Source organism: Massilia sp. TWR1-2-2 (genome assembly GCF_049897565.1).
GTDB lineage: Bacteria > Pseudomonadota > Gammaproteobacteria > Burkholderiales > Burkholderiaceae_D > JAFCUW01.
In genome coordinates, this window is the sequence record NZ_JAFCWM010000014.1 from 1 (window position 1) to 115343 (window position 115343).

Here is a 115343-nt window from a genome sequence, read left to right on the forward strand (position 1 = left end):
CGTCGGCAACGGCAATTTGCGACAGCGTGAAAACGCCGTCGGATGATCGGAATGGCGGGCGTCGTGGAGAAATTCTGTCGAGCATAGTCGGGCGGCGAAGTCTTGAAACAAGGTGGTCACCCGAGTTCGACAGTTAAACGCGTAAGTTATTGATTAATATAGGGGCGCTGTTAAAAAATGCCACTACAAGAGGGTCAATTGCGTATCGATGGTCGGTTTTTTGATCGTGAGCGCGGCGAGGATGCTGGTCTGTTCCTTGTGAATTGTTGAGATCCCTGTGACCGATTCTGTCCCGTTTAGCGTGACCCGGTGGTGTTGAATGCGGCGCAGTTTTTCCAGGGCTCGCTCGGGCGAAAGCGCGGTGTCGCTGGCGTGCAAACGGGTGCGCATGACGCGATACAGAATCAACGCCATAAAACAAATCGCCGCGTGTGCGCGAATGCGTTCAGGCAGTCGGTGATAGATCGGGCCGATCTCGATTTCGGATTTGAGGACGCGAAAACCGCGTTCGATATCGGCTAATGATTTATACCGTTTAACGACGTCGGCAGGCGCTAGGTCGGCGGTGTTCGTGACCAGCAGCAGTTTGCCGTCCATCAGGCGCGCGTGCGTCAGCGCGCGCTCGTCGATCGAGTAAGTGAACAACTCGCTTTTGAGATCGACCCGGACTATTCGCGCCAAGTGCGCCTCACACACTTCGTGATAGAAACGGGCGCGTGCTCCGCCATCGGAGAGCTTGCGTCCGCGCTTGCGCGCCCCGCCTTCCTGGCCGTCGAGTTTGCCCGCCCATTGTGCCGCCTTTTGCTCCAGCTCCCCGATGATGAGGTCGCGCTTGGCGCCGGCCGCCAGCGCCACTTGCGGATCGTGAGCGATGACGAGGCGCAGCTTGTCCCATTGCGCCTCGCCCAACACCTCCTCCTTGGAGTCGACGCAAGTGGCGTCGTGGAACGGTGTCAGGATATCGACGAAGTCGTTGTAGCGCCGGCCAGGGACCGCAAGAATGAATTCGAGTTTTCCGCTGCCCGGCAGGGTGATGGCCTGCAGATCGGCCAGGTTGTCGGTCGAAAGCAGGCCGCGGTCGGCGACGGCGATGACGCGCTTTACGGGAAAGCGCTGCACGATCTTTTCAATGATGGGCTTGATGGTCGTCACCTCGGCGGTGTTGCCGTCAAATACCTCGTGATAGAGCGGCAAACCATCCGCCGTTTGCACCACGCCGAGCATGACCTGGCGGGCAATCAGGCCCTCCTTCGACATGCCGAATTTACGGACATCGTCGTCTTGCTGCGACAGACCGTCGGCGCGGATTGTCGTCATGTCGTAGAACACGACTGCAAGATCCTGATCGACCATGGGACGCAGCAATCCGGCGAGCATCTGGTCGACTTCGTCCTGATGCTCGACCATGGCGTCCATCGCGCGCAGCAGTTGGTGATGCTCAATTTTCTCGGCCATGATTCCCGGGAGGGTGACCGTTTCGACTCAGCGCAAGACGCCCAGTTTCGAGTCGGGATCGCACAACCGGTTAAGCACCATCACGCGGATCAGCGCCTCGATATCGATCGTGTGCCGGGTTCGTCGAAACACCTGGCGCAGGCGATCGAAACCGAGCGAATTCCACAACTGGGTCAGGGCCCAAACATCGCCGTAGTCACGCGCCGATTCGAACGTCATCGAAGGTACGGGCGCCGCCGCCGGTGTCGTTTTCCCCGTCACGCGCAGCAGGCCCGCGATGACCGATTCGAGCTCAGTATTGAGCTGGTCGAGCCGTCCCAAGGTGGCGACGGTGCGTTGTTTGGGGCGGCCATTGTCGTCGCGATACGCTTCAACCAACTGAACGTAGCGGCGTGGTCCGGAGGTGGTTACTTTGATGAACATGCCGTTACTCTAAATTCACGTCATTAGAATGTCAATAACTAACTAAATTTAAGAAACGTGCCATTACAAGAATTTTGCGAAATACGAGGAAATTTGCTCCTAAGTTCTTGATTCATATGGAGTGCACTGAAGGAAATGGGCAGAAATCCGGTCCAAACTGTCGAACTCGGGTGGTCAGAACGGACATGGCGAGCAGTAGAATCAAAAATTCACACTGCAGGCCGCGCTTCTAAATTGATGTTAAGTGTTTTTGTGTCTACGTTGAAAATAAACCATCTAACTGCACATTAAATGCTAACTTGGGTGGATTGGGGCAGAGCCGGCCGCCAGCGAGGCGCTGGCAGCGAGAAAGCTCTTGCGTAGGAAACCGCGGCGGTTTTCGTCGAGCTGCCCGCGGTGGACCTCATCGATCAGTTCCGGCTGCAGGAAATTTTCGGGGGCGCGCAGTATGCGGCCGTATTTTCGAATCAAATTTGCCATCTGACGACGTCTCACTCTTCCAGAAATGTTAGGACAAATTACTACGTGAGCATATGACTACGCATGCATATTACGCGCGGACACTATCCTTGGCCGCCTCGCATTATTCTTCCCTGACGACGAAACCTTCGACCGGCGCCTGCGTCAGGCGCCCGGTCTGCTGGATAACCTTGTCGACCATTTGGCCGCACACGACGCGGCACAGCTGGATCGCATTCTGGTCTTCGATGCGGTAATAGACCTGGGCACCCTCTTTGCGGCGTTGCAGTATCTTGGCCTGATACAGCATGTTCAACAGGCGCGACACATTAGCCTGGTTGGCCCCGATCTCCTTAACGATCGATCCGACCGGCTGCTCGCCTTCGCCGATAGCGGCATCGATCTTGCGGTCAGAATTCGCCCGCAGCGCCGCGCTCGAGCATCTTGAGCAGCGTGCCGCGCACACGCAGGACCGCATCGCTCACCGGGCGCGGCATCGGGCGTCCCAACTTGATCAGCATGTCCATGTTCATCGTGTAGATCCACAGTCCGTCGACTTGCTCGACGACGGTGATACGGCACGGCAGGAACGCCGCCATCGGAGGACTGAAGTCGACCATCAGGCGCGCCGTGGCCGGATCGCAATACGAATACACCTTCAGAAAGCGCTCCTTCTTTCCGGAACGGGCCGCCAATTCGTTAGAAACAAACAGTTCGCCCACCGGGCGCACGTTGTCCTCGACTGCCACGCCCGCAAACGCCTCTTCGATTTCGGCGACGGTCACGCCAGCCCTCACCTTGCGCGACCATGACGCCGCTGCCGAGACGTCGCCGCCCGAATCGACCCAGCGCGACAGCATCCGGTTCGCTTCCGCACCGGCGCCGGACTGAGTATTGGCGACGACCCGGTAGGTACTGCATCCGGACAGGCCGAGCATCAGGAGAACTGTCAAACAAGGGACAGGAAGAAGATAACAGCGCATGAATTTATCGCGGAACGGAAATGGTCGGCTAAGGAGTGAGTGGCCCGCCGAGAATAGCCGAGTTCGGTTATCGGTGCAATCTAACGCTTGCCGCCAACTCGACGATCCGACGGCCTTGACGTTCATTCCATCAATCTTTAGAATGATAGAATGAGAGAATGAGAGAATTTAAGAATCACCTGTACGAACAAGTCGCTCGGATCGGCAAGGCATTGTCGAGCCCGAAACGTCTGGAGCTGATCGAGTTGCTTTGCCAAGGCGAAAAGGCCGTCGAGACGCTGGCCGCCGACGCCGAGATCAGCGTCAAGCTGACCAGCGCCCACCTGAAGGAGTTACGGCAAGCGCGCTTGGTCGATTGCCGCAAGGACGGCAAATACGTCGTCTACCGGTTGGCCGATACCAGCGTCGCCGATCTGTGGGTGACGCTTCGCACCGAATCGGAAAAGAGACTGGTCGAACTCCAGCTCGCACTGGCGTCGATCGTCGACCATCCCAGCGACCTCGACGGTCTCGATCGCCTCACCATCTTGAAGCGCGCTGCGGCGGGCGAGCTTAGGGTGCTGGACGTGCGCCCAGCAGAGGAATTCGCCAGCGGCCATTTGCCACACGCCTTTTCGCTTCCGCTGGCCGAACTGAAGAAACGACTGGCGGAACTGCCAATCGACCTGCCCGTGGTGGCGTACTGCAGGGGACCGTTTTGCCTTATGGCAAAGGACGCCGTCGCCCTGATGCGCAAGAAGGGGTATCACGCGGTGCACCTGACCGATGGCGTCGCCGAATGGCGCGCCCACGGGCTGCCGGTGGAAACTTAACTGCGACGAGGAGAAAGACATGTGTTTCAAACAACGACCTGCTAAAGATGCCACCCTGTCCTATTTCTTCGGCTGCGCCGGCCACGGCAAGGGCATTGCGGTTGATGTCGCGAGCGGCGACGAAGACTGGTTCATCGCCGAGGCGCACAGCGCCGGCGTCGTCATCACCCATGTGATCGACACGCACGTGCATGCAGACCATTATTCCGGCGGGCTCGCGCTCGCCCGGGCAGTCGGGGCGGCCTACTGCTTGCACGAAAGCGATCTGGCGCGTACGTCGTTTGAGTTCATGCCATTGACCAACGGCCAGCGCATCGAGGCCGGCAACGTCGTGGTCGACGTGCTGCACACGCCAGGTCACACGGTTGACAGCATTTGCCTGCTGGTACGGGACCTGCGGCGTTGCGACCAGCCGTGGTTCGTCCTCACCGGGGACACCTTGTTTTTGGGCGCTGTCGGTCGCCCTGACTTGGCGGGCCGCGAGATTGAAATGGGCGGTCAGCTATACGACAGCCTTCAGCAGAAGCTGTTGACCCTCCCAGCGGAACTCGAGATCTATCCCGGTCACCAGGCCGGAAGCGCCTGCGGCGCGGGCCTGTCGGGCAAGCCGTCATCGACCATCGGCTTCGAGCGACGCCTTAGTCCGATGCTGTCGATGCCACGCGATGAATTTTTCTCGGCCGTGATTGCCGACCTTCCGCCGCAGCCGCTGGAAATGGCGCGCATCTTCGAGGCCAACCTCCAGGGCCGTTCCGAGCAAACGGCGCGCGCGTGATGGCCACCGCCATGAAATATGGGATCCGCGCCAATTGGCGGCAAATCCTCCAGCAATTGCTGCAGGTGCTGTTCGTCGGCATGGCACTCGGAATGATGCGCACCGTGGTGCCGGCGCTTGCCGAAAGCGAGTTCGGAGTCCCGCGCGACTCGTTCATGCTGCTGGTCGCCTTCGTGGTAGCTTTCGGTTTGGTCAAGGGCACGATGAACTTCGTCGCTGGCCGTCTCGCAGAGCGGATTGGCCGCAGGCCAGTGTTGTTGATCGGCTGGTTGACGGCGCTGCCCATTCCCTTGCTGATCTACTTCGCTCCCGCCTGGAGCTGGATCGTCGCCGCCACCGTCTTGCTTGGTGTGAACCAGGGTCTGACCTGGTCGATGACCCAGACAGCAAAACTTGACCTCACGCGCGCCGACCAACGCGGCGTTGTGATCGGTCTGAACGAATTCGCCGGCTATGTGGGCGTCGCCTCTGCGGGAGTAGCCACCGGATACGCCGCATCAGTGCTGGGGCCGCGCGCGGGCTTGCTGTGGTTCGGCGCCGCAGTCATCGGGCTGGCAACCCTGCTCGCCCTGATGGCGGTAGTGGAAACCTTGCCGTGGGCGCATGCCGAACTGAAGCGCCACGCCGCCGGCGCAGCCGGCGCGCTACGACCGCGCTATCCACACGGCGTCAGCACGCATCCAACGACGCGGGAGATATTTGCGCTGATGAGTTGGCGCGACCGCCGCATGGCCGCGCTATGCCAGGCAGGCCTGGTGGAAAAATTTGTCGATGCGCTGGTCTGGGTTTTCTGGCCGGTTTACTTGCACCGGCAGGGTGTCAGTCTGCCGGGCATCGGTTGGATCGTCGGCGTTTACGGCTTCACTTGGGGCGGTGCCCAATTGTTCGCCGGACGCTTCTCAGACAAGATCGGCCGCCATCGCCTGAATGTCGGCGGGATGTGGCTTTGCGGCATCGGCGTCGCCTTGCTCCCGCTTGGCACAGGCTCGGCTTGGTGGAGCATGTCGGCGGCAATAGCGGGACTCGGCATGGCGCTGCTCTATCCGAACCTAAGCGCGGCCATCGCCGACATTTCCCACCCGAACTGGCGAGCGTCGGCAATCGGCATTTATCGGTTTTGGCGCGACCTCGGATACGCAGTCGGCGCGCTAGGTTTGGGCGCCGCCGCCGCGCTCGGGGGGCGCATCGAAAACGCGTTCTGGTTTGTCGCCATCGCCATGGGATTATCGGGACTGGTCCTCTATTATTGGGGCGAGGAGACGCATCCGTTCCTGAATCCAGCCGCGTGAGACGTAAGATTTCTACCTTAGTCGGGCCAATAGGCATATGAACAAAGGCATCCACTATGCCATTCGGGCTGCCGCAGCTTTCGTCCCCGTTCTCCAACGTTGACCGCTATTCGGCCTTCGCTTGACGTGGCAGGCAGCGTCGAATCGGGCGAAATACATTTCGACGCCTGTTCGCGGCACAAACAAAGCGGCCGGATCCAGGCAGCTTGGGCGTGCAAGCATGGCACCTATAATCGGTGACGCAGGTTCAAAATAGCCGGGAAAGACAAGATTGATCGCCTCGCCCCAACTCGGCCCACCTGCGTCGCGTAGTGCTGCGACCATCGCGCTGATCGCGTCGGTTTGGTCTGGGCAGCCTTAGCGAACGTAGCGCCGGCAAACGAGGTTAAGGCATCGAACGGTCTCACCATCGTAACTGCGAAAGCGCCAGAGACTGGTAGACGTACATCAATGGCGTCCTGTCGTGCTCACAGACGCAGACGAGGATTCTGATCCTACCAATTGATGGCGCAAGCTGCGGGCGCCAAGTTTCGCGTAGTCAGCGATCAGCGCTAAATCGATCCACGCACTTATGAACACCGGGCTCGCAGGTCGTGGCCGAACAAGCCATTCCGTCAGGGTTGAATTCGGCGGAACCGACATCCAATCGCTTTCTGCTATTTCATGCGCCGGGCTAGATCCTCTACCCGCAAATGTGTGTATCTCTTCAGCATTTGCAACGTCTTGTGCCCAGTTATCGATGCGACCTCCATCGGGTTGAATCCTCGCTCAAACAGCCTGGAGGTAGCCTCATGACGCAAATCATGAAAATGAAAATCGTCTAACCCGGCCTTATCGCACACTCGTCGCCATAGGCCCTTTACGCTGTCTATGGCGGTCCAGGCCCAGAAAACGCGATCTGACTCGGTGTTACGTGGCATGCCTGAAAGAATTTCGATTGCAGCTGATGAAAGCGGAACTTGTCTTGTATCACCATTCTTTGTGTAACTGAGGCTCGCTACCCCTTTTTCAAGATTGATATTTTCCCAGGTCAGCGAAAGGATTTCACCCAACCGCATTGCCGTTTCCAAGGCAACTAGAATGAGGGGCTTCAACGCTGTTGATTTGCTGGCGCCCGCCGCACGCAGCAACCTGGTTTCCTCGTCGCCGACGAGCCGCCTATTCCTGCCGTTTGGCAACTTCGGCTTCTTGACCAGCCCAACCGGGTTGCTTAAATTTTCCATTCCCCATTCCTTCCTCGCAATGTTAAACAGATTTGAAATCAAATTTAGGTCATGGACCACGGTCTGAGCGCCGACAGTCTTAAGACGCAGATCGCGGTAGCTCGCGACGTCGCTGCTCCGCAACGAGGACAACGAGCGCAACGCCAAAGGATGAGAGAGGATGATTTTGATACGGCTGTTCTCCTGCGCCGCACTTTTTTTCTGAACAGTAATTTCACGACCGTAGCGCTCGAGCGCCTCTCGGAGCGTCGTCCGCTCGGATTCCGCGCTGTTGATAAAAATTCCACGCGCCATCGCGGACTCGACCGTCGCCGCCCACGCTTCGGCCTCCCCTTTCGAGTTGAACGTTTTTACCTGTGCCGGGAAGCCCTTGCGGGCAATGCGCGCTTGCCACTGCAGTTCACCACGTTTGCGAAAAGACGCCATCGCCATCCTCAATTGTCTGATGTGTTGAAAAACCAGTTTGGACATATTTTGGACAAAAATACGATTCCTTCTCCAATTAAGCGAGGGAAAGTCGTATAAGTTATTGATTTGTTTGGCCTGCCCAACAGGAATCGAACCTTTATCTGGGGTAAACGTAGTCTCAAGCGACGTGTGAGTGAGTGAAACACATCAACGCCTAGTACGGATCGAGATCCTTAAATATGCACCCAGTGCATATTCACCCTTCGAGCACGTCGCCCTAGCTAGCTGCTAAGGCAAGGTGAGGAAGGGCAGACGGTCCCAGCAACTATTCGAATAATTAGACGTACGGATATTGTCATTAAACGATTAGCCATACACTAGACGCTTTTGCGCTTGGCGCCGTGCACGGAACAGACGGCAAACTTTCACTAATCGTCTCCCAAGGTCCTAGGGAAGAAATTCTCTGCGACGCTGTCGCTAGAACGGCTCACAGCCAATCACGGCCGTTGAATACCTAGTTTGTATCCTGCGGCGCTGCCACAGAATTTCAATCGCAGCGGCAGTCGGTCGGATTGAAAACCGTTAGTTCCGTCCCTCAATCCAGCACGCTGAAATCAGCTTCAACTACCAACCGTTTGAATACTCCTCCGAGGTCCGAATCCTTTCCGACCAGATGACGGGCGATTTCGAAAAAATCAGCGTACGGTTCAACTTTCCAGCTTGCTGTCAACATTCCGTCGTCGAAGTCGGCCAATCCGGCCTCCTGAAGACTTTGAAAGTTGCCCCTTCGTTCATGCTCAGGAATAGCCTTCAAGAGATTCTCAAATTCTTGGGGGGATAACTGAAAATATCCTTGCTTGAATTCGCCTCTGTCCAACAAGACATACAAGCAAGAGCGCGCTTGATGCGACAGATTTGAAAGCTTTGAGTAGAGCTCGTCGACCTTTTTGAAAATTCGAATGGCATCACCGGAGGCCATGTCATAATTAAGGTGATCAAGCAATTTTCTGGCTGTTAAAGCTGGCATGTTAGCCACAGGCTGAACTCTAAAAATACTTTCAGGACCTGCAAAGAGCGCAAACAAGGGTCTCATCTCATCCGTCAAAAGCTTAGCAAGAGCCGCCTTTTTTTCCAGAGATAGCTTTTCGATCTTCGCTAGAAGATCATCGATATCCCAAATGTCAGTCTGAGGGTCAAAAACTAATCGCACAGGCAAAAACTTCGTGGAGTAGTTTTTCTTTTCCGTTAAAAGAAGCATCACGAGCCTGGAGTATTTGGCACCAAGCCCCTTCTCCTCAAACTTTTTCAGCGAAGACTTAATTTTTCCAGAACCATTTTCCGCCGTCACCTGGAAACAGAGTTTAGCAAGCGAATCACCCAAGTCGATTGCGGCATGATTCTCAGTAATATCGTTGAGGTTTATCAGACTATAATCAAACGCAATATTCAAAAAATCCCGGAAAAAAGACTCGGCCGCCTTATTAAGGTCATATTGTCCGCGTTTACTCTTCGATTTGAAGATATAGCGGAGAACACTCAGGTTCATTAGAATTGATTCGAATTCTGCGGTAGAGGCTACTGGCACTTCTAAACTCCTCCAAAAAGATTTTTCATATTTCCAAAATACATCGCAACGAAGAACATTAAGTTATGCCAGAATTTTTGTCGATGCGCGCGCTGCCCCACTAATTCGCGTAATTGGTCCGCAATCGTTTGGCCTCTCATGCGAAGTGGTAGACGAGATAAATTCGTGTACGATCCTTTCCAATGAAGCGACGAACTCACTCTCGGTAGAAATAAAACCCACGGGTAACGTTACAGGATAGATGCCTGGGAGGGACAAATGGTAGACCACGACAGCAAGCTCAGATTTCAAGGTTAATATTTCAACATTTCCACCCAAAAAACCTTCGACCAAACCATGGGCATCGTCCACGTACGGATCGAGCTCTAGCTTCCACTGCCTGGCTGATCTGTTATCATCTTTATTTGATACCGGAAGATACAGCGTCGGGGAGTAAAGCTTCTTGGCGTTGGTGCTAGCTTTTTTGAGAAAATCGCTAATCGACACTGGCAGACGACTACTCTTCGACCAGTAAGGATCGCTCGGCGCCACCCAAACAAAAGGCTCATGCCCCACGTCCGCCCTACTTTCTATCCTGGACTTTAGGAAAGGTGCAAGGTGCCGTTGAATCATAGCCCAGTTAGCGGACGCATATATCGGACCGACAAATGATGCTCGCTTATTCTGGTCGTTCCTCTCCAAAGTGGTCAAATCAGCTAAGAATTGCAAGTTCAGAGAACTGGTCTTCGAATCAAAAAGCTTGATTGTTTCTGAATCACCTAACTCAAGCATGGCTTTTGCGATTTCCATGAAGTTGTTTGGCCTTGAGAGGCGGTCGAGCTCTACGGCTATGCGCTCTTGAACGTAATCAGAGCTCTTGAGCACCGCAAAATCATCGCGCTCGACGCTCCTGCCGCCTTCATCCATCGCAAACTTTACGCCTAGGCGAAGTGGAACCTGCCTTATCTTGTTGACGGAATTTACAGTGTAAATACTTGGCACATCCTTTTCTTCCTGTTCAAGCGACTTCGAAAGCAGTCCCTTATTCAGTATTTCTTGAAATTGTCTCTGAAAGTTCTTCTCCACAAGCGCCTCGCTTTGCGACGCATTATTGTCGTTTACTAAGACCGGAATCCCGTTTCGCCACTTATCGGCCGAGATATCTTTCCCGAGACAAGTGAACGTTGCCAAATCAAAAGTCAAGCATGTTCCGCTATCACGGAGCTGAGATAACCTAGGAACTTCACCTATATCCAAAAAATAGGCCGCAGCTTTATCTGTGAGCACCAGACGGCCCTCCGGCGACAATGTCAAATCACCGCGATCAACCAAATCATCAATTGCCTCTTCCGTTTCATTACGGCTAAAACCAAAAAACATGGAAATTTGGGATTTGGTCATGGGGGATAGATGAACCAACCGTAAAACATACTCCCTTACAAAGGGAAAACCCTTTTGCGTAATGTAGGTAAAATTTATATTAAACCGCTGCGCGGGCAACAAAAAATCGACTTCATGATAAATGATTGTATTTTCCAAGTTGTTCACCTTAACGCGTTTTCTGAGCGGTGACGAATCTGTACCCTGCAGCTTCGCCCATATCATTCATATAGGAAACAACGTGGCCAAGGGGCTTGTCTTTATTGTGATTGATCCACATATCAGAATTCCCGATGATTAGTAACCTGTCCATTGCTCGGGACATAGCAACGTTGATTCGATTTGGTGTACGAAGAAAGCCGGGATTTTTAGTTTTATCCGACCGAGTAAGACTGACGATGATGATCCTGTTTTCCTTGCCTTGGTAGCTATCAACAGTATCGATTTTCACTAGGTCCTTAAAACCGTCACTCCATATTTCTTGGTTAAATTTCTGCCGAATCAATTTCTTTTGCTCCGCGTACATACAAATGACACCGATAACGGCCTCGGCCTGATCTTTTAACTCCGACAGATCCAATAAAAATTGACCAGATATTGAAATCTCTTTCAGAAGCTCGATAACCTTTTCGGCCTCCGATCGATTGTAGATGCTGACCCCTCGATCGCTCTGATGATTTGCGCGCTCGCCTAAAGTCCTAGTATCCAACCATGTCACAGGTGACCGAAGAACGTCAGGCGCGTTCCGGTAGATCTCAGGAATAACGCGAGGACCGTTGTCCAGTTTACCCTTATAGAACGTGAAAGAAACAAGGTTACCAATCGGCGGAGCCATTCGGTATTGCGTTAGCAAGGCAGCGCTGGTTTGGCTGCCGTATTCCGAGTTGAACGCTCGGGCGAAATCACTTCTTAAAACTACGTCGAGTTCTGTATGCTTATCGTTAATCCCGAGTCGCCGAGCGAGCGCCGACTTGTGGGCGTCAGAATATAGTGGGGGCAACTGCAAATGGTCCCCCACCAGAAGAATCCGTTTCGCGGACTGCATCGCGATAGCCAGTTCACTGGAAATAGAGCGTGCCGCTTCGTCGATAATCACGAAATCATAGATATTATTGTGAATCCCTATGTGGCCTTGTCCGATGCCCACGCAGGTACCCGTGACCAACTGCCGTGAGCGGGCGTAGAATTCATCGCAATTTACCCTCTCGGCGGAAAGGGCGTTCTGCATGTCCCTGCATATCTTTGCAAGCGCTCTAACCCGTCTTGCCTCGTTGGGTTTGACACCATATTGCGCGCAAAATTTTGTCAGTAAAATTGATTTTGCATCCGAAATTCTACAGTCTCGCTCCAGCGTGATTTCGTAGTCATCAATGAGTTTTGATCGAATTGTGGCGTCCAACTCTATCGCCATGGCCTTTAAAAATTTTAAGTCCTCTTTATCCTCGAGATTCTCAAAACTTACCAGCAACGACTCCAGATGATCGATCTGCTTGAAGAGCTTGAGCTCGGCGTCAACCATTTTCGAAATAAATTCCGGCTCAAGTCCAACCGTTTCCGCCAAAGCAGCGACGCGAAAGCGGTACTCTGCGTTAAATAATTCGCGTTTCTCTGTAGTTATTGAATGTGAATAAACGTCTTTGAGTCCATTTGAGACCGCTCCTTCGCGGTTACTAAAACGAACCACCTCTAATGGCGTGCCCAATCGACTGCAATGTTTTCTAATTCGCTCTGCAGCAGTGTTAACTGCCTCGTGCGATTGACTGACTAACAGAATCCTTCTCACGTCGAGCTTTTCGACTAGGAAGTGAACGAATGCAGCAATAAATTCCGTCTTTCCGGTACCAGGTGGCCCTTGTAACAGAGATAGCGGGCCGAAATTCACCAGCTTGCGAAAGGCTTCCCGTTGCTGTTCATTGAGACTGATCTTGTTACCATGCTGATCCTCTCTGTCATATCTAGCAAAGTCCTCGTCGCTGACCTGGATGCCATACTCATTTGCGGAAACTTCACAGGACGGGTCAAAAAGCTCTACCAGCTCTGGAATTACTCCTTCCATATCCAACAATCTTTCAAGAGCTGCTTTACGTTTCCTATACGACGCTCGATCCCTCTTTGTTCGGAAAAAGACGGTGTCGCCATCCTTCAGACTGTACGAGGCCGCGCGAATTTTAGTTAGTCTCACTTCATTGAGCGCGGATTTTTTAAGGGAGATTTCGCCGATATTCTTCTCGGTTCCATCGGCGTCAATTAGGATCGCCTCCACCTCGTCCAAACTGGTAAAAGCCCCGAGGGGATCATTATCAGCCTCATAGTTTAATATGAGCTCAGAGTCTGTATCGACAGAAGCGATAGCAGCACCGTTAAGTTCGATGTGTGGACTAGATTCGATTTCCGTGTTGAGAATCGCGCGCCAGAGGGACTGCGTCGAAATTTCCAACGCGGGTCCCTCATCCCCATCAATTCTTAAATTCTCCGCCTTAGCAAACACCTCCGTAAGTTGCTGTCCAATCTCGATTCCTTCAACTTCGCTCGGTACTTCCCGAAGCGTGGATAATGCACGGTCGAACGATTCGTCGTGTCGAAGTAGTTCGGATAAGGCGGCAAGCTGAGACGGACGACCTGGTTTGATACGGATAGCCGTACTGATTTCAAATTGACTTTCCTGCTCGTCGCGGAAATGGACGCCCGCTCGAGGGCGAGGTGGACGGGCGCCCACGAAACAGGACTGATCTCGACTATAGTAGGCTGTGAGCGCCCCCCCCACGCCGGAAAACGTCACCATCAGGTCATCTGAACCCTTCTTTGACTTCTCAATCTTAACAAATACCCGGCCGTTGTCGGGCAAAATGATGAGTTGCTCGTCTAAATTGTGAAGTGCAATTTCAACGAACTGCTGTTGGGGCGTAGCCGCGAAAACCAGGGCTTTCTTGAATCGGCCTAGATCTCGAAACCCGAATTCGACATCATCCAGCTCGGTTCTGATTGCAGCTGAAATACTTGGATAGGCCTCTGAGTCATTGCCCCATTCAATGCCCAATAGCTCGGACGACATCTTTAATACGGCGTATATATCACGCTGAAAGGACGACGATCCATCGATGTTTTCTGGGCTGTACGCGTGATTTTTGGCTTCAGATGAATTATGCAAAAAATCAGGTATATCAATTAGGAACACGTTCTTGCCGGACTTCCCAATCATGACATTTTCAGGGTGAAGGTCGCCATGTGAAACCTCAAGACCATGCAAATGCTCAACAGCTGCAGAAAATTTCCCGATCACCTCCATTTTTTCCGCGCAGGTAAGTGATGTTTCTGCCCACGTCAACCCATCCACGATGTCCGAAACTAAATAGATGCTGCCCGATTTTGCTGCAAGTCCGTAATCGATAATGGTTGGTATGTAGATAGGTTTTACCGCAGCCAATTTGTCGAGCTGTTTTAAAAAAGCCAAAACACGAAAATTGGTCACCGAGTCATTTGATTCCCCGCCGACATTTAACCAAGCTTTAACCATTCGCCCACTGGAAACATACACCTCTTTGTCCGTCGTCTCGATCAGAAAATCCTCGTCCTCCCGGAATTGACGAGAATGATTTATCGCATGGCGATAAACGTCGAGATCACTATTTTCAAATGTGGGGATTGACTCTGCTCGCGGTTCGGTAGCCTTCAACGCATCAAAAAAAACAGACGCATTCTTGAACTTGGTCGTAACTGCCTCTAACATCACTGTTGCGTACCACTCATTGCTTGAAAGGATTTCGTCTTGAACACTTGCCAAACTCTTTGGAGACATTCGCTTGTTCGAGAGCAGATGCCAGCACACAATCCCAAGCGCGTGCACATCTTGCTCATAGGGAGACAGCGGCGCACTGCCCAGCATTTCCCGTACTTCCACCGCTCCCACGGACAGAGAGTCCCTGTAATCGCCAACTGTGCCAATCGGTTGATGATAAGCTGAAATAAAATTGGATAACGCGATCTGCTTTGACGGGGAAATCCAGAGACAGTGATCTGCAATGTCACGGTGCGCAATCTTAATGTCGTGCAAATCGCCAAATTTTGCAAGAAGTAGCTTTACGAGATTGAGTTTATCGGTGTCGCTTAACGACGGCCCATATTTTCCAATGAATTCGTTAAATCGTACGTGGCCCGGCGGTAGCTCATAGACTTCGGAATACTGGGATGTGACCTCATCCTTTTCAAAGCTCGTTAACGATCGAAGACAGTGGTTGTACAGATCTCGGTTTTGGTGGTTCACATACTGCAGAATCTCTCGCTCCCTCGATACGATCTCCGCTCTCCCGCTTGGTGTAAAAGCCTTGTTACCTACTACGTTCTTGAAGTTCCATACACGCAAAAGAGCAGTTGCGCCCTTTGAAATTTCCGAATCGGCCAAATATTCCTTGTAAACAAACTTTGGATGCTCGAAAATTTCTTCGACGGCCGTATAACCGCCTATTTTTAGCGCTCTTGGCGCGGTATTTCCTTGCAAGAATAATTCGTCGAACACGTGAAAATCACGATTTAATACTTGTGAATCAGGATGGGGACGAAAAAATTCATTAAATGTATTTTTGTCTGCGAACTTTAGAAAATCGCTCAATGAAACAGTGTGCTGCAGCTCAGCATCAGGCAGTTTACTAAAGTCGGCGTTACCAGTCATCACGACAAAAAAATACACTCGAGGCGTAAAATTCTTATTGGTGAACTTGGAAGTGAGTTTCTTTAATTTATTCTCCAGAAGAAACTTTTTGTTCCTGGTGACGGTAACAGGAGACCGCCCCATATTCTTGTCACCTTTATACCAAGTATCTCCGTTCGCTGAGACGGGCTGATGATTCCAATCCTTTAATTCAACAATAATGACATTACAGTGGGTAACGATAACGAGGTCAAACTCCCCTTCCTTGCCTTTGGAGTCAACGAACCTAAATCCTGCATACCCCTTCCATGGAAACATTGCGCTTCGAGCAACGGTGCTTTTCAGCTGGTCACGAAGCGATGCGCCTTTGGTTGAGATCTTTGCATCGGTTCGGCCTTCTGTAAAACTCGACTTCATCGTATTTATCGCAGCAACTTCTTGTTCTTGCAGACCGCCATCCCACATTTCAATGTCCAAGATATTTCCTATCCAAGTTTCATGTATTTCTGGTGATGTCGTCTAGATCGCTCTGCCAGCAGCGATCAAGGACACCTAGCTCTTGAAATCCTATCGACCAGTCAAACTCCTCCACGGTGGCCACAGCCGTCATTCCAGCAAGCAGTAACTTAAATCGCGGGACCGTTAAAGTGATTATCGATTAACAGAAATAGACTAACATGAACGCGACTATTGGTGGCAAGTTCCAGTGCGGCGCCTGTATGAAAGCTGGAAGATCGGGAAGTGGACGGAGGGAGCCCGTAAGTTGCGCTCATCGGCAGGGCCGATACACGTCACGAGGACAGCGCAGGCTGTTCCCAAGGCGAGAACACAGTGGCGATAGCGCTGCACGGTCTGGACCGATACCAGCCAAGATGGAACCCGATAGCTGCCCTCTTCAACTCAGGACGATCGCCCATCGAATTGAGAAGCAACTTCGCCAGCCCACATTTGCCGCAAATACACCCGTTGAGATGCAGTGGCCGGCGCGCCCCGCAGTAAATACTTAGAAGGTCAGCACCAGCCGGTGTCGACAAGGTCAAGTCGCTGATGGGTGCCTGGCGTCAATCAGCGACCGAACGGTCGAGGCAACTTCTGGCAGCCCAAGCATATCTAGCGCCTTCTCTAACGGCGTAACTGGTCCATCGGGCAATGTCCATTGGATGAAGTGATGATGAACTGATCGCCAAGGTGGCAAACAATCGGGGAGACTTCGCCACGGTGCTTCATTCCGCATAACGAATAGGACGGCAAACAGCACATCGTAGGTATCGTGTACTTTCGGCCGAGTCGTCTTGCGCGCGCTGTCGAGAAGATAGCGAACTTACTCAAAGTCAGAGCGCGGCACATCAGTTTGAAAACTAATACGCGTCATTATGGCCTTTTTAACCAGAGGTACGATAGTATACCGACACCAATCATGTTTTGCAGAAAGTTCAGATGGCTATTTCTAGAGAATCGTTTTTTGAAAAAATCGATAGCCTAATCCGCAGTGAAGGGTTCGCGTTCCTTTGTATCGGACAAGACGTAAATGCCCCCCCTTATGCATACACGGTAGGCCTCACAGAAACCTACGCGTGCCCTGAACTCTTGATTTTCGGAGTGGGGCAGGACACGGCACATGCAGTCTTCCATACGGTATTTGACAAGATCAAGGCAGGCGCTCGATTTTCAGACGGCGATGTGCTTCTTGAAGTCCTCACTGTACCTTGTTCAATTAAAGCAGTTTCCGCCGAGTCAGCGCTGCCATTTGCTCTGAACGTCACGAGTCGCTACGAAGACACAGAACAAATTCCCACCTTTCAGCAAATCGTCTATCCGGACAGGGCCGGTGTCCTTCCTTGGGAGCCCGGATATGACAAAGGTCTCAAGCGAATTCAGACTGAGCTATGGACTGCGCTCATCCACTGAAATTGTTAGAACGCCCGCTGTTTGCAACCTCGCGCTCAGCCCAACATCCACTGAGATTCCACTGCTTCGTGTTCAGCCGGCTACCGCCGAAGGACCTCACGTAATGCGAATTCGAAGCCAAACCTTTTCAGGCAGAACCAGTAAATGCCCATTGCAAGCCCGTCACTGCTGAAGAGCCCGCAGCATTCAAGTGCAGTGAAAATATCTTGGCCATTCTTGCGTGGACGTGGAGAGACTGTCGCTGCAGACGATGCCATGCGAACAAGTAGATGAACGACACCATTTTCGCCGGCATGCATCTCAATCGATTCCTCAGAATGGCGGCGATGGCCGGTATCGAGAGTGCCATCCGGATTCATATAGATCGAGGCGACGATCTCAACGCCCGAGACGGGAACGGCCTCACACCCTTGATGCTCTCAGCGGCACGGAATAGGTTTGCGGTCTGCAAACTCTTGGTTGAAGCAGGTGCCGACAAGAGTCTCCGTTCCCCATCAGGGACGACAGCGCATGAGATCGCAATCGAGGCAGGCGCGCACGAGGCAGCCGAATTTTTAGAGCCTGTTATTTCCACGGCTGATGTAGCGGCTCCCCCGGTCCCGCCCGTCGCCGAGCTGCCAAGCGCGCCGCTTGTGCTTCTGGACGATTTGCCCAACGTGCAATCGCGAGTTTCCATTGGCGTGACCGCTACAACAGAGAGCGGTCCGGCTGACGACCAGACCAATTTGGTGATTGGCGGATCGGGGCACATCACCGATTTCGATCTCATGGGATGGGAACCAGAAGAAGATGGTCCTCCACCCGACGCGGACCCGTCGGTAGAACTGGCTGCGTCGGCGATGCATACGGCCATATCTGGGCACGAGCCGATCGATTCATCCGAAGACTGGGATGAAGTAGACGTCTATCTCCCGGAAAGATCGATGCCATTGGCACGCAAGGACGATGCGGAATCCAGGGAACGCCTGCGCCTCCTCCTGCTTAGAGCCATTCGCGAAGGCAGCGTGCCGAGCATGCACATAGAAGCACTGTCGTTAAACGACGATCGGTCAGCAAATCCCGAGGCTGAGGCTGTTCTGAACATGGTTGTAAACGACTTGGGTGCCGAGGTCGATGAGCGATTCGAATACGTTAGCGTTGATGAGAACTTTGAAGTCTTTATCAAACCCGAGGAAACGCAGGATGAAGAGGAGATTCTTGCCGGTGCAATAGCCTTGGTCGACAACCTCACGGCGCGCCAAACCGATCCTCTACGCATATATCAAAAGGAATTTCAGCGGGTGAAGCTCATTTCCGCTGACGACGAGGTTTCACTTGCCAAGTCCATGGAACACGCGCTGGATCTGGCCCTCGACGCCTTGGCTGGGTGGCCACGTGGCGTTGAACTCACGCTGGCCGCTGGGCACTTGGTCAAAGCAGGCCGCAAACCTTTGACTTGGCTGTCGCGTGGACCTGGAGGAAATCAAACTGACCTTGTTAGCGAAGTCGACGGCGACATAGCGAACATTGAAGCGCCGGAAAATGAGCCAGACGACGAGATCGAACTGAGTGATGAGTCCGAACTGGATTCCGGCACCGCCCCTCCTGACATTATCAATGGGTTCGCCGAACAGATAAACCGACTTGAGTTTCTTTTAACCGGTACATCGCAACCGGGGCCCGATTGGCTCGAAGTCCGAGAGATGTTGACGCTACTGCAGTTGAATATCCGCTTCCTTTCACATCTGGCGGACGTGACGCACGATGATCACTCCGAACAGGCCGAACAATACGCGGCCGCGATAAGGACGTTCCGGGGTGCACGCGAACGAATGGCCAACGCTAACCTGAAACTGGTTTTTCACCTTGCAAAAAAATACCTGTACAGTGGCGAACCGTTGGACGACTTGGCACAGGAAGGAAATATAGGATTGTTGAAGGCCGTAGAGCGGTTCGATTGGCGGCGCGGCTTCAAATTTTCTACATATGCGACTTGGTGGATTCGTCAGCAAATTGGACGTCACGTTGCGGACAAAGGCAGGACGATCCGCGTTCCAGTTCACGTTCATGAGAAAGTTCAGCGCCTGTACCGCGAAACACGGGCTTTTGAGTCAGAGAATGGGCGCCTCCCCGCACTTGATGAAATCGCGGCGCGACTGCAGATGTCTCCTCGTAGTGTGGAGGCACTTCAACGGATCGGGCCTGAACCGGATTGCATTGACGACCTCCTCATCGACGATGTAATCGCCGTCGAGGCCCGCTCTGCTTTCATTTCGCCCGACCCTTCCAAGATCGCGTATCAATCAGAGCTGGGCACAACGATTGACAAGGTGCTCGCCACGCTCACGCCGAGGGAGCAACAAATTATCAGGATGCGTTTCGGTGTGGGCATCAGCGACTCGTTCACCCTGGACGAGATCGGAATACGATATGAGGTCACAAGGGAACGCATTCGTCAAATCGAGGCCAAGGCGATTCGAAAACTAAAGCACCCTAGTCGAGCCGATGCCTTGTCTTACGTTGCGTACGGCTGGCCGTTTCACGACGAGCGTGAGGTGGAGGAATGCAATCCGGAGCCAGACAGCTGCGATCAATCATCGACGAGCATCCCGTCAGAAACGATTTCGACCGAATCCATTGTCGCGCCTGTCTATCGTGCCTCTCGCGCAAAGACACCAAGCATCGACAGATTGCTGGGGCAGGCCTCGAATTTGGGGATACCTTTCGCGGACGAGCGTAATGAAAATGACGGAAAACTATGGATCAATTTTACTGAGGTGCCAAACATTAATCATCGCAAATTTATGCGAAAGCTTCTAGCCCTGGGCTTTGAATTCCAAGCTGGGAAAGGCTATTGGAGATGAAGTCAAAAACACGCAGCGCCCCCCCGCGCGCCATGGCTATGCTCGAGGCCCTGCGCGGCCTGGGCTACTCGACTGCGGCGGCCTTGGCCGATATTGTTGACAACAGCATTTCTGCTGGCGCCAAGGAAGTGCGTATCGATTTCAATTGGGCCGGCCCCAGTAGCCGAATAACCATTCTTGATGATGGTCGCGGAATGGACGATCCCGAACTCGAAAGCGCCATGCGCCTGGGCGACAAGAATCCTTTGGATGCCCGGACGGTTGATGACCTTGGACGATTCGGTATGGGCTTGAAGACTGCTTCGTTCTCGCAATGTCGGAGATTGACGGTTGCCTCAGTCAAAGACGGAGCCACGAGCTGCCTTAGATGGGATTTGGACGAGCTTGCAGCAAATCCTGACGGCGGATGGCTGTTATTCGAAGGGCCGGCGCAAGGATCAATGCCGTTCATAAATGGCTTGCAAGAGGCGAGGCACGGCACACTGGTCTTGTGGGAAGCAATGGACCGTATAGTCACATCGGGCTACACATCAAACAACTTCCACGACCTAATCGACAATGTCGAGTCTCATTTGGCGATGGTTTTCCACCGACTCATACAAGGACCGCGCGCCAAACTGAAACTGCTGTTGAACGGCCGCCTAGTGGCACCATGGGATCCGTTCATGTCCGGTCACCCTGCCAAACCATGGACATCTCCGACCACCAAACACTCAACCCCATCCGGAACAGTCTCTGTACAGTGCCACGTATTGCCACACCGCGACAAGCTGACCATTACGGAGTTCGAATCAAATGCCGGACCGGCCGGCTGGACCGCACAGCAAGGTTTTTACGTCTACAGGAACGAGCGACTTCTCGTCGCAGGCGGATGGCTCGGACTTGGCAATTCCCGTGCATGGAACAGAGAAGAGGCCCACAGACTAGCCCGAATACGCCTGGACATTCCTAACACGGCAGATGCCGACTGGAAGATCGATGTTCGCAAATCCACGGCCCGCCCACCTGTATCGCTCAGACCTTGGCTAACTCTGCTGGCCGAGAACACCCGCGAGCGTGCGCGCCGCGTTTTCGCCTATCGAGGAACCCCGACTCCGATTTCAGGAAACATCCCTATTGATCAGGCCTGGCGCGTCGAGCGCATAAAGGCAGGTATCCGTTATCGGATCGAAGAAAGCCACCCTTCAGTCGCTGCAGTTTTGGAAAGCGCCGGCACGCTGGCGCCATTAATCAAATCCATGCTTCGAGTGATCGAGGAGACAGTCCCCGTGCAACGCATTTGGTTAGACACGGCCGAGAACAAGGAAACACCGAGAACAGGGTTCGAGGGTGAGCCCAATGCAGCGGTAATCGAAGTCGCACTCGTACTTTTTGATGACCTTGTCGGACGCAAGGGGTTGAGCGTCGAAGATGCCCGTAAATCGTTGTCCCGTACAGAACCATTTCAAAAATATCCTGCGCTCATCGCAGAACTAGGGAGTAAGAAATGACTGCAGGAGAAGAAGCAGCAGCGCAGGCGCAGTTACTGGACGATGTCATTGCCACCGCACAGCGGCTGGTGAAAGCTGAAAAAGATTCGTCGAAGATCACACCTCTGTACATCGCCGAAAAAGTGAAGTTGGCTACAGCGATGTTCGCGAGCGATCCACCAGTCCTTCTGAACGAGGCTAAAGCCGTGACCATACTGATCCAGCGATTCAGCCACAGGATGGGCAAGGCCACCACACTCGTCGATAACGCCGGGCACTTCGACTGGCTCACTGCCGTCCGCAAGAAGGATTGGCAATATTGGCGCCGCTATCGCGACTACCAGGAATCCAAACTGTCGGACGTGGTCGTCGACGGACTCGACGAAGCAACCGACGATATTCTTGGACTCCTCGAGGACCCGCTCCGAACGGACTCCTGGGATCGACGCGGACTCGTCGTGGGGCATGTCCAATCTGGCAAAACCAGCAACTACACTGGGTTGATCAATAAGGCAGCCGATGCCGGCTACAAGATCATCATTGTGCTGGCGGGGATGCACAACAATCTGCGATCACAGACTCAGATTCGTCTTGAGGAAGGCTTTCTCGGATATGAGACGACGGCGGACCGCGATGCGGGCCTGCCCATCGGCGTAGCCGCGTTTGGTGAAGACCTGAAAACAAACTCAGCGACGACTAGGGCGGAAAACGGCGATTTCAGCAAAGCCATCGCCAAGCATTTTCACGGAATTTCGCCAGAAGAGCGGCCTTGGCTCTTCGTAGTCAAGAAGCAAAAGACCGTTCTGACTGAGCTTCTTAAATGGATCCAGACTCGCGTGGCGGATACTCCAAGCTCGATGGCGGACTGGAAATTAGTGACAAAGCTGCCGCTCTTAATGATCGACGACGAAGCCGATAATGCATCAGTGGATACGGGCGAACAAGAATTCAACGACGATGGAACGCCCGACGAGGAGCATCAGCCAAAAGCCATCAATGGTCTCATACGGCAATTGCTTCATTCGTTCACTCGGAAGGCGTATGTGGGATACACAGCCACTCCCTTCGCCAATATCTACATCCACCACAAGGGCGCCACTGCAAAGGAAGGTCCGGACCTTTTCCCGAAGGCTTTCATTATCAACTTGGCCGCTCCGTCAAACTATGTTGGCCCCGCCCGCATGTTTGGGAAATTGACGAAGGATGGTCGCGTTGGAGCTCTTCCGCTTTCGCGTACCATTTCTGACCATTACGATCGTGATTCAAAATCGGGATGGATGCCTCCCAATCACAAGAAGACTCACGTCCCGGTCCACAACGGTCAAGAAACGATACCACCGTCGCTCCGCAGCGCCATCTACGCTTTCGTGCTTGTCTGTGCGGTAAGGGAATTGCGTGGCCAAGGGACCGAGCATAGCTCCATGTTGATTCATGTGACTCGATATGTTTGGGTCCAGGATCATGTGTGCGAACAAGTTGAGGAAACAGTACGTCGTATGCGCCAGAAGATCACGCGTGGAAGCGATGCTGATGAGTTGCTCATGGAGATGCGCAGCCTCTGGGAAGATGACTTCATTCCTACACACGACATAGTCTCAGAACTGTCGCCACAAGTTGAGCGCCCGCCAGCCCTGCCCTCCTGGGAGGACGTATTGGTGAAACTACCGGATGTCCTAGGTGACATCGCGGTCCGCTCCGTCAACGGAATGGCCAAGGATGCTCTGGACTACGCCACACCAGGCGCAGCCCTCAAGGTCATAGCAGTCGGTGGTGATAAGCTCGCACGGGGTCTGACACTTGAAGGCCTCTGCGTGAGCTACTTCGTACGTTCAACGAAGATGTACGACACGCTGATGCAAATGGGCCGTTGGTTCGGCTACCGACCTGGTTATCTGGATCTCTGCCGCCTTTACACTTCGCCGGATTTGGTGAAGTGGTTCGGCCATATTGCCGACGCGTCCGAAGAGCTCCGCGAAGAATTCGACTTCATGGCGAAGGCGAAACTCACGCCGGAGCAATACGGTCTCAAGGTAATGTCTCACGAGATCCTGACGGTCACTTCGCCCTTGAAGATGCGCAATGCTCAGACGCTATCCCTGACGTACAGCGGTACCCGTCCTCAGACCATTCTCTTTCATAGGGACGCGAAGGTCCAAGAGACAAATCTCGCTGCAACCGACTCGCTAATTGCAGGCCTTGGCGCAGATTTCATTTCCGGTCCCAGGTACGAGCGTGATGGCGAAGCGGACTCTTGGCAAGGCGCCCGACTTTGGAAAGATGTGGACGCTTCGCATGTCCTCGGGTTCCTGGGCACCTATGCAACCCATCCGAACGCCACTAGTGCCAAGGCAGGCGTAATTGTCGACTTTATTACCAAGATGCTCGACATTGGGAAATTAGAGCAATGGAGTGTCGCACTCCTCACTGGCGGTGAAGGTGTTGGCGAACCACATACCTTCCCAGGCGACTTTGAGGTCAGCTCCTTTCAAACGCGCAAGACTGAAGATTTTGATCCACCGGGAATCAAGGACCCGGCCATGTTTGCCATTGGCGTACTCACCGACCCAAAGGATGAAGGCATCGACCTCGACGATGATTCTTGGCGCAATGCCCTCGCCCGCACCCGCGCCGCCTGGAAGCCAGAACCTGCGCGGGGCCGTGATAAGTTACCATCCAGTCCCAGCGGGAAAGGTATTCGCGAGGCAAGAGACAGCCTAGGGGGTGAGGTCGATCGCGGACTATTGCTGCTCTACTCCCTTGCGCCGTACTACAAGGGGGAAGAAAAGCTGCCTGAAAACCTCATCGTACCAGGCTGGGACAAACCCATCATGGCCTTCGCCATCGCATTCCCAGCGAGCGAAAACGGAATTCGCGTGGAGTACGAAGTGAATCTTCTCTATTGGATGCAGGAATATGGCCCGACCGAGTAACGAATTTCTCATGGCATGGTCGTCGCTCACAGGCGCCGATATCGAACCTGGTTGGCAAGCCATTTCCCTAACTTCGTCTGGGCCGCTTCAGGTACGGGCGGGACGCCGATCGCCCGACAACAGTGAGGCGGTCCTGGTGGGCTTCCCAACGTTGCGGCTTGCAGCGGCGGACAAACTCCCTGAAGGACAAGGTTTCGCAGTTGAGCGGGCCGATCCTGAAGGCAGCGGCAGACTTTGGCTTGCCTTGACCCGAAAGGCAGCCGGCAGCACCGAGCTTTTCGCTGCCATGGCTTGCGACGTGATCGGGGCTCTTGATGACGCTGTGGCGTCTAGCGCGGACGAGCCCAAGCTCTTGCGGGTCTTAATCGGACGCGTGGGCGCTTGGCAGGAATTCATGCGGAAGGGTACGCAAACTCTTAGTCCCGAAGCCGAGATAGGCCTGATTGGCGAACTCACGCTACTCCGTTCCATCATCGATGCAGGCGTACCATCAGCCTTGGCCTTGGAATCATGGGTCGGCCCGCTTGATGGGATACAGGATTTCGAAATTGGAACCGGCGCACTGGAAGTCAAGACCACGCTGTCCGCTGTGGGATTTCCGGCCAAGATCGGTTCTCTGGATCAACTCGACGATTCGGTGCGCCAACCATTATTTGTGGCCGGTGCGAGACTAAAGCAAATCAATAGCGGACAAAATTTGCCAGAGTTTGTGGAAACAATGCGGATGTTAATTGAAGGCGATGCGGAATCCGAACGACTCTTGTCAGAGCGACTTCTGGCAGCAGGCTACATCGATGCCCACGAAGACAATTACCCGCGAAGATTCGAGCATCTGGCCCTTCGCGTAATCGAAGTAGCAGACGACTTTCCCCGCCTTACGTTGGGCAATGTCCCGTTGGGCATAGTTAGGACTGCCTATGAAATCGATCTCGACAAGACAACCGGCGAAGATGTCGGAACCGAAGGCGCGTTAAGAAAACTAGGAGCAATTTGAGTATGAACTTAACTGAATTTCTGACCGAAACTCAGGCAACCGTCCGCTCGCAGATGCGAGAAGGCGCGCTGTACGAGGAGTTGGTGTTCGCCGGCATCGTAATGGAGCACATGTCGGAAATCGGCATGACATTCGAACCTGTAGAGTGCCACTTCGAGGGCAAGGTAGGCAATGCCAATCTGAGATTGAGCGGATACGCAGTTTCGGAGGACAACGACCAGCTCGATTTGTTCGTGAGCCTTTATTCCAACGTCGACACGCTCACTCCAATCCCGGACTCCGAAACGAAAATTGCGGTCGAGCAGTGCCTACGTTTTCTTACGCTTTGCGCTGAAGGCAAGATGGCATCCAAGCTCGACCCGTCGAGCGATGTGCGATCATTGGCTGAAACTATGCACGGCATTTATAACGACTTGGAGCAGATTCGCGTCTACGTGATCACTGATAAGATCGCAAAATCCAAGAGCTTTAAGACGCGAGATATTGGCGGGAAGGCGGTGCGCCTTGAAGTCATGGACATCGAACGCCTTCATCGACATTGGTCCGAAGGGATACCACGAGACGAGCTCGTGGTGGATTTTAACGAAGTCTCAGGATTGCCCTTGCCGTGCGTATTCGTACCTGGTCAAAACGATGACTATGATTATGCGCTCACCGCCATTCCGGGCGAAGCCTTGAGGCTGCTCTACGAAAAATTCGGCGCACGACTTCTGGAGGCCAACGTACGTTCCTTCCTGAGTGTCAAGGGCAAAGGAGTCAACGCAGGCATCCAGACCACGCTGCGCTCCGCCCCAGAACGATTCATGGCGTACAACAACGGCATTGTGATCGTCGCCGACGAAATGCGCCTTGGAAAATCCGGCGATGGCTCGGCAGGTATTGCATGGCTTAAAGGCCTGCAAATCGTTAACGGAGGCCAAACGACGGCCTCACTCTACTTTACCAAGAAGAAGTATCCTGATACCGATCTGAGCCATGTGCGGGTACCCGCCAAAATCATCGTGATGAAGACCCAGGACTCGACAAAGGAAGAGGCTCTCGTATCTGATATTTCGCGGTTTGCAAACAGTCAGAATGCAGTCAAGCAATCGGACCTCTCAGCTAACAAGCCGTTCCACGTCGAGATCGAAAAACTTTCCCGTTCAGTCTACTGCCCCGATGGTGTGGGTCAATGGTTCTACGAACGCGCGTCTGGTAGCTATAATACGCTTCTGACCCGTGAAGGCACCACGCCGGCCAAGCTAAAGGCCCTGAAAGATGCAATCCCTTCTTCCCGCCGACTAACGAAAACCGACTTGGCGAAATATATAACCGCTTGGGATTGCAAACCAGACGTTGTCAGCCTGGGGTCACAAAAAAACTTCGATCGTTTTATGGCCTCACTCAGTCCGTCTGAAGGACAGGAGGCGCCCTTGCCCAACGTCGCGGATTTCAAGTCCATGATTGCCAAAGCCAAGATTTACAGAGACTCTCAAAAGCTGATTCGTCCGATGTTTCAAGCGTTCCAGGCCAACGTCACAGCCTACACCGTATCGCTCCTATCGGAAAAGCTCGGAAGCCGCATCGATCTTGAACGCATCTGGACCAAGCAGGCAATTTCGTCCGAACTGATCGCACAAATCGCGGTATGGGCCAAGGAAATCAACGATGTTTTACACTCCACGGCCGGTGGCCGCATGGTGTCTGAATGGGCCAAACGACCAGAGTGCAAAGAAGCCGTCATGGGCGCAAGCTACTCCGTCCCGGCATCGAATATTCCCGAAGTCAGAGTCAAATAGGCTCACCCCCATGACCGACTTTAACGCTGGTGCTTTGAATCGTGGCTGACATTGTAGCGCCGTCAGTCCGGAGTCGAATGATGTCCGGCATCAAGGGCAAGAATTCCAAGCCCGAGATGCTGGTCAGGAAGTTGCTTTTCGCCGCTGGTTTCCGATTCAGGCTGCATCGACGCGAGTTGCCAGGCACACCAGATATTGTCCTACCAGGCCGAAAGATCGCGATATTTGTACATGGATGCTTCTGGCACGCGCATGCCGGCTGCAAGTATGCCAAGCTTCCGGCAACCCGCCCCGATTTCTGGGCCACGAAGCTCAACGCGAACGTCGACCGAGATAGGCAGGCAATAGAGAAACTGACTGCTATGGGGTGGCGGGTTCTTTGCGTGTGGGAGTGCTCCACCCGAAATTCTGCGTCAGCGTCATCGTTGACAAACGACCTGAAAGAATGGATCAATGGCACGGGGCAGTACGCAGAGATTTGCGGACCATTGAGCTAGCCATTCTTCTTGCTCAGCCAACGGGCACATGGGTTGCACTCGGAGATTAAAGAAGGGACGTCAGCCGGTCAAGTCTGAAGAGGACACTAGGTGGGTGAGCTCAAGTGCGCCCGAAAGTTCGTTCCTGTTTTCCAAGGAATGCGGACAAGGTGTCGTTTTTCTGTATTAGTTTCTGCGGGATTTGAAATTCCTCGAATTGATCTGCGGGTCCAATAATGTATTTGGGTCTTGCTAGTGTTTTGATCCAAAGACCCATCGTTTTCGGGTCTGCCAGGGGCGAATTGTCGATCAACACAAAAGCGATTACGCCGCCTACCATCATGCGGTAAATGTTCCGCCCAAACTTGCGATCCGGCCGTGGGGTCCTGTACGCAAAGACTTCGGTATCACCAGCGGATAACAGAGGGCGAACAAGCAATGCGTCGAGAAACCGTGGTACCGGCGCTTGACAGAACAAGAAGTCCTGAATCGGGGCCAAAAAAGGACCCAGCTCGATCCTTCCAAGTTCCTTTCTGGTAATCGCATATTTGTACAAAATAGCTGCGAAAAATTTCAGGAGAGATTCGGAATCCGTTCCGGTTAGCTCATAACTCCCGAAACTCTTGTTGGCAGCTTGCGACCTCAAGTTCTGAAATGCTTTCAGGGCGGTTTCCTCATATCTTCCAAGCTGGCCATCGTGATTCGCGCACAAAATGTCCGCGTCCCACACTCCCGACTGGCTCGGTGAATACTTGGCATCGGAATTTGTCACCGCATGGTTTTTTCCGACCTGGACTTCCGTGCACATCGATCTAGGTATAAGGTGGGCCTTGATCGTCTTGTCGCCACATACTCGGCAGTTCATGTTAGTCCTTTAGCAATTGACTGAAAGTGATTGTGTCGCGGGAACCGCAGCTACTTCGACGGCCCCGTGTCGGAATAAGGCTTGCAGGAACGAGCTGACATGAAAGTCGGAGGCCCGGCCGGTCGCGGGCCAAGGAAGAGAATCAGCTGACAGTTGATGTTAGGTCAAGCCTTAGCTCGTACACATCAGGCTTGGGCTTCGCTCAGGCGAGTACAGTTGCCTATCACCGTCTCGGGGATGAATCCCGTCCCTGGGGAAGTTACCGCGACGTGGCGTAGACTCCCTGTGCTTGAGTCGTTCGCTTTTGCCACACTGACTCTGCCGGGTGGCACTCGGGGAGACGCCAAGAATTTATAGATAAGCTTCGCGATTTTCCGAGCCAACAGGGGAGGAACTGCATTTCCAATCTGTCCATACTGCTCGGTTCTATTGCCCTCGAAAAAATAGTTATCCGGGAATGTTTGCAAACGTGCGGCCTCTCTCACGGTAAGACTGCGGCACTGAACTGGATCATAGTGGATGTAGTAGTGCCCATCCTTCTTGATGTGTGCCACAACCGTTGATGAGGGCAAGTTTCCGATTTGGACTCTGAATCGGTCTGCGAAAGGAATGCTCTCTTCGTCAACATTCAGATGGTCTGGCATCAGCTTTGGGGGGAAATCATACAGCGAGGGCGCATACCCTTTTTCTTGCGCGAAGCACGCTGCAAAAAGGTAGCGATGCAAGTCTGAACGCATGTGACTACGCGTTTCATGTTGTAGTACGCCGCCCAATCGACCATCCAAGTACCAAGACCGAAGCTCTTTAGGCATATCAGCACTCGGCGTAACGATGGCGGGTATGAAAGTCCCTCCTGAAGACACCACTCTGGCGGCTTGCTCGGCCGATTCAGTCATCAGCTCCTCGATGCGTTCGCGTAGAGGAAGCCGCCATAAGTTCAGACTCAATGGAGCTTTCTTCATGACCCCAAGCCATGATTTATGTGAATCAGGCTCTTTCGACAATCGGCTCCGCAGTGGCGGCAGTCCGGACAGAGCTGTCTGCACTCCAACCTTGGAAGCAATCTTTCTCAATAAGAAGCGAAGCGGCTTCTGCGCGAGTGCGGGCGTAGCCGCAGCCACGTCGGACCTTATGCCAAACAGGATTACGCGATGCCGACTTTGCGGGATCCCGTAGTCATCCGCTTCGATGACATAGTCGGTAGGTTTCAGCTCATCACCGCCGACGACCAAGGATCGAATTTCGTACTTGAGGCCCTCTTTGGGCGCAGATAAATCCGCTAGAATGCGCTCAAAAATCTTGGAGCCACCGTGCTTGGAACTGAGCATGCCCTTGACGTTCTCCATCACGAAGACCGATGGTTCGAACTCCTGAATGATCCGCAAATATTCAGTGTAGAGAAAATGCCTCTTGTCGCTCTCGAAAGCTTCAGGATCTATGCCGCGAAGACGCGAACGGCCGGCGGTCGAATAGGCTTGGCAGGGTGGCCCTCCAATCAAAACCCAATTTTTGTTTGTACCGATGCCCTCTCGAATCCACGCATCGATTGTTTCATGCGGCGTGGCGCCAAGTTCCGCACATCTTGCCTCGTGCGCTGCTTCCTCTGCCGCGTCCTTAATTTCCGGAAGTTTCAAGAACTCTTCACGGCTGATTGTGCCGCGTACGTACTCGTAATAGCTAGCCGGCGCACTGCCCTTTGGGAATTTCCGGAACAACGCTCGAAGCATTAAGGTACGGTGCGCAACAGGATCTTTTTCGATGGATACTTTGACCCCAAATCGAGGGAACCCCTTCTCGTCAACTATGGAGGAAAAACCTTCACAAAGCCCGCCGGGGCCAGCGAACAGATCAATTACAGGAATCTTGCTAGGTTGTTCCATCAATTCTTTTCTTAAGTTTATTCGTCTAAGGATCGTTCAACTCGATGCTAGACGCCGGATGCAGTCTTTTGCCATTCCAATACTAAATCATCGCCAAACCTATCATTTTAGCTCAAGTTCCGGTAGTGAGGCTAGTAGTGTCCATGGCTGTTCACACTGGTAAAAACCACCGAAAAATTCGCCGCTGCCAAGCTAAGCTCGCGACACGTCAGGCGCGTTTGTTCCGTGGGACTGTAGCGCCTACGGGAAGCCAACCTCTTTAGGGATGAGTTGCGCCGAATCGCAGACGAAAACACGAAATGCACAAAGTAGCCGCTCCCTCGACGGGGACGGGCCAACACCGCCGCTGAAAGTTCCCTTTCCACCATCTTGACTGGTGAGTGAATCCAATCCGAGCTGTTTCCGTGGGTACGTTCGACATTTTTCGTTCTTCATCGACCGCCAGCGCAACTTGATACTTAGCGAAAATCTGGATTCTCGTTTCATCATCGAGCATGCCAACGTACGGCATGGATTGGCGTAAGCGATTTGGCTCATCACCGCCGCCCGTCATCATCTGGACGATGCAGTCGTCGCTAGCGTGCATTATCAGACCCCACCACTCCTCGTAGGCGAGCCCCCAAGCGCCCTGTGCCCTCCAGCGTTCCAGATTCGACAGGCTATGCGCACCGATGGTCGTTAAATCAGCCACGTTCAGCGTCTCTTGTGAGAGGTGAAGCTTCAGCTCATCGAGCAAGTGATGGGAATTTTTCATCTCGGCGTCTTCTATTCGTCCTGCAAGTATGCGTCATTTTTCGCCTCGGCGAAATTCGTGGCCGGTCGCTCTGGAGGAGCGCTGGGGTTGCGGGGAGCGATTTGCCCTTTGGGCCAAATCGTCGGCCATTCCGTCAGCGCAGCGCAAAAGCACCGCGCTGACGTGCCGATTGCCTCCCCTCTAATCAACCGGGATACTTGCCCAGATGGCCTTCAGGACGAGACGCAAAGGACAGTGATGAGCTACATCAGAATTAAACACATGTACGAGTCTTACACGGCGCTGGCTGGTTTTCTGGGTCAGAGATGCAATCTGCACGATTTCGTCAAGGGGAATCTAGGAAAAAAATTTAATTGAAAAAAGGGTCCGTCTCAACCCGAATATTTCTGTCGGCCTGAATTTCGGCGTCCACGGCCTATAAAAAATCGGTAATCGCCACACTCGCAATTCAGGAAATGGCGCAGTCAAGCCAGCCTTCAGCAAGAGAGCTGTGTATCCGAGAGGCTCCCCTTCCTAGCGTTCCAAAACATTTCGTCCTTGAATACCCTAGATAAAGCTTACGGTCATGCGCTTAGCGTGCTACGATTTTGTAATTTCACACTAAAGGAACACTGATGAGCACGGAAACGATTACGTCCCTGAAGAATAAACTTATTCAACTGGAAAATGACTACAAGGCTGAGCGCAGTAACTTGGAAAAAAAGATAGCCGAGGCACAAAAAACGCACCAGGTCGAGGCAATTGCGAAAATTAAATCCTTGATGGAGGAACACGGACTGACGCCGGAAAGCCTGCAATTTTCTAAAAGGCAGAACAAGTCCAAGTCCGGTAAAGGTGTGCCACCGAAATATAGAGGACCTGAAGGACAGACATGGACGGGCCGTGGTCGCCAGCCAAAATGGATCGGCGACGACCGAGCTAAATACGCGATTAAATAGAGCGGTCACGTAGCGATCGGGGGCAAACGGGAGTTGGTCAGATTCGAGCTTGATGGCAGTTATGGAGAAAATAGATGGCGTATCGCGAAATCGAAGACATCAAACGTATCAGACAACTTTATAAAATATTAGAGAAATCGATCCGCAAGTCCGCTCTGAAAGGCTCGCATCGCAGGATAGGCTTCCCAGGCGGTCATGAAGAACGGGACGTCTTTTTTCTTGAAGACAATGGCAGCGACTCGCTATGGTACGCGAGCTGGTATCTCCCAGACCAAGATAAGCAAGTAACGCTGCTCGGTCATGGACAAATGGGCTCGAACGATTGGCTTCCGATAGATGTCCAGTTTAATTTGCCGCTTGAAAGTTTCCACCGTCGAATGGGCGCGGCATTTTTAGAGGATGCGGTTACCGGGGAAGAGTATTTAGCGCACAGAGGGATCGTAACGCTGCGGCAGCGAGTGCCGAAGGACAAGGTACTCGAAGCGATGGCGGGGGATGTTGTTGAGGCAGAGACATCCAAGCGGAGCGATGAGTTTTTGCTAGTCGCACTACTCGAGTCAGATACTCTAATCGAGGATCTCGGCAATTTTTCGCGAAGGCTCAGGAACACCATTCGGAACATGGATCATGCCGTCGAGGACACCAATCCACTTGGTGACGTGGGCGCAGACGAGAGCAATTCGAAGGTCTTGAAAGGAAGCACGGCGAATGCTCCGCCTCCAGACACATTGCAGGCCTACTTCATGGAGTTCAGTGGGAGCCGACGCTCGTTCACACCCAAGAAGACGTTTCCTGTTTCTTACCACGGCAAAGTAGTTCATGCACTGCACGAAGAAATGAGTAAGCGTGGAACAACGTTGAAATCGCGCGCGATTGACTTGGTCGCGGACCTTCAGAATGAAGCAATTCTTTTCGAAATCAAAACGAAAGCCGACACACAGAACGTGTACTGTGCAATCGGTCAGTTGACTGTGCATCAACCAGCCGTGGCAAGATTTCTCAAGAAGTCAGTGCGTAAAATATTAGTGGTCCCCGAGTTCCCGATGGCGTTACTCAAAAAAAGCGTTGAAGAGGATTTGAACATTACTATCATCACGTACACTCTCTCTTCGCGTAAAAAGGTGAAGTTTACTGGTCTGGAGGACTTGTAACACCCGATGCATGGCCTTACATAGATTTTGTGTGGTCGCCCTTTGCTGCGGTTCGGCACCTTGTCAGAGCAAGCGCATAGGCTGGCACAAACGGCTCTCCTCCTTCATGAGGATTACGATATCTGCGAATCGAGCGTTTGGACGCGCAACCACTGATGTACAGTTCCATGGACACACCGATGAAATTAGAAGAACTGTGCAGCAAGATCCGTAGGGTGCCCTGTCTCAGTTCTGGGATGCTTTCAAGGTAGAGGGCCAGTTGTAGAGGAACATCGATTTCCCGATAGCCTCCAGAGCTGTCGATTCGCTGTTAGCGCGATGCGCATGCCGGCGAGCTGTGACCCCGCCGGCAACGCGCTTAATGCGCGAGTATTCTGATTGAAAGTCGCAAGGCGGGAGGCAACCCCTCGCAAGTGCCCCACGCCTCAGTTGGGCAATTTGGGGTTTTTAGTCATCTTGGGGAAGTGCCCTGCGTACATAGAGGATAGAATTGTGGCCGCATCCGCATACACGCCAATGGTTGCAAAGCGACTCTGGTCCTCGGTAGCTTCCCTAGAGTACCCACTCGTATCACGGCGGCTGTATTCTCCACCATTGAAATATTGCCCGTGTTCGCAAGCATTACCGTGGCAGCTACGCGCAGATCCGAAATTGTGTCTTGCCAGTTTTCGACGTCCGATAGCCCCGCGTCCCGTGCTTGAGCTAGCAACGGTGTTGCCTTTCCCAATCCATCACCACGAATAGAATGAGCTCAGCAAGTTGCCGTTCTACCGCGCCAAACTGTTCACGCAGATTTCGACGCCCTGCACTCTTCCAAATATTTCATCGTCAACGCGCCCATCAATTAGTGAAGCGTATCCTTGAGCGCTTGTGCAACGCGGGTATCGTTGGCACGATGACAGAGCTGTCTAATGATCTCATCCTGCGTGGCCGAACTTCTAATAGCGTGTTCAAGCTGCGCATCGTTGTTTTTTACGCAATCGTTGCAAAAAAATTGTCGACAAAACAATTTTGTATGTACATAATTGGATTTTTGCACTCCCCGAGTCGTTCGTATTAGTCGCCCGTCCCTCAGCCAGTTTTCCCATAAATCATAAAATATCGGGCAAATCATGCGCACTATCTGGACAGCATTCCTCCTACTATACGTTTCCTGCCTAACTGCGTGCGCGAATCTAAATACCGTGCATCGACGACTTGATCTCGGAGACGATTCAGCCAAAGCCGTCGCAATCGATGGGTATCAGCTTCCTATTTTTTCGCTGCTCGCCACGGGTACTGCGGATGGAAAACTGGTCGACCAGTACGGAAAGCAGACTGTTTTTGTAGTGTGTCCAAATCCCCCTGTTGAGGCGATCGCGGCAGGGAACCTATCTGCGGCAATAACAAATGCCTTTAATGGAGCCACCTCCACTGGTGCTGTTACAGCACCCGGAATGACCAACAATACACAAGCCGCTGTGGTAAGTGCAATGGCGGCGGCCTCGATCGGCCTAAGGACCAATTCGACAACGCTTCTTTCCTATAACGCAACAGCAAACTGCCTGGCTTACATGGGCGGAGCGACCCAAGACAGAAAGTTTATGGAGCTAGCACGGCGGAATCAAGACATAACGCTCGCTATCTTGGCCATCGAGCAGCTAACAGGGGTTGCCAGGCCGGACAAGCGTCGCTTAAATGTTGGAGGAGGTGCAGGCAGCGGCTCCGTGGACACGCAATCCCTGCAGACAGCTATCGAAAACGCGAGGAAAGATCAAAATACGGCGCGCACCACATTGGCAACAAAAGACGATGAGGTCGGACAGGCGCAAAAAGTGTTTCAGAGAAGGTTGTAGAATAAGGCCCGCCGGGACGCTGCAGCTATTCACGATGCAAACTTACACCTCAGCCGACATCACAGGAAATTAGTGACGCAGATGCGGCGCTCATTAGTGCCACTAAGGACGTAGAAAGCGCGCGCAACGTCGTTGCAATGAAACAAATCGCGCAACATTCAGCAAGGCTTGATTTGGATCGCGCATCGGACTCAGTGACTAACGCCCAAACTGCACTTAACTTGGCAGAGAGCAATGTTCGTGCGCGAGCTTCGGGAAACAGCGCGGTGAGCGACGGTGCCGGTCCGCGTAGCTCAGCGACCGGAAAGGTCGCTAAAGCCGTCGTAGACATCGTCAAAATTACCGCCGAATCAATCAACAGTGGGGAAGGATGCGCAAGTATTTTCGATGACTTCGTAAGTTCGGCGTCGGCGGCGAGCGATAAATATGTAAAAGAACCGGGTCTATCGCTTATCAAATCATGCATCACCGCGAAACAGGTGGAGACTGGCAAAGCCCAGCCCTCTTAAGCTTACCCGCCGAAGTTCAACAAACACTCAATTTGAATTGATCGAGGCGTCGATGGCGCCCTATTAGTTCTGATCGGTGGGGAGCCGCTTCGCGCTATGAACGATTCGGCTCCCCTTCAGGAGACCTCAGGTCTCCCCTTCAGCAGGCCTCAGGGATTACCGTTAGAAAGCGGCAACAGTTAATTCGAAGTTAGTAGGACGGTTTGACAGCAATGACGCCGATTCAGCTCCCTTTGGGCTTTGGCAAATCGATGAGTCCACAGGGGACTTGCAATTCTGCATTGACGGCATTGTAGGGGGGCGGGGAATAACTGTGCCTTTGTTAGGGCTCCGTAATCGAAGAGCTACTTGGAGAATGAAATATCATCGGAATGCGATATTGAGATATCTGTACTTGATTTTGTGCCATTTACCCCATTCGTAACAGCCATACGAAACATGCATTGAAGGAGTTAATTGTGGACACCCAAATAGAGGCCTATGCACTAGCTTGGAATAACCAGTTTGGTTGCCAAGTTCGAATTAAGCAGAAAGGAAAAGACGATTGGATTCTGATTAAGACATCCTCGACGGAGCTTTGCGCACTCGCGGCTATACTTCGCGAGGATCCGGTGTTTTGGTCGAATGGTTGGATACACACTGGTGCAGAGCCTACCGGCGATTAATGGCTGTAGTCTAACCCTGTCGCGCTCGTGATCCGCGTTGAGCTTCGTGACCGTCATACGGAGACCTGAGTCGCTTACGACTGCTGGCCTAGCGATTCCTAATGAGGCTTATTGAATGTACCCAATCGAAGCGTAAGTAGGCAGAATAGAAGTGTCAAATATCCAAACGACAAACTGGGCTCCAGAGGCGCACTGCCATCCTCGCGTCCAACGGCCGCTCCGACTGCACTCGGATTCGCGTTTGAACTGCCCCTTCTTTCCGGCTAAATTATAAATTCGAATTTTCATTCCTGTGAAATCTTCTGCCGGAAATTCCTCGAAAATTGTAGCATAATACCAACGAACGTTATTTTTACCCTAGCCGAAAAAAACAATATATAGTTCAGCTCGGTGGTTTAGATAAAAATTTGACTCTCCGGTATCGGAAAGCTTACTCGAGTAACATTGGTTGCCGACTGCCAATTCGACCAGTGAGTTGTGAATCTTCATCGTATAGGAGTTTCGCCGCCGGAATTAACGACCAGGGCAGCTGCGGCCTCGCAACCATGCGGTGATTGCCGCTACGAGTTATGTTAGGGAAATTGACCGGTGTGGAATGCGTTCGCGGGTCTACGCGATATCGTGGTCTGTAATGGGGAGGGAGCATGCTTGAGGCCAGTCGTCGTGTACATTTTACTCGGCTTCTTATCGCCATATTATTATTCACCATAACTGTTCGCGCGCAAGCTCTACCGCCGCAGCAGCCGTGTCATGTTTTTTTTACTAATGACTCGTATTTTCTTACTTCAGAAGCGACCACAGTTCTAAATGATCTTTTGCAGGATTTTCGTAAAGCTCGGAAGGGCGTTATATCAATTGTCGGATACGCAGATAGAACGGGATCCGCAAGTTATAATTTAAAGTTGTCAAAAAATAGAGCTCGAACCGTGGGCAAATTTTTTAGAAATTCGCTTGGGTTACAGTATCATAAATTTGAAATATCTTGGAAAGGGGAAAGTAGTCTGCCGTACCCCACTGAGGACGGAGTGCCGGAGCCTTACAATCGGTGCGTAAATGTGGCGTTAAATTCAACTTAAGGAGCTGAATAAAATGGCTATTACTGAAGTAGACGTCTTGAAGGACTATGGACTCACCCTGGATCATTTCTATAGTATTGTTAAGAAAGGAATGGGTGAACTTGGCGCAAATTCATATTTGCAAATTCAAGCCACAGCGGTCCCTTTTGATATTAACAACGAATATCCGTACTATTCGTTCGGCAACATTGGGCAGTACGGAGACATGACAATTGCCCCGGTGCCGGTTTCAAATTTGCTTCTAACAAATCCGCTTGCGCTACTATCTGTCGAATATTATGCATTTATATCAGAATTATTGGCTTTGATCGAGGTAAAAGAGCTCGATCCGGCAACGTTGGCATTGATAGACAAGTATGTTACCGCAAACAATAATCTTCAAAGTCACGTTAACATTTTGCGACAAAGGCTTTTTCTGAATTGGAAGATCTATGCTGATTCGACGATGACGCCGCGTGGCGATTTAGTCTCGTTACAGCATTGGCTCGATGGGCAGCCTGATAGCACTGAGATATATCAGTCAGAACGAGACATGCACCGGAATCAAGCACTCATTGAGGGGCTCCGCATTCGTAAATATGCCGACCCTTCGCATCAACAGGTCGTAGACGCTTTTGCAAAGTTTTCTAGTCCAGCGTCGCGCACTAGATATCCGCGTTATGAGGACCGCTTATACGCCGAGGAACAAGCGAAATTTAATCCGGTTTATTTCGCTCGGCTTGCGGACAATGACTCGGCTGCTTTTGCAAACCGTCAAATTACGCGAGTTTTGCCTACCATCGACACAATTTCTACTAAGGACATCGGCGGATTCACTGATACCGTCGCGAGACTCAGTCAAGCGAACTCATCCATTACAACGGATTGGAACGTATCGGGCAGCGGGGGATGGGGACCAGTTTCGTTTAGTGCTAATGCTTCCAGTCACGAAGCGATTCAGGACGACTTCAAGCACACACAGTCCATCACCGTCGGTGCGAAGTCTCTTCAGGCGCTTCAGCTGGACATGTCTGCTTGGTTTGTGCCTGGTCTTTTTAATCATCCACTTCTAGCGCCAAACCGACGGGTTTTTGAGCGGTTCCTTGGGGAGAAGGGTACGCTCCGTTTTTTGCCCTCGCATATCATTGTGGCACGCGGATTTCGGCTCGAATTTCATTCTTTGCAGGATTGGAAGCACGATTACAAATCAGATTTTTCGGCGGGCGGCTCAGCATCGGCGAAACTTTTCGGAATTGGTTGGGGCGGCGGCGGCAGCTACAGCAAGAGCGTGCATACGCAAACGGTTGAACAGCGGGGGCACGATTTGGTGCTTTCTGATGGGGAAAATATCCGGTTAATCGGATACAACGTCGTTGAGAATACAGGCTTTCTCGATGGCGTGGAGCTGCTGACACTTCCCGCTGTAATGGCGGCGTTTAGCGCAAGCAAACCGTAACTATTCAAACGACGATCGAGCCGAGGCGAGTCTCACACGAGACTTGCCATTCTGTTTATAAGACACGTGATCCCCCGACCATTGTCTCGCGCGTGCAGGGTGTCTCACGCTCAAAACCCTGATGCAAGGGCACGTGTTTGTTGGACGGTTGGATGCGAACTGGCTCACCGCCCCGTCTATATGTTGGACGCGAGAGACATGTCAGTGGCAAAAGTGTGACCGTTGCCGGGGGGACCAACCCGATGGGTCGAATGAGCCAAAAACTAGTAGTCATTCACCGATCGCTAGGACTCGTCTAAAAACTAGTAGTGATTCGCCGATTTACTGACGCCAGCAGGTAAACCTAGTAGTGATTCGCCGATTTAGTGACGCCAGCGGGCAAAAAATAGTAGTGATCCGCCGATCTCCTGAGCCTGAGGGACGAATTAGTAGTTATTCGCCAGGTTATTTACCTTATCGAATTAGCACTGTTCCTCATCCCTCAAGCCAACTGATAGCGAAGAAATATATACCTTGCCGCTATAACGGGACTGCATTGTTGGCGCTGGCACGAAATGGACGTTCTTGTAAGTGTTGACCTTGTCCACCGCCGTTTTCATGTTGTCGTAGATGCCCCCGCGTGGCACACCGCCCAGCGCAGCGAACGAACGGGTGTGGGCGTCGAACAGCATCTCGTAACCTTGGCTGGGATAGGCAACCAACCAGAAGGCGCCGCTGGCGCACAGGCTTCAGGTGCGATACCTGCATGCGTCGGTAGATGCCACCCACGACCAGTCTTTCTCGCTCCAGTCGAACTGAAAGACCTCGCCAATGCTCGAAACTGAGCGGGACGAAGGCACGTGGGGCATTGCCTTCCCGGCCGCGCCATTCGCGGGTGAAATCAGTGACGCGGCTATAGCTGCCAGCGTAGCCGTCGGCCTTGATCTGCTCAAACAGCGCTTTGGATGTACGGCGGTTCTGCTTGATGCGTGAGCATCGGTCTTGAGGGCCTGTTCCAGTGTGGCGTGGAAGGGCATCAGTTGGTTGGGCATGCTGCCGCGCACGTAACGAGGCGGCGCAACCAGATCGGTTTCCGGCTTCCGCAGCCATTTGGCAGCGTATTGCGGGACAAGCCCGGTGCGCTTTGAGATTTCGTGCAGCGACAGCTTGTCGCGCAGGTGCATCCGTCGTACTTTGCCTAACATTTCCATGGTGATCACCTATTAATTTTCCCGCCAATGATTAGGCAGGAGTAGTAGAACACCTGGGTCAGTTTTCGGTCGGCACGAGGCCTATAGGTGAGTCAATTTTCGGTCGGCGCCAGCACACGGCGTTCTAATATAATACCGCCCTTACTGGCACCGCTGGATGCCCATAGGGCACCGATTCCTCGTTGGTTCGAATGTCGCCCAGATGTTCCTGAAGCAGCATGTCCAAGCCGACCATACGCGTGTCGGCGCGAGGAAGGCTCTCGACAGCACTTCGAGCTGCAACTGGATCACCGATGAGAATGACTTGTTGCTGCGCTCGTGTCATGGCCGTGTAGATCAGCGTCCTGTCCAGCATCTTGCTGCCGGTCAGCACAACAATCAGCCGTGGCCACTGCGAACCCTGTGCTTTGTGCACAGTGATGGCGTTGCCCAGCTCTAAATCATCGAGCATGGACTCAAGGATGGGGCGGTGCTCACCATCGTCCCACAGCACCCAGCCGATGGCGTGGCCAATCTCTACCCCATCGGCATTGGTCAGCCGCCGTGGTGCATCTTCAATCTCGATCAAGCGCCCCAAGGAGCCATTTTGCAAACCCCATTCCCAAAGATTTCTGGTGCAAAGTATTTTATCGCCGAGATAAAACCCAGTGCCAGCCATTAACTGAAACTCTTCGGAATATACTAGGAGAGGCCGAGCGGCGCGTGTAAATTTGCTTTGGACCAACGCGTTGATTGCCTCGGTTCCGTCCAAACTACTCCGCCGAGGCGACAGAATCTGCGTGTTTTCCATATCGGCAGCAAAAAGTTTGACGACCACTTCGGCGATGGCCTTCGGTCTGCAAGTTATGAAGGATATGGGCGAATGGCGGTTGTCGCTGAACGCCGGCCAGACGCCTCCTCGCACCGCCTGAGCCGCCAGCGCAATCGCGCTGCCGTATCGTTTTACAACTTTGAGCTCTACCTTAGGGATTTGTGGAATTCTGGCCATGGCGTGCAACACGAGACCTGGCCCAACTGGCATGAGCTGTGCTGTATCGCCAGCTAGCACAATTCTTACGTGATCCGGAAGCATCTCGCAAAGCCGGTTCATCGTGATGATATCGACCATCGACGCTTCATCGACGACGATTACACAGCGGCCGGCCAGTTCCCCCTCCTTGACCGCTTTGAGAAAGCTCGCAATGGTCGACGCAGGGCGTCCAGTGGCCTCAAGCATTCGCTTTGCAGCGCGGCCAGCAAGTGCCATCTGGAAGATCTGAGTCCGCGTCTCATCGAACACCCTGTACAACGCCTTGAGCACAGTCGTCTTTCCCACGCCAGCGCCGCCAATGATCAGTGATACAGCGTTGGCTGCAGCCACATGGACTGCCAGCCGCTGCTCATCGTTCAGCGTTATTCGCTCATTCAATTCATAGTCAGCCAAGATACTGTCAATATGAGCGGGATGCAGACAGGTGAACTTGTTGGGATCGGATAGCCGCGATTTCAGGGCACGGGCGACCGATGTCTCCATCACCCAGGCGCCAATCGGATGGAAACTTCCATCCTTTCCGACTACGAAGCTGCCATTCGAGAGTCCACTCTCGAGTGCATCGCGTGCTAGGTAATCGCAAGGACGGCCTAAAAGACGCCCTAGGCGTAAAACGATGTGAAATCTATGGGCTCGTGTATGCCCATCCCCCAAAACGCGGTACAGGGCCTCCTCGATCGCTCCTTGAAGCCGCCGGGGATCATCGTCCGCGACCTTGAAATGGCCGCGTGCAAGCGCATCCACCTGCTTCCAGGTCGCGGCGAAGGAGAGGAGCCGATAGGGATCTTCCGTAAGCTTTGATTGCGCGTCCGCCCCAAAGTAGGCAATGAGCTTGCGCCCGACTCGCACGTCGATCTCGCTGTTCTGTAGCCACTGAAGCGTTTGTGTTTTGCCTTGGAGCGACCACGCGTTAACGATTTGCTTGGCGCCGTCCACCGTTAAGACCTTACTGAGGGGACCGATCTCGCCGTTGTCAAGAAGTCGGTATAGGTCTTCACCGAAAGTGGCCCAAAGCTTCCTAGCCTTGACCATTCCGATACCTTGAAAATCCCCGCATTCGGCCATGAAGGTCACAACGTGTTCGCCCGACAGCCTCGCGAGCGAAATCTGGGTCGCATTTAACTGCCGTTCGTGAATGCGGTAACCGTTCACCGAACGTTCAAAAATCTCTTCCTCGCCGCTCACCCGCCACCACTGCCCCGTTTGAACCTGGCAATCGCCAAGCTGCCAACCTGTCGCCTTGATCACGAAATAACTTTTCGCATCAACGACGTCGCCGATTTCACTAATCTCAATGCCTGTGAAGATGCACCCACCGAGACCGTTCGGATTCTGGCTTCGGACAGACTGGACTCGAACTAAGATGGAAGGAATCATCGAGGAAGCCGTCCGGTTTCAGCAAGGACTTCTCGGAGCACCGCGAAGCGCTCTAATTCTCGCTTGAGTTGGCCGTTCTCCGCCTTAAGGCTTGCATTCTCCTGCTCGAGGCGGCGAAGACGTTCAACTTCAAAAGCGCGACCTGCGGCACCGACCTCGCGCATCACGGGCGTGGCACCTTCGGCAACAGCCATCTCACTGTCCGCGATAGCGGGCAATATGCCGACCTCCCGAAGGAGGGTCTCCTTCGCCGAAAGGGCCGCCTTGACACGTGGATTCTGATTTAGTGCACTGATGGCAAAACCGCATTGCGCAGCGATCTCTTTTCGCGACAGGCTTCCTCGTGTCACCAACTGCTTGAAATCTTCGTCGGAGCGGCTGGCCAGCCAAGCCGTAAAGATGCGAAAATTTTGTTCAGCTAGTTGCTGTCCATTTGCCATTTGCTTAATTCCATTTTTCTGTGCTCAAGCCCAGTGGCTAGCATCTCGAACGCCACGGTGCGCTTGCGTAAAAACCCCAAAATCTATGTGCCACCTCTCGTTTTTCGCCACTTGAGGAACGGCGCCACGAGCCATGGCTCTACTATTAAATTGTTCACTCGCTTCGACGAATCGACAATGCTTCCACCGGAATCGACAGCGACATAATCACCGAGCGCCTCCATCACTTTCTCAAGGGATTGGCACGTCTGTATGAAGTCATGTTCGAACGGGCGCATTGCCTCATGCGACAAAGCGACAGCGTTTGCCCCCAGCGCGCCAGAGGATCCCAGCTCGGTTAACCTAGCCTTTAAACGAGTATTCTCCTGCTTCAAATTCGAATTCTCGATCTGCAATTGTCGAGTTTCGACTGGATTGCCGATCTTGCTCGACCTCGGAGCTTCGCCCTTCGCACCAGTCTTGAGCTCAAGATCATACGAGTGCTGCAACAGTACCCTGTAACGCGGGTTACGAAGCAGTGTCGTCGAGACGAGCGTCGTTCCCTCTATCTCAGAGATACGCTGAGCCAAGAATCTGGCTAAATAGGTCACATGGTCAAACCGCAAATTGCTGTTCTTAAGCACTAGCAAGGAATCGCCTATTAACCGACACCGATGCGCTTGGTTCGCTTCCTGATGAGGACCAAAAGTGTTCGCTGGCTTCTTGGGCCTACTCATGTGCAATTCTTAACACATTGCGGCGAGGGACCGTTAGAAGGTGGGTCTCCGACGACAGGATCGAAACAACATCCTCGGTACTCAATTTACGAGATGCGACCAGACTGCGAATGACTCCCATACATTCAGCCGCCGGGTCTGATGGCACATCCAAGCTCAACACTTCATCAAGTGATGTGGATGCTTTGGACAGGATTCGACGCCTCAGAGCATCGAATTTTAGTGAGATGAGAGGACTTTGAAAACCGGGGTACGAATTTGATTCCAACAGGCGTGATAATAGATAATGCGGCTCCGCGCCGTCCAGTTCAACACGTTCAAAATGCTGAAGTAGTATTTCCGGTTTCTCGACAACCCAACGACGGGTATCATGCCCGCCGGCTATTCGCTGGCGTGCCTGTTCCAGAACTTCTTCACATAGCTCCCAGCCCGCTATCTCCTCAGCAAGACGACATCGTTCACCTTCCAACACGTCCAATGCATCGGCCGATAAAGAACCATTTCTCTCCCCTGCCTCCATGCGCCTGTCGAGTGCTACAAGATTCTCGACAGCACATTTCTTCTGGGCGCAAATTGCAGGCAAGTGATCAATGGATCGTACAGCGTATGGACAAATAGAACAACGTCTGAACCCCTTCAACTGCTTTATTAATTCGGGAGGGCAGTTATTGGAGTAAGGGCAAATCTCCGTAGTATTAAACGCAGCCTGTCCGATACCACGCTCGGTCAAGTAGTCGATCCCACTCTCACCGTCAGAATCGACCAAGCTGATGCACCCGTAGCGTGCGATCGTTTCTTGCACATTTCGGCGCATGCTTTTGGCTAGGTTTGAATTCACTGCATCGGCCTTAATATTCATACTCGAGACTCCTGCCGTACCGCTCACGTCAACTTCGAACTCGCCACGCAAAGCGCGACGACGCAAATCCAGACCCTGATACAGAGCTTGGTCAGCGGTTTCCTCAGCGTCCACATGGACATAATAATGAACAACACGCTCAGTCTGACCGGTAATTTTTGAACCAATCATGTCGGCCGGCAAATAATGGATGAGGTCGCTTACGACGCCAACTCGTGCACTGTGCGGAGTTATTTCAGAAACGATCTTTAACGGGATCAATGGCTCAGTAGAAGTAGCATAGGTATCAAATTTCCACTGCGGGCTAATGTCATAAAAATCGACCCCGGCTGGGCGTAATTTAATCAACACGGGCATTTTCTCAGTCGCGGGATCCAAAACGCTCAGAAGAAAGCCTTGAAAGCCCGTCAACAACTTTGTCCAAGTAGCAGAATAGGCAGAGTCTGGGTGTGGCAACCCTGAATTGGTGGATGCGAATAATGGAAGAAATTTCGGATATGACGTGTCCTTATTGTCATTATAAAACTGTTTCTCCGAAAACTTCGGCTCATTGATCATCTTGCGCCAAGCCAGTTGATCGCTGAGGACAGAAATAACTTCTGGGTTGACACGGGGGCGCCACGGCTTCTTCATCTTTTTATCAGTGTTCACAAATAATTCCGGGAACACATCATCCGTCACAAAACGATCGAATTTTTCCGCGTCCAACCACTGAATGTGATTGTGTCGAATGCCGGAGTATAGCGCGACGATAATCTGGTTAACCGTGTGCGGATGAGGAATCAACAAATATCGACCATCAATATGTCGCTTCCAGTCAAAACGCAAGACCGCCGGAATGTACTCAAGAGCAATAAATTTGCCATTAATAGATGCCAATGGCAGACCAGCGATATCCTGATTTTCGGAACAGTCTATGACGGAATCCCCCTTGAAGGAATGTCGGAATTTCTGTATCCGCTCAATGGAAACGTGCCCATCAACGATGCCTTTCGTGACCGAATCAATGTAATTCTTCACCGCGTGTGCATACGCAATGAAAATTCCAAGATGTCGTCGCTTTACAGGAATTTTGCTTGTCCTGCTTAAAGAAGTTGAAGCAGGAAAATCATCCGAACTTAACGGCTGTGCAAATTTTGTACAATTTTCCAGTTTGCGCGCATTTTTCTCGATATACGCAAAGAAAAGCTCTAATTGCTTCAAGAGGCCATAAAACGAATTACCCTCCCATTCTGCATGAATTGAGCGAGCATTCATATAATCCATGAACGTTCGTGGGAGAGCACCGGACTCAATTAGACGTGAAACGAAAACGGTCCCCACAAGCAGATCAGGGCTGACAGGAAACTGGAGCCGTGTGGACGGATTTTCCTTAAACCAGGCAACTACATACACGTACAAATATAGATTGAAATGTCCGAACACGGCCTCCATGGTCTTGTAGTTTTCGCGCTTCACATTTTTCATGTAAATTCGCTGCAAATCCAACCATTTTTCTAGACTGATGGATAAATGGTTCGGCTCGCTCAAGGAGCAAATGTATTGCCTCAATTTCTCCGTATTGCACGAGGCTGCCGGAGAGTTCAGAAGTTGATTGAACGCTTCCTCGCTCGTAAGCTTCGCACCAATACGATTCCCATCCACCAAAATATCCAAATGAATACTAAGCACCCCAACTGAATTCTTCTCGAAAACCTGTTGCGCACGGTGAGCATCGAGAAGTTCATCCCATGCCCCTGGCACTCCGAATCCTTTTGGTACCCGGTCGCGAAACTTCCTTCCAACAACTTCAGCAAACTCCTTAAAGACAGATACATTAGAAATTGCGCCACGGCTCTCGTCTTGCGCCTTGAAAACTTCAAACAGGTCGGAATAGTTAGCTTCTTCTGGCTTATTCCAACCAGTAGCAAGCAGCACCTTCCTTCCATAAGTCAGAAACCATTCTGCTCGTTTTGCATTTCTCAATGCAGAAAATTCCTGACTCTGGGAGTTTGATCGAATTGTTTCGACACTACAGACAAACGATAACAATTCTGAATGTTCACAAACCGCGTTTCCAGCGATACCCGACTCCAGCGATGTTCGCGATGTTGGCCACCTAAAAGTCGATGGCAAAGTTATAGCACCTTCAGTGTGAAGCGAGACCAAAAACAGCCCAATTCCGCGCTTTACCCTCTGAGCATAGGTCTTTGTGTACCCAAACCACTCAGAACCTGACGCAGGAAAGAACCTCCTGAACATATCCGGCGGGATTGTATCGTCATGTTGAGAACAAGCAAAAGCATTTTCGAGGTATGCGTGATCAAAAACCGCTTTCTCGACAAGCAGGTTTAGCTCAACAAATTTACAAAATGCAAAACCAAAATGCGTTTTTGACGTGACTAGCATTAAATCCAGCCCATCCATATCGTAACTTCGCAAAAGCGTACGGGAAGCATGCAATAATGCCCTCCTCACTTGCTTTCGGAGGTTGTCACCACTAGCATTAACCAATAAGCTTGTTGTCGTGTTCAGCATCGGACGCCATCAAAGTATCTTTTAACGATTCGAGCTTACGTATCTCAGCGTCAATAGCTGCGATCTTCAGTTCGATCTGTTTCACATTGTGCAATCCATTATACTTGACAGTATTTGCAAATAGCAAGTTGAAACTCAAAAGATCGGAATCGCGCACGGCATACTTCTTGGTTGCCTTAATATCGTCGTGGCCCAGCATGAATTGAACCGTCGTCAAAGGAACGCCAAATGTTCCGTCCGCCATAGGGCAATAATTCATAACATAAGTTGCAAAAGCATGCCTGAATGAATGGGGGCCAGTTATAAATTCAGATAGGCCTATTTTGGCTCGCGCCCGCTTAAAAACCTGTTCGCGTGTCTTCGATCCTGTTGTAAAGTACGGGGCGCCCTTCGTCTTCCCTTTTAAAATCTGGAACACAAAATCGTGGCGATCGTGTGGAATATACTCATTCCTGTGATATTCCTCCAGATAGTCAAAGAAACGAGAAATAAAGGGCTCGATTAGGAATGTAGTCTCCGTCGCTCGCCCCTTCCATGATAACTTTTCCCGCTCTGCCAAAGAAAGGCTCAAATAGCTCGGGTGATTTGGCCGTTTGGACGGATCGATCAATTTGACGGTGCGTTTTTCAAAATCCAAGTCCTCCCAGAGAATTTGCAACGCTTCACTGGATCGACAGCCGCACGCAGCCTCCAGCGAGTAAACTGACTTATCTCGGGCTGAGTACAGAGCACCACAAAATTCATCGAAAGAATCGTGGGGAAAAATATTTCGCCTGTCGAAATCGTATTTATCCACCGTCAAGAACAGTGGCTGGTCGATAGAAACGGGGCCGCCTGCCACAACACCAGCAATCACCGACGATTTCAAGATGGCGGAACGCTGATATGAGCCGATTGCAACATGTCGACCGAAATCGGTAAGGAGTGGCAAGGGATCCGCCACGCCCTCATTAAACCCAAGACTAGCAAGTGCCACCGAATCCTTCCGCCATTTCTCTGAAAGTTTTAAAAAGCGACTCAAGGCTGCATACTTCGTGTCTGCAGTACCATGCAGAACACGTGGCGAGGGCAATGAAGAATCAACATCACGCGCCAATTCGTGCCCCGAATCTGCTCCCATCACTAGATATTCTCGCCAGGAATCGATGACATCCATTAGGTCACCTCTCGACAATACGGCACTCTTCCCCGCCTGTGCGAAACAATGACACCCCTCGAAGTAATAGTCGTAGAAGTCTGCGAGCGAAGAACAATAACTCTTCCGAGTGTTCGGCTTTTCGCGCAACAAGGAATCAGCGAAAACCGTAAACGCCCGCATCGGGCGACCGTCAGGGCCAATCAGCTCGAAAGTTCGCTTGCCATGCTTAGTCAAACTGATCAGCGAAACATGTCTCCTAGCAACGTTTTGGCGACGTTTTTTCTTGATGTCCAATATGCACCTGCTAATTCAATGCCGAACTGCGGCCTTACGCCATTTGGCAATTGGAGGAAAGGAAAGAAATGCAAGACGTCGACGATAGGCAAAAACGCCGTAAGTCATTGATTTTAAAGGATGTTCGTGAGTGTGCCCGGAGGGAATCGAACCCCCGACCCACAGCTTAGAAGGCTGTTGCTCTATCCGACTGAGCTACGGGCACATGTATAAACTATAACCTAGAACATGCATCTAGGCAAACCCCAAATAAGAACCTGTGACCCTCAGCTTAGAAGGCTGATGCTCTATCCAACTGAGCTATGGGCAGTATGTGAAGCGGTGCACCGCAGAAATGGTACACGCAATAGAAAACGGGCCATCACCAAAGTGACAGCCCGCCTCGTAAAACTTGGTCGGAGTACAAGGATTCGAACCTTGGACCCCCTGGTCCCAAACCAGGTGCGCTACCGGGCTGCGCCACACTCCGAAGACGACATAATACCGCGTCGCGCCCTTCCCGTCAATGTGGCGCGGCCTTTTTGCTTAGGCCGGCACAACCTTGTCGGCGATGCGGCGGGCCATGCTTTCGGCCATCTGCGCGTTCTTCGCTTCGACCATCACGCGGATCAGCGGCTCGGTGCCCGACGCCCGGATCAGCACCCGGCCGGCGTCGCCCAGCTCGCGCTCGACCGCATCCTTCTCGGCCACCATCGCGGCGTTCTTGGTCCAGTCGAAACCGGGCGCCACTTTCAGGTTGATCAGCGTTTGCGGATACAAGGTCAGCTCGCCGCAGCACTCGGCCAGCGACTTGCCGCCGCGCTTCAGCGCGGACAGCACTTGCAGCGCGGACACGATGCCGTCGCCGGTGGTGTGCTTGTCGAGCGCGAGCAGGTGGCCGGACCCTTCGCCGCCGAACAGCCAGCCCTTTTCCTGCATCACTTCGAGTACGTAGCGGTCGCCGACCTTGGCGCGGGCGAAGCCGATGCCGAGTTCCTTGAACGCCACTTCGAGCGCCATGTTGGTCATCAACGTGCCGACCGCGCCAGCCACCGGGCCGGTCGCCATGCGGTCGCGCACCATCACGTACAGCAACTCGTCGCCGTTGTAGAGGCGGCCAGTCGAGTCGCACATGATCAGGCGGTCGGCGTCGCCGTCGAGGGCGATGCCGAGGTCGGCCTTGTGCTCGACCACTGCGGCCGACAGCGCCTGCGGTGCGGTCGCGCCAAAGCCGGCGTTGATGTTGTAGCCGTCCGGCGTGGCGCCGATCGAGATGACTTCCGCGCCCAGCTCGTGAAACACGGGCGGCGCGATGTGGTAGGCGGCGCCGTGCGCGCAGTCGACGACGATCTTCAGGCCTTTGAGGTCGAGCTCGTTAGGGAAGCTGCTCTTGCAGAACTCGATGTAGCGGCCCTGGGCGTCGAACAGGCGCTTGGCGCGACCCAGCTTTTGCGGCTCGACGCATTCCATCGGCTGGTCGATGGCCGCTTCGATCTCGTGCTCTACAGCATCGGGCAGCTTGGTGCCATGCTCGGAGAAGAACTTGATGCCGTTGTCCTGGTACGGGTTATGCGACGCCGAAATGACGACGCCGGCCGACAGGCGCAGCGCGCGCGTCAGGTAGGCAATCGCCGGAGTCGGCATGGGGCCGGCGAGCATGACGTCGACGCCGGCGGCAGCGAAACCGGCTTCCAGCGCCGCTTCGAGCATGTAGCCGGATATGCGTGTGTCCTTGCCGATCAGCACGGTCGGGCGGCCGCTCGATCCAGTCGACTTCGCCAGCACCTTGCCGGCTGCGTAGCCGAGGCGCATCACGAAGTCAGGGGTGATCGGCGTTACGCCAACCAGGCCACGAATTCCGTCGGTACCAAAATATTTGCGTCCCATTTTTCTTCTCTTTATGTAAATTTAACCAATGCTGGCTGCATGCCAGATCTTCAGCGCGTCAACCGTCTCTGCAACATCATGCACCCGTACAATTTTAGCGCCATGCGCGACAGCCGCCAACGCGCCTGCCAGGCTGCCGGCCAGCCGCTGTCCCACCGGCCTGCCGGTGACCGCACCGATCATCGACTTGCGCGACAAGCCGGCCAGCACCGGCAAGCCGAGTTCCTGTTCGATCCGGCCGGTCGCCCGCAGCAACGCGAAGTTGTGCTCGACCGTCTTGCCGAAGCCGAACCCGGGGTCGACGCAGATACGCTTGCGGTCGATGCCGGCGGCGACCAGGGCGCTGGCGCGCTCGGCCAGGAAGGCGATGACGTCGGCCACCACGTCGCCGTAGTCGGGATTCTGTTGCATGGTAGCAGGCGTGCTCTGCATATGCATTACGCACAGTCCGCAATCGCTGTCGGCCACCGCGGCAATCGCCCCGGGGGCGCGAAAGGCGTTGATGTCGTTGATCATGTCGGCGCCGGCGATGATTGCCTCGCGCATCACTTGCGGCTTGTAGGTATCGACCGACAGCGCCTTGCCGAGCCCGCGCAGCGCATACAGCGCCGGCATCACGCGCCGCATTTCTTCGTCGAGCGGCACTGCGGGCGAACCGGGACGGCTCGATTCGCCGCCGACGTCGATCAGGTCGGCGCCGTCGGCGGCCATCTCTTCGGCGCGCGAAATGGCGAATTCGAGCGACTGGAAGCGGCCGCCGTCAGAAAACGAGTCGGGGGTAACGTTCAGGATGCCCATCACCAGCGGCGTGGCGCCGAGCGCGAAGCCGTAGCGGCCGCATTGGAGGAAGTGTCGCATCAGTGACTGCAAGTAATTCGGGAACGAAAAAAAGGCATCCTGCGGGATGCCTTTTCCAGGGTCGTGCGAACGATCAAGCCGGCGCCGTCGCGTTCGGCGAGATACCGTCCGAATCGCCCTTGTCGCCCGTAGGCGGCGTGCGCTTCGGGTTGCCCGAGGCCGGATTGCGCGGCTCGTGGCCAGCCATGATGTCGTTGATCTGCTCGGCATCGATGGTTTCCCAGTCGAGCAGCGCACGGGTCATCGCTTCGACCTTGTCGCGGTTTTCTTCCAGCAGGCGCCGCGACAGCGCGTACTGCGTGTCGAGAATGCTGCGGATCTCGGCGTCGACCTTTTGCTGAGTCGCCTCGGAAATGGTCTTGGTGGCGCCGCCGAAGAAGCCTTCGTTTTCGCTGTCCTCGTAGACCATCACGCCCATGCTGTCGGACATGCCGAAACGGGTCACCATGGCGCGGGCCAGCTTGGTGGCGCGCGAGAAGTCGTTCGATGCACCCGTCGACATCTGGCCGACGAAGATCTCCTCGGCGATACGGCCGCCGAACAGGATCGAGATTTCTTCCAGCATCTTGTCCTTGTAGCCCGACAGCGCGTCGTGCTCAGGCAGCTGCCACGTCAGGCCGAGCGCAAAGCCGCGCGGCATGATGGTGACCTTGTGGACCGGATCGGCCTTCGGCAACAGCTTGGCGATGACGGCGTGGCCGGACTCGTGGTAGGCCGTGTTGCGGCGCTCTTCCTCGCGCATGACCATCGACTTGCGCTCCGGACCCATGTAGATTTTGTCCTTGGCGTCTTCAAAGTCGATCATCTCGACCAGGCGCTTGCTGCGGCGGGCGGCAAACAGGGCCGCTTCGTTGACCAGGTTGGCCAGATCGGCGCCAGAAAAACCGGGCGTGCCGCGGGCCAGGATGTCGGCCTTGACGTCGGTGCCGATTGGCACTTTGCGCATGTGCACGTTGAGGATCTGCTCGCGACCGCGGATGTCCGGCAGGCCAACCATCACCTGGCGGTCGAAACGGCCCGGACGCAGCAGCGCCTTGTCGAGCACGTCGGCGCGGTTGGTGGCGGCGACGACGATGACGCCGGAGCTCGCTTCGAAACCGTCCATCTCGACCAGCAGCTGGTTCAGCGTCTGTTCGCGCTCGTCGTTACCGCCGCCCATGCCGGCGCCACGGTGGCGGCCGACCGCGTCGATCTCGTCGATGAAGATGATGCAAGGCGAATGCTTCTTGGCGTTCTCGAACATGTCGCGCACGCGGGAGGCGCCGACGCCGACGAACATCTCGACGAAGTCGGAACCGGAGATCGAGAAGAACGGCACTTTCGCTTCGCCGGCAATGGCGCGCGCCAGCAGCGTCTTGCCGGTGCCCGGAGGGCCGACCATCAGCACGCCGCGCGGAATGCGTCCGCCCAGCTTCTGGAACTTGGTTGGGTCTTTCAGGAAGTCGACGATTTCGTTGACTTCTTCTTTCGCTTCATCGCAACCGGCGACGTCGGCGAAGGTGACGGTATTGTTGGTCTCGTCCATCATGCGCGCCTTCGACTTGCCGAAGGAGAACGCGCCGCCCTTGCCGCCGCCTTGCATCTGGCGCATGAAGAACACCCACACGCCGATCAGCAGCAGCATCGGGAACCAGGAAATGAACACTTGCTGCAGGAACGATGCTTCTTCAGGAGGCTTGATGTCGAAGCGCACGCCGTTCTCACGCAGGTCGCCAACCAGGCCGCGGTCGAGCATGCTGGCGGTGGCGCGCACCTTGGTGTCGTCGGTACGCGTGGCGGTGATGTTGGCGCCTTCGATCACCACTTCCTTGATGCGATTGCCCTTGACGTCATCGAGCAGCTCGGAATAAGCAATGGTCTTGCTGCCGCCCGCGGCGCTGTGGTTGTCGAACTGCTTGAACAGCATGAACAACAGCAGTGCGACGACCACCCAGATGGCGGATTTGGAAAACATATTATTCACGAAAACTCCTTCGATGCTGGCGCATCTTATGCCGAATTTAGAACGCCGATTTTACTCGCAATAAGCAGCCCATGCCACGCACGAGCTGTCCGTTGCCCAAAAAACCACTGAAAATCCTGCTTTGGATTGGCGCAAAGGCCACCAATCCAGGACGACGATGGTCCCGTACCCGGCTGATGTGCGGCTTGATCGGTCAAATATCAAGGGTGGATTCGTCGTCCTCGGCGTGAATTTTCGCACCTGGATTCTTCAAACCACGGCCAAGCAGGAAAATTTCGGACGATTTGTCCCGGCTCGCCTTCGGTTTGACCTGTTTGACGGTCTTGAATTCGGCCCGGAATTTCTCGACGACCTGGCTGAAACCCATATCCTTGAAGCACTTGACCAACAATGCGCCACTTGGTTTCATGTGAAGTTGAGAAAACTCAATTGCCAAATCGATAAGATGCTCCATGCGGGCGGCGTCGGCGGTCGGAATGCCCGACAGGTTCGGCGCCATGTCAGACAGCACCAGGTCGGCCTTTCGACCGGCCAGGATCGCATGAAGTTCGCGCAGCGGGCGCGCATCGCGGAAGTCGCCCAGGATGAACTGGACGTCGGCGACCGGCTCCATCGGCAGCATGTCGAGGCCGATGATGGTGCCGCTGATGCCGCCGCCCTCCTGCCCCGACAGCTTCTTGCGCGCGTACTGGCTCCAGCTGCCCGGCGTACTGCCGAGGTCGACAATCACCTGCCCAGCCTTGATCAGCTTTTCGCTTTCGTCGATCTCCTTGAGTTTGTAGGCGGCGCGTGCACGGTAACCCTCTTTCTGCGCCAATTTGACGTAGGGGTCGTTGATGTGGTCGTGCAACCAGTTTTTGTTTAATTTGTTCTTTGCCATTCGCGTAGAATACTGCTTTTAAAGGATTAATTAGAATATTATGCAAAAACTTACACCCGTCGAGCGCAGCGCACTGCGCGCTGAAGCCCACGGCCTCAAGCCTGTCGTCATTATCGGCGAAGCGGGCCTGACGCCCTCGGTGATGAAGGAAATCGCGGCCAGCCTCGACTCCCATGGCCTGATCAAGGTGCGCGTCGCCGGCGACGACCGCGACGCCCGCGTCGCCATGTACGAAGGCATCTGCGAAGAACTCAAAGCCCATCCGGTGCAGCACATCGGCAAGCTGCTGGTCATTTACCGCCCGAAAGTCGAAGTGGTCAAGGAACGCAGCAGCAAGTCCGGCAAGGGCATGCGCGAAGTGACCATCGTCAAGGCAAGCGCCAGCGGCACCAAGCGCCCGAGCGTCACCAAGGTCATGATCAAGGGTAATGAGCGCGTCACCGAAGGCGGCACCATCAAGCGCGCCAAGCCGCGTCAGACGAGCCCGAAAAAAGGCGCGCTGGGCAAGTAATCTGCTACCTGTAAAACCGTCGCGTCCGGGGTCTGACCCAGTGGGGTCAGACCCCGGTTTTGCCGTCAGTTAGCGCATCTTTGCAAGCAGCACACCTGCCAGCACACTCTCCACCAGGTACACCAGCTGCGACGCGCCGTGCACGATGCCGAAGGTGCGACCTTCCGGCGTCCCCTTCAGCCCCGCCGCGCCGGCTGCCTCCTTCAGGTTCGCCATCGCCGGCTGCAGCCCGACATAAATCACTATCGCACACAACAACATCGCCACGATCAGCACGTACAGGGTACGCTTGCGCTCCTTCTCCATCGGCGAGAACATCACCAGCAAGCGCAGCACCAAGGCGCAGCCGATGCACAGCCATGCTTCGGTGCGCAGCAGGTAGCCGACGATGGTCCCGGCCAGCACGTTGTCGTGCAAGGTCAAAAACAAGGTCGGCGCCACCACGTAGCCGATCGTCCACAGGCTGCCGGCCCACAGGGCGGCAACCAGCAGGCGCGCGCGCGCGGCGACCATCAGATGTATTTGACTTCGAGGATTTCGTATTCGCGCGGGCCGGACGGCGCCTGCACTTCGACGACGTCGCCGGCGTATTTGCCGATCAGGGCGCGGGCGATCGGCGAGGTCACCGACACCTTGCTCAGTTTGAGGTCGGCTTCATCGAGGCCGACGATCTGGTAGGTCACCTTCTGGCCATTCTCAAGGTCTTCCAGGTCGACCGTCGCGGCGAACACCACGCGCCCTTCGGCGTCGAGCGTGGTCGGGTCGATCACCTGGGCGGCGCCCAGCTTGCCTTCGAGTTCGGCGATGCGTCCCTCGACGAACGCCTGGCGCTCCTTGGCGGCGTCGTACTCGGCGTTCTCGGACAGGTCGCCATGCGAGCGCGCCTCGGAAATCGCGTCGATGACGATGCGGCGTTCCTTGGTTTTCAGCTGGTGCAGCTCGTCCTTGAGGAGCTCTGCGCCGTATTTGGTCAGTGGAACCGATGAGTTCATATTTTCCTGCTTCTGTTCTGTGTTGATTGGTCGTACCAAAAGTGAAAACCACAGAGGCACGCGGCGTAAACCGCGCAAACTCTGTGGTCAAGAGGTACTGCGTGCCGCTTAGTTTAAGGTTTTATGCAGCCCTTGTAAATCATACACGCGCAACTCGTCGATATGGTGCATGCCTTCGACCGCCGCCTCGGCGCCCGCGATGGTCGTGTAAGTGACCACGCGCGAGTGCAATGCCGACGTGCGGATCGCGCGCGAGTCGACGATGGCGCTGCGCTTTTCCTCGACCGTGTTGACTACCAGCGCAATCTCGTGGTTCTTGATCATGTCGACCACGTGGGGCCGGCCTTCGAGCACCTTGTTGACTGCCTGGACCGGGATGCCGGCCGCGGCGATCACCGCTGCCGTGCCCTTGGTCGCCACCAGCGAGAAGCCCAGCGCCACCAGGTCGCGCGCCACGGCTACGGTGCGCGGCTTGTCGGACGCCTTCACCGACAGGAACACCTTGCCCGACTCGGGCAGCTTGATGCCGGCGCCGAGCTGCGACTTGACGAACGCTTCGCCGAACGTCATGCCAACGCCCATCACTTCGCCGGTCGACTTCATTTCCGGTCCGAGGATGGTGTCGACACCCGGGAATTTCACGAACGGGAACACCGCTTCCTTGACGCTGAAGAACGGCGGGATCACTTCCTTCGTGATGCCCTGCTGCGCGAGGGTCTGGCCGACCATGCAGCGCGCGGCGATTTTTGCCAGCTGCAGCCCGGTCGCCTTCGACACGAACGGCACCGTGCGCGACGCGCGCGGGTTCACTTCGAGCACATACACGGTGTCGCGCATTTCGCCGTCGCGTTCCTGCTTCTGAATCGCGAACTGCACGTTCATCAGGCCGACCACGTTCAGGCCCTTGGCCATCAACGACGTCTGGCGCTTGAGTTCATCGATGGTGTCTTGCGACAGCGAATACGGCGGCAGCGAGCAGGCCGAGTCGCCCGAGTGCACGCCGGCCTGCTCGATGTGCTCCATCACGCCGCCGATGAAGGTGGTCTCGCCGTCGGAGATGCAGTCGACGTCGCACTCGATGGCGTCGTTGAGGAAGCGGTCCAGCAGCACCGGCGAATCGTGCGATACCTTCACCGCTTCGCGCATGTAGCGCTCGAGGTCACGCTGGTCGTGGACGATTTCCATCGCCCGGCCGCCCAGCACGTACGACGGACGCACCACCAGCGGGTAGCCGATTTCCTTCGCCAGGCGCAATGCGTCTTCCTCGGTGCGCGCGGTGCGGTTCGGCGGCTGGCGCAGGCCAAGCTTGTGCAGCAGCTGCTGGAAGCGCTCGCGGTCTTCGGCCGCGTCGATCATGTCGGGCGAGGTGCCGATGATCGGCACGCCGTTTGCCTCCAGCGCCAGTGCGAGCTTCAAAGGCGTCTGACCGCCGTACTGCACGATCACGCCGACCGGCTTTTCGATGGCGACGATTTCGAGCACGTCTTCCAAAGTCAGCGACTCGAAATACAAACGGTCGGAGGTATCGTAGTCGGTCGACACGGTCTCCGGATTACAGTTGACCATGATGGTCTCGTAGCCGTCTTCGCGCATGGCCAGCGCCGCGTGCACGCAGCAGTAGTCGAATTCGATGCCCTGGCCGATGCGGTTCGGACCACCGCCGAGCACCATGATCTTCTTCTTGTCGGTCGGATTGCTCTCGCACTCCTCGTCGTAGGTCGAGTACATGTAGGCGGTGTCGGTCGAAAACTCGGCCGCGCAGGTGTCGACGCGCTTGTAGACCGGGCGGATGCCCATCGCGTGACGGCGCTCGCGCACGGCGGTGTCGGTCACGTGCAGCAGGAACGCCAGACGGCGGTCGGAGAAACCCTTCTGTTTCAACTTGTACAGCAGCGGTTTGTCGAGCGCATCCAACGATTGATTATCGAGCCACAGTTCGATGTCGACGATCTCCTTGATCTGCACCAGGAACCATGGATCGATGTGGGTCAGCTGGTGCACTTCTTCCAGCGTGAAGCCCTGGGCAAAGGCGTCGCCAACGTACCAGATGCGGTCCGGGCCAGGTTCGCCGAGTTCTTCTTCGATTTTTTCGCGGTCGCGCGTTTTTTCGTTGAGGCCATCGACGCCCACTTCCAGGCCGCGCAGCGCCTTCTGGAACGACTCCTGGAACGTGCGGCCGATCGCCATCACCTCGCCCACCGATTTCATCTGGGTGGTCAGGTGCTGGTCGGCAGTGGGGAATTTTTCGAACGTGAAGCGCGGGATCTTGACGACGACGTAGTCGATCGACGGCTCGAACGACGCCGGCGTGGCGCCGCCGGTGATCTCGTTGCGCAACTCGTCGAGCGTGTAGCCGACGGCCAGTTTGGCAGCGATCTTCGCGATCGGGAAGCCGGTCGCTTTCGACGCCAGCGCGGACGAACGCGACACGCGCGGATTCATCTCGATGACGATCATGCGGCCGTCGTCGGGGTTGATCGCGAACTGCACGTTCGAGCCGCCGGTGTCGACGCCGATCTCGCGCAGCACCGCGATCGAGGCGTTGCGCATGATCTGGTATTCCTTGTCCGTCAGGGTCTGCGCCGGCGCCACGGTGATCGAGTCGCCGGTGTGCACGCCCATCGGGTCGAGGTTTTCGATCGAGCAGATGATGATGCAGTTGTCGGCGCTGTCGCGCACCACTTCCATCTCATACTCTTTCCAGCCGATCAGCGACTCTTCGATCAGCAGTTCGGTCGTCGGCGACGCCTCCAGCCCGCGCTTGCAGATGGTCTCGAATTCTTCTTCGTTGTAGGCGATGCCGCCGCCAGTGCCGCCCATCGTGAACGACGGCCGGATGATGGTCGGGAAACCCATCTCGCGCTGCACCACCCACGATTCTTCCATGTTGTGGGCGACGCCGGAACGGGCGGAACCGAGGCCGATCCTGGTCATGGCGGCCTTGAACTTGGAGCGATCCTCGGCCTTGTCGATCGCTTCCGGCGAAGCGCCGATCAGTTCGACGTTGTACTTGGCCAGCACGCCGTTGTTGTGCAGGTCGAGCGCGCAATTGAGCGCGGTCTGGCCGCCCATCGTCGGCAGGATCGCGTCCGGGCGCTCCTTGGCGATGATGCGCTCGACGACCTTCCACGTGATCGGCTCGATGTAGGTCACGTCGGCCGTCTCCGGGTCCGTCATGATGGTGGCCGGGTTGCTGTTGACGAGGATGACCTTGTAGCCCTCCTCGCGCAGCGCCTTGCACGCCTGGGCGCCGGAATAATCGAATTCCACCGCCTGGCCGATGATGATCGGGCCGGCGCCGATGATCAGGATGCTTTTGATATCACTACGTTTTGGCATTTAATTCTTCTCCGCGGCTTGCATCAGGTTGATGAAGCGGTCAAACAGGTAAGCGACGTCGGTCGGCCCGGGCGATGCTTCAGGGTGGCCCTGGAAGCAGAATGCCGGTTTGTCGGTGCGGGCAAAGCCTTGCAGCGAGCCGTCGAACAACGAAACGTGGGTCACGCGGCAGTTCTCCGGCAGTGTCGCCGCATCGACGGCGAAACCGTGGTTCTGCGAGGTGATCATCACCTTCTTCGAATCGAGGTCCTGCACCGGATGGTTGGCGCCGTGGTGGCCGAACTTCATCTTCAATGTCTTCGCGCCGGAGGCCAGCGCCATGATCTGGTGGCCGAGGCAGATGCCGAACGTCGGGATGCCGCGCTCGATCAGCTCTTTGGTTGCCGCGATGGCGTAGTCGCACGGCTCAGGGTCGCCCGGGCCGTTGGCCAGGAAGATGCCGTCGGGATTGAGCGCCAGCGCATCGGCGGCGCTGGCCTGGGCCGGCAGCACCGTGATCTTGCAGCCGCGCTCGGCGAGCATGCGCAGGATGTTGCGCTTGACGCCATAGTCAAACGCGACTACGTGGAATTTCGGCTCGCGCTGCACGCCGTAGCCCTGCCCGAGCGCCCATTCTGATTCGGTCCACTCGTACGCAGTCTTGGTGGACACGACTTTCGCCAGGTCCATGCCGGCAAGGCCGGGGAACGAGCGCGCCAGTTCCAGCGCCTGGGCGCTGGACGGCTCGGCGCCGAGGTTGCCGGTCAGGATGGCGCCGCTCTGGGCGCCCTTCTCGCGCAAAAGGCGCGTCAGCTTGCGGGTGTCGATGCCGGAAATGGCGACGATGTTCTCCGCCTTCAGGTAGTCCGCCAGCGACTGGGTCGAACGGAAATTCGACGCCATCAGCGGCAAGTCACGGATGATCAGGCCGGCTGCATGGATTTTCGACGCTTCGACGTCTTCGGCGTTGATGCCGTAGTTGCCGACGTGCGGGTACGTCAAGGTGACGATCTGACGCGCGTAACTTGGGTCGGTGAGGATTTCCTGATAGCCGGTCATGGCAGTGTTGAACACGACCTCGCCGGTGGCATGACCGGCAGCGCCGATCGAAATACCTTTAAAGATCGTTCCGTCGGCTAGTGCCAGGATGGCTGGAACGGAAGGGCCAGAAAAAAATGGCGGCAAGGGTAACTCCTGATAAAGTTACCGTAGCTGCGCCACGTCAGACCGACGACCATCGATACCGCGCCTGTTTGCGCGGGAATGGAGGTCAAGTGAATGATGGGATGGTGGGTAGTCGCTACGGTATGTGTGGGAATGGCTAAACCTCCAAATTATAGCGCAACACGGCCCTTTCGGCAATGCGTGGCCGACATATTGCGCCGTCCTCTGCGGTTCTACTGGACACGCGCGGCGCGCTTCTTTACATTGTCTGCGACCGCAGCACGGACTCAGACAACAGGAAACATCAATGGCAACATTTGGCAGAGACACCCCGATGGAACGGCCCAATCCGGGCGGACGGGCGGCAGTATTCGTGCCGAGCCTGGAAGTCGAAGAAGCAGTCGCCGCGGCGCTCAACAACGGATCCGGCATGGTCGGCTTCGGCAATGCCGACGGCACCGTCACCCTCTACTTCGAAAACAACCGCTTCCGCGACGGCGGCCTGTTCAAGTGGGAAAGCAAGGCGTTCAAGGCGTACGGGCGGATGGTCGAGCGCATGCCGACGGTCAACAAGCTGGTGTGCGATGCGGCCAACCTGATCCAGATTGGGTTCATCCAGGGGCAAGACATCCTGGTGCGCGATATGGAGCAGCTCGCTGCCTGGCTGCAGCGCAGCGACGCGGCCGCTTCGATGCCGGAGTCGGCCGAGATTCGCGTCTAGAAGCAAACGTGGCTTTTAGCCAATAGCTTCAAGACCGTCGCCCCCCGCGCAGGCGGGGGTCCATGCTGAGCGAACTCAAGCGGTCAGCGCCGCAATCCCCGCCCTGGCGATCTGCGCATCTTCCGCCGACTTCACGCCGGAAACACCGACCGCGCCCACCACCTGGCCGTCATACACGATCGGCACGCCGCCTTCGAGCATGCCGTCGATGAATGGCGCCGACAGGAACGACACGCGCCCGCCATTGATCATGTCTTCGTAGATCTTCGACTCGCGCCGGCCCAGCGCGGCGGTGTTGGCCTTGGCCGGCGCGATGTGCGACGACACCGGCGCGGCGCCATCTAGGCGCTGCAGCCACAGCAGGTGGCCGCCGTCGTCGACGATGGCAATCACCACCGCCCAGTTATTGGCCAGCGCTTCCGCTTCGGCGGCGGCGGCAATTTTCTTTACGTCTTGTAGCGTCAGGAATGGTTTCGTTTGCATCATGATCTCCTCGTTGTGTTGGTTCGTTATGGTTGCTGCCTGGCCTTGAGCTTGGCCTTAATCTGCGCCATGACGGCGGCGGCGGCTTGTTCGCCGGCCAGGATCGCCAGGTTGCGTGAATTGAAGTCGCCGCCGCCCATGGTGCCCAGGCGCGGCGACACGACGATGTCGGCGTCTTTCAGTTCGTAGTGATTCAAGCGCTGGCCCATGATGCTGAAGGTCTGCATCAGCACTTCTAGCGAGCTGAGCGTCGCCTGCGCATCGGTCTGCGTCGAAATGTTCACCGCGATAATAAAGTCGGCGCCCATCTCGCGCGCGAAGCGCACCGGCACCGGCGCGACCAGGCCGCCATCGACGTACGAGCGGCTGCCGATCTTTACTGGCTGAAATACGCTCGGCACAGCCGAGGACGCGCGCACGGCCTGTCCGGTGTTGCCGCGCTGAAACAGGATCGGTTGACCGCTGTTGAGGTCGGTAGCAACGGCGCCGAACGGAATCTTCAGCTTTTCCATCGGCACGTTATGAACTGCCTTGTTGACGTAGTTCTGCAGCGCGTCACCCTTCAGTACGCCGGACACCTTGCCAAACAGCGGCAGTGCCCAGTCCGAGATTGACGCCTCGTCCATGTCGATCGCAACTTTCTGCAAGGCGAAACCGTTGTTGCCGGCGGCGTACAGCGCGCCGACGACACTGCCGGCGCTGGTGCCGACGATCACGTCCGGAAAGATGCCTTGCGCCTCGAGCGCCTTGATGACGCCGATGTGGGCAAAGCCGCGCGCCGCGCCGCCGCCGAGCGCCAGGCCAATGCGTACCTTGCGCGGCGGCGCCACGACGACGGGGGCAGTTACGACGGGCTCGGCCGGGATGATCGGGGCGCTGCCGCGGCAGCCTGCCAGCATCAAAGCGCCGAGCGCGATCAGGGTCAGACGTTTGGAATGCATATGTCCATTGCGTGAAACAGTAAGGCAGAGATTGTAACGTGTTCGGCCAAAGTTGACGCCAGCATCGAGCGCTGCCCGCCGCACCGTCATTGACGACAACAATCACACCGGGGTCAGTGCCGACAATCGGACACAGGCTCAGCGATTGCTATCTTTAAGCACGAGTCCGTGTCCGAATGTCGGCACTGACCCCGCACTGACCGACCCCGCACTGACCGTTCGCACAATGCGATTTCGAAAAACGACCAGCATTTATGTCGCGCCTGACCTCGCCCTGCGGAAAGATCTCCCTGCTTGCAGATCTTGAATTCGCTCTCTGCTTTGGAGCGCTCGGAATTGCGTCCTTCGTGGTGGCGTTACAGAACAGTACCGACTATGGAGGCCTGTTTGTCTTGCTCGGGGCCTTTGTGTTTTTGTTTGCCCTTATCCCGACGGTCAACAGCGTAACGTTGACGGTACAAAAGAAGTTCCGGCCTTGACGTTATCGTACTGAAGACGTGAGCGTAGCGGCAGGCGTTGTAGCCTTCGGGAACGTCACGATGAAGTTGCTGCCCTTGCCTGCTTCGGACTTGATCGTCAACGTGGCGTGGTGGCGCAGCAGCACGTGCTTGACGATCGCCAGGCCCAGCCCGGTGCCCTGGGTCTCGCGCGAGCGGCTCTTGTCGACGCGGTAGAAGCGCTCGGTCAGGCGCGCGATGTGGCGCTGGTCGATGCCGATGCCGGTGTCGCTGACAATGAACTGCGGCCCCTCCGCCCCGTTCGTCCAGCTCAGCGTCACCTTGCCGCCAGGTGACGTGTAGCGCACCGCGTTCGACGCCAGGTTGGCAAACGCGCTGCGCAATTCCTCGGCGCTGCCTTCGATGTCGGGGCCGTCCACGCTGGCGCTGACCTCGTGCTGGCCGCCCGACAAGGCGCGCGCTTCCTGCAGCACGTCTTCCACCAGCGGCGCAATCGCCACCGTCTCCGCGCGCATCGGATAATCGACGGACTCCAGCCGCGACAACGTCAGCATGTCCTCGATCAGCCGCTGCATGCGGTGCCCCTGCTCGGTCATCAACTTCAGATGCGCGGCGCGGCTGGCGGGATCGAGGTCGGGCGTGCTGGAGGCGATCTCGAGGAAGCCGACGATCACCGTCAGCGGCGTGCGCAGCTCGTGCGAGGCGTTGGCGATGAAGTCGCGCCGCATCTCCTCGATGCGCGCGCTCTCGGTGGCGTCGTGCGTCACCAGGATCTGGCGGCGGTTCTCGAACGGGATGATCTGGCAGATCAGCTTGCGGTCGCGCAGGCTCAAGGTCAGCGGCTGCTCGTAGCGGCCAAGGATGATGTAGTCGATGAAGTCGGGGTGGCGCACCAGGTTGGTCACGCGCATGCCGCGGTCGCGCTCGAGCGTCAGGCCCAGGTGGCGCTCGGCCGCCGGGTTGCACCACTCGAGAAACAGCACGTCGTCCATGATGGCAACGCCGTCCGGCAGCAAATGCATCGCCTGGCGAAAGCGCGCCAGCCATTCGGACAGTTCCTTCTGGCTGCGCTCGTCGTCGCGGCGCAGCCGGTACAGCCGCGCGAACACGTCGGTCCAGGCGCCCCAGCCGTCGGGCAACTTGGCGCTCTCGGAATCGTCGAGCCAGGCGCCGAGCTGGCTGAGGTAAGACAGTTGCAGGAATATTTGGCCAAGCACCAGCAGCAGCGCGACCACGAGGCCGGCGATCGGGCCGGCAATCCACCAGCACACGCCGGCGATGACGAACATGAAGGCCAGGCGCAACAGCGCCGGGATCCAGAACAGCGTTTTGGGATTCATCGGAAGAAGTTTCTGGTTCTATTTATCCGACAGCATATACCCAACACTGCGTACCGTCTTGATCAGCGACTCGGCCTCCTTCAGCGCCTTGCGCAGGCGCAGCACGTGAACGTCGACGGTGCGCTCCTCGATGACGGCGGCGTTGCCCCACACCTTGTCGAGCAGCTGGCTGCGCGAGAACACGCGGCCCGGATGCGCTATCAGGAATTTGAGCAGCTTGAATTCGGCATGGCCGATGTCGATGCGAACATCACTGACCGCGACGCTGTTGCTGACCGGATCGAGCGTCACGGGCCCGACCGTCAGCGACGCTTCGGCCAGTTCGGGCGCGTTGCGGCGCAACAGCGCCTTGGCGCGCGCCAGCAGTTCGCGCGGCGAAAACGGCTTGGTGACGTAATCGTCGGCGCCGTTGTTCAGGCCGGCGAGCTTGTCTTCTTCCATGCTCTTGGCAGTCAGCATGATGACCGGAATGGCCTGGAAATTGCGGTCGGCGCGGATGCGCGCCAGCAGGCGCAGGCCGGTCTGGTCGGGCAGCATCCAGTCGAGCAGGATCAGCTGCGGCGCGCGCGCCACCATGAACTCCCACGCTTCGGCGCAGTTTTGCACCGAGCTCACTTGCCAGGGCGCTTCACGCAGCGAAAATTTGACCAACTCGACAATTGCAGGCTCATCCTCGACGATCAGGACACTGATTTTTTCGATTGCCATGCCGGCCCTGTTATTCGTCGCCCGGAGTGGAAACCACCGCCGGCTTGGTGTGGCGGATGTCTTTGCCCTCGACGACGTAGATGACGTACTCGGCGATGTTCTTCGCATGGTCGCCGATGCGCTCGATGGCTTTTGCCACCCACAAGGTGTCCAGCGCCGACGAAATCGTGCGCGGATCTTCCATCATGAAGGTGATCAGGTTGCGCATGATCGAGCGGAACTCGTGGTCGATGACGACGTCGTGGGCAATCAGCGCGAGCGCCTGCTTGCCGTCGAGGCGGGCAAACGAATCGAGCGCGTCGTGCAGCATGTCCGACGTTTCCGAGGCGATCGTGCGCACCATCTCGAAGTGGTTGACGCCGACCACGCCGCGGCTGTGCAGGTTCTTCGACATGCGCGCGATTTTCGCCGCTTCATCGCCGATGCGCTCGAGGTCGGTGATGACCTTGATGGTGGCCATCACGGTGCGCAGGTCGTTGGCGGTCGGCTGGCGCCGCACGATCAAGTGGCTGCAGGCATCGTCGAGCGACACTTCGAGCTGGTTGACGGCGTCGTCGCCGGCAATGACGCGGTCGGCGTGTTCGATGTCGCCGATCCGAAAGCAGGTCATCGCGTCGGTAAACTGGGTCTCCACGATGCCGCCCATCAGCAATACCTTGGAGCGGATCGCCTCAAGTTCGTTGTCGTACTGCTTCGATGAATGTTCGCCTATCATTGCTGCTCTCCGCTTTTTGTATTTTGGACCATCGCCTGGATCAGCCGAAACGGCCGGTAATATAGTCCTGCGTCTCTTTGCGCCCCGGGTTCATGAAGATCTGGTCGGTCTCGCCAAATTCAACCAGTTCCCCCAGGTACATGTACGCAGTGTAATCCGAGCAGCGCGCCGCCTGTTGCATGTTGTGGGTGACGATGGTGATCGTGTAGTCCTGCTTGAGCTCGCTGATCAGCTCTTCGACCTTGGCCGTCGAGATCGGATCGAGCGCCGACGTTGGCTCATCGAGCAGCAGCACGTCCGGCTTGACCGCGACGCCGCGGGCGATGCACAGGCGCTGCTGCTGGCCGCCCGACAACGACAGCCCGCTCTTGCCGAGGATGTCCTTGACCTCGCCCCACAGCGCCGCCTTCTTCAGCGCCCACTCGACGCGCTCGTCCATCTCGCCTTTCGACATGTTCTCGTACAGGCGCACGCCGAAGGCGATGTTGTCGTAGATCGACATCGGAAATGGCGTCGGCTTCTGGAACACCATGCCGACCTTGGCGCGCAACATGTTGACGTCCTGGTTCGGGTCGAGGATGTTGTGACCGCGGTACATGATCGAGCCTTCGGCGCGCTGGCCCGGATACAGGTCGTACATCCGGTTGAGCGTGCGCAGCAAGGTCGACTTGCCGCAACCGGACGGCCCGATGAAGGCGGTGACCTTCTTCTCGTGGATGTCGAGGTTCACGTTGGTCAGGCTCTGGGTTTTTCCGTAGAAAAAATTAAGGCCGGAGATTTCAATCGTCTTGGCCGGTTGGCTCACGGTCGGGATCGGGGTTGGCATGGGCAAAGTCATTAAAGTTGCTTTCGGCTTAATTCGGGGTTTTCTGGCTGAACACGGTGCGCGACAGTATATTGAGCAGCAGCACGCTGAAGGTGACGAGCAATGCGCCGCCCCAGGCCAGGTCGCGCCAGTTGTCGTACGGGCTCATGGCGAACTGGTAGATCACCACCGGCAGGTTGGCCAGCGGCGCGTTCATGTCGGCGCTGAAGAACTGGTTGTTGAGCGCGGTAAACAGCAGCGGCGCCGTTTCGCCGGCGATGCGCGCCAGCGCCAGCAGCACACCGGTGACGACGCCGGCCTTGACCGCGCGCAGGCGCACCATGGTCGCTACTTTCCAGCGCGGCGCGCCGAGCGCGAACGCCGCTTCCAGCAGGCTGTTGGGCACTAGGCGCAGCATGTTGTCGGTGGTGCGCACCACCACCGGAATGGCGATCAGCGCCAGCGCGATGCTGCCGGCGTAACCGGAGAAGTGCTTGACGTTGGCCACATACAGCGCGTAGACGAACAGGCCGATGACGATCGACGGCGCCGACAGCATGATGTCGGTGACGAAGCGGGTGACCTGGGCGAATTTGTTCTGCTCGCCGTATTCGGCCAGGTAGACGCCGGCCAGGATGCCGATCGGCGTGCTGACCGCGGTCGACAGGCCGACCATCATCAGGCTGCCGACGATGGCGTTGCGCAAGCCGCCGCCATCGCTGCCGGGCGCCGGCGTGTCGCTGGTAAACATCATCAGCGACAGGCCGCCGAAGCCCTTGACCAGCAAGGTCGACAGGATCCATGCGAGGAAGGCGAGGCCGACCGACATGGCCAGCACCGACATGATGATGCCGATGCGGTGCTGGCGCAGGCGGCGGATGTAGACAGGATTGCGCGGGCTGGCTGCACTCATTTCACGCCCTCCTTGCGGGACATTCCGGCAAGCATCAGCTTGGCGGCGGACAGTACGATAAAGGTGATGGCGAACAGGATCAGCGCCAGCGCGAACAGGGACGACACGTGCAGCACCGATTCGGCCTCGGCAAATTCGTTGGCCAGGGTCGACGAGATGGAGTTACCGGCGGCGAACATCGACCACGACAGCTTGTTGGCGTTGCCGATGACGAAGGTAACGGCCATCGTCTCGCCGAGCGCGCGGCCGAGGCCGAGCATGACGCCGCCGACGACGCCGGTCTTGGTGTACGGCAGCACGATCTTGCGCACCACTTCCCACTTGGTGCAGCCGAGGCCGTAAGCGGACTCCTTCAGCACCGCCGGCACGATCTCGAACACGTCGCGCATCACCGAGGCGATGAACGGGATGATCATCACCGCCAGGATCAGGCCGGCGGTGAGGATGCCGATGCCCATCATCGGGCCGGAGAACAGCGGGCCGATGATCGGCAGCGGGCCGAGGGTGGACTTGAGCAGCGGCTGGACGTGGTCGGCGAAGATCGGCGCGAACACGAACAGGCCCCACATGCCGTAGATGATCGACGGCACGCCGGCCAGCAGCTCGACCGCGGTGCCCATCGGGCGGCGCAGCCAGACCGGGCAGATTTCAGTGAGGAACAAGGCGATGCCGAAGCTGACCGGAAAGGCCACCAGCAGCGCAATGAACGACGTCGCCAGGGTGCCGGTGATGGCGATCAGCGCGCCATACTTGTCGTTGACCGGATCCCATTCGACGGTGGTGATGAAGGCCGGGCCGAACTCGGCAAACGCCGGCGCGGCGCCGTAGATCAGCGAGATGATGATACCGACCAGCACCAGCAGCACCGATGCCGCGAACGCCATCGTCACCTTGTGGAAGATGAAGTCCTGGATGCGCTGCATGCGCATGGTCGACAACATCGCGGTATGGCGCTGGGCTACTTCTTCCGGCGCCATCACGTCGGCCATCGCCGCTGGTGGGTTTGCACTCATGGGCAACTTCTTCTTTATAGAATGTGAAACTGGGCTTACCAGATCGCCTTGCCGGCGGCATCCTTCAGATTGGCTTTCCACGCGTCCTGCACCTGCTTGGTGACGACGTCGGGCATCGGCACGTAGTCGAGTTCAGCAGCGGCAGCGTCGCCGTTCTTGTAGGCCCAGTCGAAGAACTTGAGCACTTCCTTGCCCTTGACGCCGTCGGCCTGGGTCTTGTGCATCAGGATGTACGACGCGCCCGTGATCGGCCAGGCAGCCTTGCCGGACATGTCGGTCAGAACCACGCCGAAGCCCGGGGTCTTGGTCCACTCGGCGTTGGCGGCGGCGGCCTTGAAGTTCTCGTCGTCCGGCTGCAGGAACACGCCGTCCTTGTTTTTCAGCTGGGTGTGCGACATCTTGTTGCGCTTGGCGAAAGCCCACTCGACGTAGCCGATGCCGCCCTTGATGCGCTGCACGTTGGCGGCGACCCCTTCGTTGCCCTTGCCGCCCACGCCCACCAGCCACTTGACGGCGCTGCCGGCGCCGATCTTGGCCTTGAAGTCAGGGCTGGTCTTGGACAGGTAGTCGGTGAACAGGAACGAGGTGCCGGAGCCGTCGGCCCGGTGCACCACGGTGATTTCGTCGGCCGGCAGCGGCACGCCAGGGTTCAATGCGGCGATCACCGGATCGTTCCACTTGGTGATCTTGCCGAGGTAGATGTCGCCGATAACCGGGCCGGTGAGCTTCATCTGGCCTGGCGTCACGCCCGGCAGGTTCACCACCAGCACCACGCCACCCATGACGGCGGGGAACTGCACCAGGCCTTCGGCGGCCAGCTCTTCCGCCTTGAGCGGCATGTCGGAGGCGCCGAAGTCGACCGTCTTGGCCTTGATCTGCTTGATGCCGGCGCCGGAGCCGACCGACTGGTAGTTCAGGCCGTTGCCTGTGCTCTTCTTGTACATCTCCGCCCATTTGGCGTAGATCGGGTAGGGAAAGGTCGCGCCGGCACCGGTCATGTCGGCTGCGAAGGTCGCGCTGGAGGTCAGGATTGCGGAAGTGCCGATGATCATCGAGGCGAGCAGCAGTTTGATGCGCATATCAAATCCTTTAAGAGGGTGGCGGTGATTGCTGCGCAGTCTAGCCGGGAATTGTGACATGTTTATGACACGGGCCGGTGGCGTGAAATATTTCGGATTTCTGCTCCGTGATACTCTGGCGTAACCGGTTTTAATGGCGCACGATTGCGCTGCCCGGTCATGCCGCTGTCACAATTCCTTATTACGATAAAGTAACTGTAATAATCGAGATCTTCCTAGCCAAGATGACAACAAAAAACGCGCTGCACGCAGAATCGCCGAAAGCCGCCGTGTTCCTGGACCGCGAGATGTCGCAGCTGCAGTTTAACCGCCGTGTGCTGGCGCAGGCGGAGGACAAGCGCTTGCCGCTGCTCGAGCGGTTGCGTTATCTATGCATCGTCAGCAACAATCTCGACGAGTTCTTCGAAGTGCGCGTGGCCAGCCTGCTGGCGCAAGGCGCGCTGCACGACGATCCGGCGCTCGACGCCACGCTGGGGCGCATCAGCCGCGAGTGCCACGCGCTCGTCAAGCAACAGTACGACATCCTCAACACCGAAGTGCTGCCGCAGCTGCGCGCCAAGGGCGTGCACCTGGTGCGCCACACCGACCGCAACGAAGCGCAGCGCGCGTGGGTCAAGCAATATTTCGAGCAGCAAGTGCGCCCGCTGCTGACGCCGATCGGGCTCGACCCGGCCCATCCGTTTCCGCAGGTGGTCAACAAGAGCCTCAATTTCATCGTCTCGCTGTCGGGCAAGGACGCGTTCGGCCGCGGTACTGCGATCGCCATCGTCAAGGCGCCGCGCGTGCTGCCGCGCGTGATCCGCCTGCCCGACCACCTGGCCAAAGGCGGCGGCGCTGCATTCTGCCTGCTGTCGTCGGTGATCCATTCGCACATCGAGGACATGTTTACCGGGCGCGACGTCATCGCCTATTCGCAGTTCCGCGTCACCCGCGACAGCGACCTGTGGGTCGACGAGGACGAAGTGAAGAACCTGCGCCAGGCGCTCAAGGGCGAGTTGCAGGGCCGCCAGTTCGGCACCTCGGTGCGGCTGGAAGTGGCGAAGAACTGCCCGCCCGAGCTGTCGGACTTTTTGCTGGCCCAGTTCTGCCTCGACCCGAGCCGGCTGTACGCGGTCGACGGCCCGGTCAACCTGGTGCGCCTCGCCGAGCTAATCGACGAAGTGCGCCAGCCCGGCCTGCGCTTCGAGCCGTTCATTGCCGGCATGCCTGCCAAGACCGCCAACCTCAGCATTTTCGATCAGATCCGCAAGCACGACATCTTGCTGCACCACCCTTTCCAGTCGTTCCAGACGGTGATCGACTTCATCTGCGTGGCCGCCAGCGACCCGCACGTGGTGGCCATCAAGCAAACGATCTACCGCACCGGCATGAATTCGGAGCTGATGGAAGCGCTGATGGCGGCGGCGCGCTCGGGCAAGGAAGTGACCGTCATCGTAGAACTGATGGCGCGCTTCGACGAGGAGGCCAACATCAACTGGGCCGACAAGCTCGAGCAGGCCGGCGCCCAGGTCGTGTACGGCGTGGTCGGCCTGAAGACGCACGCCAAGGCGGCGCTGGTGATCCGGCGCGAACCGGACGGCCTGCAGTACTACGCCCACCTCGGCACCGGCAACTATCACCTGACCACGACGCGGCTGTACACCGACTTCGGCCTCTTGACGGCCAACCCGGCGATGGGCGAGGATGTCAACGAGGTCTTCATCCACCTGACCAGCCTGACCAAGCCGCACAAGCTGAACCACCTGTGGCTGGCGCCGTTCGCGCTGCAGGCCGAAATCATCAAGGCGATCCGCAACGAGGCGCGGCTGGCCAAGTCCGGGCGGCCGGGGCGCATCATCGTCAAGATCAACGCGCTGGTGGACGAATCGGTGATCCGCGCGCTGTATGCGGCCTCGGCCGACGGCGTCAAGATCGACCTGATCGTGCGCGGCGCGTGCATCCTGCGCCCCGGCGTGCCGGGGCTGTCGGAGAATATCAAGGTGCGCTCGGTGATCGGGCGTTTTCTCGAGCACAGCCGCATTTATTATTTCCGCAACGACCTGGCGCACGACGTGTACCTGGCCAGCGCCGACTGGATGACGCGCAACCTCTTCCGCCGGGTCGAGGTAGCGTTCCCGGTGCTCGACAAGGCGCTCAAGCGGCGCGTCATCGCCGAAGGGTTGAACCCCTACCTGAAAGACAACTCGAACGCGTGGGAGCTTGACGCGAACGGCCACTATCACCGGCGCAAGGCGCGCGGCAAGCAGGCCGAATTTTCGGCGCAGCGGCACCTGATGGAGTTACTTGGATTGAAAGACGGCAGCAACGCATAGGAGAACGACATGGATCTGATCTTGTGGCGGCATGCGGAAGCGGAGGACAGCGAGCCGGACATGGAGCGCGTGCTGACGGCGAAGGGCCAGAAGCAGGCGCGGCGCATGGCCGAATGGCTCGGTGCGCAGTTGCCGGACGCGTGCAAGATCCTGGTCAGCCCTGCCCTGCGCACCTTGCAGACGGTGGCGCCGCTGGGGCGAAAGTTCAAGATGGCGCCGGAACTGGCGCCAGGCGCCGGCCCGCAAGACGTGCTGCGCGCGGCGAACTGGCCCAATGGCAAGGAGCCGGTGCTGGTGGTTGGTCACCAGCCGACCTTGGGCCAGGTGGCCGCGCTGATCGTCGCCGGCCGCGCGCAGCCGTGGGAGATCAAGAAAGGGGCGGCGTGGTGGATTGCGCAGCGCGACCCGAAAGACCCCGACAGCCTGTACCTGAAGGCAGTGATGTCACCCGACATGATTGTTAAATAAAGCCTCGCCCAATCCTTGTAAATACAGCTGCTCCTGCTAAATTCTAAGAGCAGGCCACACGGGGAGGAGCACAGAAGTCTATGTTAGATTGGTTGATGATTGCCATTCTGGGCGGCATTGCCGGACTAGTCCTGAATGAAATAGCATCCGAGGTCCGGGGCAGCGCTCGCCGACTGCAAGACCGCTACCACGAGTAGCAAATTCACCAAGCGGCGCCCCAGGCGCCGTTTTCTTGTCCAGCTGCACACGGGTGGTAGTCAGCGCATGTACTTTGCCAGCAAGGTCATCGCCGGCAAGTCAAGGCTGAGGAACTGAAAGCCGATCTTGTATTCGCCATTGCTGAAGATGCAGTACAGCGCCTTCGAGCGCGTCCGGATGGTGTGCAGCTTGCCTTCCAGCGATACCTCGAAGCTGAGCGCGCAGTCACCGCCGGTCGGCATCGGCTGTGGATACGTCAGGCACAGGCCATTGCCGCCGACGTCGACCGTGCGGGCAGCCAGCGGCGCGGCACCGTCGAAGCTGACGAGGGCGCGCGCCTTTAATACCTTGCGCGGCGAAGTACGTTGTTCGTTAAACACAATGAATCCATAAGCAGCCGAAGTCAGCGGACATTATAGCTTGCACATGGTTTCCCTAGGGCATCAAGGGGTGCGCTTGCGGCGGCCGGCAGCAACTCCCAGCAAACCGAGGCCGAACAACGCCAGCGAGGCCGGTTCCGGCACGTTCACAACGTTAGCGCGCAGGATGACCTTTTCCCACGTGGTGCTGCCGTTCAGGTAATTGCTACCCGCGCGATAGCCGCCACTCATCTTGCCCTGCGAGGTATGCCAGCAAAGCCGGTCGATCTCGCCCGACCCAGCGGTGTCGCAGCTGTTGCGGCTGACCACGTCGCCGACGCCCGCGAAACCCCAGGACTGGCTCAGTCCGAAATACCATTCAACACCGTTGGCGACGTGAACCGTATTGCCGGTCGTGGCAAAAGTTACGTCCTCATCGTTGGCCGCGGCGAGCATGAAGAACTCGCTGGTGCCAACCTTGCGCGCTGCCAGCATCAGGTAATCGCCCTTGCAGCCGTCCAGGATCGTCGAAATCGACTGTCCGCTGGCGTTGTAGAGCGCTGAATAACATTGCGTGAAGCCCCACGCGGCAACGCTGCTGGCTGCGACGTTGTATTGGATGCCGGAAGGCAGGACCGAGGCGTGTGCGGCCATCGGCAGGCTGAAGGCGGCTGCAAGTGCGAGTGCGGAGAAGATCGATTTCATCAGTAAATCCCTATTGTAAGTTTTATTTACAATAAGCAATTAGCGTGCCACCAAAGAAACATCATGCCGATCAAGGACTTAGGAATTTACCATGTTGCGAGTGTAAAGTTTTCCGACGGAAATTTAGGTTTCTAAAATGCCACAGAGAGGTCAATCGAGCTCACGCAACTTGTTGAATGCCTCGTCGATGCGCTCGACGGCGACGATCGTCATGCCTTCGATTTTCTGTTTCGGCGCGTTCGATTTCGGGATCATCGCGATCGAGAAACCGAGCTTGGCCGCTTCGCGCAGGCGCTCCTGGCCGCGCGGCGCCGGGCGAATTTCGCCGGCCAGGCCGACTTCGCCGAACACCACCAGTCCGCGCGGCAAGGCCTTGTTGCGCATCGACGAGTTAATCGCCAGCAGCACGGCCAGGTCGGCCGCCGGCTCGGTAATCTTGACGCCGCCCACCGCGTTGATGAACACGTCCTGGTCGAACGCGGCGATGCCGGCGTGGCGGTGCAGCACGGCCAGCAGCATCGCCAGCCGGTTCTGCTCGAGGCCGACCGACAGCCGGCGCGCGTTCGGCAGGTGGCTGGTGTCGACCAGCGCCTGGATTTCCACCAGCAACGGCCGCGTGCCTTCCTGCGTCACCATCACCACCGATCCCGGCACGGCGCTGTCGTGGCTCGACAAAAACAGCGCCGACGGGTTCGACACGCCCTTCAGCCCCTTCTCGCTCATGGCGAACACGCCCAGCTCGTTGATGGCGCCGAAGCGGTTCTTGATGGCGCGCACCAGACGAAAGCTCGACTGGGTGTCGCCCTCGAAGTACAGCACCGTATCGACGATGTGTTCGAGCACGCGCGGGCCGGCCAGCGCGCCCTCTTTCGTGACGTGGCCGACCAGGATGATGGTCACGCCGGTCTGCTTGGCGACCCGGGTCAGCTGCGCGGCGCATTCGCGCACCTGCGCCACCGAGCCGGGGGCCGAGCTGAGGGCGTCGGAATACACCGTCTGGATCGAGTCGATGACTGCGACGTCCGGTTTCAGGTCGGCCAGCGTGCCGAGGATTTTCTCGAGCTGGATTTCGGCTTGCAGCTTCAGCGACGTCGCTTCGACGCCGAGCCGGCGCGCGCGCAGCGCGATCTGGGCGCCGGACTCCTCGCCGCTGACGTACAGCGTGCTCTTGGCCTGCGAGATGTTGGCCAGCGCCTGCAGCAGCAGGGTCGACTTGCCGATGCCCGGGTCGCCGCCGATCAGCACCACGCCGCCGGCCACCAGGCCGCCGCCGAGCACGCGGTCGAATTCCTCGATGCCGGTGCCGAAGCGCGGCACGTCGACCGCCTCGATGTCGGCCAGCGACAGCACCGGCGCCGTCTGCGCCAGGCTGCGGTGGACCGGGTTCGACAGCCGGTTCACGCCCGGCGTATCGACCACCGTCTCGACCAGCGTGTTCCACGCGTGGCAAGCCGGGCACTGGCCGGTCCATTTGTTGCTGATGCCGCCGCATTCGCTGCAGGTGTAGTTCGTTTTTGCTTTTGCCATGGTGTTGTTTGGTTCCCAGGTTACGCCGGCTGGCCCATCGGGCCTTCGTGCACGCGCACCCGCGGCGCCAGCGCGCACATCAGTTCATAGCCGATCGTGCCGGCCGCCATCGCTACTTCGTCGATCGGCAGCCCATCGCCCCACACTACCACCTTGCTGCCGACCCGCGCATTCGGGATCGGCGCCAGGTCGACCGTCATCATGTCCATCGACACGCGCCCGATCAGGCTGGTGCGCACGCCGTCGACCAGCACCGGCGTGCCGTGCGGCGCGTGGCGCGGATAGCCGTCGGCGTAGCCGCAGGCGACGACGCCGACCGTAGTCGGGCCGCTCGCCTGGAAGCGGCTGCCGTAACCGACCGTGTCGCCGGCAACGAGCTGCTGGACGCCGATGATGGCCGAGGCCAGCGTCATCGTCGGGCGCAGCTTGTAGTCGGCCGCGGTGCGCACGCCAGGGGTGCCGCCGTACAGCATCACGCCGGGACGCACCCAGTCGTTCGACAGTTCGGCGGCCAGCTCGGCCTGCTGCAGCACGCCGCCCGAATTGGACAGGCTGCGCTCGCCGGCGAGGCCATCGGCGCCGATCTGAAAGCGGCGCACCTGCTCGCGCACCGTCAGCAGCGGATGCTCGAGCTCGTCAGCATTGGCGAAATGGGTCATCAGGGTAATGTTGCGGATGCCCGGGATCGCCCGCAGCCGGGCGTGCGCGGCGGCATACTCGGACGGCATGAAGCCGAGCCGGTTCATGCCGGTGTTCATCTTCAGGTGCACGTCGATCGGACTCGTCAGCCGGGTGTATTCGAGCATCTTGATCTGCTCGATGCAGTGGATGGCGCTGTTAAAGCCGTATTCCGCCAGCAGCGGGATGTCGGCCGCCTCGAAAAACCCTTCCAGCAGCATGATCGGCTTGGTCCAGCCCAGTTCGCGCAGGCGCACTGCATTCTCGGTTTCGATCAGCGCCAGGCCGTCGGCGTCGGCAAAGCCGCGCAGGCCGCGCTCGAGCCCGTGGCCGTACGCGTTCGCCTTGACCACTGCCCACACTTTTGCGTTCGGCGCGCAGCCGCGTGCACGGGCCAGATTGTGCCGCATGGAATCGAGGTGTATGGTTGCGCTCAGCGGCCTTGGCATAGGGAAATTGGGAAGTAGATATGAAGCGGGTATTTTACCGGACCAAGCCCAGCATGCACTGCTGATTTCTTTGGCTTCCGGATCATTCATGGTATAAAGCAACCCAGACCAGACTTTAGAACTACTCGAATGAATCGTGGTTTTTACACCATCATGGCGGCGCAGTTTTTTTCGTCGCTGGCAGACAACGCCCTGTTCTTTGTGGCGATCAGCCTGCTAACTGCGATGAATGCACCGCCGTCGCTGACGCCGCTGCTGAAACTGTCGTTCGTGCTGTTTTACGTGTTGCTGGCCGCTTTCGTCGGCGCCTTCGCCGACGCCCTGCCGAAGGGCAAGGTGATGTTCATCGCCAACCTGATCAAGATCTTCGGCTGCGTGCTCATCTTTTTTCTGGTCCATCCGCTGCTGGCGTACGCCGTGGTCGGCTTCGGCGCGGCGGTGTATTCGCCGGCCAAGTACGGCATCCTGACCGAACTGCTGCCGCCTGAAAAACTGGTTGCCGCCAACGGCTGGATCGAAGGCCTGACGGTAACCTCGATCATCCTCGGCACCGTGATGGGCGGCTCGCTCGTGGCCGCGCGCTCGTCGCACTTCCTGCTCGGCTTCGACGTGCCGCTGATCGACACCGGCATCGACACGCCGACCGAAGCGGCGCTGTGCGTGGTGATGGGCTTGTACATTCTGGCCAGCATCTTCAACCTGTATATCCCCGACACCGGCGCCAAGTACGCGCCGCCGGAGCGCAACCCGATCAAGCTGATCGCCGATTTCGCCGAATGCTCGGCGACGCTGTGGAAGGACAAGCTGGGCCAGATCTCGCTGGCGGTGACGACGCTGTTCTGGGGCGCCGGCGCCACGTTGCAGCTGATCGTGCTGAAGTGGGCGGAAAAGTCGCTCAACCTGCCGTATGAAAAAGCCACCACCCTCGTCGGCGTCGTCGCCGTCGGCATCGCGCTCGGCGCGGCGGCGTCGGCGCGCATCATTCCGCTGAAAAAATCGCTGACCGTGATCCCGCTCGGTATCGCCATGGGCGTCATCGTCATGATCATGCCGCTGGTGACGTCGGTCAACCTGGCCTATCCGCTGCTGATCCTGATCGGCATCCTGTCGGGCTTTTTCGTCGTGCCGATGAACGCGCTGCTGCAGCACCGCGGCCACGTTTTGATGAGCGCCGGCCACTCGATCGCCGTGCAGAACTTCAACGAGAACCTGTCGATCCTGACCATGCTGGCGATGTACGCGATCATGATCTCGATGAACCTCGACCTGAACGTCATCATCGTGCTGTTTGGCCTGTCGGTGGCCGGCACCATGTGGGCGATCAAGCGCCGGCACGCCGCCAACCAGGCCATCCACGATTCGCTCGCGCTGATCGGCGAGCACAAACACTAGGCGCGCCAGGCGTTACCAGCCTGGCGCTGCGCCGCACGCGCGCGCCAGTCGTCCGGCACCACGAAGCCGCGCGCCGTTTCCACCATCGCCCCCTCCTGTTCGCGTAGCGCCGCCACCAGCACCGGCGCCTTCGCCGTTTCGAATTCCAGCGACAGCGATTCCTGCAAGGCTTGCGAAGTCAACGATTGCACGCCCGCTTCGGCGCGGTATGGGGCCAGCCACTGCAAGCGCGGCAGCACCACCCAGGCCTGCTCCGCGAGCGCGCCGACATCGGCCAGCGCGCACCAGAACCCGCGGCAATGCAGCTGTGCGATGCCATCCATCGCGGCGTTGATTGATCCGGCACTGCCGACCGGGTAAAACAGCCAGCCCTTGACCAGCGCTCGCGCGCGCAGAACTGGCCGCGGCAGCAGCGCCTGCGCCGCCGGATGGGACGCCAGCACCAGCTGCTTGTCGACGATCTTGCGCATCTTCTTGCCCAGGCTGTCGGCCAGGTTGGGACCGACGAAGGTGTCGAAGCGCGACGCGGCCGTCCCTTCCAGCAGATAGAACTTGGTGGCGAATTCGATATGCTCGACGCCATCCGGGCCGGCATCGAGCAGGAAGTCGAACTCGCCGACGGTGTCGTTGCGGGCGGCGCGCACCTGCAAGCCGTGCGCGACCAGCTGGCCATGCTGCTGATAGTAGAACGCCATCAGTTTTTCGGCGTACAGGCCAAGGCGCGTGTAGATCTTCCCGCCGAGCGCCGCATCCAGCGCCGATGGGTCGCGGTCCAGCTGCGCCAGCCAGTCGCGCACGCCGGCGGTAACTGCCTGCGGCGCGGCGATCTTTCCTTCCCAATGGGGATCGTCAGGGTCGAGCAGGCCGGGCGCGTCGAGCAGCCAGACCAGCGCGCGCACGTGAGGACGCGCCAAGTGGCCCCAGCGCCGCGCGAACTGCGCCTGGTAGTTGTCAGTCGGTAGGGACATTGGCGGACTTCGCCAGGCACAGGTCGGCCCACGCCAGCGCCTTGTCGGCGCCGCGGCGCAGCAGCTCGCCCGGATGCAATGTCGCCACCAGCGGCACGCCGTTCAGCTGGCGCACGCTGCCGCGGGAGCCGGCCAGCGGCTCCTGCAGCGGCTTGCCCAGCAAGGCGTTGGCGGCGATCTGGCCCATCGTCAGCACGGTGCCGGCGCCGCACAGCGCCAGCTCGCGCTCGAGGAATGGGCGGCATGCCAGAGCCTCGTCGGCAGTCGGCGCGCGGTCGCCGCCGGTGGCCGTCGCCGGCCGGCACTTGACCAGGTTGGTGACATATACGTTCTCGTCGCGCGAGAGCTGTACTGCCGCGAGCATGTTCGCCAGCAGCTTGCCCGGGTCGCCCGCCAGCGGCTGGCGTTCCTGCTCGTCGACCGCCGTGGTGGCACCGGCGGCGACCATCCACACCGCCGCGCGGGCGCCGTTGCCGAGGACCGCCTTGCGGCCGTCCTTGCAGCCGCAGCGCGCGCACGCGCCGATCGCCGCGTTCAGCGCGCGCCAGTCCATGCGGGCGATTTCTTCTTCGGTGGCCGGCGGCGGTGGCGGGCTCTCGCCCCAGGCCGAATCGATCTTGCTGCCTGGCGCCGGCGCCGGCGACGGCATCGGCTGCGAGTAGGCGGCCGGCGCTGGTGCCGGCGCTGGTGTCGCTGCGGCGGCCGGAGCCTCCATCACTGCCTCGGGTGCGGGCTCGCTGCCACGCACGCTCCACAGCGGCGTGATGCCCATCTCGGCCAGGAAGGCCGCGCTGCGGTCTGATATGCCGTTCATAGTTCAAACCTCATCACGATGGCGTCCTCGCGTTGTCCGTTGTGAGCCGGGTAGTATGCCTTGCGGCGGCCGATTTCGACGAAGCCGTAGCGCAGGTAGATCTTCAGCGCCCGCAGGTTCGATGGCCGCACTTCGAGCAGCATTGATTCGGCGCCGAGGCCGCGCGCGCAGGCGGCTATCTTGTCGAGCAAATACAGGCCGAGACCGTGGCCCTGGCGGTTGGCGGCGACCGAAACGTTGAGCAGGTGCGCCTCGTCGACGGCCGCCATCAGCAGGAAGTAGCCGGCCAGTTCGCCGTGATCGCGCAGCACCCACGCCTGATAGCCGGCGTTGAGCGAATCGGCGAAATTACCGCGGCTCCACGGATGCGGATAGACGGTCAGTTCGAGCGCGTACACCTCGTCCAGGTCGGCCGCCGTCATCGGCGCGTAGTCGAAGCGGTCGAATGCGGCGATGTGCTGCGCTGCCGTCATGCGGCGGCCTTGGCGGCGTTGATCACCACGCGCTCGGCGCTGGTGAAGGCGATCTTGTTGCGCAGGTAGAGCGGCTGCGCCTCGGCCGGCGACACCGTGCGGCCCGCGGCCAGTTCGACGCGCGCCAGTTGCGCCACCTGGCTCGCGTGCGGCATCACGTCGGTTAATGCGGCGGCGGCGAAGTCGCGGCCGGCAAACGCTTCCGGGTACGCCGAAAAGCCGTTGCCGCAGGCAGCCAGCGGCGCGCTAGTGGCGACCGGCGCCACGTCGCCAGGTGCGCACAGCGCCGGCTCCGACACAGTGTGCCAGCCGTCGGCGTAGCGGTACTGTGCCCAGTAGACTTCGCCCATGCGCGCGTCGAGCACTGCCACCACTTCGGTGGCGCCGGTTTGTTCGCGGCAGGCTTGCGCCATGGCCGGCAGCGTCACAATCGGCACCACCGGAAGGCTGGCGCCGTAGGCCAGGCCCTGGGCGATGCCGCAGGCGGTGCGTACGCCGGTAAACGAGCCGGGGCCCGACCCGAAAGCGATGGCGTCGCAGTCGCGCAGGGCAATGCCGGCTTCGGCGAGCAGCTCCTGCACCATGGGCAGGATTGACTGCGAATGGGTGCGCACGCCGGACGAAGAGCGCGCCAGCAGCGTGTCGTCGCTCAGCAGCGCGCAGGACGCCAGTTCGGACGAGGTTTCAATGGCGAGAATAATAGACATCCGCGTATTTTAACCCGGCGGAGCTCCCCTGCATCAGTGTGGGGCTGCGACGACGCCAGAACGGTGGGAGAGATAGATCGTTAGCCGACAGGTCCTGAAGACTACCCGGCTCCACCGCGCATTTGACAATCACCTCCCGTGACAAGGTGGCGTGCACAACCACCTCCACGCCAAGTCATGCCGACGGCGGAGCTCGCCGCATCCACTAGTCAAGGTCGAGTTCGCATGGCGCTACACAAGTGATACAGGCTTGGTAATAAATATTTATCAATATGTTAGATAGATATCGTGCAAGAGTGGTCGTTTCGTCGACAGTACAAACGCACTTCACCGAAGAAATCAAGTGTCCAAGGCGGAGAACCGGGGGATCGGACCGCTACTCAGCAAATCGGATTATTAAGATGAAAATATTTATCTCGGGTGAAGTGCAGTCGGAGGTAGGAAACGTCTATCGAATTGCAATGCTGAAGATTGAACAAGTTTTCAATGCACACCTTGCAGAACACAGGTTCGGATCGGGGTTGGTCAAAATAGCATACATTGCGATAATTCGACGCATCGACACACCAACCTTCGATGAGGTAAAGAAATATCGGACGAGAGAACATTCGGCGGAGTTCCGGTTGAAGATACTATTCAAGGATTGCCTGTTCGCAGATACAGCCGAGATGACCCGCCTTGTCGCTGCCTCACTACACCGGGCCATTACGTTGCTAAAGGACATGAGGATCCCCGACTTTGATTGTGATGCATTCGAATCGGAATTCCTCGCGTTGGCCAAGTCCGAAAACTGGCTCAACTAAGACAACTTGTGGAAGTGGATAAATCGGAATACTAAGATGAAAATCTTTATATCAGGCGAAATACAGTCCGGAGTCTACGATCTCTACAGAATTGCGGCTCGCAAAATTGAGCAAGCTTTCAGTGAGCATTTTGGTGACAAGGCATTCGGTTCGAGTTTGGTGGATCTGACGTATATTGCGATCATTCGAAACATAGAATCCGGCACTTTCAACGAAGTCAAAAAATACAGGAAAAAAGAACACTCGGTAGAGTTCCGATTGAAGATCCCCTTCGCGGCTTGCCTGCTCGCAGATACAGCCGAAATGACGCGCCTTGTCGCTGCCTCACTGCACCGGGCGATAGCGCTTCTGAAGGACATGAAGATCCCCGACTTTGATTGTGATGCTTTCGAATCGGAGTTCCTTAAGTTGGCCAGGCGCGAAAACTGGCTCAACTGATGCGACCCATCCGAGACAGACCGGAAAGATAGCAAGCTAAAATTGTCGTCTAACCTTAAGAGTGGGGCAGCTCAACGGGACAGGATGGCTCGCGTGGACCGGAAATTGGCCATGACGAATCTTGTAGCCGATGTAGAATGCCACACATGCTCAGCCTCACTCTCGACAACGACAACCGCGCCGATATCGCCTCGGCGCTGGCCGGCGACCGCTGGACGGTGGCCTGCCTGTGCGCCGGCTGGTGCGGCACTTGCACCACTTACCGCGCCACGTTCGAACAGATCGCCGCGCGCCACCCGGACAAGCACTTCATCTGGGTCGACATCGAAGACCAGGCCGACGTCGTCGGCGAACTCGATGTCGAGAACTTCCCCACCCTGCTGGTCCAGCGCGGCGATACCGTCGCCTTCTTCGGCACCGTGCTGCCGGATCCGTCGCTGGCCGAACGGCTGCTGGCGGCGCAGGTCGCGCATACGGACGAGGAACTCGAACGCCTGTCGGCCAGCACCGAGGAACGGCGCCGCTGGCAGCGCGACTGCAACCTGCGCGCGCTGCTGCTGGCCTCTTAAAAAATTACGCGAGCCGCAGCGGCAGGCTGCGCAGCCGCTGGCCGGTCAGCACGAATAGCGCGTTGGCTACCGCCGGCGCGATCGGCGGCGTGCCCGGTTCGCCCACGCCCTCCGGCGGCTCGGCGCTGGCGATGATGATCGTCTCCACCTGCGGCGCCTGCGCCATTCTCAGCACCGGGTAATCGTGAAAATTGGTCTGCTCGACGCGGCCATTCTTGATGGTGATTTCGCCCGACAGTGCCGCCGACAGGCCAAACAGTACCGCCGACTCGATCTGCTGCCTGATGATGTTCGGGTTGACCGCGATGCCACAGTCGATCGCGCACACCACCCGGTGCACGCGGATGGCCATGCCTTCGACGGATACCTCGGCCACCTGCGCGACGATGCTGCCGAACGACTGGTGCACCGCAACGCCATGCGCGCGTCCGGCCGGCGCGCTGCCGGCAGCGGCCAGCGCGGCGTCGAGCACCGCCAGGTGGCGCGGGCGCTTTGCCAGCAGGGCGCGGCGGAAGCCGGCGCCATCCTGGCCGGCCGCATGCGCCAGCTCGTCGATGAAACTTTCCTTGAAAAACGCGTTGTGCGAATGGCCGACCGAACGCCAGTAGCCGATCGGCACCGCGCTGTCGGCGATCACGTGCGCCACGCGCTGGTTGGCGATCTCGTACTGCATGTCGTACTCGCCTTCGGCGGTGGTCTTGTCCGGGCCAAAGCCGGGCAGGCCGAGCGTGCGCGGAAAATACTGGTGGCCGATCGATCCGCTGACCGACTTGTTGTCGTAGGCGACAATGCGGCCGGCCGCATCCAGGCTGCCGGCAAAGCGCGCCAGCGCCGCCGGGCGGTAGACGTCGTGCGTCATGTCGTCCTCGCGCGACCAGATCAGCTGCACCGGCCGGCCATCGGCGCTGGTGCTGGCAGCCACCGCCACCGCCTGCGCCACCATGTCGATTTCGAGTCGGCGCCCAAAGCCGCCGCCGATCAGCATGACGTCGATCGATACGTATTCGCGTCCGACGCCGGCCACCTTGGCGGCGATGTCGACGGCGATGCTCGGCACCTGCGTCGACGCCCACAGCTGCACTTTGCCGTCGCTGACCTGCGCGGTGCAGTTGACCGGCTCCATGGTGGCATGCGCCAGGAACGGCGCGCGGTATTCGGCGCGGATCGTCTTGGCGGCGCCCTTGGCGCCGTCCTGGCTGCCCGACTGGTGGTACACCCAGCCGGCGGCGTCGTCGAGCCGCTCGGCAAAGTCCTTGAAGATGGCGGCGCTCGACAGCTTGGCCGCGTCGCCGTCATCCCACACGATAGTCAGCGCCGCCGCGGCCTGCTTCGCCGCCCACCAGGTCGTCGCGATCACCGCGATGCCGGCGCCGGCGCCACTGCGCTTGCCGAGCGCCGCCGAAAAATCGACCACGCCGATGACGCCCTGGCGCTGTTTGACGGCGGTGGCGTCGTACGAGGCGACGCGCCCGCCAATCGCCGGCGACATCCGCACTGCCGCGTACAGCAAACCGGGCGGACGCGCGTCGATGCCGAACGTCGCGCTGCCGTCAACCTTCGATTGGGAGTCGCGGCGCGGTTGCGCGGTGCCGATCAGCTTGAAATCCTTTGGCTGCTTCAGGCGCACGTCGGCCGCTTCGATGCGGGCGCCCTCGCCGGCCGCCTTGGCCAGGCTGGAGTACGAGGCGCGCTTGCCGGACGCGTGGATGACGAAGCCGGCCTCGGTGCGGCACTCGGCGGCCGGCACGCGCCACTGCGTTGCGGCGGCGACCACCAGCATCGCGCGCGCGGCGGCGCCGGCTTCGCGCATCGGCCCCCACGCATCCTTGACGCTGGTCGAGCCGCCGGTAAACATGATGCCCAGTTCGCGCGACACTTTGCCGAGCATCCACTGGGCGCCGTCGCGGGTGCTGCCACGTTCGTCCGGATGGAACGGTAGCACGTCGCGCAGCATCGCCACGTTGGAAAAGATCTTGTCGATCGGCGCCTGCACCACCTGCACCATCGCCAGCGGCACGTCGAGTTCTTCGGCCAGCAGCATCGGCAGCGCGGTGTGCACGCCCTGCCCCATCTCGCTGCGCGGCACCACCACCGAAACGGTGCCGTCGGTCCCGATCGCGACCCAGCCGTTGAGGGCGACGGCGCCGTCCTTGACCGGCAGCGGCCGGGCGCTGTAGAGGCGCTGGCGCAGCGGCATGAAGCCCCAGCCGACCACCAGCGCGGCGCCGGCGGCCAGGCCACCGAGCAGGAAGCGGCGGCGCGATGCCATCAGCGCCAGCGCTCCAGGATGACGCCGGCCAGCTCAGGGCGGCTGTACAGGTAGCCCTGCGCCTGATTGCAGCCGTGGCGCAGCAGGAACGCTGCCTGGTCCTCGGTCTCGACGCCTTCGGCGATGACCGACAGGTTCAGGCTCTTGCCAAGCTGGATGATGGCGATCGCGATCGCCTCGTCGTTGCTGTCGGTCGAGATGTCCTTGATGAAGCTGCGGTCGATCTTCAGCGTCTGCACCGGCAGCTGCTTCAGGTACGCCAGCGACGAATAGCCGGTGCCGAAATCGTCGATCGCCAGCCCGACGCCGATCGCGTGCAGGTCGTTGATGAACACCAGCGCGTCGCCGGTATTCATGATCACCGACTCGGTCACTTCGAGCTGCAGGCGGTGCGGCTCCAACCCGGTCTCCCTCAGGATCTCGGCGACCATGCTGACGATGCTGCCGCGCTCGAACTGCTTGACCGACAGGTTGACCGCGATCTTCGGCACGTACAGGCCGGCCTGCTGCCAGCGGATCATCTGGCGGCACGATTCGTTCAGCACCCATTTGCCGAGCTGGTTGATGAAGCCGGTGTCTTCGGCCAGCGGGATGAAGCGCACCGGCGGCACCAGGCCCAGTTCCGGGTTATCCCAGCGCACCAGCGCCTCGACGCCGATCAGGCGGCCGCTGTCGACTTCGACCTGCGGCTGGTAATTGAGGAAGATTTCGTCCTTCTCGATCGAGCGGCGCAGCATCGTCTCCAGGCGCAGCCGCTCGACGCCTTCGCCAGTCATCGACGGCGCGTAGAACTGGAAGCCGTTGCGCCCGCGCGCCTTGGCCTGGTACATCGCCACGTCGGCGTTACGGATCAGCATATTCAGGTCGGTGGCGTCCTGCGGATAGACGCTGATGCCGACGCTGCCGGTGACGAACAGCTCGTAGTCGGCGACCATGAACGGCTGCTCGAACATCGACACGAGCTTGCCGGCGACGTGGCCGGCGCCGGTCTGGCCGCCGATGTTTTCGAGCAGGACGATGAACTCGTCGCCGCCCAGGCGCGCCAGCGTGTCGCCCTCGCGCAGCTCGCCGGCGAGCGCGCTGGCGACCTGCTTGAGCAGCTCGTCGCCGACGTGGTGGCCGAGCGTGTCGTTGACGTTCTTGAAGCGGTCCAGGTCGATGAACAGGATCGCCAGCTGCTCCTTGTCGCGCCCTGCGCGCTGCAGCGCGTGCTGCAGGCGGTCGTGGAACAGCAGCCGGTTCGGCAGCGCAGTCAACGGATCGTGATGGGCCATGTGATCGAGCTTGTCCTGCGATTCCTTGACCTTGGTGATGTCGCTGAAGACTGCCACATAATGGGTGATCTCGCCGTGGTTGTCGCGCACCGCGGACACCGTCAGCCACTCGAGGTACAACTCGCCGTTCTTGCGCATGTTCCACACTTCGCCGCGCCAGAAGCCGTTTTCGCGCAGGTCTTCCCACATCTCGAGGTAGAACGAGATGTCGTGGCGCGACGAGCGCGTCAGCATCGAGTCCTGGCCGATCGCGTCGATCTCGATATAGCCGGTGATCTGGGTAAACGCCGGATTGATGGCGACGATGCGGCCGTTGACGTCGATGACCATCACGCCGTCGGCGATGTGTTCGAGCACGGTGGCCGACAGGCGCAGCTTTTCCTCGGCCAGCTTGCGCTCGGTGACGTCGGCGAACACCCAGATGCTGCCGTCTTCGGCGCGCTGCGGGTCGAGCGCGTAACCGCTGGCCAGGCACCAGACGGTGCTGCCATCGCTGCGCAGGTACTGGCGCTCTTCGGTGAAGTACTTGCCGTCGGCGAGCGTGGCGTACTGGCGCGAACCCGATTCCTCGAACTCCTGCTCCGACAGGAACAGCAAGGCCATCGACGCGCCCGTCAGCTGGCCGCTGGTGTAGCCGAACAGCTCTTCGCAGCGGCGGTTGACCGACACCACGCGGCCGCGGCGCAGGAACATCACGCCGAACATCACGTTGTCGAGAATGGCGCTCTGCTCGGCGAGCAGGCCTTCGATGCGCACCTGGTTGTGTTTGCGCTCGCTGATGTCCGACAGGATGCCGTCGATCCACAGCAAGGCGCCGTCCGGGCCGACCAGCGGCTGGCCTTTTTCGTCGACCCAGCGCTCGGCGCCGACCGCGTCGATGATGCGGTATTCGACCTGGTACGGCAGGCCGGCGGCGATCGCCTCGCTGACGACGCGGCGCTGCGTGCGGCGGTCCTCCGGCGCGATCAGGTTGGTCCACGCCTCGGCGCTGCCGCGCATGGCCAGCGCCGCCGGATAGCCGCTGATGTCGGCGATGGCCTCGCTGACGAAATCGATGACGCCGTCCGGACGCACGCGAAACACCGCGCCCGGCACCTGGGTGACGATGGTGCGAAAACGCTCCTCGCGCCGGCCGATGTCTTCGAACAGGTGGCGGATGGCCACGCGCATCTGTTCCATCTGGCTGCCCAGGCGTCCCAGTTCGTCGCTGCCGTGCAGCTCGAGCGGGGTTTCGAAGTCGCCGCGCGAGAGGCGGTCGGAAAAGCCGGTCAGCGTGCGCAATGGCGACAGCAGGCGCTTGTTGAGGAACAGGACGATCAGCAGCAGCGAGATGGCCAGCTGGCCAGCGAGCACCAGCGCGTAGCTCGACTGCTTGCGCAGCAGCTCCTGCTGGCTGCGCACGTCGTCCATCTCGACTTCGACGGTGCCGATGCGCTCGCCGCGCACGACGATGTCGCGCACGGTGTGGTAGACGGTGCCTTCGGCCGGGCGCGGCGAGCGGATCGACACGAAGCCCGGATCGGCCTGGCCGGTCACTTTGATGAGCAGCACCGCCGGGTCGCGCATGACCGACTCGCCCAGCGAGCGGGCCGATTCGGCGTTCATGTTCCACAGCGACTCCTGCATGCCGAGCGCGAGGATGTCGGCGTTGCGCTGCAGCGCGTCGTCGAGCGCGCCGCGGGCGGCCTTCTTTTCCTGCACGCCGATCAGCAGGTAGCTGCCGACCGTGGCGGGCAGCACCAGGCCGCCGCCGACCACCAGCAGCAGCGCGCCGTAGATAGAAGACAGTCGGTACAGCCGGCCTAGCCTCGAGGGCAATCGGCGAAAGGCCGCTTTAAACATTCACTTGCAACTCAAACATGGCACGCATCATCCCGGCACATCGCGCCGGAGCCTTTGAACGGGTTAGTTACAGCTAGAAAAATTTCTTGTATGTAATTATCAAGCATATTCACGGCCAAGTCACCAACTAGCGCGCGCGGTGGGCAAAAGCGAGACACGGCGGTTGACATCGGGCTGGCGAGCAGGAATGGCCGCACCTTGCTATGATCGCTACACTTTTTCTCAGGGGATCCCTCATGACGTTTTCTATGTACTCGGCATCGGCGCCGGTTTTCAAGCAGATTCTCAACAGCCTGGCGGCGATCATCGACAAGGCCGAGGCCCACGCCGCCGAGAAGAAGATCGAGCCGGCCGCGCTGCTGCAGGCACGCCTGTTTCCCGACATGTTCCCGTTCACCCGGCAGATCCAGGTCGCGGCCGACTTCGCCAAAGGCGCGGCGGCGCGGCTGGCCGGTGTGGAAGTGCCGAAGTATGAAGATACCGAGCAGTCGTTCGCCGACTTGAAAGAGCGCATCGCCAAGACGGTCGCGTTCATCGACAGCCTGCCGCAGGACGGCATCGAAGCGAGCGCGCAGCGCGACATCACCACCGGCAGCGGCGACAAGGCCAAGCAGTGGAAAGGCCAGCTCTACCTGATGCATTACGCGCTGCCGCACTTCTTCTTCCATTCGACGACGGCGTACGACATCCTGCGCCATAACGGCGTGGAAGTTGGCAAGAAGGATTTCGTCGGTAGTTTTTAACGGTCGATTCGCAATCGCGCCGTCATTCATCCGCAAACCACGGTTTGTGAGCTGGCGGTGCAAGGAGAGCAGTCTGGCGGCGATTACTTGTTCCTGCGCGGGTAGCCTTGCGACAGGATGCGCTGCCACACGAGCTCCTTTTGCAGCTCGCTCATCGACACCCAGTGCGCCACTTCGACGACGGTACGCCCGCACCCGCGGCACACCTCGTCGAACGTGGTCGAGCAGACCGCGACACAGGGCGTGTCCGGCCGCGTTGGCGCGGCAGCCATCAGCTCACCGGGCGGGGCCGACATCGAGCGCGTCCCAGCCGTCATGGCCCAGCTTTTCCATCGTTTCCATGTTCTTCTCGAAGATCTGCTCGGCTTCGGGAAACGCCTCGACCGCGCGGTCGATGCTCTCCTCGCGCAGCAGGTGCAAGATCGGGTACGGCGCCCGGTTCGTGTAGTTGGCGATGTCGTTGATGTCGGAATCGGCAAACTGGTACTGCGGGTGGAAACTGGCGACCTGGATCTCGCCGTCGAGCTGCATGTCTTCCACGGCGGCGTCGGCGACGTCGAGGAACTCGTTGTAGTCGAGGAAATCGGTGAGCACGAACGGATGGATCAGCAAGGTCGTGTCGACGTCTTCCGGATCGGTGTCGGCCAGGTTCTGCAGCTCTTCCATCAGCTGCTCGAGCACGGCTTCCGGCGTGGTCGCGCTGGAGACGACGTAACGCACTTGTTTTTTGACATGAACGGCTTTGGCAAACGGACACAGGTTCAGGCCGATGACGGCTTTTTCTAACCAGTTTTCGGTGGCGGCAACGATCTGGTCGTCGTCGGCATTCATGTTTGCGGTGCTCATGGTGGTGCTTTCAGGTTAGCGGCGCATCGCGCCATACGCAAATTGTACGGCACCGGCGCCGCCAGCCGCTACCGGCACCGAATACGTGATCAGTATGACAATGCTCAGCATCAAAAAATCTCAGCCCAATTTCAGTACAGATAATAGCAATTTTGGTATTGGTCAAACTGCTAGCGAGCAAAAGGTAAATTGACGCGAGCAGCCTCATCCGGGATGCCGTTCTTATAGAAGAGATAGCCGACATACTCCCCGGTGTATGCACTCGCCGTGCTGCGCAGAAACGTCGATACTCCCGCCAAATTCTGTTTATATTATTGAAATTATTGGCCCGGGAAGTTGTCAAGAAATTGTGTAACTCGATTGAGTAAACGCTTGACTGATCAGTAAAGTGGTACGTACACTCCGAACTCATTCATCGTCAGTCCAAAACACCGGGCGTCACAATGCAAGCCTATGCAAAACCTGACCCGCAACACCGTTTCGTTGGCAGCACTGGTATGTTTGCTTGCCCCCGCCATTTCCCAGGCGAACGATTACTCCGCTGAAACGCCAACGCAGGCGTACGGCGCTGTTGCGGCCAAGCCAGCCACCGCGCTGACTGCCTTCAAGACTGACGAACTGAACGAATCGAACCTGTGGGGCCGCATCCGCAGCGGCTATGCCATTCCCGATATCGACAATGCACTGGTGGGCAAGCATGTCACCTGGTACAGCACCCGTCCCGACTACATCGCGCGCACGTCGGCGCGCGCCTCGCGTTACCTGTACCACGTGGTCCAGGAACTCGAGAAGCGCAACATGCCGACCGAACTGGCGCTGCTGCCGATCATCGAGTCCGCCTTCAATCCGCAAGCCTATTCGAGCGCCAACGCGTCGGGCATGTGGCAGTTCGTGCCCGGCACCGGCAAGGACTACAACCTGAAGCAAAACATGTTCAAGGACGAGCGCCGCGGCGTGCTGGCCTCGACCGATGCCGCCCTGTCCTACCTGCAAAAGCTGTACGGCATGTTCGGCGACTGGCAACTGGCGCTGGCCGCCTACAACTGGGGTGAAGGCAACGTCCAGAAGGCGATCAAGAAGAACCAGTCGCTCGGCAAGCCGACCGACTTCGAAAGCCTGGCTGAACTGATGCCGGCCGAGACGCGCAACTACGTGCCGAAGCTGCAGGCAGTCAAGAACATCATCGCCAACCCGGCCCAGTACGGCGTGGCGCTGCCGGCCATCGACAACCAGGCGTATTTCACCACCGTCGACAAGACCAGCGACATCGACTTGACCATCGCAGCCCAGCTGGCCGAGCTGTCGATCGACGAGTTCAAGGCGCTCAACCCGCAGTTCAACCGCCCGGTCATCACCGGCGGCGAGCAGACCAAGATTTTGCTGCCGAAAGAGAACGCGGCCAAGTTCACCACCAACCTGGCGAGCTGGGGCACCAAGCTGTCGACCTGGACCACGCACAAGATCACCGGCGCCAAGGAAAGCATTGCCAGCCTGGCGTCGCGCTTCGGCACCACGCCCGATGTCATCCGCCAGGCCAACAACATCCCGGCGCAGTCCGGCGTGAAGGCCGGCTCGACCATTTTGGTGCCGAAAATCTCGACGTCGTCAAACACCGACATTGCCGAGCACATCGTCGACAACGCCGTGGTCGCGTTCGAAGCCGAGCGGGCCAGCAAGCGCGGTTCGCGCAATGCCGAGCCGATGAGTGGCGCGCAGAAGCTGAAAGCACGGGCGGCAAACGCCGTTGCCGAAATCAAGAGCCGGGTCACGGGCAAGCGCACCAAGACGATGGTCGCCGAACCGCAGACCCGCAAGCGCGCCGGCTGATCAGCGCCAGGCACGACAAAAGCGGACGGCTTGCCGTCCGCTTTTTCATTGCTGCGCTGAATCAGACCACCAACAGATAGCCGCACACGCACAGTGAAAGTACTGTATAGTGTCGTTTGTGCGCTGCAATACGATTCGCCGGCAAGTCCAGGCGATGGCAGTTAAAGCAGTTACAAGAAGCAAACACGCAGCTTCGCAAGCCCCAGGGGTATCGATCCGATACCCCTCAATAAAGCCCTCCCGCCTTGTGTGTCGCACCTGACACCGTCCCGGCGCAAAGCTTTTGTGCCGAAATTTCTTTCATTTCTGAGTCATTTCGTTTGTGGTTGGCGTTGCTATATTGCGCTCTGAGCATTAGCTCGGGCGCTGATCTCTACCGAAAGAAAAGAAAACAATGAGTTTTGAAGCATTAGGCCTCCATGAATCAATCGTCAAAGCAGTGACCGAAGCCGGATACACCATTCCTACGCCTGTCCAGGCGCAAGCTGTACCTGCGGCCATCGAAGGCCGTGACCTGCTGGTCTCGTCGCAGACCGGTTCCGGCAAGACCGCGGCATTCATGCTGCCGGCGCTGCACAAATTCGCCGTGGCCGAGCAATCGCCTGCGGCCAAAACCGCCGCCCAGGAAGCGCAATCGGCGCGCGCCCGTGGCGAGCGTCCACGTTTCAAGGCTGCCCAGCCGAAAATGCTGGTGCTGACCCCAACCCGCGAGCTGGCACTGCAAGTGACCGCCGCGACCGAAAAATACGGTACCGGCATCCGCCGCATCAAGGCCGTGTCGATCCTGGGCGGCATGCCTTACCCGAAACAGATGCAACTGCTGGCACGCAACCCGGAAATCCTGGTCGCTACCCCAGGCCGCCTGATCGACCACATGGAATCGGGCAAGATTGATTTCTCGGAACTCGAAGTGCTGGTACTCGACGAAGCTGACCGCATGCTCGACATGGGTTTCATCGACGACATCGAGAAGATCATTGCAGCGACGCCGGCGAACCGCCAGACGATGCTGTTCTCGGCCACGCTCGACGGCATGGTCGGCAACATGGCGCGCCGCATCACGAAGGACCCGATGGTCATTCAAATCGCCAGCTCGTCCAGCCGCCACGACAACATCTCGCAGCGCGTTCACTTTGTCGACGACCTGTCGCACAAGAATCGCCTGCTCGACCACCTGCTGCGCGACGAGACGCTCGACCAGGCTGTTGTGTTCACCGCTACCAAGCGCGACGCCGACACCATCGCCGACCGCCTGAACATCGCCGGTTTCTCGGCCGCCGCACTGCATGGCGACATGCACCAGGGCGCGCGTAACCGTACCCTCGACAGCCTGCGCCGTGGCCAGGTAAAGGTGCTGGTTGCCACCGACGTTGCCGCTCGCGGTATCGACGTGCCGAACATCACCCACGTGTTCAACTACGATCTGCCGAAGTTCCCGGAAGACTACGTACACCGCATCGGCCGTACCGGTCGTGCCGGCCGCAACGGCCTGGCAATCTCGCTGGTGAACCATGCCGAAGGCATGAACGTCAAGCGGATCGAACGCTTCACCAAGCAACTGATTCCGGTGAACGTGGTCGAAGGCTTCGAGCCAAAGCGCAGCGCTTCGGCGCCGCGTTCGGCAGCACGTCCAGGCGGCTGGAAGCCGGGCGACAACCGCGCGGCAGCAGCGAAGCCGGGCCAGCGTACCTTCAGCAAGCCAAACGCACCGCGCAGCGGCGAAGGCGGCGGCTACAAGGGTTCGAACCCACGCTCGACCGACGGCGCCCGTCGCTCGTACGGCGATCGTTAATCGATTTGATCGATGAAGAAACGGCTACCTCGATAGCCGTTTTTTTTCGTCCATACCGTGCGGATTTGGTAATTCGACAACAAGCTGCTAGAGTCGCCCCTGTGCAAACGAGGGAGATTCAATGAAGGCGTATCGGGGGGGGTGTCATTGCGGTGCCGTCAGGTTCGAGGCGGACATCGACGTCGGTGCGGGCACGATTCGCTGCAACTGCTCGATCTGCTCGAAATTGCGGCTGTGGTCCGCGGTGGTTCAGCTCTGCTCGTTTCGCCTGCTGGCAGGCGAAGCCGACATGACGAACTACACCTTCAACACGCGGACAGACCAGCATCCATTCTGCAAGCACTGCGGCGTGCATGCATTCGGTGCCGGCAAATCGCCGCGCTGGGGGGATTTTTTCGCCGTCAACATCGCTTGCCTCGACGATATCTCCGTCGATGAGCTGCTTGCCGCGCCCATCAGCTATCTGGACGGGCGCAACGACAACTGGCACAGGCCGCCGGCCGAAACGCGCCACCTGTAGCAGCGCGTTACGGCAGCGCGAACGATTTAGCGGCGCACCTTCGATGCGAACGACGTTTCGCGGGCGTCCTTGTGACGATCTTCTTCCTCGGCCACACCGAGGTGCGCCTTGGCGTCGTGGTTGTTGCTGTGTTCGTTGCGCTCGCGCTCGACTTCGCGCTCGATGCGCGAATCGCGGAAGACCGGCCGGGTGGTTTCAAGACGTGCCATGGAAACTTTCAATCAAATATCGTATAAGTGGGATGGTAGCGCCGCTGTTTGCTGGCGCTCGCCGCGGTCAGTCGCACTCAGAATGCCTGATGTGTCCGTCTCAGTAAGTTGGCTGCTTCACATAGCGGGACGATCCGACGAAGAAATTATCCGTTGATGCGCATCAGGCGCTGGCCGTGGATGCCCCACAGGTAATCGGTGCCATCGACGCGGCCCGCCAGGGCCCAGCCGGTACCGACTTTCTGTACCGTCACTTCGCTAGCGATTTCCAGCGCCAGTTTCTCGGCCCACAGCGAAGCGCCGCCCTTCCCTTTGAACAGCTCCTTGCCTTCGAAGATCACGGTGGCGTCGTACACAGGCATGGCAAAAATGGTCATGATTTCAATCGCTTTCACTAACAAAATGGTGCGTAGTTTAACGCCTTTTGCCGACAGGCAGCAGTTAGCGCGGCAGGTAGCCTAACTCGGCCATGCACGCCACCGCGGTATCGGTGACCATTTGCGAGCGTAGCTTGAAGTTGTTCGACACCCTGTTGATGCATGATTGCACCGCGCGCGCTTTCGGCGCCACCGCCAGCGGGTCGCGCAGATTCAGGACTTTTTCGACGATGTCGGCGACCGTGATCAGCTGATTGGCAGCCGAAGCGGCGTGCCATTCACGCAGCGACGAGCCGTGCAAGGTCATGCCGACGGTCACTTCAGCCGGTGCATTCGCGCACGCCACGGCCAACACGAGGGAAATAACGATTCTCATGACGATCCTTTCCGAAAGTGCATCGAGCAGCAAGATTAACTGCAGAAGAATCGGAAAACTGCGCTCATCGGGCGCTCGGTTAAGCTGCATCAACCCCGGGGGTCAGTGCCGACAATCGGACACGGGCCCAGCAATAGCATGCGTTGAGGATGAGGCCGTGTCCGAATGTCGGCACTGACCCCGTGTTGAATGTCGGCACTGCCCCCGCGTTGAACAGCGCCTACGTCAATAGGCGCAGGTACGAAAGCCGGCAAACATGTCGTCGCGCTCGGGCAAGTAGAAATTGCGGTAGCGCGCCGAGCGACAGCGCGCCGGCGTCGCAAACGAGGCGCCGCGCAGCACCTGGTGCGTCATGAACCAGGGCTCGGAATACTCGCCGTAGCGGTCAGCCGCGAAGCCGGGATACGGCTCGAACGGCGACGACGTCCACTCCCACAGCTGACCCCAGCGAAATCCGGCCTGGCCCGACACGGCCGCGTATTCCCACTCGGCTTCGGTCGGCAGGCGCCGGCCCGCCCAGGCGCAATACGCCTGCGCTTCGAACAGGCAGACGTGGCGCACCGGCTCGGACGGCGCCAAGGTCGACGGCCGGCCGAACCGTACCGTGCGCCACTGCCCTCCCTCGCGCTGCCAGTAGCGCGGCGACGAGCGTTCCTGCCGCATCAGCCAGGCGCGCCCCGCCACGCTCCAGAATCCGGCCTGTTCATAGCCGCCGCCGGCGACAAACTCGGCATACTGGGCGTTGGTGACCAGGCCGGCGTCGATGCGAAACGGCGCCACGTAGCACTGGAACGGCGGCTTTTCGTTGTCGAACACGAAGCCGCCTTCCTGCGCGCCGCCGAGGACGATGGTGCCGCCTGGGTAGGCGATGTCGGACGCCGGCGAACTGACCAGCTGGTCGTGCGTCAGCGGCGGCGCCGCGATGCCCAGCGTCTGCAAGGTGTACAGCAAGGCCTCGCCGTGCATGTCCTCGTGCGCCAGCGCCAGCCGGTACGGATACAGCGCCTCGTCGGTGCCGGCCTCGCGCGACAGCTTGTCGAGCGTGCGGTCCAGCACTTCGTGGCAATACGTCTTCAGCGCGCCGGCCGACGGCAGCGCCAGCGTCCAGCGCGCGCGGTGCGGCACCAGGTTCGAATCGAACCAGTCGTCGCCTTGCGTGAGCAGCGAATGGCGCTGCGCCGCGGCCGGATGGGTCGAGAGCGCCTCGCGCAGGATGAACCACTCGGCGAACCACGCCGTATGGCCCAGCTCCCACAGCGGCGGATTGATTGTGGCAATATGCGGCACGCGGGCAAGCGCGTCGAGGCCCTCGGCGACGAAGCAGTCGAACAGCGCCAGCGTATAATTTCGCGCGGCCTGCAGCTCTTGCGCAAGCGGCTGCGCCCGCGCGGTTCGGAATGACGCATTAATTGAACTCATGGCGAGATTGTAACGACTTTCTGGAGAGGCGCCGGTGGCAGAGAAGCACGTGGTAATCGTCAGCCCGGCATTGGCGCGGGCAAACAACGGCAACTGGCAGACCGCCAGCCGCTGGGCGCAGTTCCTGCGCGCGCATTACCGCGTCGATATCGTCACCGAATGGAGCGCCGCCGACAGCGCGCCCGACCTGCTGATCGCGCTGCACGCCCGGCGCGCCGCGCCGTCGCTGGCCGCCTTCACCCAGGCCCATCCCGAGCGGCCGTCGATCCTGGTGCTGACCGGCACTGACCTGTACCGCGACATCGCCACCGACGGCCAGGCGCAGCAGTCGCTGCACCATGCGCGCGCGCTGGTGCTGCTGCAAGACGCCGGCCTGGCGCTGTTGCCGGCGGCGCTGCGCAGCAAGGCGCACGTCATGTTCCAGTCGGCGCCGGCGCTGGCGCCGTATTCCCATCCGGCACAGCGGCGCCGCTTTTCGGTCTCGATGGTAGGCCACCTGCGCGACGAAAAAGATCCGCTGACGTTCATTGCCGCGGCCGCGCTGGTGACCGATTCGCGCGCGCACATGGTCCACGTCGGCGGCGCGCTCGAGCCGGCGCTGGGCGCCGCCGCCGAGGCCGCTCAGGCGGCCAATCCGCGCTACCGCTGGCTCGGCAACCTGGCCCATGGCGCCACGCGCCAGCGGCTGCGGCGCAGCCACGCGATGGTGATCGCCTCGCGCATGGAAGGCGGCGCCAACGTCATCATCGAGGCGGTGACGTGCGGCGTGCCGGTGCTGGCAAGCGACATCAGCGGCAACCGCGGCATGCTGGGCGACGATTACGAAGGCTACTTTGCGGTCGGCGACGCGCCGGCGCTGGCGCGCCTGATCGAGCGCAGCATCGCCGACGCCGCCTTTTACCGGCGCCTGCGCGCGCAGTGCGCCACGCGCGCCGCGCTGTTCGCCCCGGCCGCCGAGAAAGCGGCGCTGCTCGGTTTAGTGGATAATCTGTCAGATACGCACCAATAACCGGAATGGAACAACCCATGAGCACAGCAAGCGACCAGCCCATCAAACTCACCTCGTTTTCGCATGGCGGCGGCTGCGGCTGCAAGATCGCGCCGGGCGTGCTGGCGGAAATCCTGAAAAATTCCAGCGGCTTTCCGGTACCGAAAGAGCTGATGGTCGGCATCGAAACGGCCGATGACGCCGCCGTCTACAAGCTCAACGACGAGCAGGCGCTGATCGCCACCACCGACTTTTTCATGCCGATCGTCGACGACGCGTTCGACTTCGGCCGCATCGCCGCCACCAACGCCATCTCCGACGTCTACGCCATGGGCGGCACGCCGATCATGGCGCTTGCACTGGTCGGCATGCCGATCAACAAGCTGCCGCTCGAAACGATCGGCAACATCATCCGCGGCGGCGAGTCGATCTGCGCTGAAGCGGGCATCCCGATCGCCGGCGGCCACACCATCGATTCGGTCGAGCCGATCTACGGCCTGGTCGTGCTCGGCCTGGTGCACCCGTCCAGGGTCAAGCGCAATGCCGATTCGAAAGACGGCGACGTGCTGATCCTCGGCAAGCCGCTCGGCGTCGGCGTGCTGTCGGCGGCGCTGAAAAAAGACGCGCTCGGCGCCGACGGCTACGCCGCCATGATCGCCAACACCACCAAGCTGAACAAGCCTGGCATGGCGCTGGCGAAACTGGACGGCGTGCACGCGCTGACCGATGTGACCGGCTTCGGACTGCTCGGCCACCTGCTTGAACTGGCGCGCGGCGCCAAGCTGACGGCGCAGCTGGATATGTCCACCATTCCACTGCTACCTGGCGTCGAGCAACTGGCGCACGACGGCTTCTTTACCGGCGCGTCCGGTCGCAACTGGGATGCCTACGGCAAGGACGTCGAGCTGGCCGCCGGCATCAGCCCGGCGCAGCAGGCGTTGCTGACCGATCCTCAGACGTCCGGCGGCCTGCTCGTCGCGTGCGATCCGGGCAGCGTCGACGAAGTGCTGGCGCTGTTCGCGCATGGCGGCTTCGGCGACGCCGCCGTCATCGGCCGCATGCACGCCGGCACGCCGAAAGTCACAGTCCGCGCTTAACAAGCTGGCGTCTCACCGCTAAATGGTGAGCCGTCATCCGCTTGCAACCGGCGCCGACGTCGCAAGCCCCAACGAGTCACCCCGTGATATACTCGCCGGTATGAAAACTCGACGCTCAATCACACATCGTTGGTGGCGCGCATGACCTTGGCGGCCCGTTTTCATACGCACGATTTTTAACGTGATGCCGCCGGTCCAGGCGGCATTGTTGTTTCTACGGCATGCACGCAACACCGGCGACATCCAGGCCCTTACTCGGAGTCACGATGTCCAACGCTTGCCCGCAACCGATCATCCTCACCGGCGACCGCCCTACCGGCCCGCTGCACCTCGGCCACTACCTCGGCTCGCTGCGCGCGCGCGTCCAGCTGCAGCACGAAGCGAAGCAATATCTGCTGCTGGCCGATGCCCAGGCCATGACCGACAACGTCGGCAAGCACCAGAAAGTGACCGACAACGTCATCGAAGTCGCGCTTGACTACCTGGCCGCCGGCATCGATCCCGAGAAGTCGACCATCTTCATCCAGTCGCAGGTAATCGAACTGGCCGAGCTGACCCAGTACCTGATGAACCTGGTGACGGTGGCGCGCCTCGAGCGCAATCCCACCATCAAGCAGGAAATCGTGCTGCGCGGCTTCGAGCGCGACATTCCCGCCGGCTTCCTGGTCTACCCCGTCAGCCAGGCGGCCGACATCACCGCCTTCAAGGCGACCCTGGTGCCGGTCGGCGACGACCAGCTGCCGATGATCGAGCAGACCAACGAGCTGGTGCGCAAATTCAACGCCACAGTCGACCGCCAGGTGCTGGTCGAATGCAAGGCGGTGCTGTCGGCCGTGACGCGCCTGCCCGGCATCGACGGCAAGGCCAAGATGAGCAAGTCGCTCGGCAATTCGATCGCGCTCGGCGCTACTCCGGACGAGATCAACAAGGCGATCAAGATGATGTATACCGATCCGAACCACCTGCGCGTGGGCGATCCGGGCCAGGTCGAGGGCAACGTCGTGTTCTCGTTCCTCGACGTGTTCGAGCCGGACAGCGTCAAGCTCGACGAGTTGAAGGCGCACTACCGCCGCGGCGGCCTGGGCGACAGCGTGCTGAAGAAGATGCTCAACGAGCGGCTGCAGGAAGTGCTGGCGCCGATTCGCAGCGAGCGCGAGCGGCTAGCCAGGGATCGCGGCGAGATGCTCAACGTCATCAAACGCGGCACCGACAAGGCGCGCGAAGCGGCAGCGCAGACGCTGTCGGAAGTGAAAGCGGCGCTCGGGTTGAATTACTTCGGTTGAGTGCGCAACGAACTGCTAGGCGCGGCGCTTGCGGCTCCGCAACCGCACGCGCGAATGTGGCCGCGGTTCGGTTTCGATATCGTCGGGACCGTGCGGCATGTACCCACCTTCCGCGCGCACCTTGTGAAACCCTTCGCCATTCGGTGTGTGCTTGAGTCTGTACCAGATCAGCCCGACAGCGACGAGCAAGGTCAGATACAGGATGAAGATCACTAGCTTGATCGTATCGGTGTCCATTGATCGGCCCTTTCGGATATTTGATTCTTAGCAACGAATAGTAGCAAAGTCAAGGGTGCACGTCTACGGTGTTGCTATTTTACAACAAGTTATTATTGCACTTCCAACCCTTTCTCATGACCACACCACCGACCAGCCCCAGCTTTCTCGCCGGTGACGATCCCGGCGTCTACCGCACCTTGCTCGAATCGACCCGCGCGATTCCTTGGCGAATCGAATGGGCCACGATGCGCTTCACCTACATCGGCCCGCAGATTGAAGAGCTGCTCGGCTGGAGCCCGTCCAGCTGGCTGTCCGTCAACGATTGGGCCGACCGCATCCATGAAGAAGACCGCCAGAAAACGGTCGATTTCTGCGTTGCGCAATCGCAGCAAGGCGTCGACCACGAGGCCGACTACCGCGCCCTGACGCGCGATGGCGACCATGTCTGGATCCGCGACGTCGTCCATGTGGTGCGTGGCAAGGATGGCAGCGTCGATTCGCTGGTCGGCTTCATGTTCGACATTACCGCGCGCAAGAACAACGAAGACAAGATCCTGCAGTTGCAACGCGAACTGGAGGTGCTGTCGTACCGCGACAGCCTGACCAACGTGGCCAACCGCCGCATGTTCGACACGCTGTACCCGGTCGAGTGGGCAAAGGCGCGCGCCACCGCCGAGCCGCTGTCGATCGTGGTCATCGATATCGACTACTTCAAGCAGTACAACGACCATTACGGCCACATGGAGGGCGATGAGTGCCTGCGCCGCGTGGCCCAGGCGCTCGACGCAGGCGCGTCGCGTTCGCGCGACTTGTGCGCCCGCCTCGGCGGCGAAGAATTCGTGCTGCTGCTGCCAGCCACCGACGAGGAAGCGGCGCGCAACGTGGCCGAACGCTGCCGCAAGCTGCTCGGTCAAGGCGCCATTCCGCACGCACGTTCCGGCGTTGGCCGCCTGGTGACCGTCAGCATGGGGGTCGGCACCATCGTGCCCGGCAGCCAGGACGATCCCGGCGTATTCATGGACCGCATCGACCGGCGCCTGTACCAGGCCAAGTCCGCCGGACGCGACCGGGTCTGCGACGCCGAAGCCTGAAGATCGCGTTTCGCGCAGTTTCTTGGCAGGCAAATGTGTAATTACGCCAGTCTCTGGTGAACTGTCCAACGTCAACCGTGTCATGCCGGGCGCATATTTGTTTATCAAGTGCAATTCTTCGATGCCTTGCGGTAAGATCGAACGAAAAGCTGGCTTAACAAACAGAAACGTTCGGAGATGACAGGATGATGGTTTTAAGGCCGCTCAAGGCGCAGATCAATGCGCTCGCGACACAATTGCACACACAACTGCCGGGCGCCATCACGGTCGATCACGCGGCCACCGTCGCCATCAACGGCACGCCGACCCCGGTGCTTCGCAGCGGCACGACGATCCTGAACCTCGACTTCGCGCTGCCCGACGCGTTCCTGGGCAAAACCGGCGCCACCTCGACGTTCTTCGTCAGGATCGGGCAGGACTTCGTGCGCGTGACCACGTCGCTAAAGCGCCAGAACGGCGAACGCCCTCTGGGCACGCCGCTCGACCGCGCCCATCCCGGCTACAAGCAACTGCTGGCAGGCCGCTCGTATGTCGGCTACGCAACACTGTTCGGCAAGCAGTACATGACCCATTACGACCCGATTTTCGACAGCAGCGGCGCCGTGATCGGCGTGCTGTACGTTGGCATCGACGTTGGCAACCACCGGCAGATGGCCATTTCGCTCAAGCTGGCGCTGCTGGCGGTACTGGTGGCTGGCACTGCCGGCGCGGCCGGCATCTGGGGCTTGAGCGCGCACGCACCTGCGGCCGACATCACCGGGCTGCGCTGGCGCTACCTGCTCGGCCTGCTGGGCTCCCTGGTGGTGCTCGGCGCCGTCATCGACCAATGCATGCGGCGCCTGGTGACCCAGCCGTTAACCGTTGCCCGCGAGGCAGCCACGCAAATGGCATCGGGCGACCTTTCCGCGCAGATGCACGTGGCGCGCCGCGATGAGATCGGCCAGCTGATGCAGGCGATGAATAGCGTCAGCCAGGGCCTTGCCGACCTGGTCGGCAAGGTGCGCAACGGTTCCGACAGCATCACCATCGCCACCCGCGAGATCGCCTCCGGCAACGCCGACCTGGCCACGCGCACCGAAACCCAGGCGGCCTCGCTGGAAGAAATCGCCGCCAACGTGGAAACCATCGTGGCGGCAGGCCGCGCCAACGCCGAGCGCTCGGCCCACGTGACGACATTGTCGACGTCGGCCTCCGACGAGGCGGCGGCCGGCGGCAAGGCGGTCGCCGAGGTGGTGGGCAAGATGACGGCGATCCGCCAGGCATCGTCGAAGATCGCCGACATGATCGGCACCATCGAGGCCATCGCGTTCCAGACCAACCTGCTGGCCCTTAACGCCGCGGTCGAAGCGGCGCGCGCCGGCGAACACGGCCGCGGCTTCGCGGTGGTGGCATCCGAGGTGCGCGCGCTGGCGCAGCGCAGCGCCACGGCCGCGCGCGATATCGGCGCCGTCATCGGCGTGTCGGTCGCCGAGGTCGACGGCGGCAGCAAGCTGGCCGACCAGGCCGGCGCCGCGATGACGAGCTTGCTTAACTCGGTCAGCAGCGTGGCCGGCATCATGGCCGAAATGAGCGGCGACAGCCGCAGCCAGAGCCTCGTCATCGACGAACTGAATCAGTCGATCGGCAATCTCGACGACATGACCCAGCAGAACGCCGCGCTGGTCGAGGAAGCGGCCGCGGCGGCCGAGAACGTGCACCGCCGCGCCGATGAGCTATCGACCGTGGTTCAGGTGTTCAAGCTGAGCCGCTGAGTTATTTACTGAGCGCGGCGCGCCTTATAACGCGCCGTTCAGGTCGTGGCCTCATGACTGTGGCAAACCACTTCGATGTTATGCTCGTCAGGGCCAATGAGGAAAGCGGCATAATGGTTCGCGTGGAATTGCGGACGCAGGCCAGGGGCGCCATTGTCCTGGCCGCCCGCCTCTAGCACCGCGCGATAGAATGCGTCGACTTGCTGGCGAGTGTCGGCGACAAACGCCAAGTGCAGGTGCGCCGGCTTCTCGTCGGTTTGGAACAGACACAATGAACTCTTGCCGTCCTGGCTAGCGGGTAAAGTTCTTGATGAACTCGAAAACCATTCGACGACCTGGCATCACCGGCGCTCCGCAGCTAAAGCGCTAGAAGCATGCGCCAACGTCATACATGATGCACAAGGCGCCGAGCGGTTGATATCCTTGGCCAATGGGTTTAAGGGCTTTCACGAGGCCCAATGCGTCCCCATCTGATGATATCCCTGCGCTACAACGGAACCGACATGCGATTTTTTCTACGCGCCCTCGTGGTTGCCGTCGTGCTGACGGTGGGCTACATTTTTCTGGAGCCGACCATCGACCGGGCGCTGTACACGATGCGCCTAGCCGCGATGCCCAAGCCGGAGGCACTGCCGGTGCCGGTCGAAGGCGTAAAAACGCGCGCGCTTCGCGACACCTGGAACGGCGCCCGCAGTGAAGGTCGCAAGCACCAGGGCATCGACATTTTCGCCAAGCGCGGCACCCTCGTGATATCGAGTACCGAAGGCATCGTCATGCAGGTCGGTACCAACCGGCTTGGCGGTCTGGTGGTGTGGGTCATGGGTCCGGGCCGCCAGCGTCATTACTACGCCCACCTCGATGGCTATGCGGAAGACGTGGAAGTCGGCATGCGCATCGAGGCTGGCCGGGTGCTGGGTTACGTTGGCGACACTGGCAATGCAAAGGGCACGCTGCCGCACCTGCACTACGGCGTGTACGACATTGGCGGTGCGATTAATCCATTTCCGCTGCTGCGCGCGAATTCGGTTGCAGTTACAGCAACGGATAGGGAACAGTCCAAGAGTTTAGCCGGTGCGTGTCTGAAGCGGCGCTAGGCCGAAAGAACCCACGCGGCCCCGTCCCAAGCACCAATTTCATCTAATGCGGTTTGGCTTCCGCCTCGCTCAGGTTGCGCAACACATACTGCGTCATGCTGTTTGCCAGCTCGTGCTCGCCGACAAACACCTTCCCCGCGTGCTCGCCGCGCAGCAGCTCAGCCTCATTTTCGCTATGCGTGCGCAGCACCGTCTTGATTGCCGGATTGAGCGCGCGCGCCGTCTCGATCATCGCGCGCACGCGAAACGTGTCCGGCGTGGCCACCACCAGCATTGAGGCGCGCGCGATGTGCGCCTCGATCAGCACCGCCGGCTCGCCGGCATCGCCCGCCACTGCCGGAATGCCCTGCTTGCGCAGTTCCTCGACCAGCTCGCGGTTGTGCTCGGCCACGACGAAGTGCACGCCCTGGTTGGTCAGGGCGTGCGCGATGCGCCGGCCGACGCGGCCGTAGCCGACCAGCACCACCTGTCCGCTCAGCTTGGCGTGATCGGTGCTCATCGGCAGCTCGGCGAGCGGGTCTTCGGCGCGTTCCATGCACCGCGCCAGCTCGGACTTGGAGCGGATCCACTTTTGCAGCGGCTCGACGGCCTTGAACAGCAGCGGATTGACGGCGATCGAAATGATAGCGCCGGCCAGGATCAGGCTTTGCCCTTCGGCCGGCAGCAGCTTGAGCTGCATGCCCATGGCGGCCAGGATAAACGAGAATTCGCCGATCTGCGCCAGGCTCGCCGACACCGTCAGCGCCGTGTTCAGCGGGTAGCGCAGCATCAGCACCAGGGCGAACGCGGCGAGCGACTTGCCGAAGATGATGACGGCCACCACTGCCAGCAGCTGCAGCGGGCTTTCCAGAATGACCATTGGATCGAACAGCATGCCGACCGAGACGAAGAACAGCACGGAAAACGCATCGCGCAGCGGCAGCGATTCTTCGGCGGCGCGGTGGCTCAGCTCGGACTCGCGCAGCACCATGCCGGCGAAGAAGGCACCCAGCGCGAACGACACGCCGAAGATTTCGGACGAGCCGTATGCGATGCCGACCGCCGCGGCGATCACGCACAGCGTGAACATTTCGCGCGAGCCGGTCTTGGCCACGTGCCACAGCAGCCACGGAAACAGCTTGCGGCCGACGAGCAGCATCAAGGCGACGAAAGCGCCGACCTGGCCGAACGTGATCGCCAGCGTCTGCCACAGCGGCCGGTTGGTCTCGGCGCCGGCGCCGCCGAGCGAACCGGCCACTGCCGGCAACAACACCAGCACCAGCACGGTGACCAGGTCTTCCACCACCAGCCAGCCGACCGCGATGCGCCCGTTCAACGAATCGAGAATGCCGCGATCTTCCAACGCGCGCAGCAACACGACGGTGCTGGCCACCGACAACGCCAGGCCGAACACCAGGCCGGCGCCCAGGCTCCAGCCCCACCAATGCGCCAGCCCGACACCCATCACCGTTGCCACCGCAATCTGCAACACCGCCCCGGGCAGCGCGACGCGCTTCACCTCCACCAGGTCCTTGATGGAAAAATGCAATCCGACGCCGAACATCAGCAACATGACGCCAATTTCGGCCAGCTGGGCCGCGATGGCCGCATCGGCAACGAAGCCCGGCGTGGCCGGCCCGATCAGCACGCCGGCGGCCAGGTAGCCGACCAGTGCGGGCAGGCGCAGCTTCAGCGCGAGCATGCCGAACAGCAGGCCGAAACCCAGGGCGGCAGCAAAAGTGGTGATCAAGCTGATGTTATGGGGCATGCTGGAGGTGTCCTCCGAGTGAATTATCGTTGAGTCAAGTCCCTGATTTTATAAGGATTTCACCGTAACCGTTGAAGTCTGGCAAGGATTAGCCCGGCGGCTCAACTTTTCCATTGCCGAAACAAAACAGATGGTTATAACGCGACGCAATTAATTTAATACCCTCCATACCAAGGCGCATATGGCAGACCAGGAAATAGCACAGCACACCAAATTTGGGGGAATCTGACCGCCGCGCATCGCTTCCGACACCAGGCGCCCGCGACGCTGCTGGAAATTTTCAATATCGTCTTCGCAGTAAGCCTGAGCATCTGGCTGCACTCGGTCGGCGAGCACCGGCACGAGCAAACGACGGTCAAAACCTTCCTGCTCGGCCTGAAGCGCGACATCAGAGCGACCAGGCGCAGATCAATCAGATCGTCGCATTTCACCGGGCGTCGGACCAGCGTTACGCCTACCTGGCGGTGCGCGCCCCGAAAGAACCGCCGGACGGCGAAAAGTTCAACGAAGCCTACAGCTACCTGCCGTTGAACAACTTCCTGGCGCCGCCACCTCCGCCGCCGGCAAGCGACACCTGCGGCTGATCGCGACGCATCCCAAGGTCCACAAGCGTTTCCAGAGCATCGTCGATGGCGGCAATGCCATCATCAAGGACATCGACCTGGCGTATCCAGACCAGGCCCCGCCGTTATAGCAATTCGTCGACTATGTCGTTATAGCGTCGTGTGACGGCGGTCACGAATTGCACACCCTCGCAACGCGAGGCTTGACAAGGCGGCGCCGTGTCCCTTACAGTAAGTCCATGTCTTTCCCCTTGCATCTGTCCACTTCCCTACCGCTCGCTAGCGCACGATCGCTAGCGACGCTACTAGCTGCACGCGCGTAATCCACCCGCAGTGCGCCGCCCGGCAACCCGCCCAGGCGTTGGTAATACCCAGGAAAGTTAGGCCCACGATGTTTTCTACCGCTCAATCCGCAATGTTCGCCATGCCGACCCCGCCATCGATGGCCGGCGGTGCTGCCGCGCTTGCGCTACTGCTGCTATCGCTACCGACCGGTTGCCTGGCCTAGCGAAACGTGGCCGCCCGGCAACCCGCAGCCACACCGTGCCGACCCCGGCCATTTCCCATTCGAATCAGGAGCACCCCATGATGTTGCAGAATCCAGCCGCCAAATACCGCGCTTTCCCGCCCGTCCAATTGCTTGACCGCACCTGGCCGGACCGCGCCATTACTCACCCGCCAATCTGGATGAGCACCGACCTGCGCGACGGCAACCAGGCGCTGATCGAGCCGATGAGCCCGGAAAAGAAGCTGCGTTTCTTCGAGACGCTGGTCAAGATCGGCGTCAAGGAAATCGAAGTCGGCTTCCCGTCGGCGTCGCAGACCGACTTCGACTTCGTCCGCAAGCTCGTCGATGAAAACCGCATCCCGGACGACGTCACCATCATCGTGCTGACCCAGTCGCGCGACGAACTGATCCGCCGCACGGTGGAGTCGGCGGTCGGCGCCAAGCGCGCCATCGTGCACCTCTACAACTCCGTGGCGCCGGTGTTCCGCCGTGTCGTGTTCAACATGACGCGCGAGGAGATCATCCAGATCGCCGTCACCGGCACCGCGCTCGTCAAGGATCTGGTCAAGCAACACCCGCAAACGGACTGGGGTTTCGAATATTCGCCGGAGTCGTTCTCGACCACCGAGCTCGATTTTTCGCGCGACATCTGCGACGCCGTCAGTGCCGTCTGGCAGCCGACGCCAGGCAACAAGATGATCTTCAACCTGCCCTCCACCGTCGAGTGCAGCACGCCGAACGTGTATGCCGACCAGATCGAGTGGATGTGCCGCAACCTCGCGCGGCGCGATTCGCTGGTCATCAGCGTGCATCCGCACAATGACCGCGGCACCGCGATCGCTTCGGCCGAGCTGGCCGTGATGGCCGGCGCCGACCGCGTCGAAGGCTGCCTGTTCGGCAACGGCGAGCGCACCGGCAACGTCGACCTCGTCACCTTGGCGATGAACCTGTACACCCAGGGCGTGCACCCGGGCCTGGATTTCTCCGACATCGACGCGGTGCGCCAGGTCGTCGAGGAATGCAACCAGTTGCCTGTGCACCCGCGTCATCCGTATGCCGGAGACCTGGTGTTTACGGCGTTTTCCGGCTCGCACCAGGACGCGATCAAGAAGGGTTTTGCCAAGCAGAAGGCCGATGAAATCTGGGAAGTGCCGTACCTGCCGATCGACCCGGCCGACCTCGGCCGCAGCTACGACGCCGTGATTCGCGTCAACAGCCAGTCCGGCAAGGGCGGCATGGCGTACCTGCTCGAGCAGGAATTCGGCTTGCAGTTGCCGCGCCGCTTGCAAATCGAGTTCAGCCGCGCGGTGCAGGCGGTGGCCGACGCCAGCGGACGCGAGATCGCCGCGCGCGACATCCACGACATTTTCTGCCGCGAGTATTTCGACCAGGTCACGCCGTATGCCTACGGCTCGCACAAGATGGTCGAGGACACCAGCAGCGACGAGCCGGTGCAGATCGACATCGCCCTGACCCACCGCCAGCAGCGGATGCAGCTGCAAGGCGGCGGTAACGGCCCGATCGACGCGTTCGTCAATGCGCTCGGGCTCGATATCAAGCTGATGGATTATCACGAGCACTCGATCGGCTCGGGCGCGAACGCGCGCGCGGCCTGCTATGTCGAGCTGCGCCTGGCCAACGGGCCGACCCTGTTTGGCGCCGGCATCGACAGCAACATCGTCACGGCGTCGTTCAAGGCGGTGCTCAGCGCGGTGAACCGTCAGTTGGCATTGGTCAAGAGCGAACCGGTATCGGCTGTCGTGGCATAGCGACTCACTCGCCGACCAACCCCAATCGGGGTCAGACCTGGGTCTGACCCCGATGCCATTGCGCCAGTTGCATAATCCCCCCTACAAACCTTGCAACGCCAATTCCACTACAATCGACCCCATCGATAAATTGGCAAGGAAGCGCATGCAAGCGGTAATCTCAGTCCAGAAACTCTCGAAAACCTATGCGGGCGGCTACCGCGCCCTCAAATCGGTCGACCTCGAGATCCGCCGCGGCGAAATCTTCGCCCTGCTCGGCCCGAACGGCGCCGGCAAGACCACGCTGATCAACGCCATCTGCGGCATCGTCAATCCCACCAGCGGCACCATCCTTGCCGACGGCCACGACGTCGTCAAGGACTACCGCGCCGCGCGCGCCAAGATCGGCTTGGTACCGCAGGAACTGGCCACCGACGCCTTTGAAAGCGTGTGGGCGACGGTGAGCCTGTCGCGCGGCATCTTCGGCAAGCCGCCAAATCCGGCACACATCGAAAAACTGCTGCGCCAGCTGTCGCTGTGGGACAAGAAAGACGCCCGCATCATGGCGCTGTCGGGCGGCATGAAGCGGCGCGTGATGATCGCCAAGGCGCTGTCGCACGAGCCGCAAATCCTGTTCCTCGATGAACCAACCGCCGGCGTCGATGTCGTGCTGCGGCGCGACATGTGGGACATGGTACGCGGCTTGCGCGACCAGGGCGTGACGATCATCCTGACCACCCACTACATCGAGGAAGCCGAAGAGATGGCCGACCGCATCGGCGTCATCCGCAAGGGTGAGATCATCCTGGTCGAGGACAAGTCGGCGCTGATGGAAAAGCTCGGCAAGAAGCAACTGACCTTGCACCTGCAACACCCACTGGCGGCGATTCCGCCGGCGCTGGCCGGCATGCCGCTGGCGCTGTCGGCCGACGGCACCGAGTTGGTCTACACCTTCGACGCCCAGAGCGAGCAGACCGGCATCGCCGACCTGCTGCGCCGGCTCGGCGAGCACGGCATCGACTTCAAGGACTTGCAGTCGAGCCAGAGCTCGCTCGAGGACATCTTCGTCAACCTGGTAGGGTAAGCAGACATGAACTTTTACGCAATCCGCTCCCTGTACATGTTCGAGATGGCGCGCACCTGGCGCACGCTGATGCAAAGCATTGCCTCGCCGGTGATTTCGACGTCGCTGTATTTTGTCGTGTTTGGCGCCGCGATCGGCTCGCGCATGGTGCAGGTCGACGGCGTGCCGTACGGCGCCTTCATCGTGCCAGGCCTCATCATGATGTCCCTGATGACGCAGAGCGTGGCCAACGCCTCGTTCGGCATCTACATGCCGAAGTTTTCCGGCACCGTCTACGAGATCTTGTCGGCGCCCATTTCCGCCACCGAGATCGTGCTCGGCTATGTGGGCGCGGCTGCCAGCAAGTCGGTGATCCTCGGCCTGCTGATTTTGCTGACGGCGCGCCTGTTCGTGCCGTTCGAAATCGTCCATCCGGTGTGGATGCTGGTGTTCCTGGTGCTGACCTCGGTCGCCTTCAGCATGCTCGGTTTCATCATCGGCATCTGGGCTGACGGCTTCGAAAAGATCCAGATCGTGCCGATGCTCATCATCACACCGCTGTCCTTTCTCGGCGGCAGTTTCTATTCGCTGAGCATGTTGCCGCCGTTCTGGCAAAAGGTCGCGCTGTTCAACCCCGTGGTGTACCTGATCAGCGGTTTTCGCTGGAGCTTCTACGGCGTCTCCGACGTCAGCGTCGCGCTCAGCGCCACCGTGGCGATCGCCCTGCTGGCCGTTTGCATGGGCCTGATCTGGTGGATCTTCAAAACCGGCTACCGCCTGCGCGCTTAAAGGGGTCTGACGGGGACGCCGAGTCCCGCTGTTTCGGTCAGACCCGGGTTTTAGCCGGCGTCCGCACAACGGGCTCCGGCGCTTCACCTAAAGATTTTCATGAGCCTCTCCCCAGCCATAAACCCACCCCCCGCCGCACCAGTCACCGTCATGCGCATCCTTGGCGCAGTCGCCTTCGTGCACCTGCTCAACGACCTGATCCAGGCAGTGCTGCCGGCCATCTACCCGATGCTCAAGGAGCAGTTCAGCCTGACCTTCACCCAGGTCGGCCTGATCACGCTGACGTTCCAGTGCACCGCGTCGCTGCTGCAACCGTGGATCGGCCTGTACACCGACCGTCGTCCGATCCCGTTCCTGCTGCCGATCGGCATGTGCTTCACCTTGCTAGGCGTGCTGATGCTGGCGGTGGTCGACACCTTCCCTACCCTGTTGATGGCCGCGGCGCTGATCGGCATCGGCTCGTCGGCCTTCCACCCTGAGGCGTCGCGCGTGGCGCGCATGGCGTCCGGTACGCGCTACGGTTTTGCGCAGTCGCTGTTCCAGGTCGGCGGCAATGCCGGCAGCGCGCTCGGCCCGCTGCTGGCGGCCGCCATCGTCGTCGGCCGTGGCCAAGGCAATATCGCCTGGTTCGCGCTGGTGGCGGTACTGGCGATCAGCGTGCTGTATGGCGTTTCCCGCTGGTACAAGAATCACCTGCTGACGTTCCAGCGCAAGACCGGCGCCGGCCATGGACCTCAGCTCTCGCGCAAGCAAATTATCCGCGCGCTCGTGGTGCTGGCATTCCTCGTATTCTCGAAGTACCTGTACATGTCGAGCCTGACCAGCTATTACACGTTCTACCTGATCGAGAAATTTTCGCTGCCGGTTGCCAGCGCGCAGATATACCTGTTCCTGTTCCTTGCCGCGGTGGCGGCCGGCACCTTCCTCGGCGGGCCGATCGGCGACCGCATCGGGCGCAAGCGCGTCATCTGGCTTTCAATCCTGGGCGCTGCGCCGTTCACCCTGGCGTTGCCGTATGCCAACTTGTTCTGGACCGCGGCACTGACCGTGATCATCGGCTTCGTGATCTCTTCGGCCTTCTCGGCGATCGTGGTGTTTGCGCAAGAACTGGTGCCCGGCAACGTGGGCATGATCGCCGGCATCTTCTTCGGCCTGATGTTCGGCATCAGCGGCATTGGCGCTGCGGCGATGGGGAAAATGGCGGACGTCTACGGCATCGCCTTCGTCTACCAGATCTGTTCTTTCCTGCCGCTGCTGGGCATGCTGACTGTCCTGTTGCCCAATATCGAGCGAAGCAGGAAGTAAGGACTCAGGACGGTGATGCCGCGTCCGCTGTTGCATCCCCTTCGGAAATCTCTGGAATCCCGTCCCAATCCTCCAGTACCCAGTCCGCCATCGCGGTCAGGTTCTCCGTCACCACCGTGGGCGTCGCGCCCAGCACGTCGAAGGCGCCGAGCGTGCGCTTGACCCAGCACGTCGGATAGCCGAACAGGCTGGCGCCGCTGGCATCCCAGCCGTTGGCCGAGACGAACAAAATGTGCTCGCGCGAATGCCCCATGCGCCGCTCGGCCAGTTCGTACACTTTCGGATGCGGCTTGAACACCTGCACATCCTCCACGCTGATCAGCTCGTCGAAGGCCCAGCCCATGCTCGAATTGTTCACCACCTGGGCGATCGACTTGTGCGATCCGTTCGAGATAATTCCCAAAGGGATGCCAGCATCTTTCAGGCGGTGCAGCGTCGCCGGCATTTCCTCGTGCGGCAGCAACTGCAAATACAGGTCGCCCAGTACGCGCGCCATGTCTTCTTCCAATGTCAAGCCCAGCGCGGTACAGGTGAAGCGCAGCGCGTCGTCGGTCAGCGCTTCGAAGTTGACGTAGCGGTCCATCAGGCTGCGCAACCACGTGTATTCGAGCTGCTTCTGGCGCCACAACTGAGAGATCGCGGCGCCCTTGCCGGGAAACGCCTGGTCGCAAATGCCGGCGACGGAATGGACATCGTACAAAGTACCGTACAGGTCGAAGACAATGCCGCGGAAGGGTTTCATGGCTACTTTGCTAAGTGGAATCAGTGGCGACTTTAACATCACCGCCGCCGAGCGCGCGCACAAACCGTTCAGCCATAAAAAAAAGCCCGCCGAAGCGAGCTCTGTTCCAATGTATTACCAATGCTTTAATCGTGTCTCAGGCGCCCATGCTATCTGCGTGGTGCGTTGATATGTAAATCGACCAACGTATTCGGAATTACAAACCCAGTCTTTTGCGACTATCTACGAATCACAGCATTACACGTGCCGTTATCGAGGCGCAGCGCCTGGGCAGTGGTGCAGATCGCGAACGAACTGCAGCACACAGCGAAGTGTACCACCACTTTGTGCGCCGCAGCAAATTATTTTTCGGGATAGGTCTGCATCGGCTTTGGCTCCTCGTCCATCCGGTCCTTCCCTGCCCGCTCGTATTCGGAGATCACCTGCGCGCCGAGCAGCAGCAGCGTGGCGCCAATTTCCAGGCTGAACATGACGACGATTGCCGTCGTCATCGAGCCGTACACCACGTTCACCTGCGACAAGGTGGAGAAATACCAGACCAGCACGCGCCGCGCCAGCTCCCACAGCAGCGCCGCGGTGACACCGCCGATCAGCGCGTGCGACAACGACAGCCGGCCTACCGGCATCACCATGTAGATCGACGTGAGCACGAGGATCTCGCCGCCCAGCCCCAGCAGGTACAGCAACGCGCCGGACACGCCGCCGAGCGACCAGTTGTAGCCGAACAGGCGCACGCTCTCCTGCCCCATCACCTGCAGGCTGCCGGCCACCAGGGTGACGAGCATGATGCCGGCGCCGAGCGCGACGATGTAGCAGTAAGGCAGCACCGCCGACACCATGAAGTGGCGGCGCCGGATCGCCACCCGGTGGACAAAGATCACGCTCATCGCGTTTTCCAGCACCGTGAAGGCGAGCGAACTGAAAAACAGCATGGTGCCGCCCAGCACCCAGGTAATCAGGTTGCGGTTCTCGAGAAAGTGCGCCACCTCGGCGGTGATCGACGCCGACTGCCCCGGCACCAGGTACTCGAGATAGCGGCGCAGCGTGACGAGGAGTTCAGCCTGGTCGATGAAGTGCGACAGCGCCACCACCACCAGCATCAGGAACGGCACGATCGACAGCAAGGCGTAATACGCCACCGCGCCGGCCAGCAGCAGACCCTGGTTGGCGCGGAAGCCCTTCAGGACCTGCCACGCGAACGCAAGCGGATGAGCGAGGATATAGGCGTTGGCGCGGCGGTTGAGAATTTCGATCTGCGGCAGGTGGACGGTCATTATTTAGCGAGTCGGATGCCGGTGAATTGCCAGCGTGCGCCGGCGGGGAAAAAGTTTCGATAGCTCGCGCGCGCGTGGCCCGGCGGCGTTGCCGAAGAGGAACCACGCAGCACGTACTGGTTGAGCATGAACTTGCCATTGTATTCCCCCAGCGCGCCAGGGGCCGTCGCGTAGCCTGGATAGGGGGCGTAACTGCTGCTGGTCCATTGCCAGCAATGGCCGAACATCTGATGCAGCCCGCTGTCGGCGGCGCGCCCGGCCAGCTCCCATTCCGCTTCCGTGGGCAGGCGTGCGCCGCGCCAGTGGGCGTAGGCGTTCGCTTCGTACAGCGACAGGTGCACCGCCGGCAGGTCGGGTGCGAGCGGTACCATGCCGTGCAGCGTGAATTCCTGCCACGATCCGTGCGCGTCGCGCCGCCAGTACAAAGGATGGGCCAGCGACAGCGCGCACACCTGGTCCCAGCCTTCGGACAGCCACAAGGCCGGGTCGCGGTAGCCGCCGGCGTCGATGAATTCGAGGTATTCGCCGTTGGTCACCAGGCGCGCCGCCAGCGCGAACGGCTGCACGAACTGGCGGTGGCGCGGCAGCTCGTTGTCGAAGCAGAAGCCGTCGCCTTCGTGGCCGATCTCGGTCAGTGCGCCGCCAACGTCGACCCAGCCGGCGGCCGGCGGCACAGCGGGCGCCGGCGGCGGCGCCGAAGAATACGCCGGATACAGCACGCTTTGCGCCAGCATGTGCTTGACGTCGGTGAGGATCAGCTCCTGGTGCTGCTGCTCGTGCTGCAGGCCCAGTTCAATGAGCGTGGCCAGCGCCTCGTTGTCGGCACGGTCGGCCAGCAGGCGGGCGATGCGCTGGTCGACGTTGGCGCGGTAGGCGCGCACTTCGTCGAGCGACGGGCGCGTGAGCAGGCCGCGCTGGGCGCGCGGATGGCGTTCGCCAATACCGTTGTAGTAGGAGTTGAACAGCACCCGGAAGGCCGGATGGAATGGCGCGAACTGCGTCTCCATCGGCTCGAGGATGAAGGTCTCGAAAAACCAGGTGGTATGCGCCAGGTGCCACTTGACGGGACTGGCGTCGGGCATCGACTGGGCGCCGCAATCTTCACTCGACAACGGCTCGGCCAGCATCAGTGAGCGTTTGCGCACGCTGTCGTAGTGACGGCGCCAGGTGAACTCGTTGGTCGGCTTCATCGCGGCCTGCGCTTCAGTTGGCAATTGCGCGCGCGTGGATCACCGCGAACCAGCCGGCGGCGTCGGTCCACACCCGGGTGGCCTGGAAGCCGCCCTGCTCGAGCAGCCCGACCGCATCGCTCTGGCGGTACTTGTAGCTGTTCTCGGTGTGGATCCGCTCGCCGCGCGCGAACGCACGTTCGCCGCCGTGCCAGCGCACCGACAGCGCCTCGCGCGCTTCGAGGTGCATTTCGATGCGCTGCTCGGCGCTGTTGTAGGCGCCGCTGTGGCGCCACTGCCGCACGTCGAAGTCGGCGCCGGCCAGGTGGTTCACGTGGCGCAGCATGTTCAGGTTGAACGCGGCGGTTACGCCAAGCGCGTCGTCGTAGGCCGCGTCCAGGGTTGCGCTGTCCTTGACCAGGTCGATGCCGATCAGCAGGCCGCCATCGTCGTCGCATTCGGCGCGCGCGCGGCGCAGGAAGGCGCGCGCCTGCTCGGGCGCGAAATTGCCGATCGACGAACCGGGGTAAAAGAACAGCCGCTTTTGCTGGCGCACGGTGTCGGGCAGTTCGAGTGCGGTGGAAAAATCGAGACCGAGGCCGGTCATTTCAATATGCGGGAAGCGCTGCTGCAGGCGCTCGATCGACGCGCGCAAAAAGCCGGCTGAAATGTCGATCGCCACGTACTGCGCCGGATGCAGCAGCGGGAACAGGCGCGCGGCCTTGGCGCAGTTGCCGGCGCCAAGGTCGATCAAGGTGGCGCCGGCGCCGATCGCGCGCGCCATCTCGGCGCCATGGCGATCGAAGATGGTCGCCTCGGTGCGGGTCGGATAATATTCCGGCAGTTCGCAGATCGCTTCGAACAGGCGCGAGCCGAGTGCGTCGTACAAGAATTTGGGCGAGATGGAGGCGCTAGTGGCGCGCAGGCCGGCATCGAGTTCGGCTAGTACAGCCGCGCTGGCGTGGGGGTGTTTCGGTTCGGTCAGGCATGACGTCGACATGGTTTTTCATTCGCGCGCGCGGGAGGCGCATTATTCGAGCTGTCTGAATGGGATGGCTTTGTTTTTGTTATGATATCTGAATATCCAATTTTTCAGCGCCAGCGAAGTGTTCAGCGTGGTGCGTGAATCCTGTTAACTTTCCAATCAAAGGCTGTATGCGCCCCTTCTCACCGCTTGGCATGTTCAAAACGATTGTCGGCGCCACCGCCACCACCGCCGCTGTCCTGATGTTCGCCGCGACCACCGCTGCCGCCCAGAATACGCCTGGCGTGCTGCGCGTGTCGGCCATCCCGGACGAAGCGCCAACTGAACTGCAGCGCAAATTCAAGCCGCTCGGCGATTACCTC

At 58.7% G+C, this 115343-nt stretch carries 97 protein-coding genes, 2 tRNA genes and 4 pseudogenes (1 of these 103 running past the window's edge); 43 read left to right on the plus strand and 60 right to left on the minus strand.

Annotated elements, in window-relative coordinates; all coding sequences use genetic code 11:
- Positions 1–183: 183 nt before the first annotated feature.
- The 4 genes and pseudogenes from ACP7DD_RS14640 to ACP7DD_RS14655 form a co-directional block, all read right to left on the minus strand.
- Positions 184–1878 (minus strand): annotated as a pseudogene (locus ACP7DD_RS14640) (IS1634 family transposase).
- 294 nt (positions 1879–2172) lie between these two features.
- On the minus strand, positions 2173–2358 hold the full coding sequence (locus ACP7DD_RS14645) for a hypothetical protein (RefSeq protein ID WP_426175563.1): 186 nt from the start codon (positions 2356–2358) through the stop codon (positions 2173–2175).
- A gap of 103 nt (positions 2359–2461) precedes the next feature.
- The gene (locus tag ACP7DD_RS14650) at positions 2462–2665 is read right to left on the minus strand and encodes a hypothetical protein (protein WP_426175564.1); all 204 of its coding nucleotides are present in this window, start codon (positions 2663–2665) and stop codon (positions 2462–2464) included.
- A gap of 82 nt (positions 2666–2747) precedes the next feature.
- Positions 2748–3290 carry a DUF302 domain-containing protein gene (locus tag ACP7DD_RS14655; RefSeq protein ID WP_426175565.1) on the minus strand — a complete coding sequence of 181 codons (543 nt, stop codon included), beginning with the start codon at positions 3288–3290 and terminating at the stop codon, positions 2748–2750.
- A 188-nt stretch (positions 3291–3478) separates the two neighbouring features.
- Between ACP7DD_RS14655 and ACP7DD_RS14660 the strand changes: the two genes are divergently transcribed.
- The 3 genes from ACP7DD_RS14660 to ACP7DD_RS14670 are packed head-to-tail and all read left to right on the plus strand — an operon-like array spanning position 3479 to position 6196.
- Positions 3479–4132 carry an ArsR/SmtB family transcription factor gene (locus ACP7DD_RS14660; protein WP_426175566.1) on the plus strand — a complete coding sequence of 218 codons (654 nt, stop codon included), beginning with the start codon at positions 3479–3481 and terminating at the stop codon, positions 4130–4132.
- Between the two features lie 19 nt (positions 4133–4151).
- Positions 4152–4907 carry an MBL fold metallo-hydrolase gene (locus tag ACP7DD_RS14665; protein ID WP_426175567.1) on the plus strand — a complete coding sequence of 252 codons (756 nt, stop codon included), beginning with the start codon at positions 4152–4154 and terminating at the stop codon, positions 4905–4907.
- Positions 4907–6196 carry an MFS transporter gene (locus tag ACP7DD_RS14670; protein ID WP_426175703.1) on the plus strand — a complete coding sequence of 430 codons (1290 nt, stop codon included), beginning with the start codon at positions 4907–4909 and terminating at the stop codon, positions 6194–6196. Before ACP7DD_RS14665 ends, ACP7DD_RS14670 begins: the two co-directional genes overlap by 1 nt.
- A 656-nt stretch (positions 6197–6852) precedes the next feature.
- On the opposite strand, the gene ACP7DD_RS14675 is transcribed toward ACP7DD_RS14670, so the two are convergent.
- The 5 genes and pseudogenes from ACP7DD_RS14675 to ACP7DD_RS14695 all read right to left on the minus strand — a co-directional run.
- Positions 6853–7890, minus strand: coding sequence for a site-specific integrase (locus ACP7DD_RS14675; protein ID WP_426175568.1), 1038 nt, complete (start codon positions 7888–7890; stop codon positions 6853–6855).
- Between the two features lie 532 nt (positions 7891–8422).
- Complete coding sequence (locus ACP7DD_RS14680; protein WP_426175569.1) at positions 8423–9412, minus strand: SMEK domain-containing protein; 990 nt, start codon at positions 9410–9412, stop codon at positions 8423–8425.
- Positions 9413–9475: 63 nt separating this feature from the next.
- On the minus strand, positions 9476–10930 hold the full coding sequence (locus ACP7DD_RS14685; protein WP_426175570.1) for a hypothetical protein: 1455 nt from the start codon (positions 10928–10930) through the stop codon (positions 9476–9478).
- Positions 10931–10940: 10 nt separating this feature from the next.
- Positions 10941–15893, minus strand: coding sequence for an AAA domain-containing protein (locus ACP7DD_RS14690; protein WP_426175571.1), 4953 nt, complete (start codon positions 15891–15893; stop codon positions 10941–10943).
- A 559-nt stretch (positions 15894–16452) separates the two neighbouring features.
- Positions 16453–16716, minus strand: a pseudogene (locus ACP7DD_RS14695) (transposase); the annotation flags it as partial.
- Positions 16717–16853: 137 nt separating this feature from the next.
- Between ACP7DD_RS14695 and ACP7DD_RS14700 the strand changes: the two are divergent.
- From ACP7DD_RS14700 to ACP7DD_RS14730, 7 genes are all read left to right on the plus strand, one after another.
- Positions 16854–17324: a DUF4262 domain-containing protein gene (locus ACP7DD_RS14700; protein ID WP_426175572.1), complete on the plus strand. Its 471-nt coding sequence runs from the start codon at positions 16854–16856 to the stop codon at positions 17322–17324.
- 269 nt (positions 17325–17593) lie between these two features.
- Positions 17594–20167 carry a sigma-70 family RNA polymerase sigma factor gene (locus tag ACP7DD_RS14705; RefSeq protein ID WP_426175573.1) on the plus strand — a complete coding sequence of 858 codons (2574 nt, stop codon included), beginning with the start codon at positions 17594–17596 and terminating at the stop codon, positions 20165–20167.
- Between the two features lie 32 nt (positions 20168–20199).
- The gene (locus tag ACP7DD_RS14710; protein ID WP_426175574.1) at positions 20200–21657 is read left to right on the plus strand and encodes an ATP-binding protein; all 1458 of its coding nucleotides are present in this window, start codon (positions 20200–20202) and stop codon (positions 21655–21657) included.
- Entirely contained in the window at positions 21654–24566 is a 2913-nt protein-coding gene (locus ACP7DD_RS14715; RefSeq protein WP_426175575.1) for a Z1 domain-containing protein, read from the plus strand. The genes ACP7DD_RS14710 and ACP7DD_RS14715 overlap by 4 nt, the downstream gene beginning before the upstream one ends.
- Positions 24567–24576: 10 nt before the next feature.
- Positions 24577–25560: a PD-(D/E)XK motif protein gene (locus ACP7DD_RS14720; RefSeq protein WP_426175576.1), complete on the plus strand. Its 984-nt coding sequence runs from the start codon at positions 24577–24579 to the stop codon at positions 25558–25560.
- Positions 25561–25562: 2 nt separating this feature from the next.
- Entirely contained in the window at positions 25563–27338 is a 1776-nt protein-coding gene (locus tag ACP7DD_RS14725) for an AIPR family protein (RefSeq protein WP_426175577.1), read from the plus strand.
- A gap of 41 nt (positions 27339–27379) precedes the next feature.
- Entirely contained in the window at positions 27380–27835 is a 456-nt protein-coding gene (locus tag ACP7DD_RS14730; protein WP_426175578.1) for a very short patch repair endonuclease, read from the plus strand.
- A 100-nt stretch (positions 27836–27935) separates the two neighbouring features.
- Here the strand turns inward: ACP7DD_RS14730 and ACP7DD_RS14735 are convergent, their stop codons facing one another.
- From ACP7DD_RS14735 to ACP7DD_RS14745, 3 genes are all read right to left on the minus strand, one after another.
- On the minus strand, positions 27936–28679 hold the full coding sequence (locus ACP7DD_RS14735; RefSeq protein WP_426175579.1) for a hypothetical protein: 744 nt from the start codon (positions 28677–28679) through the stop codon (positions 27936–27938).
- Positions 28680–28864: 185 nt separating this feature from the next.
- Positions 28865–30559, minus strand: coding sequence for a DNA cytosine methyltransferase (locus ACP7DD_RS14740; RefSeq protein WP_426175580.1), 1695 nt, complete (start codon positions 30557–30559; stop codon positions 28865–28867).
- A gap of 259 nt (positions 30560–30818) precedes the next feature.
- Positions 30819–31313, minus strand: coding sequence for a hypothetical protein (locus tag ACP7DD_RS14745; RefSeq protein WP_426175581.1), 495 nt, complete (start codon positions 31311–31313; stop codon positions 30819–30821).
- On the opposite strand from ACP7DD_RS14745, the gene ACP7DD_RS14750 reads away from it, so the two are divergent.
- The 7 genes from ACP7DD_RS14750 to ACP7DD_RS14780 all read left to right on the plus strand — a co-directional run bounded on the left by ACP7DD_RS14750 (position 31299) and on the right by ACP7DD_RS14780 (position 38922).
- Positions 31299–31670: a hypothetical protein gene (locus ACP7DD_RS14750; RefSeq protein ID WP_426175582.1), complete on the plus strand. Its 372-nt coding sequence runs from the start codon at positions 31299–31301 to the stop codon at positions 31668–31670. The two genes, ACP7DD_RS14745 and ACP7DD_RS14750, sit on opposite strands and share 15 nt — an antisense overlap.
- A 257-nt stretch (positions 31671–31927) precedes the next feature.
- Positions 31928–32251: an H-NS histone family protein gene (locus tag ACP7DD_RS14755; protein WP_426175583.1), complete on the plus strand. Its 324-nt coding sequence runs from the start codon at positions 31928–31930 to the stop codon at positions 32249–32251.
- Positions 32252–32325: 74 nt separating this feature from the next.
- Entirely contained in the window at positions 32326–33402 is a 1077-nt protein-coding gene (locus ACP7DD_RS14760; protein ID WP_426175584.1) for a hypothetical protein, read from the plus strand.
- 1184 nt (positions 33403–34586) lie between these two features.
- Positions 34587–35237, plus strand: coding sequence for a hypothetical protein (locus ACP7DD_RS14765; protein WP_426175585.1), 651 nt, complete (start codon positions 34587–34589; stop codon positions 35235–35237).
- Between the two features lie 137 nt (positions 35238–35374).
- Positions 35375–35746 (plus strand): hypothetical protein, encoded by a 372-nt coding sequence (locus ACP7DD_RS14770; protein ID WP_426175586.1) that lies wholly within the window; start codon positions 35375–35377, stop codon positions 35744–35746.
- Positions 35747–37055: 1309 nt separating this feature from the next.
- A complete protein-coding gene (locus ACP7DD_RS14775) occupies positions 37056–37487 on the plus strand; it encodes an OmpA family protein (RefSeq protein WP_426175587.1) in 432 nt (143 codons plus the stop codon).
- A gap of 13 nt (positions 37488–37500) precedes the next feature.
- Complete coding sequence (locus ACP7DD_RS14780) at positions 37501–38922, plus strand: hypothetical protein (protein WP_426175588.1); 1422 nt, start codon at positions 37501–37503, stop codon at positions 38920–38922.
- A 563-nt stretch (positions 38923–39485) separates the two neighbouring features.
- Here the strand turns inward: ACP7DD_RS14780 and istA are convergent.
- The 12 genes and pseudogenes from istA to ACP7DD_RS14840 form a co-directional block, all read right to left on the minus strand.
- A pseudogene (gene istA, locus ACP7DD_RS14785) lies at positions 39486–40112 on the minus strand (IS21 family transposase); the annotation flags it as partial.
- Between the two features lie 124 nt (positions 40113–40236).
- Entirely contained in the window at positions 40237–42519 is a 2283-nt protein-coding gene (locus tag ACP7DD_RS14790) for an ATP-dependent DNA helicase (RefSeq protein WP_426175589.1), read from the minus strand.
- A complete protein-coding gene (locus tag ACP7DD_RS14795) occupies positions 42516–42959 on the minus strand; it encodes a VPA1267 family protein (RefSeq protein ID WP_426175590.1) in 444 nt (147 codons plus the stop codon). The genes ACP7DD_RS14790 and ACP7DD_RS14795 overlap by 4 nt, the downstream gene beginning before the upstream one ends.
- A gap of 83 nt (positions 42960–43042) precedes the next feature.
- Positions 43043–43588 carry a hypothetical protein gene (locus ACP7DD_RS14800; RefSeq protein ID WP_426175591.1) on the minus strand — a complete coding sequence of 182 codons (546 nt, stop codon included), beginning with the start codon at positions 43586–43588 and terminating at the stop codon, positions 43043–43045.
- A gap of 79 nt (positions 43589–43667) precedes the next feature.
- Positions 43668–47051, minus strand: a complete 3384-nt coding sequence (locus ACP7DD_RS14805; protein ID WP_426175592.1) for a hypothetical protein — start codon at positions 47049–47051, stop codon at positions 43668–43670.
- Positions 47020–48483: a tyrosine-type recombinase/integrase gene (locus ACP7DD_RS14810; RefSeq protein WP_426175593.1), complete on the minus strand. Its 1464-nt coding sequence runs from the start codon at positions 48481–48483 to the stop codon at positions 47020–47022. Before ACP7DD_RS14810 ends, ACP7DD_RS14805 begins: the two co-directional genes overlap by 32 nt.
- Positions 48484–48614: 131 nt before the next feature.
- A tRNA-Arg gene (locus tag ACP7DD_RS14815) sits at positions 48615–48688 on the minus strand.
- Between the two features lie 187 nt (positions 48689–48875).
- Positions 48876–48952, minus strand: a tRNA-Pro gene (locus tag ACP7DD_RS14820).
- Between the two features lie 56 nt (positions 48953–49008).
- Positions 49009–50349, minus strand: a complete 1341-nt coding sequence (gene glmM / locus ACP7DD_RS14825; protein ID WP_426175594.1) for a phosphoglucosamine mutase — start codon at positions 50347–50349, stop codon at positions 49009–49011.
- 21 nt (positions 50350–50370) lie between these two features.
- Positions 50371–51207, minus strand: coding sequence for a dihydropteroate synthase (gene folP, locus ACP7DD_RS14830; RefSeq protein WP_426175595.1), 837 nt, complete (start codon positions 51205–51207; stop codon positions 50371–50373).
- 73 nt (positions 51208–51280) lie between these two features.
- Entirely contained in the window at positions 51281–53170 is a 1890-nt protein-coding gene (gene ftsH, locus ACP7DD_RS14835; protein WP_426175596.1) for an ATP-dependent zinc metalloprotease FtsH, read from the minus strand.
- Between the two features lie 193 nt (positions 53171–53363).
- Positions 53364–54050 carry an RlmE family RNA methyltransferase gene (locus ACP7DD_RS14840; RefSeq protein WP_426175597.1) on the minus strand — a complete coding sequence of 229 codons (687 nt, stop codon included), beginning with the start codon at positions 54048–54050 and terminating at the stop codon, positions 53364–53366.
- 40 nt (positions 54051–54090) lie between these two features.
- Between ACP7DD_RS14840 and ACP7DD_RS14845 the strand changes: the two genes are divergently transcribed.
- Entirely contained in the window at positions 54091–54561 is a 471-nt protein-coding gene (locus tag ACP7DD_RS14845) for a YhbY family RNA-binding protein (protein WP_099791468.1), read from the plus strand.
- Between the two features lie 69 nt (positions 54562–54630).
- Here the strand turns inward: ACP7DD_RS14845 and ACP7DD_RS14850 are convergent, their stop codons facing one another.
- The 4 genes from ACP7DD_RS14850 to carA form a co-directional block, all read right to left on the minus strand.
- Positions 54631–55074, minus strand: a complete 444-nt coding sequence (locus ACP7DD_RS14850) for a DUF4149 domain-containing protein (RefSeq protein ID WP_426175598.1) — start codon at positions 55072–55074, stop codon at positions 54631–54633.
- Complete coding sequence (gene greA, locus ACP7DD_RS14855; protein ID WP_426175599.1) at positions 55074–55553, minus strand: transcription elongation factor GreA; 480 nt, start codon at positions 55551–55553, stop codon at positions 55074–55076. The genes ACP7DD_RS14850 and greA overlap by 1 nt, the downstream gene beginning before the upstream one ends.
- Before the next feature lie 108 nt (positions 55554–55661).
- Positions 55662–58892, minus strand: coding sequence for a carbamoyl-phosphate synthase large subunit (gene carB, locus ACP7DD_RS14860; protein ID WP_426175600.1), 3231 nt, complete (start codon positions 58890–58892; stop codon positions 55662–55664).
- Complete coding sequence (gene carA / locus ACP7DD_RS14865; RefSeq protein WP_426175601.1) at positions 58893–60056, minus strand: glutamine-hydrolyzing carbamoyl-phosphate synthase small subunit; 1164 nt, start codon at positions 60054–60056, stop codon at positions 58893–58895.
- A gap of 286 nt (positions 60057–60342) precedes the next feature.
- Between carA and ACP7DD_RS14870 the strand changes: the two genes are divergently transcribed.
- A complete protein-coding gene (locus ACP7DD_RS14870; protein WP_426175602.1) occupies positions 60343–60756 on the plus strand; it encodes a hypothetical protein in 414 nt (137 codons plus the stop codon).
- Positions 60757–60831: 75 nt separating this feature from the next.
- On the opposite strand, the gene ACP7DD_RS14875 is transcribed toward ACP7DD_RS14870, so the two are convergent.
- On the minus strand, positions 60832–61239 hold the full coding sequence (locus ACP7DD_RS14875) for a heme-binding protein (RefSeq protein WP_426175603.1): 408 nt from the start codon (positions 61237–61239) through the stop codon (positions 60832–60834).
- A gap of 26 nt (positions 61240–61265) precedes the next feature.
- Entirely contained in the window at positions 61266–62180 is a 915-nt protein-coding gene (locus ACP7DD_RS14880) for a patatin-like phospholipase family protein (protein ID WP_426175604.1), read from the minus strand.
- 254 nt (positions 62181–62434) lie between these two features.
- On the opposite strand from ACP7DD_RS14880, the gene ACP7DD_RS14885 reads away from it, so the two are divergent.
- The gene (locus ACP7DD_RS14885) at positions 62435–62659 is read left to right on the plus strand and encodes a hypothetical protein (RefSeq protein WP_426175605.1); all 225 of its coding nucleotides are present in this window, start codon (positions 62435–62437) and stop codon (positions 62657–62659) included.
- Positions 62660–62661: 2 nt separating this feature from the next.
- Here ACP7DD_RS14885 and phoR read toward each other — a convergent pair whose 3' ends face one another.
- From phoR to pstS, 7 genes are all read right to left on the minus strand, one after another.
- Positions 62662–63978, minus strand: a complete 1317-nt coding sequence (gene phoR / locus ACP7DD_RS14890; RefSeq protein WP_426175606.1) for a phosphate regulon sensor histidine kinase PhoR — start codon at positions 63976–63978, stop codon at positions 62662–62664.
- Positions 63979–63996: 18 nt separating this feature from the next.
- On the minus strand, positions 63997–64686 hold the full coding sequence (locus tag ACP7DD_RS14895; protein ID WP_426175607.1) for a response regulator: 690 nt from the start codon (positions 64684–64686) through the stop codon (positions 63997–63999).
- A gap of 10 nt (positions 64687–64696) precedes the next feature.
- Positions 64697–65401, minus strand: coding sequence for a phosphate signaling complex protein PhoU (phoU, locus tag ACP7DD_RS14900; protein WP_426175608.1), 705 nt, complete (start codon positions 65399–65401; stop codon positions 64697–64699).
- Positions 65402–65441: 40 nt separating this feature from the next.
- Positions 65442–66227 (minus strand): phosphate ABC transporter ATP-binding protein PstB, encoded by a 786-nt coding sequence (pstB, locus tag ACP7DD_RS14905; protein ID WP_426175609.1) that lies wholly within the window; start codon positions 66225–66227, stop codon positions 65442–65444.
- A 28-nt stretch (positions 66228–66255) separates the two neighbouring features.
- Complete coding sequence (gene pstA / locus ACP7DD_RS14910; protein ID WP_426175610.1) at positions 66256–67119, minus strand: phosphate ABC transporter permease PstA; 864 nt, start codon at positions 67117–67119, stop codon at positions 66256–66258.
- Positions 67116–68096, minus strand: coding sequence for a phosphate ABC transporter permease subunit PstC (gene pstC / locus ACP7DD_RS14915; RefSeq protein WP_426175704.1), 981 nt, complete (start codon positions 68094–68096; stop codon positions 67116–67118). Before pstC ends, pstA begins: the two co-directional genes overlap by 4 nt.
- A 71-nt stretch (positions 68097–68167) precedes the next feature.
- Positions 68168–69184, minus strand: coding sequence for a phosphate ABC transporter substrate-binding protein PstS (gene pstS / locus ACP7DD_RS14920; RefSeq protein ID WP_426175705.1), 1017 nt, complete (start codon positions 69182–69184; stop codon positions 68168–68170).
- Between the two features lie 251 nt (positions 69185–69435).
- Between pstS and ppk1 the strand changes: the two genes are divergently transcribed.
- Together ppk1 and ACP7DD_RS14930 are read left to right on the plus strand one after the other, a co-directional pair.
- On the plus strand, positions 69436–71523 hold the full coding sequence (gene ppk1, locus ACP7DD_RS14925; protein WP_426175611.1) for a polyphosphate kinase 1: 2088 nt from the start codon (positions 69436–69438) through the stop codon (positions 71521–71523).
- Positions 71524–71532: 9 nt separating this feature from the next.
- Positions 71533–71991, plus strand: a complete 459-nt coding sequence (locus tag ACP7DD_RS14930) for a SixA phosphatase family protein (protein WP_426175612.1) — start codon at positions 71533–71535, stop codon at positions 71989–71991.
- Positions 71992–72248: 257 nt separating this feature from the next.
- On the opposite strand, the gene ACP7DD_RS14935 is transcribed toward ACP7DD_RS14930, so the two are convergent.
- The 4 genes from ACP7DD_RS14935 to alr all read right to left on the minus strand — a co-directional run bounded on the left by ACP7DD_RS14935 (position 72249) and on the right by alr (position 75907).
- On the minus strand, positions 72249–72569 hold the full coding sequence (locus ACP7DD_RS14935; protein ID WP_426175613.1) for a PilZ domain-containing protein: 321 nt from the start codon (positions 72567–72569) through the stop codon (positions 72249–72251).
- A gap of 63 nt (positions 72570–72632) precedes the next feature.
- A complete protein-coding gene (locus tag ACP7DD_RS14940; protein WP_426175614.1) occupies positions 72633–73253 on the minus strand; it encodes a PEP-CTERM sorting domain-containing protein in 621 nt (206 codons plus the stop codon).
- A gap of 150 nt (positions 73254–73403) precedes the next feature.
- On the minus strand, positions 73404–74780 hold the full coding sequence (gene radA / locus ACP7DD_RS14945) for a DNA repair protein RadA (RefSeq protein ID WP_426175615.1): 1377 nt from the start codon (positions 74778–74780) through the stop codon (positions 73404–73406).
- Positions 74781–74800: 20 nt separating this feature from the next.
- Positions 74801–75907 (minus strand): alanine racemase, encoded by a 1107-nt coding sequence (alr, locus tag ACP7DD_RS14950; RefSeq protein WP_426175616.1) that lies wholly within the window; start codon positions 75905–75907, stop codon positions 74801–74803.
- Between the two features lie 129 nt (positions 75908–76036).
- Between alr and lplT the strand changes: the two genes are divergently transcribed.
- A complete protein-coding gene (gene lplT / locus ACP7DD_RS14955; protein ID WP_426175617.1) occupies positions 76037–77299 on the plus strand; it encodes a lysophospholipid transporter LplT in 1263 nt (420 codons plus the stop codon).
- On the opposite strand, the gene ACP7DD_RS14960 is transcribed toward lplT, so the two are convergent.
- The 4 genes from ACP7DD_RS14960 to tsaB are packed head-to-tail and all read right to left on the minus strand — an operon-like array spanning position 77296 to position 80261.
- Positions 77296–78267, minus strand: a complete 972-nt coding sequence (locus tag ACP7DD_RS14960) for a DUF1853 family protein (protein WP_426175618.1) — start codon at positions 78265–78267, stop codon at positions 77296–77298. The two genes, lplT and ACP7DD_RS14960, sit on opposite strands and share 4 nt — an antisense overlap.
- Entirely contained in the window at positions 78251–79081 is an 831-nt protein-coding gene (locus tag ACP7DD_RS14965) for a uracil-DNA glycosylase (RefSeq protein WP_426175619.1), read from the minus strand. Before ACP7DD_RS14965 ends, ACP7DD_RS14960 begins: the two co-directional genes overlap by 17 nt.
- A complete protein-coding gene (rimI, locus tag ACP7DD_RS14970; RefSeq protein ID WP_426175620.1) occupies positions 79078–79554 on the minus strand; it encodes a ribosomal protein S18-alanine N-acetyltransferase in 477 nt (158 codons plus the stop codon). The genes ACP7DD_RS14965 and rimI overlap by 4 nt, the downstream gene beginning before the upstream one ends.
- A complete protein-coding gene (gene tsaB / locus ACP7DD_RS14975; RefSeq protein ID WP_426175621.1) occupies positions 79551–80261 on the minus strand; it encodes a tRNA (adenosine(37)-N6)-threonylcarbamoyltransferase complex dimerization subunit type 1 TsaB in 711 nt (236 codons plus the stop codon). Before tsaB ends, rimI begins: the two co-directional genes overlap by 4 nt.
- 401 nt (positions 80262–80662) lie before the next feature.
- Between tsaB and ACP7DD_RS14980 the strand changes: the two genes are divergently transcribed.
- The 3 genes from ACP7DD_RS14980 (at position 80663) to ACP7DD_RS14990 (ending at position 82071) form a co-directional block, all read left to right on the plus strand.
- A complete protein-coding gene (locus tag ACP7DD_RS14980) occupies positions 80663–81064 on the plus strand; it encodes an Imm44 family immunity protein (protein ID WP_426175622.1) in 402 nt (133 codons plus the stop codon).
- A gap of 36 nt (positions 81065–81100) precedes the next feature.
- A complete protein-coding gene (locus ACP7DD_RS14985; RefSeq protein ID WP_426175623.1) occupies positions 81101–81502 on the plus strand; it encodes an Imm44 family immunity protein in 402 nt (133 codons plus the stop codon).
- Between the two features lie 146 nt (positions 81503–81648).
- A complete protein-coding gene (locus ACP7DD_RS14990; protein ID WP_426175624.1) occupies positions 81649–82071 on the plus strand; it encodes a thioredoxin family protein in 423 nt (140 codons plus the stop codon).
- Between the two features lie 4 nt (positions 82072–82075).
- Here ACP7DD_RS14990 and ACP7DD_RS14995 read toward each other — a convergent pair whose 3' ends face one another.
- Together ACP7DD_RS14995 and ACP7DD_RS15000 are read right to left on the minus strand one after the other, a co-directional pair.
- On the minus strand, positions 82076–84340 hold the full coding sequence (locus ACP7DD_RS14995) for a molybdopterin cofactor-binding domain-containing protein (protein WP_426175625.1): 2265 nt from the start codon (positions 84338–84340) through the stop codon (positions 82076–82078).
- On the minus strand, positions 84340–87456 hold the full coding sequence (locus tag ACP7DD_RS15000) for a bifunctional diguanylate cyclase/phosphodiesterase (RefSeq protein ID WP_426175626.1): 3117 nt from the start codon (positions 87454–87456) through the stop codon (positions 84340–84342). The genes ACP7DD_RS14995 and ACP7DD_RS15000 overlap by 1 nt, the downstream gene beginning before the upstream one ends.
- 236 nt (positions 87457–87692) lie before the next feature.
- Between ACP7DD_RS15000 and ACP7DD_RS15005 the strand changes: the two genes are divergently transcribed.
- Complete coding sequence (locus ACP7DD_RS15005; protein ID WP_426175627.1) at positions 87693–88199, plus strand: DUF1993 domain-containing protein; 507 nt, start codon at positions 87693–87695, stop codon at positions 88197–88199.
- An 83-nt stretch (positions 88200–88282) separates the two neighbouring features.
- Here the strand turns inward: ACP7DD_RS15005 and ACP7DD_RS15010 are convergent, their stop codons facing one another.
- Together ACP7DD_RS15010 and ACP7DD_RS15015 are read right to left on the minus strand one after the other, a co-directional pair.
- Entirely contained in the window at positions 88283–88495 is a 213-nt protein-coding gene (locus ACP7DD_RS15010; RefSeq protein ID WP_426175628.1) for a DUF1289 domain-containing protein, read from the minus strand.
- The gene (locus ACP7DD_RS15015) at positions 88476–89045 is read right to left on the minus strand and encodes a DUF1415 domain-containing protein (protein WP_426175629.1); all 570 of its coding nucleotides are present in this window, start codon (positions 89043–89045) and stop codon (positions 88476–88478) included. The genes ACP7DD_RS15010 and ACP7DD_RS15015 overlap by 20 nt, the downstream gene beginning before the upstream one ends.
- A 453-nt stretch (positions 89046–89498) precedes the next feature.
- On the opposite strand from ACP7DD_RS15015, the gene ACP7DD_RS15020 reads away from it, so the two are divergent.
- The 3 genes from ACP7DD_RS15020 (at position 89499) to ACP7DD_RS15030 (ending at position 93184) form a co-directional block, all read left to right on the plus strand.
- Complete coding sequence (locus ACP7DD_RS15020; RefSeq protein ID WP_426175630.1) at positions 89499–90872, plus strand: transglycosylase SLT domain-containing protein; 1374 nt, start codon at positions 89499–89501, stop codon at positions 90870–90872.
- Positions 90873–91266: 394 nt separating this feature from the next.
- Positions 91267–92664, plus strand: coding sequence for a DEAD/DEAH box helicase (locus ACP7DD_RS15025; RefSeq protein WP_426175631.1), 1398 nt, complete (start codon positions 91267–91269; stop codon positions 92662–92664).
- A 121-nt stretch (positions 92665–92785) separates the two neighbouring features.
- The gene (locus ACP7DD_RS15030; protein WP_426175632.1) at positions 92786–93184 is read left to right on the plus strand and encodes a GFA family protein; all 399 of its coding nucleotides are present in this window, start codon (positions 92786–92788) and stop codon (positions 93182–93184) included.
- Positions 93185–93210: 26 nt separating this feature from the next.
- Here the strand turns inward: ACP7DD_RS15030 and ACP7DD_RS15035 are convergent, their stop codons facing one another.
- The 4 genes from ACP7DD_RS15035 to senA all read right to left on the minus strand — a co-directional run bounded on the left by ACP7DD_RS15035 (position 93211) and on the right by senA (position 95565).
- A complete protein-coding gene (locus tag ACP7DD_RS15035) occupies positions 93211–93393 on the minus strand; it encodes a hypothetical protein (RefSeq protein WP_426175633.1) in 183 nt (60 codons plus the stop codon).
- A 146-nt stretch (positions 93394–93539) separates the two neighbouring features.
- Positions 93540–93770, minus strand: coding sequence for a hypothetical protein (locus ACP7DD_RS15040; RefSeq protein ID WP_099792145.1), 231 nt, complete (start codon positions 93768–93770; stop codon positions 93540–93542).
- 64 nt (positions 93771–93834) lie between these two features.
- Positions 93835–94146, minus strand: coding sequence for a hypothetical protein (locus ACP7DD_RS15045; RefSeq protein ID WP_426175634.1), 312 nt, complete (start codon positions 94144–94146; stop codon positions 93835–93837).
- A 225-nt stretch (positions 94147–94371) separates the two neighbouring features.
- Positions 94372–95565: a selenoneine synthase SenA gene (senA, locus tag ACP7DD_RS15050; RefSeq protein ID WP_426175635.1), complete on the minus strand. Its 1194-nt coding sequence runs from the start codon at positions 95563–95565 to the stop codon at positions 94372–94374.
- A gap of 34 nt (positions 95566–95599) precedes the next feature.
- Here senA and senB point away from each other — a divergent pair, with 34 nt between their 5' ends.
- The 3 genes from senB (at position 95600) to trpS (ending at position 98933) form a co-directional block, all read left to right on the plus strand.
- Positions 95600–96574 (plus strand): selenoneine biosynthesis selenosugar synthase SenB, encoded by a 975-nt coding sequence (gene senB / locus ACP7DD_RS15055; protein WP_426175636.1) that lies wholly within the window; start codon positions 95600–95602, stop codon positions 96572–96574.
- Between the two features lie 17 nt (positions 96575–96591).
- Positions 96592–97650 (plus strand): selenide, water dikinase SelD, encoded by a 1059-nt coding sequence (gene selD, locus ACP7DD_RS15060; RefSeq protein WP_426175637.1) that lies wholly within the window; start codon positions 96592–96594, stop codon positions 97648–97650.
- A 266-nt stretch (positions 97651–97916) separates the two neighbouring features.
- Positions 97917–98933: a tryptophan--tRNA ligase gene (gene trpS, locus ACP7DD_RS15065; protein ID WP_426175638.1), complete on the plus strand. Its 1017-nt coding sequence runs from the start codon at positions 97917–97919 to the stop codon at positions 98931–98933.
- A 15-nt stretch (positions 98934–98948) separates the two neighbouring features.
- Here trpS and ACP7DD_RS15070 read toward each other — a convergent pair whose 3' ends face one another.
- Complete coding sequence (locus ACP7DD_RS15070) at positions 98949–99170, minus strand: hypothetical protein (RefSeq protein WP_426175639.1); 222 nt, start codon at positions 99168–99170, stop codon at positions 98949–98951.
- A 116-nt stretch (positions 99171–99286) separates the two neighbouring features.
- Between ACP7DD_RS15070 and ACP7DD_RS15075 the strand changes: the two genes are divergently transcribed.
- Positions 99287–100243, plus strand: coding sequence for a sensor domain-containing diguanylate cyclase (locus ACP7DD_RS15075; protein ID WP_426175640.1), 957 nt, complete (start codon positions 99287–99289; stop codon positions 100241–100243).
- Between the two features lie 185 nt (positions 100244–100428).
- The gene (locus ACP7DD_RS15080) at positions 100429–101994 is read left to right on the plus strand and encodes a methyl-accepting chemotaxis protein (RefSeq protein WP_426175641.1); all 1566 of its coding nucleotides are present in this window, start codon (positions 100429–100431) and stop codon (positions 101992–101994) included.
- Between the two features lie 38 nt (positions 101995–102032).
- On the opposite strand, the pseudogene ACP7DD_RS15085 reads toward ACP7DD_RS15080, so the two are convergent.
- Positions 102033–102287: pseudogene (locus tag ACP7DD_RS15085) on the minus strand (VOC family protein); the annotation flags it as partial.
- Between the two features lie 210 nt (positions 102288–102497).
- Here ACP7DD_RS15085 and ACP7DD_RS15090 point away from each other — a divergent pair.
- Positions 102498–103088, plus strand: a complete 591-nt coding sequence (locus tag ACP7DD_RS15090) for a M23 family metallopeptidase (protein ID WP_426175706.1) — start codon at positions 102498–102500, stop codon at positions 103086–103088.
- Positions 103089–103131: 43 nt separating this feature from the next.
- Here ACP7DD_RS15090 and ybaL read toward each other — a convergent pair whose 3' ends face one another.
- On the minus strand, positions 103132–104835 hold the full coding sequence (ybaL, locus tag ACP7DD_RS15095) for a YbaL family putative K(+) efflux transporter (protein WP_426175642.1): 1704 nt from the start codon (positions 104833–104835) through the stop codon (positions 103132–103134).
- 215 nt (positions 104836–105050) lie between these two features.
- On the opposite strand from ybaL, the gene ACP7DD_RS15100 reads away from it, so the two are divergent.
- From ACP7DD_RS15100 to ACP7DD_RS15120, 5 genes are all read left to right on the plus strand, one after another.
- The gene (locus ACP7DD_RS15100; protein WP_426175643.1) at positions 105051–105419 is read left to right on the plus strand and encodes a hypothetical protein; all 369 of its coding nucleotides are present in this window, start codon (positions 105051–105053) and stop codon (positions 105417–105419) included.
- Between the two features lie 564 nt (positions 105420–105983).
- Complete coding sequence (gene leuA / locus ACP7DD_RS15105) at positions 105984–107675, plus strand: 2-isopropylmalate synthase (protein ID WP_426175644.1); 1692 nt, start codon at positions 105984–105986, stop codon at positions 107673–107675.
- 145 nt (positions 107676–107820) lie between these two features.
- Complete coding sequence (locus tag ACP7DD_RS15110) at positions 107821–108738, plus strand: ABC transporter ATP-binding protein (RefSeq protein ID WP_426175645.1); 918 nt, start codon at positions 107821–107823, stop codon at positions 108736–108738.
- A 6-nt stretch (positions 108739–108744) separates the two neighbouring features.
- Positions 108745–109506: an ABC transporter permease gene (locus ACP7DD_RS15115; RefSeq protein WP_426175646.1), complete on the plus strand. Its 762-nt coding sequence runs from the start codon at positions 108745–108747 to the stop codon at positions 109504–109506.
- Positions 109507–109656: 150 nt separating this feature from the next.
- Complete coding sequence (locus ACP7DD_RS15120; RefSeq protein ID WP_426175647.1) at positions 109657–110811, plus strand: MFS transporter; 1155 nt, start codon at positions 109657–109659, stop codon at positions 110809–110811.
- Between the two features lie 4 nt (positions 110812–110815).
- Here ACP7DD_RS15120 and ACP7DD_RS15125 read toward each other — a convergent pair whose 3' ends face one another.
- Positions 110816–111553, minus strand: a complete 738-nt coding sequence (locus ACP7DD_RS15125; RefSeq protein WP_426175648.1) for a haloacid dehalogenase type II — start codon at positions 111551–111553, stop codon at positions 110816–110818.
- Between ACP7DD_RS15125 and ACP7DD_RS15130 the strand changes: the two genes are divergently transcribed.
- Positions 111552–111722: a hypothetical protein gene (locus ACP7DD_RS15130; RefSeq protein ID WP_426175649.1), complete on the plus strand. Its 171-nt coding sequence runs from the start codon at positions 111552–111554 to the stop codon at positions 111720–111722. The genes ACP7DD_RS15125 and ACP7DD_RS15130 overlap by 2 nt on opposite strands.
- A gap of 172 nt (positions 111723–111894) precedes the next feature.
- Here ACP7DD_RS15130 and ACP7DD_RS15135 read toward each other — a convergent pair whose 3' ends face one another.
- The 3 genes from ACP7DD_RS15135 to egtD are packed head-to-tail and all read right to left on the minus strand — an operon-like array spanning position 111895 to position 114996.
- Entirely contained in the window at positions 111895–112827 is a 933-nt protein-coding gene (locus ACP7DD_RS15135; protein WP_426175650.1) for a YihY/virulence factor BrkB family protein, read from the minus strand.
- Positions 112827–114017, minus strand: coding sequence for an ergothioneine biosynthesis protein EgtB (gene egtB, locus ACP7DD_RS15140; RefSeq protein WP_426175707.1), 1191 nt, complete (start codon positions 114015–114017; stop codon positions 112827–112829). Before egtB ends, ACP7DD_RS15135 begins: the two co-directional genes overlap by 1 nt.
- 13 nt (positions 114018–114030) lie before the next feature.
- Complete coding sequence (egtD, locus tag ACP7DD_RS15145; RefSeq protein ID WP_426175651.1) at positions 114031–114996, minus strand: L-histidine N(alpha)-methyltransferase; 966 nt, start codon at positions 114994–114996, stop codon at positions 114031–114033.
- 155 nt (positions 114997–115151) lie between these two features.
- Here egtD and ACP7DD_RS15150 point away from each other — a divergent pair, with 155 nt between their 5' ends.
- Positions 115152–115343 carry the start of a putative selenate ABC transporter substrate-binding protein gene (locus tag ACP7DD_RS15150; protein ID WP_426175652.1) on the plus strand. Its footprint extends 711 nt past the window's final position, so the window shows 192 of its 903 coding nt (coding positions 1–192); its start codon is at positions 115152–115154; the stop codon falls past the right edge of the window.

Coding starts and splice junctions, on each gene's coding strand:
- ACP7DD_RS14645 (WP_426175563.1), bottom strand. CDS start 2,358: ATGGCAAATTTGATTCGAAAATACGGCCGCATACTGCGCGCCCCCGAA.
- ACP7DD_RS14660 (WP_426175566.1), top strand. CDS start 3,479: ATGAGAGAATTTAAGAATCACCTGTACGAACAAGTCGCTCGGATCGGC.
- ACP7DD_RS14665 (WP_426175567.1), top strand. CDS start 4,152: ATGTGTTTCAAACAACGACCTGCTAAAGATGCCACCCTGTCCTATTTC.
- ACP7DD_RS14670 (WP_426175703.1), top strand. CDS start 4,907: ATGGCCACCGCCATGAAATATGGGATCCGCGCCAATTGGCGGCAAATC.
- ACP7DD_RS14675 (WP_426175568.1), bottom strand. CDS start 7,890: ATGTCCAAACTGGTTTTTCAACACATCAGACAATTGAGGATGGCGATG.
- ACP7DD_RS14700 (WP_426175572.1), top strand. CDS start 16,854: ATGGCTATTTCTAGAGAATCGTTTTTTGAAAAAATCGATAGCCTAATC.
- ACP7DD_RS14705 (WP_426175573.1), top strand. CDS start 17,594: ATGAACGACACCATTTTCGCCGGCATGCATCTCAATCGATTCCTCAGA.
- ACP7DD_RS14710 (WP_426175574.1), top strand. CDS start 20,200: ATGGCTATGCTCGAGGCCCTGCGCGGCCTGGGCTACTCGACTGCGGCG.
- ACP7DD_RS14715 (WP_426175575.1), top strand. CDS start 21,654: ATGACTGCAGGAGAAGAAGCAGCAGCGCAGGCGCAGTTACTGGACGAT.
- ACP7DD_RS14720 (WP_426175576.1), top strand. CDS start 24,577: ATGGCATGGTCGTCGCTCACAGGCGCCGATATCGAACCTGGTTGGCAA.
- ACP7DD_RS14725 (WP_426175577.1), top strand. CDS start 25,563: ATGAACTTAACTGAATTTCTGACCGAAACTCAGGCAACCGTCCGCTCG.
- ACP7DD_RS14735 (WP_426175579.1), bottom strand. CDS start 28,679: ATGAACTGCCGAGTATGTGGCGACAAGACGATCAAGGCCCACCTTATA.
- ACP7DD_RS14740 (WP_426175580.1), bottom strand. CDS start 30,559: ATGGAACAACCTAGCAAGATTCCTGTAATTGATCTGTTCGCTGGCCCC.
- ACP7DD_RS14750 (WP_426175582.1), top strand. CDS start 31,299: ATGGGAATTTTTCATCTCGGCGTCTTCTATTCGTCCTGCAAGTATGCG.
- ACP7DD_RS14745 (WP_426175581.1), bottom strand. CDS start 31,313: ATGAAAAATTCCCATCACTTGCTCGATGAGCTGAAGCTTCACCTCTCA.
- ACP7DD_RS14755 (WP_426175583.1), top strand. CDS start 31,928: ATGAGCACGGAAACGATTACGTCCCTGAAGAATAAACTTATTCAACTG.
- ACP7DD_RS14760 (WP_426175584.1), top strand. CDS start 32,326: ATGGCGTATCGCGAAATCGAAGACATCAAACGTATCAGACAACTTTAT.
- ACP7DD_RS14770 (WP_426175586.1), top strand. CDS start 35,375: ATGAAACAAATCGCGCAACATTCAGCAAGGCTTGATTTGGATCGCGCA.
- ACP7DD_RS14775 (WP_426175587.1), top strand. CDS start 37,056: ATGCTTGAGGCCAGTCGTCGTGTACATTTTACTCGGCTTCTTATCGCC.
- ACP7DD_RS14780 (WP_426175588.1), top strand. CDS start 37,501: ATGGCTATTACTGAAGTAGACGTCTTGAAGGACTATGGACTCACCCTG.
- ACP7DD_RS14790 (WP_426175589.1), bottom strand. CDS start 42,519: ATGATTCCTTCCATCTTAGTTCGAGTCCAGTCTGTCCGAAGCCAGAAT.
- ACP7DD_RS14795 (WP_426175590.1), bottom strand. CDS start 42,959: ATGGCAAATGGACAGCAACTAGCTGAACAAAATTTTCGCATCTTTACG.
- ACP7DD_RS14805 (WP_426175592.1), bottom strand. CDS start 47,051: ATGCTGAACACGACAACAAGCTTATTGGTTAATGCTAGTGGTGACAAC.
- glmM (WP_426175594.1), bottom strand. CDS start 50,349: ATGGGACGCAAATATTTTGGTACCGACGGAATTCGTGGCCTGGTTGGC.
- folP (WP_426175595.1), bottom strand. CDS start 51,207: ATGCGACACTTCCTCCAATGCGGCCGCTACGGCTTCGCGCTCGGCGCC.
- ACP7DD_RS14840 (WP_426175597.1), bottom strand. CDS start 54,050: ATGGCAAAGAACAAATTAAACAAAAACTGGTTGCACGACCACATCAAC.
- ACP7DD_RS14845 (WP_099791468.1), top strand. CDS start 54,091: ATGCAAAAACTTACACCCGTCGAGCGCAGCGCACTGCGCGCTGAAGCC.
- ACP7DD_RS14850 (WP_426175598.1), bottom strand. CDS start 55,074: ATGGTCGCCGCGCGCGCGCGCCTGCTGGTTGCCGCCCTGTGGGCCGGC.
- greA (WP_426175599.1), bottom strand. CDS start 55,553: ATGAACTCATCGGTTCCACTGACCAAATACGGCGCAGAGCTCCTCAAG.
- carB (WP_426175600.1), bottom strand. CDS start 58,892: ATGCCAAAACGTAGTGATATCAAAAGCATCCTGATCATCGGCGCCGGC.
- ACP7DD_RS14870 (WP_426175602.1), top strand. CDS start 60,343: ATGGCAACATTTGGCAGAGACACCCCGATGGAACGGCCCAATCCGGGC.
- ACP7DD_RS14875 (WP_426175603.1), bottom strand. CDS start 61,239: ATGCAAACGAAACCATTCCTGACGCTACAAGACGTAAAGAAAATTGCC.
- ACP7DD_RS14880 (WP_426175604.1), bottom strand. CDS start 62,180: ATGCATTCCAAACGTCTGACCCTGATCGCGCTCGGCGCTTTGATGCTG.
- ACP7DD_RS14885 (WP_426175605.1), top strand. CDS start 62,435: ATGTCGCGCCTGACCTCGCCCTGCGGAAAGATCTCCCTGCTTGCAGAT.
- phoR (WP_426175606.1), bottom strand. CDS start 63,978: ATGAATCCCAAAACGCTGTTCTGGATCCCGGCGCTGTTGCGCCTGGCC.
- ACP7DD_RS14895 (WP_426175607.1), bottom strand. CDS start 64,686: ATGGCAATCGAAAAAATCAGTGTCCTGATCGTCGAGGATGAGCCTGCA.
- phoU (WP_426175608.1), bottom strand. CDS start 65,401: ATGATAGGCGAACATTCATCGAAGCAGTACGACAACGAACTTGAGGCG.
- pstB (WP_426175609.1), bottom strand. CDS start 66,227: ATGCCAACCCCGATCCCGACCGTGAGCCAACCGGCCAAGACGATTGAA.
- pstA (WP_426175610.1), bottom strand. CDS start 67,119: ATGAGTGCAGCCAGCCCGCGCAATCCTGTCTACATCCGCCGCCTGCGC.
- pstC (WP_426175704.1), bottom strand. CDS start 68,096: ATGGCGCCGGAAGAAGTAGCCCAGCGCCATACCGCGATGTTGTCGACC.
- pstS (WP_426175705.1), bottom strand. CDS start 69,184: ATGATCATCGGCACTTCCGCAATCCTGACCTCCAGCGCGACCTTCGCA.
- ppk1 (WP_426175611.1), top strand. CDS start 69,436: ATGACAACAAAAAACGCGCTGCACGCAGAATCGCCGAAAGCCGCCGTG.
- ACP7DD_RS14930 (WP_426175612.1), top strand. CDS start 71,533: ATGGATCTGATCTTGTGGCGGCATGCGGAAGCGGAGGACAGCGAGCCG.
- ACP7DD_RS14940 (WP_426175614.1), bottom strand. CDS start 73,253: ATGAAATCGATCTTCTCCGCACTCGCACTTGCAGCCGCCTTCAGCCTG.
- radA (WP_426175615.1), bottom strand. CDS start 74,780: ATGGCAAAAGCAAAAACGAACTACACCTGCAGCGAATGCGGCGGCATC.
- alr (WP_426175616.1), bottom strand. CDS start 75,907: ATGCCAAGGCCGCTGAGCGCAACCATACACCTCGATTCCATGCGGCAC.
- lplT (WP_426175617.1), top strand. CDS start 76,037: ATGAATCGTGGTTTTTACACCATCATGGCGGCGCAGTTTTTTTCGTCG.
- ACP7DD_RS14960 (WP_426175618.1), bottom strand. CDS start 78,267: ATGTCCCTACCGACTGACAACTACCAGGCGCAGTTCGCGCGGCGCTGG.
- ACP7DD_RS14965 (WP_426175619.1), bottom strand. CDS start 79,081: ATGAACGGCATATCAGACCGCAGCGCGGCCTTCCTGGCCGAGATGGGC.
- rimI (WP_426175620.1), bottom strand. CDS start 79,554: ATGACGGCAGCGCAGCACATCGCCGCATTCGACCGCTTCGACTACGCG.
- tsaB (WP_426175621.1), bottom strand. CDS start 80,261: ATGTCTATTATTCTCGCCATTGAAACCTCGTCCGAACTGGCGTCCTGC.
- ACP7DD_RS14980 (WP_426175622.1), top strand. CDS start 80,663: ATGAAAATATTTATCTCGGGTGAAGTGCAGTCGGAGGTAGGAAACGTC.
- ACP7DD_RS14985 (WP_426175623.1), top strand. CDS start 81,101: ATGAAAATCTTTATATCAGGCGAAATACAGTCCGGAGTCTACGATCTC.
- ACP7DD_RS14990 (WP_426175624.1), top strand. CDS start 81,649: ATGCTCAGCCTCACTCTCGACAACGACAACCGCGCCGATATCGCCTCG.
- ACP7DD_RS14995 (WP_426175625.1), bottom strand. CDS start 84,340: ATGGCATCGCGCCGCCGCTTCCTGCTCGGTGGCCTGGCCGCCGGCGCC.
- ACP7DD_RS15000 (WP_426175626.1), bottom strand. CDS start 87,456: ATGTTTAAAGCGGCCTTTCGCCGATTGCCCTCGAGGCTAGGCCGGCTG.
- ACP7DD_RS15005 (WP_426175627.1), top strand. CDS start 87,693: ATGACGTTTTCTATGTACTCGGCATCGGCGCCGGTTTTCAAGCAGATT.
- ACP7DD_RS15010 (WP_426175628.1), bottom strand. CDS start 88,495: ATGTCGGCCCCGCCCGGTGAGCTGATGGCTGCCGCGCCAACGCGGCCG.
- ACP7DD_RS15015 (WP_426175629.1), bottom strand. CDS start 89,045: ATGAGCACCGCAAACATGAATGCCGACGACGACCAGATCGTTGCCGCC.
- ACP7DD_RS15020 (WP_426175630.1), top strand. CDS start 89,499: ATGCAAAACCTGACCCGCAACACCGTTTCGTTGGCAGCACTGGTATGT.
- ACP7DD_RS15025 (WP_426175631.1), top strand. CDS start 91,267: ATGAGTTTTGAAGCATTAGGCCTCCATGAATCAATCGTCAAAGCAGTG.
- ACP7DD_RS15030 (WP_426175632.1), top strand. CDS start 92,786: ATGAAGGCGTATCGGGGGGGGTGTCATTGCGGTGCCGTCAGGTTCGAG.
- ACP7DD_RS15035 (WP_426175633.1), bottom strand. CDS start 93,393: ATGGCACGTCTTGAAACCACCCGGCCGGTCTTCCGCGATTCGCGCATC.
- ACP7DD_RS15040 (WP_099792145.1), bottom strand. CDS start 93,770: ATGACCATTTTTGCCATGCCTGTGTACGACGCCACCGTGATCTTCGAA.
- ACP7DD_RS15045 (WP_426175634.1), bottom strand. CDS start 94,146: ATGAGAATCGTTATTTCCCTCGTGTTGGCCGTGGCGTGCGCGAATGCA.
- senA (WP_426175635.1), bottom strand. CDS start 95,565: ATGAGTTCAATTAATGCGTCATTCCGAACCGCGCGGGCGCAGCCGCTT.
- selD (WP_426175637.1), top strand. CDS start 96,592: ATGAGCACAGCAAGCGACCAGCCCATCAAACTCACCTCGTTTTCGCAT.
- trpS (WP_426175638.1), top strand. CDS start 97,917: ATGTCCAACGCTTGCCCGCAACCGATCATCCTCACCGGCGACCGCCCT.
- ACP7DD_RS15070 (WP_426175639.1), bottom strand. CDS start 99,170: ATGGACACCGATACGATCAAGCTAGTGATCTTCATCCTGTATCTGACC.
- ACP7DD_RS15075 (WP_426175640.1), top strand. CDS start 99,287: ATGACCACACCACCGACCAGCCCCAGCTTTCTCGCCGGTGACGATCCC.
- ACP7DD_RS15080 (WP_426175641.1), top strand. CDS start 100,429: ATGATGGTTTTAAGGCCGCTCAAGGCGCAGATCAATGCGCTCGCGACA.
- ACP7DD_RS15090 (WP_426175706.1), top strand. CDS start 102,498: ATGCGATTTTTTCTACGCGCCCTCGTGGTTGCCGTCGTGCTGACGGTG.
- ybaL (WP_426175642.1), bottom strand. CDS start 104,835: ATGCCCCATAACATCAGCTTGATCACCACTTTTGCTGCCGCCCTGGGT.
- leuA (WP_426175644.1), top strand. CDS start 105,984: ATGATGTTGCAGAATCCAGCCGCCAAATACCGCGCTTTCCCGCCCGTC.
- ACP7DD_RS15110 (WP_426175645.1), top strand. CDS start 107,821: ATGCAAGCGGTAATCTCAGTCCAGAAACTCTCGAAAACCTATGCGGGC.
- ACP7DD_RS15115 (WP_426175646.1), top strand. CDS start 108,745: ATGAACTTTTACGCAATCCGCTCCCTGTACATGTTCGAGATGGCGCGC.
- ACP7DD_RS15120 (WP_426175647.1), top strand. CDS start 109,657: ATGCGCATCCTTGGCGCAGTCGCCTTCGTGCACCTGCTCAACGACCTG.
- ACP7DD_RS15130 (WP_426175649.1), top strand. CDS start 111,552: ATGGCTACTTTGCTAAGTGGAATCAGTGGCGACTTTAACATCACCGCC.
- ACP7DD_RS15125 (WP_426175648.1), bottom strand. CDS start 111,553: ATGAAACCCTTCCGCGGCATTGTCTTCGACCTGTACGGTACTTTGTAC.
- ACP7DD_RS15135 (WP_426175650.1), bottom strand. CDS start 112,827: ATGACCGTCCACCTGCCGCAGATCGAAATTCTCAACCGCCGCGCCAAC.
- egtB (WP_426175707.1), bottom strand. CDS start 114,017: ATGAAGCCGACCAACGAGTTCACCTGGCGCCGTCACTACGACAGCGTG.
- egtD (WP_426175651.1), bottom strand. CDS start 114,996: ATGTCGACGTCATGCCTGACCGAACCGAAACACCCCCACGCCAGCGCG.